Origin of the sequence: Adlercreutzia rubneri (assembly GCF_009755265.1) — a bacterium.
Taxonomy (GTDB): domain Bacteria; phylum Actinomycetota; class Coriobacteriia; order Coriobacteriales; family Eggerthellaceae; genus Adlercreutzia; species Adlercreutzia rubneri.
Window position 1 is genome coordinate 1 of sequence record NZ_WPOO01000001.1, and the last position, 115,343, is coordinate 115,343.

Here is a 115,343-nt window from a genome sequence, read left to right on the forward strand (position 1 = left end):
AGATGTGTATAGGAGTCAGCGGCTGGGCGGGGGCGGGAGCGATCGGAGCCGAGGGCTCCGTCGATTTCGATGCAGGTGTGTTCATGGAAGCTATCATAGCCTATTTTCCCCGCATCGGCCCCGCGTCGGCGGCAAGCCCGCCAAGATGCCAGAAAATCCGCTTATGGGTCGCAGGGGCTTTTCGCCGATTCGGTCAAAGTTTTTCTCGGGGGATTTTCCGCGCCCCCGCGTTCATTTAAGATAATGGACGCGGTCAACAATGGACAGGAGGTTTGTCTTCCCATGACCGATATAGCGACAGTTTCCAACGCCGAGGCCACGGCTGCCGCGGTGGATGCGGCCCGGCGCGGCGAGGGGGTGGCCGTGCTCGTCCCGTGCTACAACGAGGCGCCCACCATCGCTAAGGTGGTCTCCGACTTCCGCGCGGCGCTGCCCGAGGCGACGATCTACGTCTACGACAACAACTCCACCGACGGCACCGCGGACATTGCCGCGGCGGCCGGGGCGGTGGTGCGCCGGGAGTCCCGCCAGGGCAAGGGCAACGTGGTGAGAAGCATGTTCCGCGACATCGACGCCGAGTACTACCTCATGGTCGACGGCGACGACACCTACCCGGCCGAGGCCGCCGGCGACCTTCTGGCCCCGCTCGCGGCCGATGCGGCGGACATGACCGTGGGCGACCGCATCTCCAACGGCGCCTACGGCAAGGAGAACGAGCGGCCCTTCCACAACTTCGGCAACAACCTCGTGCGCCGGCTCATCCGCGTCATCTACGGCTACGCCTTCGAGGACGTCATGACCGGCTACCGCGCCTTCACCCGCGCCTTCGTGAAGACGATGCCCGTCATGAGCGGCGGCTTCCAGATCGAGACCGAGATCTCCATCTGGGCCGTGGACCGCCGCTGGCGGGTGGCCGACGTGCCCATCGACTACCGCGACCGGCCCGAGGGCTCGGAGAGCAAGCTGTCCACCTTCTCCGACGGCATGCTCGTGCTCGCGGCCATCGCGAGCCTGTTCCGCGACTACCGCCCCATGGCCTTCTTCGGATGGCTCGGCCTGGCGCTCGCCGTGGTGGGGCTGTGCTTCGGGCTGCCGGTGGTGGCGGAGTACCTCGGCACCGGCTACGTGGCGAAGCTCCCCTCGGCGGTGCTCGCCGTGGCGCTCATGATCGTGGCGGCGCTCTCCTGGACGGCCGGCCTCATCCTGGACACCGTGGCGAAGTCCCACCGGCGCCAGTGGGAGATGAGCGTGTACCGGGTGATGGAGGCGGATGCCGAGCGCTAGGGCCGTCGCCGAGAAAAAGCGAACGACGTCCTTGCAAAGTGCGGTGCACTCTGCCATACTATGCAAGCTGTTTTAAGCGGTCCCCATAGTCTAACGGTTAGGACGCGGCCCTTTCAAGGCTGAAATACGGGTTCGATTCCCGTTGGGGGCACCACTTGAGAATCGCTGAACCCCGCTTGCGAGCGGGGTTTCTTTATGAAAGGCCTCAGGGAGAATACGATGGGAAAGCTCGTCCAGCAGTTCATGAAGTTCGGCGTGGTGGGCGTTATCGCCTTCGTCATCGACTATGGCCTCATGGTGGCGCTCACAGAGCTGGCCGGCGTGAACTACCTCATCAGCGCCACCATCTCCTTCACGGTGTCGGTCGTCTTCAACTACCTGGCCTCCATGCGCTACGTGTTCACGCACAAGCAGGGGCTCTCGCGCCGGCGCGAGTTCGTCATCTTCGTGGTGCTCTCCGTGATCGGCCTGGGAGTGAACGATCTGCTCATGTGGCTCGGCTCGTCGGTTCTGGGCGTGAGCTACCTCATCGTGAAGATCGTTGCCACGGCCATCGTCATGGTGTACAACTTCGTGACGCGCAAGATCTTCCTCGACGGCGACACCGGCGCCGTTCTCGAGTAGCTGGCCCTCGCGACGATCCGAGGGCGAGCCGTTCCTTGGGCAGGAGCCGATTCGGTAACGGGGTGCTTCTGCGGGCGCAAGAGCCGTCGCGTGGGGTATTCTTTCGGGGTGCCGTTTTCGAAAAACTGGTAGCAACTGCCACTTTGACCCCGAAATGGCCAGCTCTGTTTCTCCCTTCCCGCCATTTCTATCCTCAACTGGCATTTTTCTGCCACTTTAGGCTCAAAATGGCAGATGCGTTTTTTGCCCATCGACCATTTCTGGGTCGAAGTGGCATTTGCCCCCAGTTTTCGAGTACTGTGTCCGAAAACGAGTTGCGAACGGCGCTCCCGCGGGATGGGGAGAAGGCATCATCTCTGGTAGAATGGGCGAAATCCTCGGGCTCCTCTCTGCTAGGCGCTCGGAAAGCTCCGGGTCGCTTTATTCAAGGTGCATCGGGAAATTCGCAGGTCGGCACTGGGCTGGTCGCTCGGTCGGCGTTGCGTCGGCTGCTTGGTTAGGAGGCTAGTCGTGGTTCCTTCCATAGAAGAGGGGAGAATCGTCCTCATTGCGAACCCCGTGTCGAAGAGCGGGCGGGGGGCCGTGGCCGCCTCCGAGGCGGCGCGGCTTCTGCGCGAGCGCGTGGGCGACGGGCGTTTCGAAATGCTTACCACGGCCTGGGCCGGCCACGGGGAGTCGCTGGCTCGCGAGCTGGGCCCCGACGTGGGTTGCGTCATCGCGCTCGGCGGCGACGGCCTGGTGAACGAGGTGGTGAACGGCCTTATGGCCCGCGCCCCCCAGGATCGCCCGGTCCTGGCCGTCATCCCCGTGGGCTCCGGCAACGATTACGCCGAGACGTTGGGCATGGCCTACTCCGTCCCCACGGCGGTCACCGAAATTCTGCGCTTTCAAACGGTGCGGGCCGACGTGGGGCGCGTCAACGGCCGCTACTTCGCCGAGACGCTCTCCTTCGGTTTGGACGCCGCTATCGCGCTTGACACCATGGACCGTCGCCAGAAGTCCGGCCGCGCCGGCACCATGCTCTATTTGGAAAGTGCCGTCGATCAGCTGTTCCACCACTTGCAGGTGTTTTCCTTCAAGATGGATGTCCTGGGGGCGGAGCCGGGATGCGCCCCTCATCCGGAATGGGACGATGCCTATCTGGTAGCCGTACAGGTGGGGCCCACCTACGGTGGCCACTTCCGCATCACGCCCAAGGCGCGCCTCGACGACGGGCTGCTCGACATCTGCTGGGCCACGCCGGAGCTTTCGTCCATGCGGGCGCTGGCGCTCCTTCTGCGCGCCCGGGGCGGCAAGCACACGGGAAGCGACCACATCCATTTCCGGCGAGCATCCTCCCTCGTGCTCGACTTCGAGGAGGAGCCGCCGGCCCAGATGGACGGGGAGCCGGTTCACGGCACGCACTTCCTCATCGACTGCGTCCCCGACGCCCTCACCGTCGTTGTGGGCCAGCGGTAGGGCAATGAAAAAGCCCCGCGGGGGCGGGGCTTGCGCTTTGAAGGTGGTGCCCTCGACAGGATTCGAACCTGCGGCACCTTGCTCCGGAGGCAAGTGCTCTATCCCCTGAGCTACGAGGGCACGAATTCAGGGTCCCGACAGGCGGGTGCTGCGCTATTATAGGGCAATTGCGCCGCCACGGACGGCAAATCCGTAAAATACCCCTCAGATGGAACGAGAACGGAACAGGAGCCCCCAGTGATCGATACGTCCACCAGGAACGATAACGCCGCGTCCGACCGCTCCGTCGACACGGCGAAGGCTCAGGACGCGGCGGCCCCTGAGGTCGCGACGGCTCCCGCTTCGGCCCCGTGCGCCTCGGGCGCGCCCGGCGAGGTGGTGCCCATCGAGCGCATGAGCTTCGGGTCGGCGGCCGTGGGGCACCTGTCTGACGGCAAGACTGTGTTCGTGGAAGGGGCCGTGCCGGGCGATGTCGCCCGCGTGGAGCTGACCGAGGAGAAGCCCCGCTTCGCCCGCGGGCGTGCGGCCGAGATCCTTGAGGCCTCGCCCGACCGCGTGGCGCCCCCGTGCGCGGCGGGCTGCGGGGGATGTCCCTGGGCGCCCCTCGCCTACGAGGCTCAGCTTGTCGCCAAACGGGCGAACGTGGTGGACGCTCTAGTGCGCACGGCCCATATGGACGCGGCCCGCGCCGAGGCCCTTGTCGGTTCCTGCGTGCCCTCGAAACGCCAGTGGGGCTACCGCAACAAGCTGGAGCTGTCCTGCGGCGCCGACGGTGCCGGTCGCCTCATCTTGGGCATGCGTCCCGAAGGGGGCGCCGACGTCGTCTCGCTGGACGCGTGCCCCTTGGCCCACCGGAACATCGAAGGTGCCCCCAAGGCGCTTAGGGGCGCGCTACGCTACCTCTCCGGCGGCAGCGACCTGGGCCTGTTCCGCGTGGGGGTGCGCGGCAGCCTGCGCACCCGTGATGTGGAGATCGCCCTGTGGACGACCCCGGGTCCCTTCCCGCGGGCCGCGGCGGCCAAAACCCTCGCCAGCGCGCTGAAGAACACCTCCGTCGTCCGCGTCGTGGCCGACCCCGGGCGCGCCCGCAAGGTGAAGAAGGTGGAGGCCATCTCCGGCAAGGGCTGCTGGGAGGAGGAAGTGGCGGAAAGTCGCCTCCTTCTGAGCGCGCCCTCCTTCGCCCAGGTGAACACGGCTCAGGCCGAGAAGCTCGTCGAGCTGGTGCTCGCGGGTTTGGAAGTGGAGGCCGGCGACTACGTGGCCGACCTCTACGCCGGCGCCGGCACCTTCACGCTGCCGCTCGCCCGGGCCGGGGCCGAGGTGGTGGCCGTGGAGTCGGCGGGCAGCTCCGTGCGCGATCTGCGCCGCAACGCCGAGCGCGCCGGCGCCGACATCGACATTATCGGCGGGGATGCCGCCCGGGAGCTTCCCGAGCTGGGGGAGTTGGACGCGTTCGTGGTGGATCCGCCGCGCGCGGGGCTCGCCGAGGGGGTGGTGGCCTCCATCGCCGCCGCCTCGCCGCGGCGCGTGGCCTACGTCAGCTGCGACGCGTCCACCTGGGCCCGCGACGCGGCCCGTTTCGAGCAGGAGGGCTACCGTCTCATCCGCGCCACCCCCGTCGACCTCTTTCCGCAGACCTACCATGTGGAAGTGGTTAGCATTTTCGAGCGGTCCGGCTCCTAACCTGCTAGAATCATTCCCCGTATGCAATGAGACGCATTCGCGCCCGTAGCGCCCCCAAGCGCCGGCCGCCCGCGTCGCCGAGAACAAAGGAGGAGCCCCATGGCTCTCTACACCCCGGAATATCAGCCCACCGGCGAGGAGATTGCCGTCATCAACACCTCCAAGGGCACGATCCGCGTGCAGCTGGCGGGCAACGACGCCCCCATCCACGTCGGCAACTTCGTGGAGCTGGCGCAGAAGGGCTTCTACGACGGCCTGAAATTCCATCGCTACGTGCCCGGCTTCGTCATCCAGGGCGGCTGCCCCAACACCCGCGAGGCGACCCCCGAGCAGGTGGCCGCCGGCCGCGCCCCGGGCCTGGCCCCCTTCGGCACCGGCAACCCGGGCTACTCCATCAAGGAGGAGTTCACCACCAACCCGAACAACTCCCATGAGGACGGCGCGCTCGCCATGGCCCGCTCCATGGATCCCAACTCCGCCGGCTCGCAGTTCTACCTGTGCCTGGGCCCCCAGCACAACCTGGACTCCGGCTATACCGTGTTCGGCCAGACCATCGAGGGTAAGGACGTCATCGGCCAGCTGCGCGCCGGCGATGTCATCGAGTCCGTCGTCATCGAGAACGCCGCCGAGTAAGTACCGCCCCGCGAGAGGGGTCGGCGCCCGCCGTCCGAGCCGTCTCACCTCACTGCCGCGCCGCCTAAGCGGCCGCCCCGAATGTCGAGTGAAGGAAGTCTATGAACAACGAGTTATTCGATCGAGCAAATGAGCGCTACCGCCTGCGTGACTACCGCGGCGCGCTGATGGCTTTCACGGAATGCTTGCAGGACACGAACTTCCCGCTCACTCCCGGGGAAATGGGCCTTCTCTACCACCAGATCGGCAACTGTCTGGTGAAGCTGAAGAACCCGCGCGAGGCCATTCAGGCCTACAGCCAGGCCACGGCCGATACGGCCTATCGGGCGCTGGCGACGGTGGAGTGCAACCTCGGCATGGCCTACGCGTCGCTGCGCGACTACACGAACGCCATCAACTGCTTCGAGAAGTCGGTGGCCGACACGACCAACCCCACTCCCTACAAGTCCTACATGGGCATGGGCAACGCGCTCATGAAGCTCGGCAAGTCCGCCGAAGCCGGCGTGGCCTTCCGCGAGGCCGCTCTGGACGAGTCGAACCCCGACCCCACCAAGGCGCTTTTGAACCTGGGCGTCTGCTTCATGGCTCTGAACCGCCCGGCCGACGCCGTGGCCTCCTACGAGAGCGCCCTGCAGTTCGACATGCAGCCGGCCACGCGCAACAAGCTGCAGGCGAGCCTGGGGCAGGCCTACGTGGCCTGCGGCCAGATGGAGAAGGCGGTGCATGCCTTTGAGGAGGCCATCGCCGACAAGACGTACTACCTGTCCGATTCGGCCAGCGTCGACTACCAGCGCGCCGTGGGGGCCGTGGCCCAGGGAACGTCCGAGCAGAACCAGGCCACCCAGGTGCTGCAGCTGGCCGACATGTCCGGGCTCGACGTGGCCGCCGACGGCACGAGCGTCTACGACGAGGGCGCCTACGAGGGCGGCGACGTCTCCGAGGCCTTCTATTACGACGAGGGCACCTACGAGGCCGACCCGGCGAGCTTCCCCGGCTACGTGGGCGCCTACGAGAACGTCGACAACGACCGGTTCTTCACGGCCACCGACGCCGAGCTCGAGCAGTGGTCGCGCGGTTTGGCCAAGCAGGATCGCAAGCGCCGCAACGTGGGTTTGAAGATCCTGCTGTTCTTCGTCATCGTCATCGTGCTGGCCGCCGCGGCCGGCGTGTTCGCCTATACCCAGGGCTACGGCTACCCCACGGTGCAGACGGTGACCCAGGAGCTGTTCAGCGACCCGTCCGGCGCCGCCGACAAGGTGTTCTCCGCCGATGTGGACAAAGATGCCATCCCGGCCATGCTCGATCCGGTGGTGACCGATTCCAACGTGACCATCGACGGCGTGAGTCGCTCCATGACCGAGTCCACGGTGTACGCCACGGCCAAAACCGAGGAGGGCGGGTCCGTGCAGTACCGCATCTCCATGGTGCGCGACGGCATCACGTGGAAGGTCAGCAACGTGGAGCTGTACTTCCCGAGCCAGGCCTAAAGCGCATCGGGCCGTTTTCCGATTTCAGCAAACCCGGCCCGCGCCTTGCGGGCCGTCTGCAAGCAAGACCCTTACAACGAAAGGAATTCCATGGCTATCCAGCAGACCTACTCCATGATCAAGCCCGACGGCGTGCGCAACGGGCACATCGGCGAGATCATCAACCGCTTCGAGCGCGCCGGCCTCACCATCGAGCGCATGGAGCTGGGCATGGTCACCCCCGAGCAGGCGAAGGCGAACTACGCCGAGCACGAGGGCAAGCCCTTCTACGACGGGCTGATCGCGTACATCACCTCCGGCCCCGTGGTGAAGATGGTCGTCTCCGGCGAGGGCGCCGTGGCCAAGTGCCGTTCGCTCATGGGCGCCACCAACCCGGCCGAGGCGGCCCCGGGCACCATCCGCGGCGATTTCGGCCTCATCATGGACGAGAACGTGATCCACGGCTCCGACAGCCCTGAGTCCGCCGAGCGCGAGATCAAAATCTTTTTTAATTAAAAAAGATTAAGCCGACACTGCGAAGCCCCAATGCACCGATATTTGGCGCTTTCTCGCTTGCCCTCACGTACCTTAGTACGCTCGGCCGTGAGACGCGCCAACTATCGGCACCTTGGGGCTTCTCGCTGACCTTGCCAACAATGTGAGTTGGCAATGGCTCTATCGGAAAGCCCTGAGAGGGGCTTTTTGCGTTTCCGTCTGGTTTTTCTGGGCCATCGGCCTGCGCGAGGGAGTGGGGCGGCGGAAGAGCCGTTACTATGGAAGGAGACGGAACCGTTGCGCGAACCGTTGCGCGCGCAGGACGTAAGGAACAGAATCGCCTATGCTGTATCGCGTCATTGACGAGACGGAGGCGCCGGCGCTCGTCGCCGCCTTCATGGAGCGCTACGAGGTGGTGGCGCCGGTCAAGCGGGGGGACAAGTACGTGTTCTCCGCCGTCGATTCCTTCGACGAGATCGCGCTGGACTACCCCACGACCATCGCCTCTCCCAAGAAGTACCTCCTGCCGGCCAAAGAGACCCTCTTCGAGTTCGATGCCGAGAATAACGAGGTGACCGATTACACCGATGAGGTGCGCCCCCGGGTGCTCTTCGGCGTGCACGCCTGCGACATCAACGGCCTGCAGAACTTGAGCAGCGTCTTCAACGACCCGCGCTATCCCGATCCCTACTACGCGGCCCATGCCGCCGCCACGCTCATCGTCGGCGTCGCCTGCATGCCGTCGGCGAACTGCTTCTGCAACCTCATGGACGCCGAGGAGGCACGGGCCGCCTACGACCTGTTCCTCACGAACATCGGCGGCCGCTACCTCGTTTCCATCGGCAGCGTCGTGGCGGCGAACATCTTGGAGGCGGCCTGCGATGTCCGTGAGGCCACCGACGAGGACCGCATCGCGTTTCGCGCCGCCACCCGCGCGCGCCAGGAGGCCTTCAACCGGGACATCCCCGATATCCAGGAGATCCCCATGCTCATGGACGCCTTCCACGAGGACGAGTTCTGGGAGGAGCTGGGCGGCCGCTGCCTTTCCTGCAACGCCTGCGCGAACGTATGCCCCACCTGCTACTGCTTCGATATCCGCGACACGCTGGACCCGGGCGCGGCCACGGGGCGCCGCGAGCGCGTGTGGGACGCCTGCACCTCGCCGCAGTTCGCCATGGTCGCCGGCGGCCACAACTTCCGGCCCACGCCGGCCTCCCGCGTGCGGCACCGCATGTACCACAAGCTCAACGGCTTTCTGGCCAAGCACGACCGCAACCTCTGCGTGGGCTGCGGCCGCTGCGTTTCCGCCTGCAAAGTCGACATCAGCCCCATCGAGGTGCTGAAGTTCTTCGACCGAAAGGGGGCCTAAGAGCCATGGCGAACGACAACATCGTGGCCGTGCATCCCTTCCGCGACGCCGGGCGCGAGGCCACCGGCGCCGAGCTCATGCACGCGAACCCCTACCGTCCGTGGCCGGCGCGCATCACCTCCATCACCGAGCTCACGCCCACCGAGAAGCTCTTCGAGTTCCGCTTCGTGGACGAGCGCATCCGCGAGGCCTTCCGCCAGGAGCCGGGGCAGTTCGTGGAGCTGTCCATCTTCGGCGTGGGGGAGGCGCCCATCTCCATCTCGTCGTCGCCCACCAAGCAGGGCTTCATCGAGCTGTGCGTCCGCCGCACTGGCCGGTTCACCGAGCGGCTGCACCAGATGCAGTGCGGCGAGATCGTCGGCATCCGCGGGCCCTTCGGACGCGGGTTCCCCATCGACGAGATGCGCGGCCACGACGTGCTTTTGGTGGCGGGCGGCCTGGGCATCGCGCCTCTGCGCTCGCTCATCAACAACATCCACGACGAGCGCAGCGAGTTCGGGAAGGTCACGATCATCTACGGTTCCAAAAACCCCTCCGAGGTCATGTTCCGCAACCAGTTCGAGATGTGGAAGCACCGCAAGGATTTCGAGCTGCACCTGACCGTGGATCATCCCGACGATACGTGGGATGGGGAAGTGGGGCTGGTCACCAAGCCGTTCGAGCACTTGGAGATCGACCCGACGAACACCTTCGGCGCCCTTTGCGGGCCGCCGATCATGTACCGGTTCGTCGTGCAGGAGATGCGCAAGAAGGACATCCCCTACGATCGTATCTACATGAGCTTCGAGCGCCACATGAAGTGCGGCGTGGGCAAGTGCGGGCACTGCCAGGTGGGCCATCAGTACTGCTGTATCGACGGGCCCGTCTTCAACTATTGGGAAGCCAAGAACATTCAGGGGTCGATGTAAATGAGCGAGAACCTGTCACCGACCGCCGAGCGCCGTGCTCCCCGCGTGGTCGTTATCGGCCTGGCCAGCTGCTTCGGCTGCCAGATCAACATCACGAACATCGAGCGCCACCTCATGGACGTGCTCGGCCAGATCGATCTGGGATACTGGCAGCTGACAAGCTCGGTGCCGATGCCCGACGAGTTCGACGTGGCCGTCATCGAGGGGGCCGTCACCACCGAGGAGGCGGCCGAGACGGTACGCCGCGCCCGCGAGCGCGCGGGGAGCGTGATCGCCATCGGATCGTGCGCCGTCACCGGCGGCATTCCCGGCATGGCCTCGGGCGATCTGGCGGGTCATGTGGAGTCCGTCTACGGCGATGCGGCGCCCGATGCCTGCGGCGACCTGTTGGCGCCGCGGCCCGTGTCGGACGTGATCGACGTGGACGCAGAGGTGCGCTGCTGCCCGATTGACCCCTTCGAGTTCGTGCGCGTGCTCGACGGCGTTCTCTATGGAAGCAACCGGCTGCCGGCCACCTCGGCTTTGTGCGGCGAGTGCTCCCGCAACGAGAAGGGGTGCTTCTACAAGCAGGGCGTCATGTGCCTGGGACTCGTGACCCGGGCCGGCTGCGGGGCGAAGTGCCCGGCGCTGGGCCGTCCCTGCAACGGCTGCGCGGGACTCTCTCCCGATTCCAACGTGGAGGCCGCCCGCTACGTCGTGGGAAAGCGCGGCCTTGAGGTCGCGCGCTTCAACGACGCCCTGGAGATGTTCAACGCCGTGGCGATAAACGCCGCACAAGGGGAGGAGTAACCTCATGGCCGCCACCGAGATTTCCGTCGACCACATCGCCCGCGTCGAGGGCCACGGCGACATCCGCCTCGTTATCGAGGACGGTCGGGTCGTCACCTGCAAGATGGCCGTGGTGGAGCCGGCGCGCCTGTTCGAATCCATGGTGCGGGGCCGCTCCTTCGAAGAGGTGCCCTACATCGCCTCCCGCGTCTGCGGCATCTGCTCGTCGAGCCACGTCGTCACCGACCTGCGCGCCATCGAGCAGGTCTTCGGTGTGGAAGTGACCGACCGCACCGAGGCCCTGCGCGAGCTTCTGCTCTACGGCTCCTACCTGCAGAACCACGGCACGCATCTGTTCGTGTTCGCTGCCCCGGACTTCTTGGGCCACAAGTCGGTGTTCCCGTTGGCCGAGGGCAACCCAGAGCTGTTCGAGCGCGCGCTGGGATTGAAGGCGCTGGGCAACGAGCTGTGCACCCTGGTGGGCGGCCGGTCCATCCATCCCATCACGGCGGTGGTGGGCGGATTCACCCACGAGATCTCCGCCGACGAGTACCTGCGTCTGGCCGAGGCCATGGACGCCACGCGCGAGTTCGCCTTAGCCAGCGTCGATCTGTTCCGCGATTTCGACACCGTGGACGTGCAGACGGAGGGCGACCTGCTCGCCATGGTGGCGCCTGATGCTTACCCGGTGTGCACCTCCGACACCCTGCGCTTCGTTCGCGCCGGCTACGATTTCAGTGCCCAGGACGTGGAAGAGGAGATCGAGGAGTACCCGGTGGGGCACTCTGCCGCCTTCCTCGCCCGGGCGCGCCGCACGGGACGGCCCTATATGACTGCCGCCCTGGCCCGCGTGAATGCCAGCTGGGACGCGCTTTCCAAGGACGCGCGCTACGCCGCCGCCAAGGCGGGGCTGCGCCCTCCCGAGTACAACCCCTTCGCCAACAACATCGCCCAGGCGGTGGAGCTGGTGGACGTGCTCGACCGCTGCTCAGCGCTCTGCCGGCGCCTGGCCGCCGACGAGTTCGAGGGCTCGAGCGAGCCGGTGCCTTTCGAGGTGCGCGCCGGTCGTGGCGTGGGATTCACCGAGGCCCCGCGCGGGGCGCTGTTCCACATCCTGGACATCAACGGCGAGGGCCGCATCGAGCGCGCCTCCATCATGACGCCCACGGCCCAGAACATCGCGAACTTGGAGGCGGACATGCGCCAGCTCGCCGAGAAGATGGTCGCCGGGGGCTACGATGCCGACCTCATCACCCTGGAAGTGGAGAAGCTCGTCCGCGCCTACGACCCCTGCCTCTCCTGCAGCGTGCACTAAGTTTTGGCAATGTAGGGCTCGGAGCCGCCGGGGTGGCCCGCGCGCAGGTTGCGCAGCGAACGGAACAGTCCAGTGGACTGTTCCGCCGAGCGAGCCATTGCTTGAGCACGGGGCACCCCGGCGGCTCCGAGCCCGGACAATCCCTTACACCTATGGAGTTTCTAAGCCCCTAGGCCCCGTGTGATAAAATCTAAGGCTGACTGTAACCTATACGTATCCGAAGGGTTTGCCTGTATGTCATTCCTTGATTGGTTTTCGGGCCTGACCGGCCAGATGTCCGCGGACATGGCCATCGATCTGGGCACTGCCAATACCCTTGTTGCTATTACGGGGGAGGGCATCGTCATCAACGAGCCCTCCGTTGTCGCCATAGAAAAGTCCACTCAGCGCGTGCTGGCCGTCGGCCATGAGGCCAAGAACATGATCAACCACACGCCGGACGCGTTCTCCGCCGAGCACCCGCTCAAAGACGGCGTCATCGCCGACTACGATGTGACCGAGGCCATGATCTCGGCCTTCATCAACAAGGCGGCCGAGCGCAAGTACCCTTGGCAGCCCAAGCCCCGCATCGTCGTGTGCATCCCCTGCGGCGCCACTTCGGTTGAGAAACGCGCCGTGTTCGAGGCCACCATCCAGGCGGGCGCCCGCCAGGCCTACCTCATCGAGGAGCCCATGGCCGCCGCTATGGGCGCCGATCTGCCCGTGACCGAGCCGACCGGTTCCATGGTGGTCGATATCGGCGGCGGCACCACGGAGGTGGCCGTCATCTCGCTCGGCGGCATTGTGACGTCCAGCTCGCTTCGTTTGGCCGGCAACCGGCTCGACGAGGCCATCGCCATGCACCTGCGCGATTTGCTCGGCATCAAGATCGGCGAGCGTACGGCCGAGGTCATCAAGATTAAGATCGGCTCCATCCTTCCCTTCGAGGACGGCCGCGAGCGCGACATGATCATCTCCGGCCAGGACGTCTACACCGAGCAGCCCAAGGAGGTCACCATCCAGTCCGAGGACGTGCGCGCGGCGCTTCAGGCCCCCATCGAGGAGATGGTGCTGCACATCAAGGACACCTTCAAGAAGACCAACCCCGACCTGGCCAGCGACATCATCCAGAACGGCATCCTGCTCACGGGCGGCGGCGGCCTGCTCTCGGGCCTCGACCGCTACCTCACCGACAAGCTTGAGATTCCCGTGTGGGTGTCCGAGACGGCGCTGACCAACGTGGTGTCGGGCTGCCTGAAGGTGCTCGAGACGCCGACGGCCCTCAAGCAGACGCTCATGCGCTCGAAGTAGGTCTTTCGCTTCCTATGGCTCTCAACTTTCAGCAACACGAACCGGCCTCCGCGGGCCGGCTCTCGCTCATTATCGCGCTGGCGGTCTCGCTGGTGTGCGTCGGCCTGTACCAGGCCGAGGGCGCTACAGGCCCCCTGCATTCCCTGCAGTCCGCCGTGGAGGGCGCCATGGTGCCCCTGCAGCGGGCGAGCGCGCCTCTCACCGAGGCCGTGGACGACGCCGGGGCCGCGGCGGCCGAGGGTGGCGTTACCGAGGAGACCTACGCGACGTTGCGCCAGCAGAACGAGCAGCTCGTGCAGCAGCTGGCCGCCGCCGAGGAGCAGCGTCTCGAGAACGAGCGGCTGCGCGGCCTTCTGAACCTGCGCGACACCTACGAGATCACCGGCGTGTCCGGCCGCGTCATCGGGCGGACCACCGACGCGTGGAACCAGACGGTGACCCTGGACGTCGGATCGAGCTCCGGCGTGGAAACGGGGCTCACCGTGCTCGGTCCCACGGGCGTCGTGGGCCAGGTCATCTCCGTGGACGGCGGCTCGTGCCGGGTGCGCCTGCTCACCGATCCGCAGTCCGGGGCGGCCGCCATGGTGCAGTCGAGCCGGGCCGAGGGCATCGTGCGCGGCTCCATGGACGGCCTGCTCTATCTGGAGAACATCGGCGCGGACGTGAACGTGCAGGTGGGTGACGTGGTTCTCACGAGCGGCCTGGGCGGGAGCTACACCCGGGGCCTCATCATCGGCACGGTGGTGCGCGTCGAGGGCAGCGCCGGCAGCGACACCCGCAAGATCGTCGTGGCCCCCAACGACACCGTGAGCCTCATGGAGGAGGCGCTCGTGGTGTTCTCCGCGGCCGACGACGCCGCCGACCGCACCGTGACGGCGCCCACGAGCGCCGACGGCGGCGAGGGAGCGTCCAGTTCCGGCTCGGGCGATTCCGGCGACGGCAACGATACCGGCAGCGGTGACGACAGTGCCAGCGGCGACGGCTCCGGCGACGATGCGGGCCGCTCTGACGGCACCGAAGGAGGGGAGGCCGCATGATGGAACTTTCCCGCGAGACGGTGGCGGGCGTCATCGGCGCCGTCATCGCCGTGCTTCTGCAGATAACCGTGGCGCCGGCCATCACGCTGTTCGAGGCCGTGCCCAACTTCATCGTGGCCTTTTGCATCGTGCGCGCCGTGGCCACGCCGGCCGCGTCCGGGTCGGTCATGCCGCTGGTTTTGGGCCTTCTCTTCGACCTCATGGGCGGCGGTCCTGTGGGAGGGATGGCCTTTGTGCTCGTGCTGGTAACGTTTCTGGCCTCGCGGCTGTTCATGGCGCTCAACAACGATACCCTGTTCATGCCGGTGGCCATCATGCTGGCGTGCATCATGCTCGTCGAGGTGATGTACGGGCTCATCGTCGTGGTCTGCGGCGCCGACGTGCCCTTGGGGGAGGCCTTCCTCTACCGCACGCTGCCCTGCATGCTCTACGACTGCGTCATCGGCCTTTTGCTGTATCCGATCGCCGCGCGGTTGATGGTCGATCGCCCGCGCGTCCAACCCGGGACGCCGGTCCTTCGTTAGGAAGGGGGAGCCGTGCTCGTAGCTATCATCGTCGCCGTCCTGGCGGCGGTCATCGTCATTGTAGCCGTGGCAGCGGCGCTCGCGCTGCGCGCCCGCAGGGAGACGCCCTCGGTCGGCCGCGCCAAGGGAGTCTCGGAGCTTTCCACCGTGGGCGTGGGAAGCTCGCCCTTCGAGCGCCGCTCCAAGGCCCAGGCCGCCCGCGAGGGCGATGTGACCGTGTCCAGCTCCGAGCCCGGGGCCGCGTCGAAGAAGCCCTCTGACGAGCTGGGACGCCGCTTTGCGGGTCTGGCGGCGGCGGCCGTGGCTATCTTTGGCGCCCTGTCGGCGAAGCTGTGGTCCATGCAGATCGCGGGATCTGAGGCCTACGCCCAGGCGGCGGAGGAGAACCTGTACACCACGGTGAAGACGCCCGCCCCCCGCGGCTGCATCTACGACACCAACGGCGAGGCTTTGGTGGTGAACCGCCCGAGCCAGACCGTCGTGGCCGACCCTGAGGTGGCCGACAACCGCGATGTCGTGCGCCGGCTCTCCACGGTGCTGGGGCTTCCCGCCAACGTGGTGCTCCAGCGCATCAACGATGCCGCCGCCGGCGCTCAGAGCCTGCGCGTGGTGGGGGAGGACGTGCGCCTGCGCGACGTGGCCTTCATCGCCGAGCATGCCGACGCTTTCCCCGGCATCACCGTGGAGGAGCGCTCCCAGCGCGAGTATCCCTACGGGGCGCTGGCGGCCCATGTGCTCGGCTACACCGGCTCGCCCTCGGCTGCCCGGCTTGAGGAGAAGATCGAGGGCCGCGACATCCTCGCCATCGACGTGGTGGGCAACGCTGGGGTGGAGGCCACCTACGACGCGTACTTGTCCGGCGAGCACGGCGAGAGCCAGGTCATGGTGGACGCCAACGGCCGGCGCATCTCGGTCATGAGCGACATCAAGGACACCAAGGGCAACGACCTCTACCTCACCATCGACGCCAGGGCTCAGTACGTGGCCGACGCGGCCCTGGCCAAGCTCATCGCGCCATCGGGCGGCGTCATCGGCACGGGCAAGGGCTCCAAGGGCGCCGTTGTGGCACTTGATGTGACCGACGGGTCGGTGCTCGTTATGTCAAGCTTCCCCACCTTCGACCCGACGAATTTCACCGGTGCCTTCTCCCAGGAACTCATGGATAGGTACAACTCCGAGGAGGCCTACGCGCCGCTGAACAACAACGTGGTGTCCGGCCAGTTCATGGCCGCCTCCACCTTCAAGGCCTTCACCTCCTTAGCTGGCCTGGAGTACGGCTTCGCCACGGAGAGCAGCTCGTGGAACTGCACGGGCAAGTGGGACGGCTTCGGCACTGGGGACGTGCAGCGCTGCTGGAAGCACGACGGCCATGGGACGCTCGATCTGCACGGGGGCATCGTGAACTCCTGTGACACGGTCTTCTACGAGATCGGCAAGGCTTTCTACGACCATGGGCCCGCCGGCACCGGCGAGATATCGGAGACGGCGCTCCAGGACTACCTGGGGCAGTTCGGCTTCGGCGAGAAGACCGACATCGATTTGGGCGGCGAGGCTGTGGGCGTCATTCCCACCCCGGCCTGGAAGGCCGAGCGCTGGCAGAACGTGCCCTCCGAAGCCACCTTCCGCGGCGGCGACTACACCAACATGATCATCGGCCAGGGCGATGTGCTCGTGACGCCCTTGCAGGTGGCCTGCGCCTACGCCGGCGTGGCCACGGGCCGCATCATGCGGCCGCACCTTCTGAAGGAGGTGCGCAACAGCGAGGGCGAGACGGTCGTCACCTACGAGCCGGTCGTCGAGCGTACGCCCGAGGTGACCGAGGCCCATCTGGCCTACGTGCGCGACGCGCTGCACGGCATGGTGCAGGAGTCCCACTCCGTGGCGCCCTTGTTCGAGGAGCTGGGAATCGATGCGGCCGGCAAGTCCGGCACCGGCGAGAAGCAGGATCAGAACGACACGGCATGGTTCGTGGCCTACGCCCCCTACAACGATCCGAAGTACGTCGTGGCCTGCGTGGTGGAGCAGGGCGGCGGCGGATCGGACACCGCGGCGCCGGTGGTGGCCGAGGTCATGGGCGCGCTCATGGACTGCGCCGCCGGCACGTCCTCGGTGAAGCCGGAGCGCATCTCCGGCTCGCCCGGCGAGTCCGTCGCCATCGCCAACGACTCCGGCGGCCGTGAGGACTAGCATGGCCCAGCAGCTTCCCCAAATCCACTCGGTTCACTCCAGCCAGCGCCGACCGGCCCACGGCTCGGCGCGCCCGGCTGCGCCCTCGCTGCTTGCGCGCGTGCCCTGGGGCTTCCTCGCCGTCATCGCGGTGCTCGTCGCCTACGGTCTCGTGGTCTGCTGGTCGGCGGTGCAGGGGGACGCCGACTACAACTTCAGCCGCCAGCTGCAGGGCGTGGCCGTGGGCCTGGTCGCCATGGTGGCCCTGTGGGCCTTCGACTACCGGCGCCTTTCGAACCTCACCACGGCGCTGCTCGTCATCAACGTGGTGCTCATCCTTCTGCCCCACATCCCGGGCCTCGGCACCGACGCGGGCATGGGGGCCAAGTCCTGGATCAAGATCGGCATGCAGGTGCAGCCCGGCGAGTTCGCGAAGGTCACGGTGGTGCTCTTCGCCGCGAGTCTTCTGGCCCGCTACCAGGGCACGCTGGACGATTGGCGAGAGTACTGCAAGGTGCTCGGGATGCTGCTCGTTCCGTTCGCGGCCATCATGACCCAGCCGGACTTGGGCACGGGGCTGGTGTATATGGCCATCTCCGCGGTGGTGCTCGTCATGGGAGGCGCCAAGGGGCGCTACCTGCTCATCACGCTCATCGCCGGCATCGCGGCCATCGCGGCGGTGTTCGCCGTCGACGAGCTGCTGAAGTACCAGCAGTCCGACGGCACGTGGGAGTACCGCCTCCTGAAGAACTACCAGCGCAGCCGCCTGCTCGTGTTCCTGAACCCCGAGGGGGACCTTTCCGGCGACGGCTACAACCTCGCCCAGGCCAAGATCGCCATCGGCAGCGGCGGCCTGTTCGGCAAGGGCATCGGGAACGCCACGCAGTCGACCCACGGCTTTCTGCCCGAGGCCCCCACGGACTTCATCTTCTGCGTTCTGGCCGAGGAGTTCGGGTTCGTGGGCGTCATGGCGCTTCTCGGCCTGTACGCCCTGCTCATCGTGGCGTGCCTCTCCATCGCCCGGCGCGCCGACAACCTCTTCGGCATGCTCATCGTCATGGGCGTCATCGGCATGTGGCTCTTCCAGATTTTGGAGAACATCGGCATGGACTGCGGTCTTATGCCCATCACGGGCATCCCGCTGCCCTTCGTCAGCTACGGCTCCTCGTTCATGGTCGTGAACTTCGCGCTCATCGGGCTCATCGGCTCGGTGTACTCCCATACGTCCACGCAGTCCGGCTTTGCCCGGACTCCCTCTCACGGAAGGAAGGCCTCATGAATCTTCCCCTCGATATCCCCGCCCTCCTGAAGGCGGCCACCGATATCGACGAGGCGCGCAACACGCCTCTGGCGGTGTCGGTCTACATCGACGAGACGGCCCCGGGCGATGTGGTGGGCCACGTGCGCAGCGCCTTTGCGAGCGCGGGGGCCAAGACCCGGGTGACCATCGGGTATCTGGATGACAACCTGCTCGCCGAGCCCTACGGGGCCGACGACATGGCGGTCATCGTCGCCGGCGATTCGCCCCGCATCGGCGAGCAGGCGGCCCACATCCGCGGCGCCGGCATCCCGGTCATGGTGGCCACCACGGCCCCTCACGCCGTGGCCGCAGCGGCCGAGGCGGCCGGCTGGCCCGTTCCCGAGGGGGACATCGTCGCGCCGAACATGACCAACCCCACGCCTTTCGGGGACGCCGCCCGGGCTCTGGCGCGCCGCATCACGGCCGGCAGCACCGCCAACGAGGCGCCGAACGCCGCGGCGGCCGAGGCGGCTATCGAGGACATCGAGCACGCGCTGCCCGTGGAGACCGAGCCCGCCGATGCCGAGCCCATTCCCTTGGACGGGGAGGGCGCCTCAACGTTGGATCGTCGCATGGGGGAGTGGATCATCGCCGCCTGCAAGGACAAGCGCCTCGCCTTCGCGCTGGCCTTCCCCTTCGTGCGGCGCCCGCTGTCCTTGGACGCGGTGCGGGCCACCTCGGTGCAGAACGCCGGCGTGGGCGTGGTGGTGTTCATCCCCGGGGCCGACATGCCCATCATGACGCTCAACCAGGCGAAGATGCTGCTGCAGATCGCCGCTGCCTACGGCCAGCCGTTGTCGGCCGAGCGCATCAAGGAGCTGGCGGCCGTCGTGGGCGGGGCGTTTCTGTTCCGCAACATCGCCCGCACGGCCGTCGGCGTGGTGCCGGTGCTCGGCTGGGCCATCAAGGGGGCCATCGGGTTCGCGGGCACCGAGGCCATGGGGCACGCGGCCATCGAGTACTTCGAGGCCGGCGGCGACATCGTCGGCGTGGCATCGGTGGTGCAGAAGGCCCGTGACGAGGCCGTGGAGGCCGCGTCGAAGGCGGCGGCAACCCCCGCCGGCGGCAAGGTGATCGAGGCGGCTCGCGGAGCCGGGGCCTCGGCCTTCCGCGCCCTGCGCGGCAAGGGGAAGGGCGCTGGCAAGGGAGGCGCCCGTGGCTAGGCGCGATCTGTGGCCTCGGGTGGAGCCTTTGCTCTCCCGGGTGGAACGGCCGGCCCGCTACCTGAACCACGAGTGGGGCTCATCGGCGCCGGTGGCCGAGGGGGACTTCGCCTTCTGCATGATCTACCCGGACACCTACGAGTTGGGCCAGGCCAACCAGGCCGTGCGCATCCTCGTGAACGCCGTGAATGCCACTGACGGCATGGGGGCCGAGCGGGCCTTTCTGCCGGCGGTGGACATGGCCGACCTCATGCGCGAGGAGGGCGTGCCGCTGTTCTCCCTGGAGAGTTGCCGCCCCGTGGCCGACTTCGACGTGGTGGGCATCACGCTGCCCCACGAGCTGGCCGCCACCAACGTGCTGGAGACGCTGGACCTCGCCGGCATCCCGCTGCGCACCGCCGACCGCGCCGAGGGCGACCCCATCGTGCTGGCCGGCGGCCCGTGCGCCTACAACCCGGAGCCCTACGCGCCGTTCTTCGACGTCATCTTGGTGGGCGAGGGGGAGGAGCAGCTGCCCGAGACGCTGGCGCTCATCCGCGAGCTGCGCGCATCCGGCGCGCCCCGGGCCGAGATCCTGCGCGAGGTGGTGCGGCGCGTGGGCGGCGCCTACGTGCCGAGTCTGTACCGCTGGCGCAGCGATGAGGAGGCCCAGGCGGCCGGCAGCTGGGCGGAGCCCCTGTTCGACGATGTGCCATGCGTGGTGCACAAGCGCGTCTTCGAGGGTTTCGCCGACAGCCCGGCCCTCGAGCCCATGATCGTGCCCTATACGGAGGTGGTGCACGACCGGCTGAACGTCGAGATCCTGCGCGGCTGCGCGCGGGGCTGCCGCTTCTGTCAGGCGGGCATGATGTACCGCCCGGTGCGGGAGCGCTCGGCCGACAACATCGTGGACGCCGTGGCCCGGGGCCTCGCCGAGACCGGCTACGACGAGGTGAGCCTGACGTCGCTCTCCTCCACGGATCACTCGCGGATCGCCGAGATCCTCTCGCGGGTGAACGCCGACTGCGCCGGGGCCGGCGTGCGCGTGAGCGTGCCCTCCCAGCGCCTGGACGCCTTCGGGGTGGAGATGGCCGAGCTCGTGGCCGGCCAGAAGAAGGGCGGTCTCACTTTCGCGCCGGAGGCCGGCACCCAGCGGCTGCGCGACGTCATCAACAAGAACGTCACCGAGGACGACCTGTTCGCCGCCATTGATGCCGCCTTTGCCGCCGGCTGGCGCCGCTGCAAGCTGTACTTCATGGTGGGGCTGCCCACCGAGACCGACGACGACATCAAGGGCATCGCGAGTCTGGCCCAGCGCGCCTACGACCGCGCCAAGGCCGCCGTGCCGGCCGACCAGCGTGGCAGCGTGCGCATGAGCGTGTCCTGCGCGGTGTTCGTGCCCAAGGCCCAGACGCCCTTCCAATGGGACGGCCAGATCTCCCCGGAGGAGACGCTGCGGCGCGTGGGGCTGCTCAAGCGCTCGGTGAAGTACAAGGCGGTGGACGTGCACTACCACGACCCCGCGACGTCGTTCGTCGAGGCGGTCATGAGCCGCGGCGGCCGCGAGGTGGCCGATTGGGTGGAGGCCGCCTGGCGGCGCGGCGCCCGATTCGACGCCTGGACGGAGCTTTTCAATGAAGAGGCGTGGACGGGCGCTGCCGGGGAGCTGGGGCTTGATCCCGCCGCGATCGCCCAGGCCGAGTTCCCGACCGACTACGTGCTGCCCTGGGCGCACATCACCGCCGCGGTCTCACCGAAGTTCCTCGCCCGGGAGCGGGAGCGCGCCGCTGCCGGCATCACGACGCCGGACTGCACCTTCGAGAACTGCTCCGCCTGCGGCGCCTGCCCCACGTTGGGCGTCGACATCGAGTTGCAGCAGGAGCGCGAGGGCAAGGAGGCGTCGCCGGCCCGCAACCCGTATCGCACGGTCGCGCATCCGAGGCAGGCCGAGCCCCCGCGTCCCGGGCGAGCAGGGCAACGCGAAGGAGCTGCTGGTAAGGAGGCGATTCGATAATGGCCGATCCCCGTCTGTTCCGTCTGCGCGTCACCTTCCGCGAGACTGGCCGTCTGGCCATGTTGTCGCATCTGGAACTGGCCCGCGCCCTCGAGCGCGCCGTGCGCCGGGCGCAGCTGCCCTTTGCGGTGAGCCAGGGCTTCTCGCCGCATATGCGCATCGCCTTCGGGGCGGCTCTGCCCGTGGGGGTGGGAGGCACCGCCGAGATATTCGATCTGTTCCTCACGGACTACGTGCCGGCGCTCCGTGCCCTCGCGGCGTTGCAGGAGGCGAGTCCCGCCGACTTGTACCCCACCGAGGCGCGCTACATTGAGGCGCGCGATGCCGCCGCCAGCGTGGCTTTGCCCGTGAGCACCTACGAGGTCGTGCTCTCCGAGGCTCCGGGCGCCATCGTGGTTCCCGAGGCCATCACCGTTGTGCGCAAGAAGAAGGAGAAGACGCTCGTGCCGGCCGACTTCCTCGTGGGCCCGGTGTCGCTGGACGGCGCCACGGTGCGCTTCTCCCTTGAGGCCAAGCCCACGGGATCCTTGCGCGCCGACGCCTTCGCCCGCGAACTTATTCGCGAGACCGTTGCCGCCGGTCACGCGACCGAGATGCTGCGGCCGATCACCTTCCTCCGCATCGACCAGCGCGCCGCCGAGGGGATTTAGCCCCGCAAAATGGCTTGGAAATCACGAAAGTTCGGCCGAAAGAGCGAAAATCGGGCTTCCTTGTAATACAGAACCGGATGTTTCCCCAGCTGGTGTATTACAAAAGGGCTTTCAAGAGCTTGGCATGCCCGATCTTTCGTCATTTCCAAGCCATTTCAGGCAAAGGAGGGGCGAAAAACGGCGCGATTGCCGATCTTTCGTTGTTTTCAAGCCAACGCGGGCAAATGAAGGTATGATTTAAGGGTTGGAAGTTGAAAGGAAGACCCATGGACGATTGCCTGTTCTGCAAGATCGTGTCCGGCGAGATCCCGTCGGCCAAGGTGTACGAGGACGATGTGTGCTACGCCTTCGACGACATCGAGCCCGAGGCGCCGGTGCACACCCTCATCGTGCCGAAGACCCACTACGACAACTTGGCCGCCGGCGTGCCGGCCGAGGTCATCGGGCATATGATGAGCGTCGTGCCGGAGGTGGCGCGTTTGAAGGGCGTCGGCGAGTCCGGCTACCGCACCGTGGTGAACACGGGCCCCGACTCGGCGGCCACGGTGAATCACCTGCACATTCACGTGCTCGGAGGCACCAAGATGGGCCGCTTCACCTTCGAGGGCTCCTACCGCGAGGCACAGTAGGAAAAATTCTCGAAAAAGGGGCTTGTGCGGAAGAGCGATTCTGTTAAACTATATGGGCTGCTGAAACACGGGGTGTTAGCTCAGTTGGTTAGAGCGCCGGCCTGTCACGTCGGAGGTCGCGAGTTCGAGTCTCGTACATCCCGCCATTTTCAGCACGACACCATTCGGGGTGTTAGCTCAGTTGGTTAGAGCGCCGGCCTGTCACGTCGGAGGTCGCGAGTTCGAGTCTCGTACATCCCGCCATTTAACTAGTTCAGGAGCCTACGGGCTCCTGTTTTTGTTTGATGCCGTACTGGGGATCCGGAAATACGAAAGCGCCCGACTTGAGTGAAATGCTCACTGCTCGAGCGCTTTGGCAAAAGTAAAGCGCCGGACTTATGTGAAATACTCCCCGGTCGGGCGCTTTGCTGATGTCTATGATAGCGCAGTTACTTATTTGACGACTTCGGCAGTGCGTGCGGAGACGTGCTGCGCCCCTCGGGGCGGGGTTTCGGCGTTTCGGGGAGGGGGCGGCAAAGGGAATCGGGGGCGATGCTAGAATCTGTCGTGGAAAACGATGACCCCGAAGGTGAGGGGAAGCTATGATCTGCGATAACATTCTGGAAGCCGTGGGATCGACGCCGCTCGTGCGGCTGCGGCGCATGACCGGGCCCGACGACGCCCAGGTGCTCGTGAAGTTCGAGGCGGTGAACGTGGGCGGCTCGGTGAAGACGCGCACGGCGCTGAAGATGATCGAGCGCGCCGAGGAGCGCGGCGAGCTTGGGCCCGATTCCATCATCGTGGAGCCCACGAGCGGCAACCAGGGCGTGGGACTCGCCCTTGTGGCGGCCGTGAAGGGCTACGCGGCCCGCATCATCATGCCGGACTCCTGCTCGGTAGAACGCCGGCGCATCATGGAGCATTACGGGGCCGAGGTGGTCTGCGTCCACGACGAGGGCGACATCGGCGCCTGCATCGAGGAGTGCATCGCCCTTGCCCAGAAGATGGCCGCGGAGGATCCGCGCGTGTTCGTGCCCCAGCAATTCGTGAACCGCGACAACCTGGCGGCCCATGTCGATGGCACGGCCGCGGAGATCCTTGCCGATGTGCGCGCGGCCGGCATCGCCATCGACGGCTTCTGCTCCGGCTTCGGCACTGGTGGCACCATCACCGGCATAGGCTCCGAGCTGCGCGCGGTCTTCCCCGAGGTGCAGATCTGGGCCGCCGAGCCCGAGCATGCCGCACTGCTCTCAGGCGGCGCCATCGGCACCCATGTGCAGATGGGCATCGGCGATGGCATCCTGCCCGCCATCATGGATACCTCATTCATCGACGGGATCGTCGTGGTGACCGATGAGGAAGCTCTGGCGTGCGCGCGGCGCCTCGCCCGGGAAGAGGGGCTGTTCTGCGGCATCTCCTCGGGCACCAACGTGGCGGCAGCTCTGCGGTTGGCCCGCAAGCTCGGCCCGGACAAGACCGTGGTAACGCTGGCCCCCGACACCGGCGAGCGCTACTTCTCCACGGTGCTGTTCGAGGGGGAGTGAGGCAGCGCGAAGTGGTTGCGGCGGCATCGGATGAGCCCCGCCTTCTGCATGCGGGACAGCTCCGCCGATAGCGCGCTGCGATCCACCCCCAGGTAGTCGGCGAGCTGCTGGCGGTTGAAGGGGATGTCGAACTCGCGGGTGCCGGTGCGCTCGGCCTCATTGGAGAGGTAGGCGAGCACCTTGCCGCGGATGGACTTGGGCGCTACGTGAAAGATGCGGCGCGAGAGGGCGAGGCTCTGCCGAGCGATGGCGGCGATCATGTTGCGGGCCACGAGGGCGTGGTGGTCGCAGCGGCACGAGCAGGGGCCGACCACCTTCGCGAGATTCAGGAAGAGGACGGTGCAGTCCTGGTCGGCGACGACGTCCACGAGCAGCGGCTCGCCGGCGGCGGCGTAGGCCTCGCCGAACATGGCACCGGGCCCGCGCATGCCCACGACGCTCACGTTGCCCCAGGGGTCGACGTGCTCGATGCGGACGCGCCCCGTGAGTACGATGCCGGCAGTGGACACCGAATCCCCCATATGATGGATGCGCTCGCCCTGGGCATAGCGGCGCTCATGGGCATCAAGGCAATCGAGCATCGCGCCGACCTCCTGCGATGCCACGCCAGAAAACAGCGGCGTTCCAGCCAGGAAGGCGTTTCGTTCCATGGGTCAACCTTTTCATTGAAGGAAGCTTCGTTTGTTGTGATTACAACATACAATGCCCTGCCGTGCCAGTACCTTCACAACAGCGGCGCAACGGTGCCGTCTATCTACTGGAACACGGCCGCAAGGGCCGCGACCCGAAAGGGAGTGTCTATGGCGACAGAGCAAATGTTTTGCTTCCAATGCGAGCAGGTGGCGAAGTGCGAGGCCTGCACCGGCGGCGCCGGCGTGTGCGGCAAGCCGGCCGATGTGGCCGATGCCCAGGACGCGCTGACCGGGGCGATGATCGCTTTGGCCCGCACGGCCCGGGAGGCCGGCGTCAAGAACGACCGTATCTGCGATCTCATCGTGGACGGCCTGTTCACCTGCATGACCAACGTGAACTTCGACGGGCAGGCCGTGACCGCGCTTAAGGACGCAGTGCGCGTCGAGACGGTCGCCGTGGCCGCCGCGGCCGGCATCGAGCCGGTCTCCGACTACGACGTCGACCAGATCTGGGGCGACGACGAGGACATCCGCTCGCTCAAGTCCCTCGTGCTGTTCGGCCTGCGCGGTACGGCGGCCTACGCCTACCACGCCCGGGTGCTGGGCTACCGCGACGCGACTGTCGACGAGTTCTTCGCCGACGCCCTGGCGCAGCTGGCCGAGCCGGGCTCGGTGGACGCGCTTCTGCCCCTGGCGCTGAAGGTGGGCGAGGTGAACCTCGGCTGCATGAGGCTGCTCGATGAGGCCAACACGGGCACTTACGGCACGCCGGAGCCCACCACCGTCGCCATGGAGGTGGAGCCGGGCCCGTTCATCGTCATCTCCGGCCACGACTTGCACGACCTGAAGCTTCTGCTGGAGCAGACCGAGGGCACAGGCGTGAGCATCTACACCCACGGCGAGATGCTGCCGGCCCACGCCTATCCGGAGCTGAAGAAGTACCCGCAGCTCAAGGGCAATTTCGGTACCGCGTGGCAGAACCAGAAGAAGGAGTTCGACGGCGTGCCCGCGGCCTTCCTGTTCACCACCAACTGTCTCATGCCTCCCAAGGAGAGCTACGCCGACAACGTGTTCACCACGGAAGTCGTCGCCTTCCCCGGCTGCACGCATATCGGCCCCGACAAGGACTTCGGCCCGGTTATCCAGAAGGCGCTGGAGCTGGGCGGCTACGACGAGCCCCACACGATTCCCGGCATCAACGGCGGCACGACGATGACCACGGGCTTCGCCCAGGGCACGGTGCTCTCCGTGGCCGACACGGTGGTGGACGCGGTGAAGAGCGGCGCCATCAAGCACTTCTTCCTCGTCGCCGGCTGCGACGGCGCGCGCCCGGGCCGCAACTACTACACCGACTTCGTGAAGGCCACCCCCGACGACACGGTGGTGCTCACCCTGGCCTGCGGCAAGTACCGCTTCAACGACCTCGATCTGGGCGAGATCGGCGGCCTGCCGCGCCTCATGGACATGGGCCAGTGCAACGATGCCTACAGCGCCATCCAGGTGGCCGTAGCCCTGGCCGAGGCCTTCGACTGCGGCGTGAACGACCTGCCGCTGTCCATGGTGCTGTCCTGGTACGAGCAGAAGGCCGTCTGCATCCTGCTCACGCTGCTGTACCTGGGCATTCGGAATATCAAGCTCGGCCCCACGCTGCCGGCCTTCGTGAGCCCCGGCGTTCTCGACGTCCTCGTCGAGAACTACGGCATCGCCCCCATCACCACCCCGGAGGCCGACCTCGCGGAGCTTCTGGGCGAGTAGCGCCGAGCACAGAACGAGGAGCCCCGAGAGATCGCGCGAGCGCGACGCGATGCGAGGCAAACGGAAGGCGGCGACCGACGGAGGTCGTCGCCTTTTTCGTTGCCTTCCATGGTTCACGAAGAGTCGGCCGCCATTTTGTGGCGCCGCTCGGTACTTACCGAGAGAGGAGGATGTGGGGTTCCGGCGATGCTAGATCGCGAGCAACTCCAGGATGAGCTGGCAGCGGGTGCCGATGGGGAGCTGGTTGGCGTCCAGGAAGGCGCGCAGGTCGGCGCGGGCCACGGTGAAGGGCTCGATGAGCTCGGCGCTGTCGGGGCGCGCTTTTCCGGCGGCCTCCACCTGGGCGAAGACCACCTGGACGTTCTCCTCGGTAAGGCCCGTGGACGAGAAGCCGGGCTGGGGCAGCGGACGCACCGCCGGGGCGATGTCGTCGCGCAGCCGGTAGCCGGTCTCCTCGGAAAGCTCGCGAGCGACGGCCTCTTCCAAAGACTCGCCGGCGTCGATGAGGCCGGCGGGCAGCGATACGCACCAGCTGTTCAGCGGATAGCGGAACTCGCGCTCCAGCAGCACCGAGCCGTCGGGCAGAAGGGGCACGATGCAGACGGCGTCGGGGTCGGGCGCACCGGTGCTCCCTAAGGCCTCCAAAGCGGCCTCGTAGCGCTCGGGCCCCTTGCGGGAGACGCCCTCGTAGGTGTAGGGGCGCCCGTCGGGCAGCGTGTAGTGCAGGTGGTACTTGTTGATCCAGCCGGTGGAGACGGTCTCGACGGACTCCAGGGCCGGGGTAGGGGGCAGGGGCGCGACGGGGTTTCCTACGACCGCGTTTGTCTTGTCCGCCGCACCTTCCGTCTCCTCCTGCGTCGCCCGCTCTAGGGCCACGGCCCGGGCCACCTCGGCCTCGGTGTCGCGGACGTGCAGAAGCCCGTTGGCGGCGAAGTCGTCGGTGTGGAGGAGCTGGATGCCCACGGCCTCCATGTCCGCCAGGTTCGCCTCCTGCGCCTCGGGGCTGCGCGAGGAGGTGGCATCTCGCAGGACGGCCACGTTGAAGCCGAGCGCGAGACCGTCGTAAGCCGTCGAGCGCACGCAGTTGGGGGTGGTGGTACCGGCGAGTACGAGGGTGCCGATGCCGCGTGCGCGCAGCAGGGCTGCCAGATCGGTGCCGAAGAAGGCCGACCAGCTCGGCTTCATAATGACGGGCTCGCCGGGCGCGGGTGAAAGCTCGGGCGGGCAGTCGAGGCTCGCAGGGTCGGCGGCCGAGAGGGGGCGGCCTCCTTCCGCCCATGTCTCCCAGCGCACGGCCTCCACATCGCTGCCGTCGGCGGCGTAGGCGCGCCGCACGTGGAAGACGGCGAGGCCGTGCTCGCGGGCGGCGGCCAGGGCATGGGCGCAGGCAGGCACCGTGGCGGCCGCGCCGGCGATGCACAAGGGCGAGGCGGCATCGATAAATCCGTTCTGCATATCGATGAGCAGGAAGGCGGCGCGGGCTGGTTCTATCACGGCAACTCCTTAAACTTCGCGGCAGGTTCGCTCCATTGTAGTACTATGGAAGGTGAATCAGGCGGGGGCGTTGCCAATCCATCGCCTTGCCCTCTCGACGAAAGGAATCCCATGATCGGACTTGCTATCATCATCGTTCTCTTGGTGCTGCTCCTGCCCCAGGCGCTGTTCATCGTTCCGCAGCAGAACGTCTACATCATTGAGCGGCTGGGCAAGTTCAACCGCACGGTGGGAGCGGGCCTGAACCTCAAGATCCCGTTCTTCGAGACCATCGCCGCCAAGGTGGACATGCGTACCCGCCAGGAGCAGTTCGGCATCGACGCGAAGACCCGCGACAACGTGACGGTGACCATGGCCATCGCCGCCCAGTACCGCGTGAGCGCCCAACCGGCGTCCCAGGGACAGCCCTCGGGCGTGTGGCGCAGCTACTACATGCTGGCCAATCCCACGGCCCAGATGCGCTCCTACCTCATCGACGCCCTGCGCTCCAGCGTGCCGCAGTACACCCTCGATGAGGTGTTCGACAAGAAGGACGCCATCGCCTCGGATGTGAACCAGACGGTATCCGGCCTCATGGTGGCCTACGGTTACGACGTGGTGAGCACGCTCATCACGTCCATCGATCTGCCCGCCGACGTGGAGCAGTCCATGAACCGCATCAACTCCGCCCAGCGCGAGAAGGAGGCCGCCCAGTCGCTGGCCGAGGCCGAGCGCATCAAGGTGGTCACCGAGGCCCGCGCCCGCGCCGAGGCCATGGAGCAGGCCGGTCGCGGCATCGCGGCCCAGCGCAAGGCCATCGCAGACGGCATCTCAGAGTCGCTCGCGGTCATCAAGAGCTCCGGCGTGTCGGCGGCCGAGGCAAACCAGCTGTTCATCTTCACCCAGTGGACCGACATGATGAGCGAGTTCGCCCGCAACGGCCGCCAGTCCACCGTGGTGCTGCCGAGCGACTTCACGGCGACGGCCTCCATGTTCGAGCAGATGCTCGTGGCCCAGGAGACGGAAGGCGACGACGAGTTCGTCATCGTGGAGGAAGAGGAGAAGTAGCTCCTTCGTCACACCGCTTCGAGCTTCCGTGTGCCGTTCGTGGACTTTCCCAGAAAGGCGCGATAATTTCCCTTGCGCCGAGGGTATAGGGGCGATATACTGTCAAATCGCGTCCAAACGAGAAATGATGCAAGACCATTTAGAAGTATAGAGTAGGAAAAGGCAATGGATATCATTCGCGCTATTGAGCAGCAGCAGATCAAGCAGGACCTCCCCGAGTTCCACGTGGGCGACAACGTGAAGGTTCACTATCGCATCACCGAGGGCAACCGCGAGCGTATCCAGGTGTTCCAGGGCGACGTCATCCGCCGTCAGGGCGAGTCGGTTCGCGAGACCTTCACCGTGCGCAAGATCAGCTTCTCCATCGGCGTGGAGCGCACCTTCCCCGTGCATTCCCCGAAGATCGAGAAGATCGAGGTCACCCGCAAGGGCGATGTGCGCCGTGCCAAGCTGTACTACCTGCGCAACAAGGTGGGCAAGGCCGCCAAGATCAAGGAGAAGGCGTTCCGCTAGGCCTTATCTTTTGTGTTTGCGAGGGCTCCTTCGGGGGCCCTTTTTCGTATTCTTCGCCGGTGGGAAGGAGCCCGAGGTGATTGATCTGACCGTCCCCGAGATCCGACGGAAGCTGCAGGAGGCCGACTCGGCCGCCTTCGCCGTGTTAGAGCGGTCGCTTGTGGCCGACACGCGCAAGGGCGTGCGGACGGCCGTGGAAGTGGCGCGCCGGCGCCTCGAGGCCGAGGCCGCCGAGGCGGCGCGCCTGGCGGGGATGTACGCGTTCGAGCGGGAGCTCGCCGCCGAGCGTGGAGGGTCGGTGGTCATCGGGCTAGACGAGGTGGGACGGGGGCCCTTGGCAGGACCTTTGGCCGTGGGGGGCGTCGTGCTGAACGCGGACGACCCCATCGCCGGGCTCAACGACTCCAAGCAGGTGAGGCCGGAGGACCGCGAGGCCATCGCCGAGGAGGTGCGCCGGCGCGCCCGGGCGTGGACGGTGCAGTACGTGGAGCCGGCCGATATCGACCGAGTGGGCATGACGGCGGCTTTGCGTCAGGCCTTTACCGCCGCCATCGCCGAGGTGGAGGCCCAGGGCGTTGCGGTGGACGTCGTTCTTCTGGACGGCAACCCGCTGCATCTTGATCCGCGGGAGGTGAACGTCGTGAAGGGGGACGGGAAGTGCGCCTCCATCGCCGCCGCGTCGCTCGTGGCCAAGGTGGCGCGCGATCATGTGATGGAGGCCTATGCCGAGCAGTACCCCGGCTACGGCTTCGAGTCGAACAAGGGGTACGGCTCCGAGGGCCATATGGCGGCCATCCGCGAGCGGGGGCTTTGTCCCATCCACCGGCGCAGTTTCTGCTCCTTCGCCGCCCAGGAGAGCCTGTTCTAGGGATTTTGCGACGTCGATGCGACGCTAGTGCGACGCTGCTGCGACGCCAGTGCGGTCGGCGCGAGGAACGAAACGGGACATTCCCGCGTCATTTTTACGGTCGTGCTCGACTAAGGTGTGCTCCATCGAGAGGAAAGGAGCGCACCTTATGGCTGCGAGCAGTGAGGCGGGCGTGTTGGAGCGTCCCGCGATTAAGGAGAAGAAGCCCAAGTCCGCGTCGGCGCCCAAACGCAAGGCGAAAGAGGGATCGAGGAAGCGGCGGCCTGCCGATCCGAACGCCCGGGGACGCCGCAACCAGGCGCTGGGGGCGCGGGGCGAGGAGGCGGCCGCGCGGTTCCTCCAGCGCAACGGCTACACCATTCTCGAGCGCAACTGGACCTGTTTCGCCGGGGAGGCCGATATCATCGCCGTCAACGACGAGGCGCTCGTGTTCGTCGAGGTGAAGACGCGCCGCAACGCCGACAAGGGGCTGCCCAGCGAGGCGGTCACCCGGGCCAAGCGCGAGAAGTACGAGCGCATCGCCCTCGCCTACATTCAAGACCATTTCTTCGGCGAGGCCGTGGTGCGCTTTGATGTGGTGGCCATTATCGTGCTCTCCGACGATCGCGCCTTCATCCGGCACCATCTGGGCGCCTATTCGGCGGGTTGAGCCGTGGCGCGGGGTCAATGCGCCGTCATGGGGGCGACGGTTCGCGGTGTGGAAGTGGTGCCGGTGCGGGTCGAGGTGGTCGTTTCCGGCGGCCTGCCGGGCATGGCCATCGTGGGCATGCCGGACGCGGCCATCCAGGAGGCGCGGGAGCGGGTGCGCGCCGCGCTGCGGGCAGCGGGGTTCTCCATGCCGGGGGAGAAGATCGTCGTGAACCTGGCGCCGAGCCATCTGCGCAAGACGGGGTCGGGGTTCGACCTTCCCATAGCCTTGGGCATTCTGGCGGCCACGGGGCAGATCGATCCGGCCTGGGCGCGGGACGCGCTCTACGTGGGCGAGCTCTCGCTGGACGGGCGCGTGCGGCCGGTGGCGGGCACGCTCGCCTGCGCCATCTGCGCCCGGCGCCTCGGGTTGGACTTCGTCTGCGCCGCCGACAGCGATCCGGTGCCCTTGGACGACGTGCGGCTGCTCGCCATGACGTCGCTGGCTCAGGCGGCCCGTGAGGGAGGCGCGGCGGCGGTGCTGCCGGCCCACGGGGGGCGGGCGGTCTCGGTGGCGGCCGTCGAGGCGCTCGACTTCGCGGAGGTCGCGGGTCACGAGACGGCCAAGCGGGCCTTCCAGATCGCCGCGGCCGGCGGTCACGGGCTGCTCATGATGGGACCGCCCGGGTCGGGCAAGACCATGCTCGCCTCCCGCATGCCCTCCATCATGCCGCCGCTCTGTCCCGACGAGATGCTGGAGGCGGCCGTGGTTCATTCCGTGGCCGCCGAGCCCATCGATGCCATCATCGCGGGCCAGCGCCCCTTCCGCCATCCGCATCACAGCGCCACGTTGGCCGGGCTCGTAGGAGGTGGCAGCCCCCTGCGGCCGGGCGAGGTGTCCCTGGCCCACCACGGAGTGCTCTTCTTGGACGAGCTGGCGGAGTTCAAAAGCTCGGTTTTGCAGGGCATACGCCAGCCCATGGAGAGCGGATCGGTGATGCTCACCCGGGCCGACGGCAACGTGACCTTCCCGGCGCGGTTCATGCTCGTGGCGGCCAGCAACCCGTGTCCCTGCGGGTATTTCGGCGACGAGGAGCGGGAGTGCACCTGCACGGTGCCCCAGATCCGGGGCTACCAGAACCGCATCGGCGGTCCCCTCATCGACCGCATCGACCTGCATCTGGACGTCCGCCGCATCCGTCCGGCGGAGATTTTGGAGCGGAGGCGGGGGACGAGCTCCGCGCAGCTGCGGGAGGGGGTGATGGCGGCCCGGGACTTCGCCTCGTGGCGCGCATCGCAGATGGCCGAAAAGGAGCCCGACGGCTCCATAGAGGCCTTGGCCGACGGGCCGCGCCGCTTCATGATCGCCCAGGCCGAGCTGCACGCCATGAGCGGCAGGGCCATCACGCGCACGCTCGCGGTGGCCCGCACCATCGCCGACATGGCGGAATCCCAGGAAATCGAGAGCGCGCACATCGCGGAGGCCGTGAACTTCCGCGTGCGCGATGGAATAGGAGGAAAGTGACCGATGCCTGTGAAGGTAATGAGATTGGAAGGGGAGCGCTTCGAGCTTGCCTTGGAGGATCCGCTGTTCCCGAAGGCGCTGAAGAGCATACCCCACCCGCCGGCGCGCCTGTACGGCGTGGGCTGCCCCGGCGCGTTGGTCGAGGGACTGGCCGTCGTGGGTGCGCGGCGCGCGACGCCCTACGGGCGCGGCTGCGCCAAGCGCTTTGCCGCGGCTGCCGCCGAGCGCGGCGTCGCCATCATCTCCGGGGGCGCGCGGGGCTGCGACGCCGTGGCCCACGAGGCGGCCTTGGCCGCGGGCGCGCCCACGGTGGCCTTCCTCGGGGGCGGCTGCAACCAGCTGTACCCGGCGGAGAACGCGGGGCTCTTCCAGCGCATCGTGGCGGCCGGCGGCGCGGTGGTCTCCGAGCACGAATGGGACTTCCCGCCCCAGCCCCACACCTTCCGCGCCCGCAACCGGCTCATTGCGGGGCTCTCCCGGGCCACGCTCATCGTGGAGGCGGGGCTGCCCTCGGGCACGTTCTCCACGGCCGACGAGGCGCTGCTCGCGGGCCGGGAGGTATGGGTGGTGCCGGGGGCCATCACCTCTGCGGCGTCGAAGGGGGCGAACCGCCTGCTGTACCAGGGGGCGCTCCCCATTGTGGACGACGAAGCCTTCGCCGACGCCCTCTTCGCCACCTTCGGTTGCCTGAAGGAGCAGCGGGCCGAGGCTGCGGACGATCGCGGCAAGGCGAGCCAGCCCTATCGCGGCGAGGAGGCTCTGCTCGCGGCGCTGCAAGCGGAGCCTTTGGGCATGGAGGCCCTGCGTCAGTTGGCCGAGGATCATGCTCCGGCTGGCGACACGTTCACCTGGCTCATGATTTGGCTCGCCGAGGCCCAGCGCGACGGGCTCATCGCCCAGTACCCCGACGGGCGCTACGGCCCGCATCCGGCCCTGCGGACGGCGGTGTAGGCCATGGCTGTGTCGATAGGGAGAAGCTGGGGCGCCCAAGCGGAATTGACGGGCCTTACGGCACCGTTGTTTGGTATCCTTTTGCCCCATGAGCAATACGGTAACCATAGTAGGCGCAGGACTGGCGGGCAGCGAGGCGGCCCTGAACCTCGCCTCGCGCGGAATCTCCGTGCGCCTTGTCGAAATGCGACCCGCGCGTCCGACCGCCGTGCACCATACGGGAGACGCGGCCGAGCTCGTCTGCTCCAACTCGCTCAAGAGCACCAAGCCCGACAGCGCGGCGGGGCTTTTGAAGGCGGAGCTCACGACTCTGGAGTCGCCGCTGATCGCGGCGGCGAAACGCCATGCGGTGGCCGCGGGCGGCGCGTTGGCGGTGGATCGGGTGCTGTTCTCCCGAGACGTGACGCGCCAGGTGGAGGAGCATCCCCTCATTGCGGTGGAGCGCCGCGAGGCGACGGACATCCCCTCCCTTGCCGCCGGCTCGGACGCGATCGTCTTGGCGAGCGGCCCGCTCACCTCCGACGCGCTCTCATCGTCGCTTATGGCCCTGACGGGGCGAGACGCCCTGGCCTTCTACGACGCTGCGGCGCCGGTGGTGATGGCGGATTCCATCGACTTTGGGAAGGTGTTCCGCCAAAGCCGCTACGAGGACGCCGGTGCCGGCGGAGACTATCTGAACGCCCCGTTCACCCGGGAGGAGTACGACGCCTTCATCGAGCAGCTTCTCGCGGCCGAGCGCGTCATCGCCAAGGACTTCGAGACCCGCGAGCTGTTCCAAGCCTGCCAGCCCATCGAGGAGATAGCCCGGGCGGGCCGCGACGCCCCGCGCTTCGGCACCCTGAAGCCGGTGGGGCTCACCGATCCGCGCACGGGGCGCCGCCCTTGGGCGGCTTTGCAGCTGCGCGCCGAGGACGCCCACGGCGCCAGCTACAACCTCGTCGGGTTCCAGACCAACCTCACCTTCCCCGAGCAGCGCCGCGTGTTTCGCATGATCCCCGGCCTGGAAGAGGCGGAGTTCGCGCGCTACGGCGTCATGCACCGCAACACCTTCATCGACGCGCCGCGGCTGCTCGACCGTCGTAACCGGCTCGTCACGCCGCAAGCGGACGCCCTCGGCGTCCCCGTCTACGTGGCGGGTCAGCTTGCCGGCACCGAGGGCTACTGCGAGGCCATCCGCAGCGGGCTGCACGTCGCGCTGGCCGTGACTGCCGATCTTGCGGGGATCGCGCTGCCGGAGCTGCCGACGGAGACGGTGTTCGGGGCGCTTCTGGCCTACGCCACGGATCCGGCGACGAAGGACTACCAGCCCATGCACGTGAACTTCGGGCTCATGGCTCCGCTCTCGCCCCCGGTGCGCAACAAGCGCGCCCGCTACCAGGCCTACGCCGACCGCGCCAACGAGGCGCTTGCGGGCTATAGGGAGGCCCTGGCCGAGGCGGGGCTGCTGCCGTGACGGGGCGCAAAGGCGCTGGCGGCGGAAACGCCGCCGACGGGGCGCCGCTGTCCGGCGAAGAGGCGGTGGCGCGGTTCTGCGATCACCTCGCCTCCGAGATGGGCGCCTCGGCCCATACGGTGCGCGCCTATCGCGAGGACATGGAGGCCTACCTGCGCTGGGCGCAGCGGGCGGGTGTCGACCCGCTCGCTCCCACCTACCGCCAGCTGAGGCGCTACCTCGCCGAGCTCGACCAGGCGCGCTACGCCCGCACCACCATCAAGCGGCACCTGTCGTCTCTGCGCACGTTCTTCCGCTGGGCGTGCGTGATCGGCCTCGCCCCGGCCGATCCCGCCAGCGTGCTGTCGGCCCCCAAGGTCGACCGGCGGCTCCCGAAGGTCGTGTCCGACGGCGACGTGGAGCGCCTGCTGGCCGTCTACGGCCCGACCGACGCCGACGGCGCGCCCCGCGAGCAGACGGCGGCGCAGATGCGCGATGCGGCGCTCCTGGAATTCCTGTTCTCCTGCGGCGCCCGCGTCTCCGAGGCCTCCGGGCTTCTCCTTTCCTGGGTGAACTTCCCCGAGTGCGAGGTGAAGGTGTTCGGCAAGCGCGCCAAGGAGCGCATCGTGCCCTTGAGCCGCCGGGGCGCCGAGGCCATGGCCCGCTATCTCGAGAAGGCGCGGCCGGAGCTGCTCGGCGACAGGCAGAGCGACTACTTCTTCGTCAGCAACCGGGGAAACCAGATGAAGCCCGACGGCATCCGCAAGATGTTCAAGCGCGCTCTGGCCACAGCGGGGCTGGACGAGTCGCTCTCGCCCCATGCCCTGCGCCACTCCTTCGCCACCGACCTTCTGGAGGGTGGCGCCGATCTGCGCAGCGTCCAGGATATGCTGGGGCATGCGAGCCTCACCACCACGCAGATCTACACCCATGTGACCCCGGAGCGCCTGAAGGAGATCCACGGCCTCGCCCATCCCCGGGCTTAGGTTGCCCAACCGTAGGGGGCGACCTTGGTCGCCCCTGTTTTGTCGTGCAAGTTTGCTCCCGTCGGGAGGGCCGACCGAGGTCGGCCCCTGCGGAACGATACGGGCGTAATTTACAAATGGCGAACAGAGGCGTTGCGCGGGGTCATCGGGGCGGTTGCGCCATCGTGACCAGTGGCTTTTCCGGGTCTTCCCCTCCTGTATTTTGTGCAAGAATCACCGTGACGATCCAGATGGACCGTCGATCGGACGGATTGCGCGGAAGGGAGGAGCCATGAGTCGCAAGAAGGCGAAGATGCTGTTTTGGGCGGCGCTCGTCGTGCTCGCCTACATTCCCTACCTCATGCAGTCCGCCAGCCACGCTGTCATGTAGGTTCCGGATACGCCACAGCGGAAACCCACTCAGGAGCCCTCGGGGGAGAGGGCTCCTTTTGCGCTCGCTGTCGGTTGCGGGGGGGGGGCATGACCAGCTGCTCGCGGCGGCCGCCGTCGGCGGCTTTAAGGCGGCGGCGGGCGGCACGGGACTCCGAACCCTCGCGCGGCTTGCGGGGCCGTTTCATCGCTGAGTGGAAAACTCAGCGCAATCCCTTGAATTCCCCTGAAGCGAGGTTCATACTTCACCCACCCTTTCGGGATATCCGTTCCCAAGAGGCAGGCTGGCACATCTCGTTCATACGGAGGAAAGGATGCACAAAGAGGAGCTCACCGACGGGCAGTCCCTGCGCGGGTTCGCGCTCGCCACCATCGCGTTTCTGGCCATTTTCGCCGCCACGGCGATCCCGATTCCCCTCTATGCCGACTACCAGGCCACCATCGGGCTCACTACGGCGGATATCTCCAATACGATGTTCACCTACCTCACCGGCGTGGCCTTGACGCTCTTGCTCGCCGGACGCATCTCCGACGCCTTCGGGCGTACTCCCGTGACCAGCCTCACCCTCATGCTCGCCATCGTCGGCTGCATCATGTTCATGATGGCCGACAGCGGCGCGGCCGTGCTCGCCGCCCGCTTCGTCCAGGGCCTCTCGGCCGGCTTCGGCATGAGCGCCGTGTCCGCTCTCGTCATCGACTGCGTGGGGGAGAAGCACCTCGGCTGGGGATCCACCGTTGCCAGCTGCGGCGCCATGGTCGGCATCATGATCGGCTCGGTGGCCGTGGGCGTCCTCTACGACATCGTGCCGAGCATCGCCGTGCTCTACGGTATCATGATCGTCATCCTGGCCGTGTGCCTGTTCCTCATGCCCGTGGTGCACGAGCCCCTCGACCAGACGCTCTCGCTGCGCGCCGTGCTGAGGGTGCGCGTCTATATCCCCACCGACAACCGGCGCCTGTTCGCCGTGGTGGCCGTGTGCTACCTGGCTACCTGGCTCGTCTCCTGCTTCTACCAGTCGTTCTCGGCGCCCATCGCCCAGCAGTGCTTCGGCGAGACCTCGCCCCTGGCCGGGTCGGTCATTCTGGCCCTGATCATGGCGCCGTCGCTTCTCGGCGGCCCGCTCGTGCAGCGCTTCGAGCCCAAGCGTACCCTCGTCGTCTCCATGACGGCCGTGACTCTCACCACGGCGCTCATGGCGCTGTTCATCCTCATGGGCGCCGAGCTTCTGTTCATGGCCGACTGCGCCCTGTTCAGCTTCGCCATGGGCGTGGCGGTGTCCGTGTCGCTGCGCCTTCTGCTTCTGCGCGTGAGCGTGCTGCGCGTCTCGGCCATCCTCGCCTCGGTGAACCTCGTGGCCTACGCCGGCTCGGCGGTCACCGGCGTGGTCTGCGGCATCCTTTTGGAAGCGACCTCCTTCGTCTTCGTGTTCGCCGCCATGGCCGCCGTGCTCGTCGCTGCCAGCCTGTTCGTGGCGGTCTGCCTGCGGGCGCCCAGCGAGAAGAAGAAGGACGCCCGCCTCACGCTGTCCCGCTTCCGGAAGATGAAGGGCATGGGGGAGTCGTCGGCTCCCGAGCCCGCGACGGGGGAGGCCGTTCCCGAGGATGCCTCCGTCGCTGCCCCGCGCTCATATAACCTGAGCGCTCATCTATGCAAAATCCGTGAACACGAACAAAAGTTCCCTAAATTGCTAGCCAGCGGCCGCGCGAATCGTTAGAATACGCAGACGAAACAAGAGAATTCGGCAACGGGCGGCCCGCGCGGCGCCCGTTGCTTCACGTCTGCGAAGGAAATCCAGCCCATGGCCAACGAGATCGTCATCAAAGGCGCCCGCGAGCACAACTTGAAGGACGTCGACCTGATTATTCCCCGCGACGAGCTGGTCGTCATCACGGGCCTTTCCGGCTCCGGCAAGTCCAGCCTCGCCTTCGATACCATGTACGCCGAGGGGCAGCGCCGCTATGTGGAGAGCCTCTCCAGCTATGCCCGCATGTTCCTGGGCCAGATGTCCAAGCCCGATGTGGACTCCATCGACGGCCTGTCGCCGGCGGTGTCCATCGATCAGAAGACCACGTCGAAGAATCCCCGCTCCACCGTGGGCACCACCACCGAGATCTACGACTACCTGCGCCTTCTGTTCGCGCGGGTGGGCGTGCCTCACTGCCCGGAGTGCGGCCGCGAAATCAAGAAGCAGACCACCGACCAGGTGACCGACGACATCCTGCGCCTCGGCGACGACGCCCAGGGCGAGTCGACGAAGGCCATCCTCATGGCCCCGGTGGTGGCCGGCCGCAAGGGCGAGTTCACGAAGCTCTTCGCCGATCTGCAGAAGGAGGGCTTCTCCCGCGTGCGCATCGACGGCGAGATCGTGAAGCTAACCGGTGAGCCCGTTACCCTGAACAAGAAGATCAAGCACTTCATCGACGTGGTGGTCGACCGCGTCACGCTGAAGGAATCCGCCCAAAGCCGCATCGCCGAGGCCGTGGAGCTGGCATGCAAGCTGGCGGGCGGCCGCGTTCTTGTGCAGGTGCTCGGGCCCGACGGCAACCCGCTCGGTGCGGCCGGGGGCACCTCCTCCGGCGCCACGGGCGGCCTCGGGGAGGGGGAGCATTTGTTCTCGCTGGCCCTCGCGTGCCCCGAGCACGGCCACTCCATGGACGAGCTGCAGCCCCGCGACTTCTCCTTCAACGCCCCCTACGGCGCCTGCCCCGACTGCCTCGGCATCGGGAGCCGCGACGAGGTGGACCCCTCGCTCGTGGTACCGGATCCGTCCCTCACGCTGAACGAGGGCGTCATCGCGCCGTTCAAGAGCGGCAACTACTACCCCCAGGTGCTGCGCGCCGTGGCCCAGCATGTGGGCACCGACGCCGACACCCCGTGGGAGGACATGCCGAAGAAGGCCCAGAAGGCGCTCTTACACGGCCTCGGCAACGAGAAGGTACGCGTGGACTACCGCACCGTGGACGGCCGCGACACCTACTGGTACATCGAGTGGGAGGGCGTGCTCGCCGCGGTGAAGCGCCGCTATACCGAGGCCCAGTCCGACGCCCAGCGCGAGAAGCTGTCGGCCTATTTCGCCACGGTGCCCTGCGAGACCTGCGGCGGCAAGCGCCTGAAGCCGGAGGTCCTCGCGGTCACGGTGAACGACAAGTCCATCCACGACGTCACGGAGATGTCGGCGGCCGAGTCGCTGGCGTTCTTCGAGGGGCTGCACTTCACGGGCCAGGCGGCGGTTATCGCCCTGCCCATCGTGAAGGAGATCCGCGAGCGGCTGCGCTTCCTCGTGGACGTGGGCCTGGACTACCTCACGCTGGAGCGGGCCACGGCCACGCTCTCCGGCGGCGAGGCCCAGCGCATCCGGCTCGCCACCCAGATCGGCGCCGGGCTCATGGGCGTGCTCTACATTCTGGACGAGCCCTCCATCGGGCTTCACCAGCGCGACAACGAGCGGCTCATCGCCACGCTGGAGCGCCTGCGCGACCTGGGCAACACCGTGGTGGTCGTGGAGCACGACGAGGACACCATCCGGGCGGCCGACTTCGTGGTGGACATGGGCCCGGGCGCCGGCGAGCACGGAGGCCACGTCATCGCGGCGGGGACGCCGGCCGAGGTCATGGCCACCGAGGGCTCCGTCACGGCCGACTACCTGTCGGGGCGCCGCCGCATCGCGGTGCCGGAGACGCGTCGCAAGCCCGGGCGCGGCACGTTGAAGATGACCGGCGCCAAGGAGAACAACCTGAACAACGTCACACTGGAGGTGCCCATCGGCACGCTCACCGTGGTCACGGGCGTCTCCGGGTCCGGAAAAAGCTCCCTTATCACCGACACGCTGGCACCGGCGCTCGCCAACCGGTTGAACCACGCTCATCGCCGCACCGGACCCTACCGCAAGATCACGGGCCTGGAGAAGCTCGACAAGGTCATCAACATCGACCAGAGCCCCATCGGGCGCACCCCGCGCTCGAACCCGGCCACCTACATCGGGCTGTGGGACGATATCCGCGCGCTGTTCGCCAGCACGGCCGAGGCCAAGGCCCGCGGCTACGCGCCGGGGCGCTTCTCCTTCAACGTGAGCGGCGGCCGCTGCGAGGCCTGCAAGGGCGACGGCCAGATCAAGATCGAGATGCACTTTCTGCCCGACGTGTACGTGCCCTGCGAGGTCTGCAACGGTGAGCGCTACAACCGCGAGACGCTGCAGGTGACCTACCGCGGCAAGAACATCTCCGAGGTGCTCGACATGACCGTGGAGGACGCTCTGCACTTCTTCGAGAACATCCCGGGCATCCGCCGCAAGCTGCAGACGCTCTTCGACGTGGGCCTCGGCTACATCCGCCTGGGCCAGCCGGCGACCACGCTTTCCGGCGGCGAGGCCCAGCGCGTGAAGCTCGCCAGCGAGCTGCAGAAGCGCCAGTCCGGCAAGACCTTCTACATCCTGGACGAGCCCACCACGGGCCTGCACTTCGAGGACGTGCGCCAGCTGCTCGAGGTGCTGCAGCGCCTCGTGGACGCCGGCAACACGGTGCTCGTCATCGAGCACAACCTGGATGTCATCAAATGCGCCGACCACATCGTGGACTTGGGCCCCGAGGGCGGCGACCGCGGCGGCACCATCGTCGCCCAGGGCACGCCTGAGGAGGTGGCCGAGGTGGAGGGCTCTTACACCGGCCACTTCGTCAAGCGCATGCTGGAGGCCGACCGCCAACTGGCCTCCCGTTAAGCGTCCGGCCCTATCCCGGAGGGGCAGACCAAGGTCGCCCCCTACGGAGAGGGAATATGGAACCTCGTGCCCCGTCGCGCCCATGCGGCGGCGCTTCGGTATAATTTCCTCCATGAAGAAGCGTACCCGCGAAAAAGTCGCCCTGCTCGTGTTCGCGCTGCTCGTCGTGCTCGGCGGCAGCGTGCTTCTGCGCTACTTCGAGACGGGCCGCTCCTTCAATATGGCCGCCACGGCCGTGGACGACGCCTTCGGGCAGATGTCCGGATATACGGCCATCGTCTTCGACGGCACCTACGACGTCCTGGACGCGCTGCGCCCCACGAAGCTCCCCTCGGTGGATGGGGGCGCCGAGGAGCGTCCCGAGACACTGGGCGAGATGGTGGCCGCCGAGCTGGCGCGGTTGCCGCTGTCCATGCGCGAGCGGCCCGTGTACGCCTCGGACGTGCGCTCGTTCTACGAGGAGAAGGGCGCCGGCGTCCTCACGCTGAACGTGGACGACCTCGCCCGCTACGAGAAGCCGCGCATCCTCATGGCCGGCGACCGCAAGATCGGCGTCGTGGCCGTGGACTACTACGCCTCGGCTCGTCAGCTGAAAAAGCTGCACGACGAGCTCGCGTCCGCCGGCGCCGAGTCCTTCGTCTGCCTCGTGCCGCGCCTGAGCTGCCTGGCGGACACCGACGACTTCAACGTGGTCATCGTCACCGACGACGACCAGGCCGAGCCCGGCCGCGGCGAGGGCGAGGGAAGCGCGCACATCGTCTACGCGCCGGAGCGCGGGCAGGTGGGCGTCGTGCTGCTCACGTCCCTGAACGTCCCCTCCTCGAAGGTGTACGCCTCGCTCTAGCCCGTTTGCCGGCCGCCGGTGCGCAAATTCGCGGGCTTTGTTTCGGCTCAGTTAATTAGTCATCGTTTGGAAATTCTCCGTCCTATAATGCAGCGCGAAGGCGGAGGTGCACCGTGGCACCGCCGCGAGCCCTTTCCGCATAAAGGAGGTTCCTTTGAGCTACGTCGACAACGTCATCGAGCAGGTGAAGGCGAAGAACGCCGAGCAGCCCGAGTTCATCCAGGCCGTCACCGAGGTGCTCCAGTCCCTCGAGCCGGTCATCGAGGCCCATCCCGAGTACGAGCAGGCCGCGCTGCTCGAGCGCATCGTCGAGCCCGAGCGCGTCATCATGTTCCGCGTGCCGTGGGTCGACGATAACGGCAAGATCCAGGTGAACCGCGGCTTCCGCGTGCAGTTCAACAGCGCCATCGGCCCCTACAAGGGCGGCCTGCGCCTGCATCCTTCCGTGAACCTCGGCATCATCAAGTTCCTCGGTTTCGAGCAGATCTTCAAGAACAGCCTCACCACGCTGCCCATGGGCGGCGGCAAGGGCGGCTGCGACTTCGACCCGAAGGGCAAGTCCGACATGGAGGTCATGCGCTTCTGCCAGGCCTTCATGACCGAGCTGTTCCGTCACATCGGCGCCGACACCGACGTGCCGGCTGGCGACATCGGCACGGGCGCCCGCGAGATCGGCTACATGTTCGGCCAGTACAAGAAGATCAAGAACGTCTTCGAGGGCGTGCTCACCGGCAAGGGCCTTAGCTTCGGCGGCTCGCTCGCCCGCACCGAGGCCACCGGCTACGGTCTGGTGTACCTCGTGGAGGAGTACCTGAAGTGCAACGGCGATTCCTTCGACGGCAAGACGGTCTGCATCTCCGGCTCCGGCAATGTGGCCATCTACGCCACGCAGAAGGCCCAGCAGCTCGGCGCCAAGGTGGTCACCGTGTCCGACTCCACCGGCTGGGTGTACGACCCGGCGGGCATCGATGTCGCGCTGCTCAAGCAGGTCAAGGAAGTGGAGCGCGGCCGCCTCACCGAGTACGCCGCCCGTCGCGAGGGCGTCGAGTACCACGAGGGCCGCGGCGTGTGGGTCACCCCCTGCGACATCGCGCTGCCCTGCGCCACCCAGAACGAGGTGCACATGGAGGACGTCGAGAACCTCGTGAAGAACGGCTGCAAGATTCTCGCCGAGGGCGCCAACATGCCCACCACGCTCGAGGCCACCGAGTACGTGCAGGAGCACGGCATCGTGTTCTTCCCGGGCAAGGCGGCCAACGCCGGCGGCGTGGCCACCTCCGGTCTGGAAATGTCCCAGAACTCCGAGCGCCTCTCCTGGACCTTCGAGGAAGTGGACGCGAAGCTCAAGGGCATCATGGTGAGCATCTTCCACGCCATCGACGACGCTGCCAAGCGCTACGGCCACGAGGGCAACTACGTCATGGGCGCCAACATCGCCGGCTTCGAGAAGGTCGCCAACGCCATGATGGCCCAGGGCATCGTGTAATCGATTCCGTTCGCCCTGACGGGTCGAACGGATCTGCCGACGCTGCGAACAGCCTGTGAGTCGCATGAAAAGAACCCCCCGTGATGAACTGGGGGTTCTTTTTACGTGCTAGAATGACGGTGTTCATGCGATGGGGAAGGGGACCGTGGCGATTCACGAAGACATAGCGGCGTTTCTCGCCTCCCATGCGGACGAGGGGTACCGGGCGTTCCAGGCGAAACTCATCCCGAATATCGATGCGGCCACCATCGTGGGCGTGCGCACGCCCGAGCTGCGGAAGTTCGCGAAAGGACTCGCCCGGCGGGAAGATGCAGGGGAGTTTCTGGCGGCGCTGCCGCACGGCGCCTTCGAGGAGAATCAGCTGCACTCGTTCGTCATCGCGCAGGAACGTGACTTCGGTAAGCTCGTCGGCGAGATCGAGCGCTTCCTGCCCTTCGCCGACAACTGGGCCACCTGCGACCAGCTGTCCTGTCGCGGGCTCGCCGCGAATCCCGATGCCGCCCTGGTGAAGGTGCGGCAGTGGCTGGAAAGCGACCACGAGTACACGGTGCGCTTCGCCATCGGCGTGCTGCTGCAGCTGTTCCTCGACGAGCGGTTCCGACCCGAGTTCTTCGAGTGGGTCGTCGCGGTGTCGCGACCGGAGTACTACGTGAACATGGTGCGCGCCTGGTATTTCGCCGAGGCGCTGGCCAAGCAGCCGGCGGCCGCCGAGCGCGTCATCGCCTCCGGCGCCCTCGACGAGTGGACCCACAACAAGGCCATCCAGAAGGCCATCGAGAGCCGCCGCATCCCCTTTGAGCAGAAGGGCCGCCTGCGCGCCCTGAAGCGGCGGTCGTAAGCGGGAAGTAGGCTATTTCGTATAACTCGAACTAACGTTCCATGTTATACTGGGCGGCATGGAACGTGAGCGCACATATGTCTGTATCGATCTGAAGAGCTTCTACGCCTCGGTGGAGTGCGTGCGCCGGGGGCTGGATCCCATGACCACACGGCTGGTGGTGGCCGATCCGACGCGCTCGGAGATGACCATCTGTTTGGCGGTGAGCCCGGCCATGAAGGCGGCGGGGGTGAAAAACCGCTGCCGGCTCTATGAGATTCCCGAGGGGATCGACTACATCACGGCTCAGCCGCGCATGAACAGCTATATGGAAGTGTCGGCGGAGATCTACGGCACCTACCTGCGCTATGTGTCCCAGGAGGACATCCATCCTTATTCCATCGACGAGTGCTTCATCGACGCCACGCCCTACCTGGAGCTGTACGACCTGACGGCCCGCGAGTTCGCCGACACCCTGCGCTCGGCAGTACTCGCGGAGACGGGCATCCCGGCCACCGTGGGCATCGGCCCCAACTTGTTCCTTGCGAAGGTGGCGCTCGACATCTCGGCCAAGCACGCGCTGGACGGGGTGGGCGAGCTCGATGCGCGCTCCTTTCGCGAGAGCATCTGGCGACATCGGCCCATCACCGACATTTGGAACATCGGGCCGGGCATCGCTCGGCGGCTCGCGAAGTACCGGGTGTTCGATTTGAAGGGCGTCGCCGAGATGGATCCGGACGTGCTCTACGGCGAGTTCGGGGTGAACGCCGAGTACCTCATCGATCACGCCTGGGGCGTGGAGCCCTGCACCATCGCCGAGATCAAGGCCTACGAACCGGAGAGCTCCTCCATGATGAACGGGCAGATCCTGCCCTGCGGCTACAACTTCGACGACACCCTCATGGTGCTGCGCGAGATGGTGGACGACTCTGTGCTCGATCTGGTAGAGAAGCACCTGGTGACCGATCATATATCCCTGCATGTGAGCTACGGGAAGAGCGAGGGCGAGATGGCGGAAGATGCTGGGGGCGATGCGTCGGAGGGCTCCGCGAAGGCCGGGGAGCTCTTCGACGGCGGCCACGGCATCCGCCGTGTCGGCGGCGCTCGCCCACACGGGGGCGGCTCGCGCAAGATTCCCGAGCGTACGAACTCTTTCGCGAAGCTCTACGGCTATTTGGAGGCGCTCTTTCGGGAGACGGTGGATCCCGCTCGCACTATGCGCAAGATCAGCATCGGTTTTGGCAACCTGGTGGACGCCGATCTGGCCACGGTGGACCTGTTCACCGATGTTGCGGCCGCCGATCGCGAGCGGCGCCGCGCCGAGGCCGTGCTCGCCGTGAAGGAGAAGTTCGGGAAAAACGCCCTCATCAAGGGCACGAGCTTGAAGGAGCACGCGCTCGGTCGCGAGCGGAACACCATGGTGGGAGGGCACCATGGCTAGGGAAGTGGATTTGCTCGCGGGACTCGTATGGGAGGAGGTCGGCGGTGCGGGTGTTCCTGACAAGGGGGTCGCCGTTGGCGGGACGGTCGCCGATGCAGGGGCGGAGGGGCGGCAGGCCGAGGCGTCCTTGGATCCTCCTGTGCCGCCCGACATTGGGCGGCCGCACCCGGATCGTGCCCGCCAGTTCATGCCCTTCGCGGCGCTGCGCGGCTACTACGATCTCGTTCATGCAAAGGAAGTAGTGCCTGAGCCGCGTCGGCCGCTGGCTGACGACGAGGCCCGGGCGCTGGACGGGATTATCGCGAACCTCGTCCGCGGGGACGTGGTGCGCTGCCGCTACTACGAGGACGGCGGCTACCGGGTGGCCGAAGGGGCCGTGAGCCAGATTGACCTTACCTTTCGCGACCTGTGGATCGTGCGCCGTCGCATTCCCTTTTCGGCCATCCAGTCTCTGGAAATGCTGTACCCGGCCGGCTGACCTCCGGGCCGCCGCCTCGGCGGCGGTGTATGATTCCCTCGAGCAACAGGAAGGAACCGTTTCATGAGCAACGAGATCAAGTGCCCCCATTGCGGCGAGGCGTTCACGGTGGACGAGAGCGGCTACGCCGCCATTTTGAACCAAGTGCGCGACCAGGAGTTCCAACGCGAGGTGGACGCTCGCGTGTCTTTGGCCGAGAAGAGCCGCGAGCAGGAGGTGGCGCTGGCGGTGTCGAAGGCCGAAGAGGCCCTGCGCGCGCAAATCGCCGAGCGCGACGGCGAGCTCGTCAACCTGAAAGCCCAGCTGTCTACCAAGGAGAGCGAGGCGGAGGCGGCGCGCAAGCTGGCCGTGAGCGATGCGATGGCCGCCGAGGCCGAGCGGCTGCGCGCGGTGGAGCGCGAGCGCGACGAGCTGGCCCAGAAGCTGGAGAGCCAGCGCGCGCAAGCCTCTATGGAAACCCAGATCGCGGTGCAGAGGGCCGAGGCTGCGGCCAAGGACGCCCAGGTGGCCGTCGAGCGCGAGCGGGACGAGCTGCGCGGCAAAGTGGAGCGGGCACGTGACGAGCTGGAGGCGCAGAAGACCCGTGCCGAGGCCGAGCTGGCCCGGGCTCAGGCCGAGGCCCAGGCCCAGCTGGCCGAGAAGCTGCGGGCGAAAGACGAGCTCATCGCCGACCGCGAGCGCGAGATCGAGCGCATCCAGGACATGAAGGCGCGCCTTTCCACGAAGATGCTCGGCGAGTCGCTGGAGCAGCACTGCGAGATCGAGTTCAACCGCCTGCGCCCCACGGCCTTCCCGCGCGCCTACTTCGAGAAGGACAACGAGGTGGTGGAGGGCACCAAGGGCGACTTCGTCTTCCGGGACTTCGACGAGGAGGGCAACGAGATCGTCTCCATCATGTTCGAGATGAAGAACGAGGCCGACGACTCCACCCATAGGAAGACCAATGAGTCGCACTTCAAGAAGCTGGACGCCGACCGCCGCAAGAAGGGCTGCGAGTACGCCGTGCTCGTGTCGCTGCTCGAGCCGGACAACGAGCTGTACGCCGCCGGCATCACGGACGTCTCCTACCGCTTCGAGAAGATGTACGTCATCCGTCCGCAGTTCTTCATCCCGCTCATCACGCTTCTGCGCAATGCGGCGCTCTCCTCCATGGAGGCCCGGCGCGAGCTGGCCCTCGTGCGCCAGCAGAACATCGACGTGACGAACTTCGAGGACCAGCTGGCCGACTTCAAGGACAAGTTCGGCCGCAACTACCGGCTCGCCAGCGAGCGCTTCGCCAAGGCCATCGACGAGATAGACAAGTCCATCGACCACTTGCAGAAGATCAAGGAGCACCTGCTGGGGAGTGAGCGCAACCTGCGTTTGGCCAACGACAAGGCGGAGGATCTCACCGTGAAGAAGCTCACCCGCAAGAACCCCACCATGAAGGCCCTGCTCGACGAGGCCCGCGCCGCGAAGGAAGGTGCCGGGACAGATGACGAGACGGCGGAAGCGGCCGATACCGAGGTCGTCGACGACTAGGCCTTCTTCTCCCGCAGCTTGAGGGCGGCGGCGAGGCGGCGGCCCTTGCCGCATTTGGGTTTGGAAAGCGGGCAGCGCTTCTTGCAGCAGGTGCAGTGCGAAAGCGCAAGCGACGCCTTGGCCTTGGCGCAGCCCTTGCAGCCGGCGGCGCCCTTCTCGCCCGCGCAACCGGTGTGCTTCTTCTTGCGGGCCTTCTTTTCGGCCTTCTTGTCGGCGGCGGCCTTCTTCGATTTCTTGTCCTTCATGGTGTTCCTCGTCTTTCGGGGAAGCAGATTTCGTGTTAGCGGACTCTAACATAATCGTGTGGTCTCGACAACCATGAGCGATCTGGTCGGCGAAGGAGGCTTTAAGGTTCAGCTGTACCGAAGATAGTACACTTAATCGCTCGGGGGTCCTTTATTATGGTCGATCATAAGGTTATCGGTCAGGAGGAACCCATGGCAACTGCAGCTCAATCGATCCGCGTCGTAGAGGGCACCACCGTGGCGGGAACGCGCCACGTGCCCGCCATGGCGGCCATTGCGGAAGGCTACGGAAAAGGGGAGCGGTTCGCGCTCGTGCGCGACGCGGCCAACCCCCATGACGGCTGGGCCGTGGAGGTGCGCGATGGCGCCGACCGCCGGATCGGCTACGTCTCCTGCGAGTGCAACGAGTTCGTCGCCCGGCTCATCGACGGCGGCAAGTCCGTGGAGGGGCGCCTCACGGACAAGGAGCAGATCGGCTCGTGGACGCGGCTCGTGATGGAGGTGGTGCTCAATGACTAGCGCCGTCGCGGCCGCGGCTGCCCCTGTTGCAACCGCCCCCGCCGCCCCGGCCCGCGCCGAGGAAGTGGGCTGGACCCAACGCATGGCGAACCTGATGTTCGGCGCGCCCAGCGCGCGGCGGGCCTGCGGGGGCGCCGAGACGAGCTTCACGCCGAAAGTGCTGCGCAACGAGAAGTGGCGCCGTAGGCGCGAGACGGGCTCGGTGTTCGCCGTGGATCGCAAGGGCGTTGCCGGCGCGGGCGGCCTGCCCCGCATCTGGGTGAGCGAGCCGGCGCCCGACGGGGCCGGTCGCACCTTCGTTGCCTCCTACCCCGGTGGCGCCGACTGTGGCGGCTGGCGCGCACTGGAGCTGGCTGAGATCTATTTCAGCGAAGCCTTGGGTCTGCCGGGCGAGGAGCATCGCCGCCGACGCATCGACTGCTACCGCGCGGCCGAGATACTCCTTCTGCATGCCGCGGCCCGGGGCAATATCGGCGCCCATTGCCGTCTCGGCGTCATCTACGAGAGCGATCTGTGCGAGGGGGAGTACTGGGACGGTCTGGCCGATCGGCGCGCGCTGCACAAGGTAGACACCCCTTTCGACGAGCGCGCCTACCTGCACTTCTCCTTCGGCGCCTACCACGGCCACGGCGAGTGCTGCTGGCGTTTGGGTGACTTGGCGGCCGCGGGCCGGGGATGCGATGCCTCGACGGCCCGCGCGTTCTCGCTGTACCGCCGGGCCTTCGATTTGGAGAGCGGGCGCATCGACGAGGACCGGGCATCCACGGGCAACGCCGCCCTGCGCCTGGCCCGGGCCTTCGAGCTGGGGCGCGGCTGCGCCCAGGACTTCCGCCGGGCGCGCACCTGGTATCGGCTGGCGGCCATAAGCTTGGGTGCCGCTTTCGACGGCGGCCAGTGGCACTTCAAGCGCGAGCGCCTCGAGGCGCGCCGCGGCGTCGCTCGCATGGCCCAGGAGATCGCCGGTACCTACTAGGCGCGAGCGGGGTAGCAGACGACGAGAGCCGCCCGGGGAGGTGGCTCTCGATGGTGGTCGGCGCTCACGAGCGGGACTTCAACGGCATGCCCCGACTCCGGTGCCTATTGGCCGAGCGGGTGCGCGTAGGCCTCGGGCAGCTGGGCCGCCAGGGCCTCGTACTCGGCGATGTTGCGGCGCATGAAGTCGTTGAAGTCGTCGTAGTGCTCGCGCAGGGCCCGGGCGAACTTCTCCACGGGCCAGATCTCCGGGGCCTCTTCCAGGCCGCCGTCGCCGTCCACGGTGTGCTCCCATTCGATGATCTCGGCCTTGGCGACCTTAAGATCGTGAGGCAGCCGGCCCTCGCGCTCGAACTTCTCCAAGTCGGGCATCATGTGCTTCTGAATCTCGATGAGCTTGATAATCAGTTCCTGATACGTCATCATGCGCCTCCTGTCGCTTGCGGTTAGGGGAACGGGCTGGCCTTCCGGGGCGCGTCTGCGCCGGGTGTCATCGCGTTCCCTTGTCATGGTAGCCTCGGGAAGAGGCCGTCGACGCTCGACGGCCCACGGGTCACCGCGCGGGCGGCAATCCGTTGCCAAATGCTTACGGAGCCGGTGGCGACGACTCGTCCGGGCCGATTGATTTTCGGCTGCGTGGGGCTATCCGGTGCGAACGCGGTGCCAGCAGAGGGAAGTTCGGGCTGTGGAGGGACATAAAGAGGACACCGAAGCGTCCTGATCGCGTTAGAATGGTCGGAACTGATTTTTCAAGGAGGATGCCCGTGCCGACGACCGTTCCCATCAAGCTCTACCGCACCACCGAGCGTGCGAATGCTGCCGCCAAGGCCGCCGCGACCGAGGCGGGCGCCGGCGCCGCCTTCGGCACGCGCCGCCTTACGGCCGCGGGATTGGTGGAGGAGCTGTGGGAGCTGTGGGGCGATGGGCGCGCGCTCGTCAGGGCCGACGAGCGCCAGGTGCTGATGGCCCGGGCGGCCGCTGGTTGCGGGGCTGCCGAGACACCTGGTGCGCCGTCGGTGCTGGCCGCTTTCGCCGCCGAGCATGCGGCGGCCTTTGCCGAGGGGATCGGACGCGATGGGGATGGCTTGGCCCCCTTGCAGCGCGAGCTCGTCGCGTGCCTCCGCTCCTATTACGACGATCTGTCGGCACGAAACCTCATAGAGCCGGACGCGGCGGCCGCCCGTCTTGCTTCGATGGTCGCTGCCGGCCGGCTTCCCGTCATGGAGGTGGCAGTTCTCGACTTTCTGGATGCCTCAGAGGGGCTTCGGAGCCTCCTTGCGGCTTTGGGCGCCCGTGCGGAGGGCGCGGCCGACCTTGCGACGGTGCCGCCCCTTCCCCGGGACGTGCAGCCGTCCGTACTGATCGCTGCGGGAGCGGCGGCGATGCCGGAGCTTCTGCTTGAGACGATAGCGCGCGATGGGGGCAAAGCGGAGAACACCCTGGTTGTGAGCGCCGATCCCGCGGGATTGCTGCGGGTTTTGGGGGCGTCCTTGGCCGCAGCCGGCTTTCAGGTGGCGTTGCGGGGGGCCGTGCCCTGGGACGCCACGGCTCTCGGGCGTGCCTGGGAATGCGTGCGCCGCTTGGAGGAGGGGAGCCCCCACTGGCTCGCGGCGGCCACCGATTTCGCCTACAACCCGCTCTCGGGCCTCGACGACCGGAAAGCCCGGGAGATCAACGGGCGCTTGAGGGCTGATCGCCTGCTTCTCGCCGAGGACGCCGCCGGTATCCTTGCGGCGGAAAGCCGCTCCTATGAGGCCCTCGTCCGCGTGGTTCGGGCGATGGCCCGCGGAGAGAGCGTTCCGTCCGATGCGCTTGAGGCCCTCTCCGGCATCGTGGGCTCTGCGTTCCCGGGCGCTTTGGAGCGCGCCGTCGAGCGCGCCGCCCTCGACAGGCTCCGCGCCTTGGTGCAGACGGCGGAAGAGCTGGGGGCGTCCTCCCGCGCGCTACTGCCGATGCTCGCGGACGCCACGGTGCGCATCGAGGGCTCGTCGGATGGCGAGGGCCCGGTGTGCGAGATCGCGGGAACGGCGGTGCTGGATTCCCTGGCGCCGAAAAGCTGGGACACGGTCGTCCTGGCGGACGTCAGTGCGCGCACCTTCGGCATCTCCGAGGACCTTTCGGCCCTGGACGGCCTCGCCGAGGCGCTCGGCCTTCCCCGCGAGCCCTCGGCCCTTCGGCGCCAGCGGTCGCGGTTCGCGGCGGCTGGGGGGGCCGCGCGCCGCCGGTTCGTCCTGGGGGTGAGCCGCCGCGACGAGCGGGGGGACGAGTCGTTCCCGTCATTTCTCTTGGAGGAGTTCGCAAGTGCCCAGGCCCAAGCGGAGGCTTCCCGGGCCCTTGTGGAAGGGGACGGGGAGCTGGCGGCCCGGTGGCAGCGCTCCGATGCCGCGCGCCTCGGGCTGCCCGAGCCCTTGGCGACCGAGGCGCGCTGCGCCGGCGAGGGCGCGCTGCCCCAAGTCCTCGGCGTCGCGTTCGGCCCCATTGCCAGCTGCGAGGAGCTTTCCGTGCCGATGCGAGGCCGCTTGCGCACCCTTCCGCTTCTACGCTATCTCGCGCGCACGCCCGAGGGACTGCCCGTGCTGTCCCCCTCGGCTATCGAGCAGTACCTCTCGTGCCCCTACCGCTGGTTCGTGCAGTCCTGCCTTCGACCGGAGGGCCCCGATGAGGAGTTTGGCCCGCGGGAGCTGGGCAATTTCGCCCACGAGGTCTTCGCCCACTTCTACGACGGTCTCGCCGGGGAGGGCGTGCGCCGTGTGAGTGCGGAGAATATCGAGGCCCTGGCGCCCCGGCTCGAGGCGCTCGTGGACGAGCTTGCGCGGGTGCAGTCCGAGCGGCGACTGGGATCGCGCCTCGTCGCGGCCAACCGGGAGGAGCGGCAGCAGCTGGCGCAGCTCAAACGGCAGTTGGTTCGCAGCCTGCGCCTGCAGGCGCAGATGCCCGCCGGCTACGAGCCCGCCCTCTGCGAGCATGCCATCGAGGTTTCCGATGCCGTGGACTACGCCGGCGTGCGCCTGCGGGGCCGCATCGATCGCGTCGATGTCGACGCGGAGCGCGGGCGCTTCGTGATCGTGGATTACAAGGGCGCATCCAAGGGCTACGCATCAGGCCTGAAAGAGGGCGACGAGCCGTCTCTGCCGCAACACGTGCAGGGGCTCATCTACGCCCAGGCGCTTTCGCGCACCGGCTTCGGCCTCGCCTGCGCGGGCGCGCTGTACCTGGGCTACCGCGCGCGCGGCGCGAAGGAGCTTCTGGCCGGCGCCTACGATGGCGCGGCTTACGATGCGGGCGGCCTGTCCTCGAAAAACTCGGAAGTGGCCATGAACTTCTCGGCCTACCTGGATGCCATCGAGGCGTTGGTGGCCGCGCGGCTGGCAGAGCTTTCCGAAGGGGCCATACCTGTGAGCCCGTCCGCGCCGGCTGCCTGCACGTACTGTCCCGCCTACGATTGTCCCGGGAGGCTCGCGTGAATCTCGATAGCTGCAAAGAGGGCCAGCGCCTGACCATCACCACTTTCGATCGACCCCTCATGGTGGCCGCCGGCGCCGGCTCGGGGAAGACGTTCACCCTGACGCGCCGCATCGCCTACGGGCTGCTCGCCGGCGAAGGGAAATCCGGCGGCCTGCGATCTGTCGACGAGGTGCTCGCCATCACCTTCACGGTGAAGGCGGCCGCCGAGCTGCGCGACCGCATCCGCGGGCTTTTGCGCGAGGAAGGCCTGGTCGAGGAGTCGTTGAAGGTGGACGACGCCTGGGTGTGCACCATCGGCTCCATGGCCGCCCGCATCCTGCGCGAGAACGCCTTCGAGGTGGGCATCGATCCCGCGTTCGAGGTGGTCGACGAGGCGGAGGCGAGCTACCTTCGGGCTGAGGCCGTAGAGCAGGTGCTCGCCCACCTCGAGGAGGGCGCCGATCCGCTGCTGCGCGCGGTTGTGGACGAGTTCGGGCTCAAGGGCCGCGGCCCTTTCGACAAGGGGCTTCTTGAATACGCCCAGGAAGTGGTGGCCCGGGTGAGGGCGATGCCCGAGGGGTTCGGCGGCCTGCGGGTGGCGGAGCCGACCGCCGCGCCGGAGCAGCTTATGCGGCTGGTTCTGGAAGCGGCCCGGGAAATCCAGGGCGCGGTGCGGGAATGGGACAAGCCCACCGCCACCGACGAGGCGTTCGCCGCAGCTCTGGAGGAGGGCATCGAGGGGGCCGAGCGATGGCTTGCGGCCGATGCGGGCGAGGGCTTTCTGAGTGCGCGCTTCGATGCGGAGCTGTACCTGGACGTACTTCTGGGCTTTCCGCCCTCTTCGGAGAAGTACCGCGCCAAGAAGCCGGATGCCGAGGCATTCGCCGCCTGGCGCGAGGCCTATGCGGATGTGTTCTCCGAGGCCCGGGCGGCCCTGGGGGCGCGGGTTGCTGCCGCCGCCGTGACGCTCGCGCGCCTAGTGGAGGACGCTTATGCCCGGGCGAAGGGGAGCGGCCGGCTCGATCAGGGAGATTTGCTGCGTCGGTGCCTGGACGCCTTCGCCGAGCACCCCGAGCTCTCGGCGCGCTACCGCGAGCGCTTCAGGGTCATCATGGTCGATGAGTTCCAGGATACCGACAAGCTGCAGGTCGCCGTCATCGGCGCTCTGGCGCAACCGGGCTTCGCCAACGTGTGCACGGTGGGCGACGCGCAGCAGAGCATCTACCGGTTCCGCGGCGCCGACGTGAACGTGTTCTTCGAGTACCGCGACAGGCTGCGGAACCTCTCTCCCGACGCGCAGTTTCCCTCGCTGCCCCACAACTTCCGCAGTCACGGCGACGTCCTGGCGCTCGTGGATGCCATTTTCGGCCAACCCCAGGTGTTCGGTGATGAGTTCCTGCATTTGGAGGCGGCCGGCGCGGTGAACGCGACCGTCGATCCGATGTTTGGCCCCGACGGCCCGGCCCGCATCGCCGTGAGCGTCTTCCAGAACGACGCGAGCCACGCCACCGTGTCATCCGACGAGGCATCGAGGCGCTGCGCTCGCGAGGTGGCCGACCGCTTCGCCCAGCTGAGGGACGCGGGGGCGCGCCCGGGGGAGATGGCTCTGCTGCTGGGCAGCATGACCCGCGCCTCCCTCTATCAGGAGGCGCTGCGCGAGGCGGGTCTCGAGAGCATCGTGGCCGGCGGGTCGGGTTTCGGCCAGAGCCCGGAGGCCCAGCTGGTGGCCCTGTTGTTGCGCGTGGCCGTGAACCGCGACGACACCGAGGCGCTCTACCCGGTGCTGGCCTCCGAGCTGTTCGCGATATCCGACGATGCCCTTCTCGCCCTTGCCACGACGGACGCCTGGGCGGCCGGCGACGAGAGCGGGTACCCCCGCCAGTCCATCGCTCGCGGCTTCTTCGGGCGTGAGGAGGACGGCGCGTTTCCCCTGGGCGCCGATGATCGCGCTGCCCTGGCTTTGACGCGCCGCTGCCTGCGCTCCTTTGTGCGTCATGCGGTGCGGGAGGGCGCGGCGTCGGCCCTGCGGCGTCTCTTCGCGGACAGCGGCCTGGCGGATCGGCTCCAACTTGAAGGAGCCAACGGCATGGCGCGCGCAGGGAACTTCAACAAGGCCTGCGTCATCGTCGAGGGGCTCGAGCGCGACGGCTGCGGCATCGCCGATGTGTCGCGGCGCTATTCCGACTATATCGCCCTGGCCAAGGAGGCGCCCGGCGCACTGACGTGCCTCGATGCCGACTTCGTGCGCATCATGACCGTGCATACCTCCAAGGGCCTGGAGTTTCCCCATGTGGCTGTGGCAGAGTTGAAGGACGGCTATCCGGGGGGTAGCGCGCCCTCCTTCTTCGTCGAGAACATCGGCGAGGCCACCTATGTGGCTGCGGCTTGGATGCCCCATGGCTCGTGGGACAAGACGGCGGCGAAGCTGCGCAGCTGGGCACGGGCGCTGGACGAGGAGGGTCCCGCGGTGCCGATGGAAGAGCCGGCCGAGGCCGAGCGCGCTTTCTGCACGCTGCCGGCGGCGCGGTTTGGCGCGGCACTGGCAACCTATTCCGCCGTCCAGGAGCGCGAGGAGGCGCGGCGCCTCATGTACGTTGCCCTCACGCGCGCGAGCCGCTCGTTGCAGCTGGTCATGAGGGTGAGCGCGAAACCCGAGGACGGCTACGGGGACACCTGGGTGACCGGCGACGTCTTCGATGCGCTCGGATGGCCCATGGGCGAGGGTGCCAGTATCTCCATGGTGGACTTCGGCGGCCGCGCACCGGCCAGAGTGACGGCAGAGCGGCTACTCGTCGAGATGCAAGACGATGAGATGGGCGAGGGCGAGGGAGCTCTTGCCGGCGAAGAAAAAGTGGAGGACCGAGGATCCGACGGGGCGCGGGGCCAACGGGCCGACGAGGGGATCGTCTCCGAAACTGCGGCGACGGACATTTCCCCTGTCTTTCTGGTTCCGCTGCGCGAGCACCCCGAGGATCCGGTGCTCGTTCCGCGCAACTTCGCGCGCGAGGGGCTCTACTCCTACACGTCGCTTTCCGGCGCGCACCCCCACAGCGACGAGGCGGCCGTCGATACCGACGAGGGCTTAGTGCTTGTCGACTCGGAAGGAGCTGCGGTCGCCTCCGAATACCGCGCTTCAACTGACAGGGGCGCGCTTCCCGGCTCCGAGAGTGCGACGGCCCTGGGCACGGCATTCCACCGCCTGGCCCAGCAGGCCATCGAGCTGAGCGAGCGCGGGGCGCTCTTCTGCCCGGGCGAGGCGGCCATCGAGGCCCAAATTCAGAAAGAGAGCCTTTCGGCCGGTCAGCAGGAACGGCTGTACAGGGCGCTGACCCGCTGGCTCGGAAGCGACGAGGCCGTCCGTTTCGCCTCCTATGAGCACCGCCGCGCCGAGGTGCCCTTTACCGTGGCCTTGGGCGGCTTCTTCCTGGAAGGCGAGATCGACGGCCTCGCCGACAACGGCGACGGCGCGGCCTTCCTCATCGACTACAAGACCGGCGGCCGCGACGACGAGACGCCCGAGCAGCTCGACGAGAAGCACCGTCTCCAGGCGAGCTGCTACGCCTATGCGCTCATGCGCGCGGGCTACGAGTCGGTGGAGGCCCACTTCCTGCGCATCGAGCGCCCCGGCACCGATAACCCGCGTGATCCGCAGATCGTTCCGTACCATTTCGAGAAAACCGACCTGCCCGCCCTGGAAGCGCTTACAATCGCCAAGCAGCGCGAAGCAAGCGTTTGAGGTCATCCGTTCCTTAACGGCCGCAACCCCATCCGTAGGGGGCGACCTTGGTCGCCCCTCGGCGGCAGGCCCATCTGTGGAACGGAATTGGAAGAGCTTCGAGGCTGCGAAGGGGCGATCAAGGTCGCCCTCTACGATGAAGGATAGATAGGAGGCCGTCATGGCCCGTGAGCATACCGGAACCAATCGCGAGCGCAGCGAGTATTACGGGGCGCTGCAGGATGTCGTGGACGCGCTGTTCGCCCAATACGGCGACTTGGACCCCGCTATCGCCGAGGCCGTCGGCGCCAAGGTGCGCCGGCTCGATGTGGTGGTGGCTGCCGAGGCGGCCGACTTGCCTGACGAGCTTCTGCGCATCGTCACGCTGCTCCCGCCTGGCGACTACACGCGCCAGCGCCTGTGCACCCAGCTGAACAGCGCCATCGTCGGCCACGCTTGGGGCCAGGTCTACGGTACGGTGGAGTAGCGCGCGGTGACTGCCGTTCTTCCTAAAGAACGAGGCGAGGCTGAGCCGGTACGTAAAGAGGCCCGCGATCGCTCGCGGGCCTCATCTGGCATTCGGTAAGAGCAGCGGCTTAGAAGCGCAGCGACAGGCAGGACAGGCCGCCGTCCACCTTGCGGTATTCGGAGGTGTCCACCACCAGCGTCTTGTAGCCGAGGTCCTGCACCGCTTTCAGCACCGTGGGGTAGCCCTCGGGCACGATGACGGTGCCGTTGACCCAGATGCAGTTGGCGCCGTAGGCCTCGTCCTCGGGCACGACCACCTTGTTGTACTGGGCGAAATCCGGCTTCTCGATAAACTCGCCGGAAACGAGCATATTGCCGTCCTCCAGGTAGTTCACGCCGGTCTTCAGGTGCAGCACCTCCTCCAGCGGCACCTCGGAGCCCTCGAGCCCCCAGCCCTCGAGGATCTCGATGAACTGGCGGATGCCCTCCTCGTTGGTGCGAGCGGAACGACCCACGTAGAAGTGGTCGCCCACCATCATGACGTCGCCGCCGTCCAGCGTGCCCGGCGCGACGATGTGCTTGACGTGCTCGTCGTCGAAGAACTGGCGGATGGTCGGCTCGATCTCGTCCTTCTCGCCGTTGCGGGAATCGGCGCCGGGGTTGGTGATGATGGCGCCGCAGCGCGTGATAACCGCGGGGTCCTCCACGAAGCATGAGTCTGGGTATTCCTCCAGCGCCGGCAGCTCGGTCACTTCCACGCCGCATTGCTTCAGGGCGGCGATGTAGTCGTCGTGCTCCTCCACGGCGCGCTCGTAGATGGGCTGGCCCAGCTCCGGGGCGCTCGTGATGCCGTTGCACAGAGACTTGCCCGGCTTGCGGACGATGACGTTGGTGAACTTGGTCATAGAGACTCCTTGTCCTCGCTTGCGCGTTTTCGCGTGAGAACAGTGTAGCGCTGACGAGGCGTCAATGGCGCACTATCTTTGAGGAAGTCTTCCATAAAACAGGACGCGCCGGGTCGGGCCCTGGCGCGTCCTGTGCTTCGTCTGTTGCAGCCGCCTAGCCCTCTTCGCGCTCCAAGATGAGGTCGCCGAGGAAGCGAATGATGTCGTCGGACTCGAACATCGGCACGCCGTCCACGATAAGGCACGGCACCTGGCCCTTGCCGGCGATGCGGATGAGGTCGTCTTTCACGCCCGGCTCCAGGGTGTCGCGCATGGGCATGGCGATATCCTCCTGCTCCATGAAGGCGAGTACCTTGTGGCAGAAGGGGCAGGTAGGCTTGTAATAGAGAACCATGTTGTCGAAGTACATGAGGCTTCCTTTCCTCAGGACAAAAACTTTTCGTTTTTTGGTCACAAAATCGAGTTTTGAATTCGAGAATATGTTAAATGCTCTCCGACGCGCCCGAATTGGCGCTTGAAACTGGTTAATCGACTGTTGGAATTAACGAAAAACGAGCAATTCCAAGATAGGGAAAGAGCAAAACTCGATTTTGTGACCATTTTCGGCAAAATCTTTGCAAGGTCGTGAGGTCTTCGCCTCCGAACCGCTCGGCTCTTATGTTGAGGGCGCGACTCGCATATGGGGTTACAATGGCCGGGTAACTGACGGCTGCCCGGGGCGTATCGCCTGTGGGACGCGTGGGCGCACCACCGCAGACGCTTCGGGCGCGTGATGAAGGAGAATCGCCTCATGGCTAGGGTCTACAACTTTTCCGCCGGTCCTGCTGTGCTTCCCGAGGAGGTGCTGCGCCAGGCGGCCGCCGAGATGCTTGACTACGACGGCACCGGCATGTCCGTCATGGAGATGAGCCATCGCTCCAAGCCCTTCGCGAACATCATCGAGACGGCTGAGGCCGACCTGCGCGAGCTTCTGCAGATTCCCGACAACTACCAGGTGCTTTTCCTGCAGGGCGGCGCCACCCAGCAGTTCGCGGCCGTCCCGATGAACCTCATGCAGAACAAGAAGGCCGACTACATCGTGTCCGGCTCCTGGTCGAAGAAGGCCTGGAAAGAGGCGAAGCTCTACGGCGAGGCGCGCTGCGTGGCCTCTTCCGAGGACGAGAACTTCTCCTACGTGCCCGACGTGGCCGGCCTCGAGTTCGACCCTGAGGCCGACTACGTGTACATCTGCCAGAACGAGACCATCTACGGCACCACGTACCACACGCTGCCCGAGACCGGTGACATTCCGCTGGTCACTGATGTGAGCTCGATGTTCCTCTCCGAGCCCATGGACGTGTCGAAGTTCGGTCTCATCTACGGCGGCGTGCAGAAGAACATAGGCCCCGCCGGCGTGACCATCGTCATCGTGCGCGACGATCTGGTGCGCGAGGAAGTGCTGCCCTTCACGCCCACCATCATGCGCTACACCACCCAGGCGAAGGCGAAGTCGCTGTCGAACACCCCGCCGGCCTACGGCATCTACATCTGCGGCCTTGTGTTCAAGTGGCTGAAGGAGATGGGCGGCCTGTCCGCTATGGCCGAGCGCAACAAGGAGAAGGCCGCCATCCTCTACGATTACCTCGATCAGAGCAAGCTGTTCCGCGGCACCGCCCGCAAGGAGGATCGCTCGCTCATGAACGTGCCCTTCGTCACGGGCTCCGATGAGCTGGATGCGCTGTTCGTGGCCGAGGCGAAGTCCCATGGCATCGAGTCCATCAAGGGCCACCGCTCCGTGGGCGGCATGCGCGCGAGCATCTACAACGCCATGCCGAAGGCCGGTGTCGAGGCGCTCGTCGCCTTCATGGCCGAGTTCGAGAAGAACAACGGCTAGCGAGCAGGCAAAAAGGGGAGGCGGCGGCCTCCCTGCGACAAGACAGAGGCCCGGCGAGGGCGACGAATGCGGAAGGTGGCGCTCATGACGAAAAAGATCCTGGTCACGGAAGACTTGGTGCAGGAAGGCATCGATTCGCTCACCGAGCACGGCTACGAGGTGGACAAGCTCATCGATCCCACGCCCGAAGAGCTCGCCTCCGCCATCGCGCCCTACGACGCGCTCATCGTGCATCCGAACACGGTGGTCGACGCGGCTCTGCTGGACGCCGCCGAGAACCTGAAGATCATCGGGCGCGCGGGTGTGACCGTGGACAACATCGACATCGAGGCCGCCTCCGAGCGCGGCGTCATCGTGTGCAACGCGCCGAACTCGAACGTCATCTCGGCCGCCGAGCATACTATGGCGCTCCTGCTCGCCGCCGCTCGCCACATTCCCGAGGCGAGCGCCTCCATGCACGCGGGCCAGTGGCGCCGTCCCGACTTCATGGGCAGCGAGCTGTTTGGCAAGACGCTCGCCATCTTCGGCCTGGGCCGGGTGGGGGGTCTTGTGGCGGAGCGGGCCGCGGCCTTCGGCATGAACCTCATCGGGCACGACCCCTACTGCTCGCCGGAGCGCGCCCTGCATCTGGGCGTCACCCTCTACGACGACATGGCGCCGGTGCTCGCCCAGGCCGACTTCATCACGGTGCACCTGCCCCGCACGGTGGGTACCCTGGGCATGTTCGGCGCCGACGAGTTCGCTGCCATGAAGGACGGTGTCGTGCTCGTGAACGCTGCCCGCGGCGGCATCTTCAACATGGACGCCCTGGCCGATTTCGTGGCCGCCGGCAAGATCGCCGCGGTGGCCGTGGACTCCTTCGAGGCCGAGCCCTGCACCGACTCGCCCTTGCACGAGTTCGAAAACGCCATTCTGACGCCCCATCTGTCGCCTATGACCCACGAGGCCCAGCGGCGCGCCTCCACCCAGATCGCCGAGTACGTGGAAGCGGGCCTGGAGGGCGGTATGGTGGCCACGGCGGTGAACCTGTCGCCCTTGCCCCCGGAGGTCTTCGATGCCATCGGTCCCTACGTGCACGCCTGCAAGATGATGGGATCGATGGCCAGCCAGATCCTCGGGCATACGCCGAAGAGCCTGAAGGTGGAGCTGGCCGGCGGCTTGGCGGATGCCGACCCGGCGCCGCTGCTCGCGGCGGTGCTCGACGGCGGCCTGTCCTACCGGCGCCTCGGGGCCTTCTCGGCGGCCAACGCCGAGTCGGTGGCCTCCCAGCATGGCATTTCCGTTACCACCGCCTCGGCGCGCGATGCCGGCGAGTACGCCTCCTCGGTGCGCATCGTGGCCGATGAGGTGGAGGTGGCGGCGACCCTGTTCGGCACCGAGCACACGCCCCGCATCATCTCGCTCATGGGCTACAAGATCGACATCGCGCCGGCGACCACGTCGCTTGTGTTCGAGTACGTGGACGCCCCCGGCCGCATCGGCGTCATCGGCACCATTCTGGGCGATGCCGCGGCCAACATCACCACCATGCAGATCGGCACCAGGCCGGAGGAGTCCTGCGCGCTCGTGTACATGAATGTCGAGGGGGACGTGTCCGAAGCGGTGCTCGACCGCCTGCGCGGGGCCATCGATCTGCGCAACCTGTGGAAGATCACCCTGTAGCGGCCATCGACGGCTCCGATGTCGGGCTATAGAAAGATTTAACCGTGTCCAGCGGCGCCTTTTAACGGGGGTGCCGCTGGTTTTTGTTATGATGCTTTCGGTCAACTATGTCCGCGTCTCAGGCGCGAACTGTCGGAAGAAGAAAAGAAGAAAGAAGGATGGCATGACACGCAAGATCGACATCTTCGATACCACGCTGCGCGACGGCGAGCAATCGCCGGGCGCTTCCATGAACACGGAGGAGAAGCTCGTCATCGCCCGCCAGCTTCTTCGTCTGAACGTCGATGTCATCGAGGCCGGCTTTCCCATCTCCAGTCCCGGCGACTTCGAGTCGGTGCGCCGCATCTCCGAGCTGGCCGGCGACGCGGCCGTGGTGTGCGCGCTGACCCGCGCCGTGGACAAGGACATCGACTCGGCGGCCGATGCGCTGAAGTTCGCGAAGCGTCCCCGCATCCACACCGGCATCGGCGTGTCCCCCTCGCACATGCGCGACAAGCTGCGCATCACCGAGGACGAGTGCATCGAACGAGCGGTGCATGCCGTCAGCTACGCCAAGAAGTACGTGGAAGACGTGCAGTTCTACGCCGAGGACGCGGGCCGGTCGGATTTCGCGTTCCTCGCACGGGTCATCGAGGCGGTCATCAAGGCGGGGGCCACGGTGGTGAACATCCCGGACACCACGGGCTACTCGCTGCCGGAGGACTTCGGCGCGCGCATCAAGTACCTCATGGACAACGTGGCCGGCATCGACGATGTCACCGTGTCGGTGCACTGCCACAACGACTTGGGCATGGCCACGGCGCTGTCGCTGGCCGGCGTGCGCAACGGGGCCACGCAGATCGAGTGCACCATCAACGGCCTCGGCGAGCGCGCGGGCAACACGGCCATGGAGGAAGTGGTCATGGCCATGCGCATGCACGGCGAGGAGCTCGATGCGCACACCGACATCAACACCCGCGAGTTCATCAAGGCGAGCCGCTTGGTCAGCTCCATCACCGGCATGAACGTGCAGGCCAACAAGGCCATCGTGGGCGCCAACGCCTTCGCCCATTCCTCGGGCATCCACCAGGACGGCGTGCTGAAGAAGCGCGACACCTACGAGATCATCGATCCGGCCGAGGTGGGCGTGGGCCAGAGCCAGATCGTGCTGACGGCCCGCAGCGGACATGCGGCCTTGAAGCACCGCCTGGAGGAACTCGGCTACGAGTACGAGGGCGAGGAGCTCGACCGCCTCTACAACGCCTTCCTCGATGTGGCCGACAAGAAGAAGGAAGTCTACGACGAGGATCTGGAAGCGCTCGTGAACGAGCGCGATCGCGAGGAGTGCGCCATCTACACGCTGGAGGGCGTGCAGGTCAGCTGCGGCTTCCCCTTGAAGCCCACGGCCACGGTGACCCTGCGCGGGCCCGAGGGCGACGTGCGGACGGTGTGCGATTGGGGCGCCGGCCCGATCGATGCGGTGTACAAGGCCATCGATCAGATCGTGCAGGTCGACAACGACCTGTCCGAGTTCGCCGTGAACGCCGTGACCCGCGGCATCGACGCGCTCGGCGAGGTGACCGTGCGCGTGAAGGCCGCCGGTGGCGAGGTGTACGTGGGCCGCGGGGCCGATGGCGACATCATCGTCAGCTCGGCGAAGGCCTACTTGAATGCGCTCAACCGACTGCTCGCCGAGAAGCGCTAAAGGAGGCCTCTTCTCTAAGGGCGTTGCCGAAGAGCGTGCCTGGCGTTACGTTCACCGAAGCCGATGGGACATCTCATCGGCTTCTTTATTTCCCTTTTCCGTCCTCAAGTAAAATAGTGCGATATCGAATTTCAAGGAGGCACGTTATGGCTGAGGACAACAAGCTCGGGCGCAAGATCACCACGCTGCGCGAGGCGCATCATCTGACCTGCCAGGATCTGGCCGATCGTTGCGGTTGCGACGTGACGGTCATCGAGAAGCTGGAGGCCGGCGAGGTGCCGCCGTCCCTGGCGCCGCTGATCAAGCTCACCCGCGCCCTCGGCGTGCGCCTGGGCACCCTCATGGATGACGACGAGACCTACGGGCCCGCCTACATCAGCACCGATCAGATGGAGGAAGTGGAGCGCGTGAAATCGCTCCAGACCGCCAAGGACGCCGGCGACCTGTCCTACTTCAGCCTGGCGGCGGGCCGTCCCTCCCGTCATATGGACCCGTTCATCATCACCGTGAGCCCCACCGGCGAGGCCACGCACAAGCTGGATTCCCATGAAGGGGAGGAGTGGCTCTACGGCATGGAGGGTGAGATCGAGATCGAGTACGGCAATGAGACCTACGTGCTCGGCCCCGGCGAGTCCATCTACTACGATTCCATCGTGCCCCACCAGGTGCGCGCCCATAATGGGCAAAACGCTAAATTCTTGGCCTGTGTTTACACGCCGTTCTAAGCGGGGGAGGGATCTATGACCGAAGAGAACAAGACCACTGACGCTCCCGTTCCCGGGTCTCCCGATTATCCGCTGCACTCGGAGCTGACCATCGGCGCCTATCTGAAGCAGCAGGTGGCGATCGATCCCGATCACGAGTTCGTCGTGTACCCGGACCGCGACCTGCGCTGGACCTACAAGGACTTCGACGAGCGCACCGATGCCTTGGCCAAGGGCCTCTTGGCCATCGGCATGAAGCCGGGCGACCACTTGGGCGTGTGGGCGCGCAACATCCCCGATTGGCTCACCTTCATGTACGCCTCGGCGAAGATCGGCGTGGTCATGGTCACGGTGAACCCGGTGTACAAGTCCCACGAGCTCGACTACGTGCTGAAGCAGTCGGACATGAAGGCGCTTTGCGTGATCGACGCCTACCGCGATGTGGACTACCTGCAGATCATCCGCGATCTGGTGCCCGAGTCGCTGAACGTGCAGCGCGGCTTCCTCCATTCCGAGGCGTACCCCTTCCTGGAGAACCTCATCTACATGGGACCCGAGAAGCACCGCGGCTTCTACAGCGTACCCGAGCTTCTGCTGCTCGGCCAGCACAAGCCCGACAGCTCCCTGGAATGGGCCCAGGGCCAGTTCGACAACAACGACGTGGTCATGATGCAGTACACGAGCGGCACCACGGGCTTCCCCAAGGGCGTCATGCTCACCCATCGCAACATCCTGAACAACGGCTTCTACATCGGCGAGGGCCAAAAGCTCGGTGCCGAAGACCGTGTGTGCCTGCCGGTGCCGTTCTTCCACTGCTTCGGCTGCGTGCTGGGGGTCATGGCCTGCCTCACCCACCGCTGCACCATGCTCATCGTTGAGGAGTTCAATGCCGAGCTGGTGCTTCAGGCCCTCGACAAGGAGAAGGCGACGGCGGTCTACGGCGTGCCCACCATGTTCATCGCCGAGCTGAACCATCCGGACTTCGACTCCTTCGACTTGTCGCACCTGCGCACGGGCATCATGGCCGGCAGCCCCTGCCCGCCGGAGACCATGCGCGAGGTCATGGAGCGCATGAACATGCGCGACGTGACCATCTGCTACGGCCTCACCGAGACGAGCCCGGTGTTCACCCAGACCTCGGTGGACGATGACATTCCCCACAAGTGCGAGACCGTGGGCCGGGCCCATCCGCCGGTGGAAGTGCGCGTGCTCGATGTGAACGACGGCCACATCTGCGAGCCGGGGGAGCACGGGGAGCTGTGCTGCAAGGGCTACAACGTCATGAAGGGCTACTACAAGATGCCCGAGGAGACGGCCAAGGCCATCGATAAGAACGGCTTTCTGCACTCCGGCGACATGGGCACCGTGGACGAGGACGGGTATTTCCGCGTCACGGGCCGCATCAAGGACATGATCATCCGCGGCGGCGAGAACATCTACCCGCTCGAGGTGGAGAACTTCCTGCTCACCATGCCCGGCGTGCTGGACGCCCAGGTGGTGGGCATCCCCGACGCGAAGCTCGGCGAGATCGTCGGCGCGTTCATCCGGGTGCGCCCCGGCTTCGAGGATATGACCGAGGACGACGTGCGCGCCTACGCCATCCCGCGCATCGCCCGCTACAAGGTGCCCAAGCGCGTCTTCTTCGTGGGCGATTTCCCCATGACCCCCTCCATGAAGGTGCAGAAGTTCAAGCTCCGCGAGATGGCCGAAGAGCTGGTAAAATCCGGGCAGTAAGGAAGTTCCCGAACGGTTCGGAGGGCTCCGTTTCTCTATGCGAGCTCGCACCGATTCGGGGATGATTTCGTAGGGGGCGACCTCGGTCGCCCCTCCTCGAGCGAGGTTGCTCCACCAGCAGAGGGCTGACCGAGGTCAGCCCCTACGAGACGGCTTCCGCTACGAGAACCTTCCCATGGGGTTCATGCGCTGGTGCTCGATGTAGAACACTCTCACTTCGTCGGCATCGTAGTCGATCACGTAATAGATGGTGAAGGGGGTGTCGGGAATGGCGATCCACCGGCACGGAACCGAGAGGCGCGCCGCATCGTAGACGGGGTCGTACTCGCGGCCCATTTCCGGGAAGAGCGCGAGCATGTCCCTTTGGCGATCGATGGCGAGCGCCACCCGCTCACTGAAAACGTTCTCCAGGATGAACGTGCGCACAGAGTCCGTGAAGAGAACGCGCATGCCTTCGGCGGCCATCACTCCCAGCCCCTGAGTGCCCGCAGCTCGTCCATGACGTCCTGGGCGTCGTGAAGCTTGCCCTCCTGCATTTCCTGGATGCCTTTGAGCATGCCGCGGTAGGTGCGCATTTCCTGCTCGTAAATCTCGTTGCGGAAGGCCATGGCGGCATCGAAGGCGGCCGAGTCCATCACCACGACGCAAGCCGAGCCGTTGCGCGTGAGGTACAAGGGCTCGCCCGAGTGGCTGAGATCCTCGATGAGGGCGTTCTGGTTCCGGTTGAATTCGGACAGTGGCTTGATCTGCGGCATAGTAACCTCCTAAGAATTTGCTGTAAATATACAGTGAATAAGCAGAATTGGCAATGCCTCATCTTGTGTGCTATGGATTTGTCACGAAAGGTTATCGCATTATCCCGTAGGGGGCGACCTTGGTCGCCCCTCCTCAAGTGGGGTCGACTCGCCAGGGGAGGGCTGACCAAGGTCAGCCCCTACGGAGGGATCGGTTCCTGCCTATCGAGTCGTGCTCTAGAAATCTGAGCGCTGCATGTTCAGGTAGTTCAGAAGCTCACTGCGCTTGTGGATCTGCATCTTGTCGTAGATGTGGCGGATGTGGGTGTTTACGGTGTAAGGGGAGATGACGAGCTTTTCCGCCATGGAGTTGGTCGTGTGTCCGCGCGCGATGAGCAGCAGGATCTCCGCTTCGCGGGCCGACAGGCCGAACTCGGCTGCCGCTTCGGCGCAGATCTCCTCCACCTCGTTTCGCGTGGGCGGCGCAGCGGTGAGGGCCACGATGCTGAACTCCATGCGCACGAGCGGCACGAGCACGACGGCGAGCAGGCACATGAAGGCCAGGCAGGTCGGCGGTGTGAGGGCCTGGGTCACTGGCACTGCCATACTCTCGTACCACAGCGCCAGCGAGTTGCCCGCGGCGAGCCCCAGGCGCACGAAGCCGCCGGCCATGGCGAAAGTGAGCGCCGGGGTCGCGTAGCCTTTGGTGGTGAGGATGCCGAAGTACATGATGAGCAGCACTTCGAAGAGCGATTGCACGCCGATGCCGACGATGAAGGCGGGGAAGTAAGCGAACGTCGAGGAGAGGAACAGCGAGAAGCCCACCATGATGGCGATGAGCAGGGCCGGGTAGATCTTGAAGATGTTGAGGCGGTTGCGCGACAGCGTGTAGATGCCGGCGATGACGAGAATGAACAGAGCCCCGCCCAAAATGCCGAATGTGAAGGAGTCCTCGCCGGTGGGCAGCACTTCCCATGGGATGATGCAGCTGAGGAAATAGCAGGCGGCGCAGGCGAGCAGCGTGACGAAGCCAACGCCGAGCATGTTCTTGAAGCCGCTGCTTGTAGCGCTGCGCGGCAGGAGTACGGGAAAGGCGCGCTTTTCGTCCTTGCGGGCGAAGGCCAGAAGGGCTCCCGATGCCAGGGGGAGCAGGGCCGCCGCCGGCGCCGTTATCATCGGAGGCAGGAGCGAGGCGACGAACACGCACAGGAACAGCGTGATGCCGAAGACCGTGCCGATGTGGTTGATAGTGAAGTTCGCCTTCACGCAGGCGTAGCGCTCTCCCCAGAGTATCCAGAGCGTGGCCTCGGAGACGCTGAGGATGATGATCGCGACGAGGTAGAGGCCTGCGGGCGCGAGATGGAAGGGAAAAAATCCCAGGGCCACCGTGCCCGAAGAAGCCGCAATCATCGCCGCCGGCAAGACGATCGGGTGGTCGCTTAAGTGACGCTTTCGGCCGAGAAGCCCCGCCAGAATGAAGAGGAACACCGCCGTTAGCAGGAGGCTCGCTACCCAGCTGAGCGTCACGCTCTTGTCGAGCAGCTGGGTGTGGAAGAAGAAGTTCGGCACAAACCAAAGTACGTAGTGCCAGGCGAGCAGCAGGGCAAAGCCCACGTATTTCAACAAGGGCCTATCGAAGAGGGCGGAGGGGGCGAGTCCTTCTCTAGCGTCTGACGACTCGAATTCGGCGCGGCTTGCTTCCATAGGTGCTCTCCCCTTTGTCATCCCGCAGGTTGCGGTGTCGTTCGACCCTCTAGCTGATGTAGCGTCGATCATGGCGCTACGGTATCAAATCCGAGCGCTAAGTGTAAAGATCGTCAATGAAAAATGGGATCGCAAGTTTTTGAGTACTTCGCTTTTCGCAGGGGTTTTGCGATGCCTTTCAGGCTCTTTCGACGGGAATCGTCACCTCGCAAGAAAATGCGTAACCTCCCTTTCCTCTTTCGCGTGCGATGGCGTGCCGCCCCTCGAGCGGCAGAATGCATTCCAGATCGATCGATTGCGCGGAATTGTCTCGCGCAGGGCAAGCGGTCCGGCGGGAAGGCCGGGCCGAATCGGAGAGAAAGGAAGCTTTGCCATGTCGTTGCTTGCAAAGGGCAAAGGGGAAGTGACGTACAAGGATCTCACGTCGCTTCACAAGTGGGCACTCGTCGTGCTCATCTCCATGGGCTCGTCCATCATCTACGCGCCCATGTACCTTAAGAATGTGTTCTACGATCCGCTGATGCAGGCGCTCGGCTGCACGAACGCCGATCTGGGGCTTATGGTGTCGGCCTACGGCATCGCGGCCATGATCTGCTATCTGCCCTCCGGTATCGTGGCCGACAAGTTCCGCATGCGCACGCTGGCCACCGTGGGCTTCCTCGCCACGGCGGTGCTCGTGGGCATCTACGCCATGCTGCCGTCGGTGGAGATCTGCCTCGTGCTGTTCGTAGCCATGGGCATCACCTCCATCCTCGTGTGGTGGGGCACCCGCTTCAAGGTGATCCGCCTGTGCTGCGAGGAGGACGAGTACGCCTCGAAGATCGGCATCAGCTACTCCATCTACGGCGTGACCGGACTGGTCATCGGCCTCATCAACGCCGGCATCATCGCCGCCATCGCCAATGTCGCCCAGGGCGTGCAGGTCATGCTCATCTTCCTGGCCGTGGTCATCGCCGTGCTCGGTGTGGCCTCCATCTTCCTCATCCCCGACTTCAAGGGCGAGATCGACAAGAACGCCAAGCTGTTCAGCCTGAAGGAGGCCGTCGAGGCCATCAAGCACCCCGGCGTCATCTGGGCCTGCGTCGCCTACTTCTGCGTCTACGCCGTGTACCAGGGCGCTACCTATACCACGCCCTACCTCACCCAGTGCTTCAACGCCGACGGCAATCTCGTGAACGTCGTGGGCCTCATCCGCACCTACGGCATCGGCCTCATCGCCGGCCCTGTGGTCGGTTGGCTGGCCACGAAGCTGAAGAGCCCCTCCAAGGTCATCCTGGGCGCCTTCATCCTGTCCATCGCGGTGCTGCTCGGCTTCATCGTCTTCCCGCATGATCCGGGCGCGGCCATGGTCGCCGCCATCCTGGTCGTCGTGTTCGGGTTCACCACCTACGGCGCCTTCTCCATCGGAAGCTCTCCGCTCTCGGAGATCAAGATCCCCATGCGCATCTTCGGCACGGCCGCCGGCGTGCTGTCCGTGGTCGGCTTCATGCCCGACGTGTTCATCCACACCTGGTACGGCGGCCTCATCGACGCCCAGGGCATCGATGCCTACACGAGCATCTTCGGTTTCGAGATCATGTTCGGCGTCATCGGCTGCATCTGCCTCGTCATGTTGCTCCGCACCATCAAGAAGCACTTCGGCGCCGAGTCCGTCGATAAGACCGAGGAGGCCGAGGCGACCGAGATCGCCGGCGGCGAGGCCACCATCTAGCGACGCGAGGAAATCGGAAAGACCGCAGGATTCGGGAAAGGACAAGGAGATCCTATTATGCCGAACAAGATTGACGTGCTCGCCCGCATCAGCCCGCAGATGGCCGCCGTCCTCGCGAAGGAGGACGAGCTGGCCGGGGACGCCAACGACACAAGCGCCGGCTTCGCTCAGATGCGCGAGAACTACGTGGCCGGCCGCGCCTGGTGGAACGAGGGAGCCCCTGAGATGGATCGTGTGGTCGACGATGCGGTGGAAGGCTCCTTCGGCGCCATCGGCGTGCGGCGCTACTACCCCTGCGAAATCGCCGAGGGCGCGACGGCGCCGGCCATCGTCTACGTCCACGGCGGCGGGTTCGTCCTCGGCAACTTGGACACCCACGACCGCATCTGCCGCATCTTGGCGAAGCGCGCCGGCGTGCCGGTGGTGGCCGTGGATTACCGGCTGTCCCCGGAGGCGAAGTACCCCTCCGCCGTGCGCGAGGCGGCGGCGGTGGCCGCGCACCTGCACGAGGCGGGGAAGGCCTGGGGCATCGACGGCGACCGCCTGGCCTTTGCCGGCGACTCCGGCGGCGCGCACCTGGGCCTGGCCGCCACGCTGTATCTGCGCGAGGAGATGGGCGGCGCCGACTTCGTGAAGTGCCTGCTTCTGTTCTACGGGTGGTTCGGCCTGACCGACTCTTCCTCCATGCGGCTCCTGGGCGGTCCGTGGGACGGCCTCACCGAGGAGGACTGGCAGTTCTACCTGAACCTGTACGCCGAGGATCCCGCGGCCCTTGCGGCGGAGCCCTACGCGAACCTGTTTTTGAACGACCTGACCCATGATGTGCCTGCTTGCTACATCGCCGCCGCCGAGTTTGACCCGCTGCGCGACGACTCGGCCACCCTGGCCGCCATCTGCGAGCAGTACGGCACCCCCTTCCGCTTCGAGCTGTTCGAGGGCGTTATCCACGCCTTCTTGCACTACACCAAGATGCTCGATGCGGCCAACGACGTGCTGGAACACGGCGCCACCTTTTACCGCGAGACCTTGGGCCTCGCCTAGTTATTGGCAATCCGGGGGCGCGCAGGGCGCGTTCCCTTTGCAAAGCACCCTTTGAAAGGAGACAGAAGAATGGACTTCAAACTCACCGACGAGCAGGAGCTTATCGTCGACAGCTACCGCGAGTACATGGAGAGCGAGAACTGGGAGACCTACTTCCACGAGTGCGACGAGAAGCACGTCTACCCCCTGCGCTGGGTGGCGGGCCTGTGCGAGCTGGGCTTCGACCAGATCATGCTGCCCGAGTCCCACGGCGGCCTGGGCCTGGAGCAGCCCTGCGTGACGCTGATGGCCGTTTACGAGGTGCTCGGCCGCTACGGTGCGCCCACCTACGTGCTCTACCAGCTGCCCAGCTTCGAGACCATTATCCGCGAGGGAACCCAAGAGCAGATCGACGCCGTCATGAGCACGCTCGGCTCCGGCGAGCAGATCTGGAACTCCGCCTGCACCGAGCCGGGCGCAGGCTCGGATGTGGGGGCGCTGGCCACCACGTACAAGCGCGAGAACGGCAAAATCTACCTGAACGGCACCAAGACCTTCATCACCTCGTCCGCCGGCGTGAAGTACCTGGTCATCATGGCCAAGAACGCCGATGACGAGTCGCAGTTCACCGAATTCTTCGTCGATATGTCCAAGCCGGGCGTGAAGCTCTCCCCGCTGCCGAAGCTGGGGCTTCGCATGGACAGCTGCTGCGAGGTGTACCTGGACAACGTGGAGCTGGAGGAGTCCGACATCTTCGGCAAGGAGGGCAACGGATTTATGCGCGGCGTGTCCGACTTCAACTTCGAGCGTTGGCTCGTGGGCGCCTGCGACTACGGCACCGCCATCTGCTCCTTCGAGGACGCCATGAAGCACGCCAACACCCGCATCGCCTTCGGCAAGCCCATCAGCCGATTCCAGCTGAACTCGCTGAAGATCACCGAGATGTGCATCAAGCTGACCAACATGCGTAACATGCTGTACGAGGCCGCCTGGATGGCCGACAACAACGGCGGCGACTTCGACCCGGCCATGGCCGCCATGTGCAAGTACTACTGCGCCAACGCCTCCTTCGAGGTGACCGACGACGCCATGCAGGTGATGGGCGGCATCGCCGTGGCCTCCGAGCACCGCATCAACCGCATCTGGCGCGATCTGCGCGTCGACCGCGTCTCTGGTGGCACCGACGAGATGATGATTTTGGCCACCTCCAAGGGCGCCTGCAAGGCTTACAAGGCCTAACTTCCTTGGGCGAACCAGCGAGGTATTGAGAGAAACGCGATTTAAGGAGAGAAACAATGGCTATCCCTACCGAGAAACCCTCTTACGGTCCGCTTGATGGCGTGAAGGTGGTCTATGCCGCTGTTGAGCTGGCTTGTCCCAAGGCCGCCGACCTCATGGCCGACTGGGGCGCGGATGTCACCTGGCTCGAGAACACCGGCGCTGGCGACACCATTCGCGACACGGCCTATATCAAGCAGGCCGAGCGCCGCAACCAGCGTTCCGTGGCTCTGAACTACTTCTCTGAGGAGGGTCGCGAGATATTCCTCAACATGATCCGCGACGCTGACATCTTCATGGAGGCGTCGAAGGGAGGCACGTGGGCTCGCAAGGGGCTGACCGACGAAGTGCTGTGGGCCGTGAACCCGAAGCTCGTCATCGTGCACGTGTCCGGCTTCGGCCAGACGGGCGATCCCAAGATGGTCAAGCGCGCGGCCTACGATCTGACGGTTATGGCCTATGCCGGGATCATCATGCAGAACGGTACCGAGGAGCAGCCGATGCTGCCGGGGCCCTATGCCGGCGACTACTTCAACACGCTCATGATCGCAAGCTCGGCTCTGGCCGCCCTGTATAAGGCTGAGAAGTCGGGGAAGGGCGAGTCCATCGATTTGGCTATGTACGAGACGCTTTTGGCTATCGGCCAGTACTACCTGGTGGACTACTTGAACGAGGGCATCAAGTGGCCTCGCCCCGGTGCGCGCAACCAGAATCTCTGCGGCATTGGCGAGTTCGCCTGCAAGGACGGCTTTTTGGGCGTGTGCCTTTATGGCGTCGACCAGAACAAGTATTTCCTCGAGACCATCGGCTTGGGGCATCTGTGGGGCACGCCGGAGATTCCCGAGGACACGAGCGGGCTGTGGCTGTCGAATCCCCACGCCGAGGAGATCCAGCGCGCCTTCGAGGAGTATTGCCTGGCCCATTCCAAGTACGAGATTGAAGAGGACTTTGCCGCCCATCGCATTGCCGCCCAGGTCATCAACGACATGGAGGATTTGGTCGAGGAGGAGCATTTGCGCCTGCGCGACACCTGGGCCGATTGGGAGACGGCCGACGGGGAGACCTTCCATGGACTTGGCGTCTTCCCGAAGTTCCAGAACAACCCCGGTCGCATTTGGCGCCCCATGCCCGCTCAGGGCGGCGACACGGTAGACGTGCTGACCAAGCTCGGCTACAGCGATGAGCAGATCGCCCGATTCGCGGCTGATGGCATTGTGAAGTGCGCTGAGTAGCCGTGCCGTCCGCGCGAGCGCATCGCGCCAACTATGCGCAGGGAAGGCCCGCTGGGGAAGGGCGGGCCTTCCTCCCACTGACAAGTTCGAGGGAAGGAACGAACGCCATGGCGACCGTCGTAGGCAATGAGAATCTCCGCGATTTGTGGAACGAGCTGTCCGCAAGCCGCGGCGATCATCTTTTTCTGACCTGCGAGGATCGGGCCGGCCACCGCTGCTCGTTCACCTACGGCGAATTCGACCGCTTGGTGAACCGCACGGCGAACTTCCTGCGGTTGGCCGGGGTGAAAAAAGGCGACAACGTGGCCATCCAGCTGTACAACTCGCCAGAGTACGTGTCGGCCACCTTCGCCTTGGCGAAGATCGGGGCAGTGGCGGTGCCCATCAACATGCAGCTCGTCTTCGGCGAGTGCGCCTTCCAGTTCGACCGCTGCGCCATCCGCACCGTCATCTGCGAGCCGGATTGCCAGGGCTACTATTTCGCCGACGCCATGCCCCCGTGCCCGAACAACACCTGTGGAAAGAGGCGCGTCTATCCTATGGAGCGCGTGTTCGTCTGCCACAGCGGTGGGGAGGGGCTCGTCGCCGGTGCCGTGGACTTCGACGCCGGGGTAGATGCGTGCGCTGACGTGCTGGACGAGCGGTGCGATCTGGACGGCCAGGACACGGCCATGATCATCTTCACCTCCGGCACCACCTCGTGCCCCAAGGGTGTGGAGATCACCCATGCGAACATGCTCTTCGCCGGCCACTACGGCGATTGGCAGTGCGCCTTGGGGCCTGAGGACCGCATGCTTACCACCATGCCCGCCTTCCACTCGAACTTCCAGCTGGCGGCCCTCATGCCCGTGCTCGCGGCGGGCGCCAGCCTCGTCGTGCTGGAGAAGTACAGCGCGCGCAACTTCTGGCGCCAGGTGCGCGAGCATGGAGCCACGGCCATCCAGCTCGTGGCGATGATGGCCCGCACCCTCATGATGCAGCCGTGCGACGCCGCCGAGCGAGAGCACTGCGTCCGGTCGGTGCAGTACTACCTACCCATCACCGATGAGGAGAAGGAGGCCTTCGAGCGCCGCTTCTCCGTGCGTTTGCAGAACTGCTACGGCGCGACGGAGTCCATCTGCTGGGCGCTCACCGACTTGCCCTATGGCCCGCGCCGTTGGCCGAGCGTGGGGCGGCCGGGCCTTGGCTACGAGGCGGAGATCCTGGACGAGACGGGACGGGCGGTGCCGCCGGGGACGGTAGGGGAGATCGCCGTGAGGGGTATTCCCGGCATCAGTCTCATGAAGGGCTACTACGACGATCCCGAGGCCACGGCGAGAACCGTGAATGGGGAGGGCTGGTACCTCAGCGGCGACAAAGGCTACCGCGATGAGGAAGGCTGGTTCTATTTCGTCGATCGAAAATGCAACATGATCAAGCGAGGCGGTGAGAACGTGTCGGCCACCGAGGTGGAAGACGCGCTCTTGATGCACCCGGCCGTAGCCGAATGCGCCGTCATCGGCGTGGACGACCCGGTGCGCGACCAGGCGGTGAAGGCCTTTGTCGTGCTGGTGCAGGGACAGGCGGCCACCGTCGAGGAGATCACGCGCTTCGCCGCTTGCCGCTTAGCCGATTTCAAAGTGCCGACCTTGATGGAGATCGTGGACGAGCTGCCCCATACGAGCGTCGGAAAAGTGGAGAAGAAGCTGCTCTGCTCCCTTGATTAGATATGAAGCCCATTAACGAGGAGGATACAGCATGGCCATCTCAACGGAAATCGTCGGCAGGACGTTCGGCCCGTTCGTTCGGGACTACACCTTCAAGGACTTGGAGATCTGCGCGCTCGGCTGCGGCGCCGACTGGGACGGAAAGACCGATCTGGAGTACGTGAACGAGCACGATGCCGAGAACCCGCGGCTCAAGGTGCTGCCCATCTTCGGCGTGCCGCTGACGGTGAACGAGGAGGTGACGACCACGCTGGACTACGGCTTCGACTACAGCGGATCGCTGCACTACGGCATCGATGCTCACTTCCATGCGCCCTTTAAGATGAACGATCATGTGGAGACCTATGTCGTGCAGGAGGCCATCTGGGATCGCGGGGAGGGCCGCGGGTCGCTCTCCAAACAGGTGGGGAAGTCCTATTCCGCCGACGGCGTGCATCTGTGCACCGTGGAGACCTACGACTGCTGCATCTACGACGGCGGCTTTGGCGGCGAGAGGCCCCCGAAGGACGTCGTCGAGTATCCCGACCGCGAGCCGGATCTCGCCTACGAGGAGGTGTGCGGCTATCAGTGGCCCCTCATCTACCGGCTCATGGGCGACTGGCACCAGCAGCACATCGATTGGGCCTACACCGAGCAGACCGGGCTGGCGCGCCCCATCAACCACGGTGTCTGCACGGCCGGCATCGCCATGCGCCACCTCATCGCGCTGCTCATCCCCGGGCAGCCCGAGCGCCTGCGCCGCTTCAAGTGCCGCTTCACTTCTCCGGTGCTGCCGGGCACGCGCCTTTGCACCCAGGTGTGGAAGATGGGCGAGGGCGAGGCCCGCTTCCGCGTGGTGGACGCGGACGATGGGGCGGCCCGGCCGTTTCTGAACTTCTGCCTCGCCGAGTGGGAATAGGGGGGCGCGCCATGGCGAGCGATGTGAAGGCGATGACTCAGGTGGCGAGCCCGCCGGCAACCGCTGCGGCGAAGGAGATCAGCGGAGATATGGCCCGCAAGGTGCGTCAAACGGCGAAAAGGACCATGGACGATGTGGCCATGACGCCGTTTCTGCGCAAGATCACGTTCTTCTCGTCGGGCGGCTCCTTCCTCGACGGCTACGTGCTGTCGCTCATCGGCGTGGCGCTCACCCAGATCGTGCCGGCTTTCGGGCTGACCGATGTCTGGAGCGCGGCCATAGGCGCGTCGGTGCTCGTCGGCATCTTCGTGGGAACCATCACGGGGGGCTACCTTACCGACGCCATCGGTCGCAAGAAGATGTTCATCATCGATTTGGTGGCGATCGGGCTGTTCTCGCTTCTGAGCGTATTCGTTGCCGAGGCCTGGCAGCTCGTGGCCGCCCGGTTCTTCATCGGCGTGTTCGTCGGCGCCGACTATCCCATCGCCACGTCGCTCATCGCCGAGTTCACGCCCAAGGAGCATCGGTCGATCTCCATGGGAATGGTGTCGGCGGCGTGGTATCTGGGCGCCACCGTGGCCGCCGTGGTGGGCTACGGGCTCTACGGCGTGGAGGACGGCTGGAAATGGATGCTCGGCAGCGCCGTGGTGCCCTGCGTGGTTCTCCTCGTAGGACGGCACGATATTCCCGAGTCCCCCTTGTGGCTGGCGAGCAAGGGGCGCCATGCCGAGGCGCGGGCCGTGATGGATCGCGTGTTCGGCCCCGATGTGGAGCTTGCGCCCGTAAAGCCGACGGACAAGACGCCGCTGGCGACGCTTTTGCATGGCGAGTACCTCAAGCGCATGATCTTCCTCGGGGTGTTCATCCTGTGCCAGGTGGTGCCCATGTACGCCATCTACACCTTCGGTCCCGAGATCATGACCGCCTTCGGGTTGGGGGAGGGCCATGAGGCCATTCTGGGCGAGAGCGCTGTGAGCCTGTTCTTCCTGGTGGGAAGCATTCCGGCCATGTTCTGGCTGAATTCCATGGGGCGGCGCCCCTTGCTGCTCATGAGCTTCGCGCTCATGGCGGCGGGTCTGCTCGTGCTGGGGCTGTGGCCCACGGCGCCGGTGACGGTGATCATTCTCGCATTCGGGCTTTACGCGTTTTTCAGTGGCGGCCCGGGCATCCTGCAGTGGCTGTACCCCAACGAGCTCTTTCCCACCGAGGTGCGCGCGACGGCCGTCGGCATCGCCATCGGCTTCTCGCGCATCGGCACCATCGCGGCCACCTACGGGACGCCTCTCGCCTTAGATGCCTGGGGCGTGGGACCGGTGATGCTCGTGGCGGCGGGGCTCGTGCTGCTCGGGCTCGTTCTGTCGTACTTCTTGGCGCCCGAGACCCGGGGCAAGTCCCTCGCCGAGACGAGCGGCATCGACGATAGATAGAGCGTTGGTTCTCAGGGTTCCAGCTATCGGCAGAAGATCTTAAATTTCGAGAATGGAAGAGCCCCTCTGAGTGATGGGCTCTTCCTGCTTATGCGGGGCTTCGGCAGCAGGGGGGGAGACCCCCTTGGTGCATGGCGATCTTGCCGCACGGATTCGAGAGAGGGCTTGGGATGCGTAGTCTGGGAAGCAAGGAGCGCCAGCCTCTAAGCGGCAGAAGAGCCCGCCTCGGTGGCGGGCTCTTCATGTGCTGAATACCTATGGAGCAGTTCGCCTATCGGCCGGTCCAGTGGGGGGCGCGCTTTTCGACGAAGGCGGCCGGGCCCTCGATGCCATCCTCAGTCTTCTCCAGGAAGCGGTAGGCCGCATCGGAGAAGCGCATGGCGTCCTCCTCGGACATCTGGTCGGCGGCATGCACGATGAACTTCGTCCACTTCAGGGCCAGAGGCGCGTTCTTCAGGCACTCCTCGGCCAGCTCGATGGCGCGGTCGAGCACCTCTTCGGCGGGCACCACGTAGTTGATGAGGCCGAGCGCCTTAGCCTCGGGGGCCTTGATCTTCTTGCCGGTGAGCAGAAGCTCCATGCAGTCCTTGCGGTTGATGTCGCGGGCGAGGCGCACGATGCCGCCGGTGGAGGCGATGATGCCGAGTCCCACCTCGGTGCAGCCGAACTTCGCGTTCTCGGCGGCTACCACCATGTCGCAGGAAAGCGCGATCTCCATGCCGCCGCCGGCCGCCGAGCCGTTGCAGGCGCAGATGACCGGCTTGGAGCACAAGCGCGCAGTGAGGCCGCCGAAGCCGTGCTCGGTGACCGTCTGGCATTCGCCGCCCTCGGAGAGCTCGGAGAGATCCTCGCCGGCGCAGAACACCTTGCCAGTGCCGGTCACGACGATGGCGCGCACCGCCTTGTCGGTCTCGGCGTGGTTCATGATGTTCTCCATGGCCGCGGAGGTCACCCCGTTCAGGGCGTTGGCCACCTCGGGGCGGTTGATGCGGATGATGAGCAAGCCGTCATCGCGCAGCTCGGATACGACGGTGTCGGTGCCAAAGTAGTCAGCCATTGGTTCCTCCTAGATTCTTGAGAACTGATTGCCAGATGATGCGTCCCTCGCATCGAAATCTATGGTAGGCGGGGCGGCTTTCGAGGGCATCGCAAGGGGCGCGGTATATGGGGAATACCCAGCTTAAGGGGCATCACTACATTTTGAGTAACGATGCTTTCACGGGGTTTTGGCGATGACGGCCAAAGCGAGCCGCGGCACTATGGCACCAACGGAGCGCTATCGGCTGCAGCGAGGCGCTCCGCTTGAAACGAACCGATACGTGAGAGAAGTTCTTGAAGAGAAAGGTGCAGAAGTGAAGATCGCAGTGGCATTCAAGGTGGTTCCCGACGATCAGGACATCCAGGTGGCCTCCGATGGCACCCTGGACTTCTCCAAGGCGAAGGGGACGGTGTCGACCTACGACTTGAACGCGCTTGAGGCGGCGGCCCAGCTGGCTGCTGCCAACCCCGGCTCCACGGTGACCGCCGTGACGGTGGGGGCGGCCTCCATCGACGACTCCAAGCTGAAGAAGAACGTGCTCGCCCGCGGGGTCGACGATCTGGTCATGGTCGCCGACGACGCGCTGGCCGCTCTCGATACCGCCGGCACGGCCGAGGAGCTGGCCGCGATCGTGGGCGAGGGGGGCTTCGATCTCATCCTGTGCGGCGACGGCTCTGCCGATGAATACGCCCAGCAGGTCGATGTGCAGCTGGCCGCCCGTCTTGGAGTTCCTTCCGTGAACGCGGTGACGGCCATCAAGGCCGAGGGCGACTCGATGGTCGTCGAGCGCACGCTCGAGGACGTGGTGGAGGAAGTGGAGGTTCCGCTGCCGGCCGTCATCGCCGTGACGCCCGATGTCGCCACGCCGCGCATCCCCGGCATGAAGGACATTCTGGCGGCTGGCAAGAAGCCCATGGATGTGAAGGGCGCTCCCGTAGCTCCCGTGAGCGCCGTCGAGGTCGTCTCCTGTGCGGCTCCCGAGGCCGCCGAGCGCGCCTGCAATGTGGCTGACGCTTCGGCCGACGGCGCCATCGAGGCGTTTGCCGCGGCGCTCAAGGCGGCCCTGTAGGCGTCCCTCCCCACGTTTCGAATTCCACGACCCGATAAGGAGACATGAACATGAAAGCACTGGTTATTGCCGAGCATCCCGAGGCCGCCCGCGAGCTGGCAGCCGGCGCCCGCACTCTTGCCGACGAGGTGGCGCTCGTAGCCTTCGGCGAGGCTCCGGAGAACGTCGCCGATGCCGCCTATATCGTTGAGGTGCCCGAGGGCGCCGTGGCCGACGATGCCTACCTCACCATTCAGTCCGTCTACGAGAAAGAGCAGCCCGCTGTGGTGCTCGCCGAGCCGACCCGCCATGTGAAGTCGGTGCTGGGACGTTTGGCCGCTGCTGCGGGGGCCGCCGCCATCACCGATGTGACGGCTTTCGAGGACGGGGGCGCTCTGAGCCTCTACTTCGGCGGCGTGGGCGAGCGCGTGCGCAAGGCCACGGGAGATGTGGCCTTCTACACGGTGGCCCCTGGCACCTTCGCCGACGCCGAGCCTGCGGGCAGCGCCGTGGCCGAGACCGTGGCCTGGATCGCGCCGGCCCGTTCGCTGCGCCTGGTGTCCTCCCGCGAGCGCGAGAAGGGCGGCGCCGATCTGTTCAAGGCCGAGGCCGTCGTGGCCTGCGGCCGCGGGTTCGCCGAGGAGTCCGAGCTCGACTTGGCCCGCGCGCTGGCCGACAAGATCGACGGCGGTCTGGCCTGCTCCCGTCCCTTGACCGAGGGCGTCGACTGGATGCCCCAGAGCACCTACGTGGGCGTCTCCGGCCTCACGCTCACGCCGAAGGTGTATGTGGCCTGCGGTATTTCCGGCCAGATGCAGCACATGGTGGGCTGCAACCGCTCCGGAGCTGTGTTCGCCATCAACAAGGACAAGAACGCCCCCGTCTTCAAGCAGTGCGACTACGGTCTGGTGGGCGACATCAAAGATGTGCTGCCGGCCCTGACGGCGGCCCTGTAGGCCTTCTCGATTGAGGGCGGGAGGCGCCGACGCGGCCATGGTCGCCGGCCTCCCGCCCTTGGGATCGAGCGTGAATCTGAAAGGAGAGAAGCGTGTCTGACGCAGATTTCGACATCATTGTTGTCGGCAGCGGGTGCGCGGGCGCGGTGGCGGCCTACGTGGCGGCCTCGGCCGGCAAGAGCGTGCTCGTGGTGGAGCGCGGCAACTACGCCGGCGCCAAGAACATGACCGGCGGGCGCATCTACAGCCACTCGCTGAAGGAGGTGTTCCCGGACTTCGAGTCCGAGGCGCCCCTGGAGCGCAAGATCACCCACGAGCGGATCGCCATGCTGAACAGCGACTCCGAGATGACCATCGACTTCACGAGCCCCGTGCTCGCCGAGGAGGGCAAGGACTCCTACTCAGTGCTGCGAGGCCCCTTCGACCAGTGGTTGGCCGAGAAGGCCGAGGGCGCCGGCGCCGAGTACATCTGCGGCATCGCCGTGGAGGAGCTTTTGAAGGACGAGTCCGGCAAAGTCGTCGGCATCCGCGCCGGCGAGGACGAGATCACATCTCAGGTCGTCATCGTGGCCGAGGGCACAAACACGCTTCTGTCCGAGCGCTGCCTCGGGAACGCGCGGCCCGCGCCCTGCCAGATGGCCGTCGGCATCAAGGAGGTGTTCGAGCTGCCCGCGGGCGTGATCGAGGACCGGTTCCTTCTGCCCGAGGGCGAGGGCGCCGCGATGCTGTTCGTCGGCGACTGCACCCACGGCAAGGTGGGCGGCGGCTTTTTGTACACCAACAGGGACTCCATCTCGCTGGGACTCGTGGCCACCATCTCCACGGCGGCCGGCGGCGGAAACGACACGCCGGTCTACCAGATGCTTGAGGACTTCAAGGGCCATCCGGCGGTGGCGCCCATCATCCGGGGAGCCAAGATGGTCGAGCACTCCGGGCACATGGTGCCCGAGGGCGGCTACGACATGGTACCCCAGTACGTGTTCGACGGGGCGCTTCTGGCCGGCGAGGCAGCCGGCCTCTGCATGAACATGGGCTATCAGGTGCGCGGCATGGACTTCGCCGTGGCGAGCGGGCGCATGGCCGCCGAGGCGGCCGTCGAGGCCATCGACGCGGGAGATGCGAGCGCGGCGGGGCTTTCCGGATATGCGCGCCGCATGGAGGACTCCTTCGTCATCAAGGACCTTAAGACCTTCCGCAAGTGGCCCCACGTCATGGAGGAGTGGGACGCGATGTTCAACGACTACCCGACCATGGCGGCGGAGGTGTTCAACGCCATGTTCAGCGTGGACGGGCGCCCGCAGGAGCCCCTGCGCCGCCGCATCATGCCCATTATCAAGAAGCGCGGGCTTTTCAAGACCGCCAACGAGGTGAGGAAGGCGGTGAGCGCGCTGTGAGCCAGATCGCACCGATTACCGTGAACGTTGACGAGCTGATCGCCGTGAACAAGTACGAGGTGGACGAGGAGAGCGCCCACATCGAGCTTGTGGAGGATCCGGACATCGAGGAGTTCAAGAAGCTCGTGCGGGTATGCCCCGCGGCCCTCTACAAGATCGACGAGGACGGCGCGACGAGCTTCGACTACGCCGGCTGCCTGGAGTGCGGCACCTGCCGCATCGCTTGCGAGGGCACCATCGTGAGGAAGTGGGAGAACCCCCAGCCCACCATGGGCGTGGAGTACCGCTTCGGGTAGGCTGCACCTGTCTGCGGAAAAGCCGTGCATAAAAAGGCCCTGCGATTTGCGTCGCAGGGCCTTACTCGTGAGGGGGTGGCTGCCGATCGGTGCCTACAGGTCGGTACCGGCGATCCAGTCGAGGGCGGGGTATTCCACGACGCCGTCGTGGCGCTCCAGCTCGCGGGCGATGGTGATGCGCTGGATGGTGGGGGAGCCCTCCTCCAGCCAGAGAGCCCGGCAGTCGCGATAGAGGCGCTCGGTGGGGCCGTAAGGACTGTCCTCGAAGTAGCCGTCGCCGCCGAAGATCTCCAGCATCTCGTCGGAGACCTTCTTTACCGCCTCGATGGAGAACAGCTTGCACATGGCCGCCTTCTCGGCGATGTAGGGGTTGTGCGGGTCGCGGTCGTAGTCCTCGGCGAAGTCGATGATCATGCAGCGCAGGGCATGGGTCGCGGTGGCCATGTCGGCGAGTTTCATCTTGATGGCCTGGCGCGTGTTGATGGTCTTGCCGAAGGTCACACGGTCGCGGGCGCGGGCAAGCGACATCTCCAGCATGCGCTGGCACATGCCGAGGTTCGAGTCGGCGATGTGCACGCGGGAGATGGCCAGCGAGTGCATGGCCACTTCCATGCCCTGGCCTTCCTTGCCGAGCAGGTACTTCGGCTCGAGCTTCACGTCGGTCATTTTGAAGCCGGCGTGCCCCGCGCCGCGGCAGCCCATCATATGCGGCATGTCCACGAGCTCGAAGCCCTCGGCATCCATGGGCACGAAGAAGGCGGAGAGGCGCTCGTCGCCCTCCTTGTCGGGGTCGGTCACGGCGATGACGTAGGCGAACTGGGCTACGTCGGTGTGGGAGATGAGCCACTTCTCGCCGTTCAGAATGTAATTCCCATCCGCGTCCTTCACGGCGGTGGTGTGCACGTCGGCGCCGGTGCCGCCGGTCTGCTCGGTGAGCGCGAAGCAGGTGAAGATGGTCTTGTCGGCGAACTTGTCCATGTAGGCGGCCTTCAGCTCGTCGCAGCCGTAGTCGTCCAGGATGCGCCAGTTCAGGTCGGCGGCGTAGTGCAGGTGCATGCGCATGCCGCCCGGGCCCCGGGAGAACTCCTCCTGCACCTGCAGGATCTCCTTCTCGGTGAAGCCCCATCCGCCGTACTCCTCGGGCAGCGCGTAGCGGTACAGGTTGTTCTCGCGGGCCAGGTCGATGAACTCCTGCGGGAACTTGTTGGTGACCTCCACCTCACGCTGCATCTCCTCGAAGGGGCCTTCCGCCAGCTCGCGGCAGGTCTTCAGGAAATCGCGGAACTCCTCGTCGGTCAACTTGCCCATAAAGCCTCCTCGTGATCGTGTGTCCGCGCCGTCGCGCGCGGGCGCGTATACCCTGGTGAACAGTTTGACAGCCCGTCTTGAGGTTCGTCCAATAGAAACCGCCCGAAAATTTCCAATGGAAAATAGGCAAAAGCTATGGAAGGGGCCTACTTCTACAAATTGCGCCGCATCTGGGCTTCCTTGATCTCGTTTTCAAGGGAGCTGTGGATGATGTTGGCGAAAGGTCCCGCCTGGCCGCCGATGGACTCGACGCCGCGGGCGTCGCAGCGGCGGATGTAGTAGTAGAGGAAGGCACAGGTGTAGAACTCGGCCAGAAAGTCGATGTTGTCCTTCGGCAGGTAGCGGTTGGACAAAATGATGTCGATGTCCCGCTTCATGGCCTCAAGGTACAGCGCGTACAGGTAGTTGCGCAGCGAGTAGGGGCCGTTATCCACGAGCGCCTGGCGGTAGAAGTTGCGGCGTCCCTCCAGCACCTCGGCGAAGCACTGGAAGAACTCCGCGTGGTCGAGCGAGCGCACGCCGGACTTCTGGGTAATATAGTAGGGGAATCGCGAGGTGGGATCCTCCGGGTTATCGTCGTAGAGGAGCACCGACTCGGAGAAGTGCTGCTTTAGGCACTGGCCCATGTCGTAGCGGAAGATCCAGATGATGAGGCGGTCCTTGTTCTCGAAGTGGTAGTAGAAGGTCTTGCGGTTCTTCCCCGTGCGCTCGACGATATCGCTGATGGACACCTTGCGCAGGGGCATCTCGTCGCACAGCTCCACGAAGGCGTCGGAGATGAGCAACATGGTGGAAAGCGCGTTCATGGGTTCCTCCTTCGATTCTCTTCCGTTGCGCTCATTATAGGATCTTTCGAAGAAATATGGGACAGATAAATCGAAATGTGCAATGGAAATGCCAATGACTCGGTTAGTTGCGCCTATTTAACGGGATCAAAACGGCTACTTATGCGGCAAATGCCTATGGATGATGAAGATTTGCCTATGAAGTACTACACAGATAGATAAATCTGTCCATCGTAAAGCAAAGCAATCTTCGTAGAATAAGAGTCACGAGGAGACTTCAGCTCGGTCGGCGCTTTGAAAGGCGGACAAAGCAAGTCAAATTGGGTAGAGATTTCCAAATGTGAGGATCATGAGAAGGCAACATGGTCAAAAGCTTGAAATCATACCTAATACCCTTGAAACCTGTGGGGAAGTAATTGAAAGGAGTTTAGCCGTGGCGAAGTACCAGAAACTGGTGGAGCCGTTTAAGATCGGCAATGTCGAGCTGCGCAACCGTTTCGTGATGCTGCCGATGACCATCGAGAAGGTGGACAACTACCATGTGACCGATGACTTGGTGGACTTTTACGAGCAGCGCGCAAAGGGCCATGCCGGTCTGATCGAGATCGGGTCGTGCTATGTGTGCGACTGCTTCGGCACCGAGCCGAAGTACCACACGACCACCGGCGCCTGCGGATGCTGGGACGATGAGTTCATTCCCGGCTTCCAGCGCATCGCCGAGGTGTGCCACAAGCACGGATCCAAGGTGGCCGCCCAGCTGCAGCTGTGCTACGAGTGGCGTGCCTCTGGCGATGATCCGCTTTTGTCCTACGCTCCTTCCAAGGACGTGCCCTCCGGCCCGTTCGTGGGCATGCCTGAGCGCGAGTACACCAAAGAGGAGATCGCCGAGGTCGTAAAGCAGTACGGCCAGGCCGCCCGCCGCTGCAAGGATGCCGGCATCGACATTATCGAGATCCACGCGGGCATCGGTTACATGGTGATGCGCTTCCTTTCCAAGTACTCCAACCACCGCACCGACGAGTACGGCGGATCGGCCGAGAACCGCGCCCGCTTCCTCTGCGAGATCATCGACGAGATTCACAAGACCTGCGGCGACGACATGCCGATTCTCGTGCGCATCTCCGCCGACGACCTCATGCCCGACGGTAACCGCATCGCCGACACCCTCGAGCTCATCCCGATCATCGAGGCCCACGGCGTTGACGCCTGGTCCGTGCAGGCCGGCTTCCACGAGGCGCCCCGTCCCGTGGCCAACCAGATCGTGCCCGAGGGCGAGTTCATCGACCTCGCGAAGCAGGTGAAGACCGTCACCTCCAAGCCGGTATTCCCCGGCACCCGCATCAATACGCTCGATATGTGCGAGAAGGTCGTCACCGAGGGCTACGGCGACGCGGTCGGCATGGCGCGCCAGTTCATCGCCGATCCCGACACCGCCCGCAAGGTGGAGGAGGGCCGTCCGGAGCAGGTGCGTCCCTGCATCGTGTGCTCCCGCTGCCTGGACAACATCTTCATCGGCAAGCCCTGCCAGTGCTCGGTGAACGCGAACGTGTGGGAGGGAGTGGAAGTGGGCCTGCCCCAGGACAAGCCCGTCACCGAGAAGCAGCACATCGCCGTCGTGGGCGCGGGTCCTGGCGGCCTGGAGGCGGCCCGCGTGGCGGCCGAGCGCGGGCACAAGGTGACCGTGCTTGAGAAGTCCGACAAGCTCGCCGGCCTGCTGACCATGGCCCAGGTGCTCAATGCCAACATTGAGCCTTTGGTCTCCTACTGGAACGAGGAGATGAAGCTTCATCCCAACATCGAGATCAAGCTGAACACCAAGGTCGACGTGGACACCCTGCGCGCCCTGAACCCCGACCAGGTCATCGTCTCGCCCGGCGGCGGCATCATCCCCATCGACGTGCCCGGCATCGACGGCAAGAACGTCGTGAAGTCCGAGGACATCAAGGCCATGTGCAACGGCATCGTCCCCGAGGGCAAGGGCATGATCTGGAAGGCGGCCGTGGCGGCCATCAAGGCCCAGGGCGGCACCGTCGGGTTCATGCGCATGGGCCTGAACATGAAGAGCGGCCCGACCGCCATCGTGGGCAAGCGCGTGGTGGTCGTGGGCGGCGGCTTCGCCGGCCTGGAAGTGGCCGAGGCCATGTGCGACGGCCGCGAGATCTGGGTGATCGATCCGGCCAAGAAGCTCGGCAACGGCATCGGCATCATCGACAAGAACCCCACCATCAACCTGCTCAAGAAGAAGGGCGTGCACCTGATGCCCTTGACCGAGCTCATCGAGGTGACCAAGAAGGGCGCCAAGGTGAAGAACGTCGAGACCGGCGAGGAGCAGCTCATCGAGTGCGACACCGTGCTGACCTCCCTCGGCGTGGAGCAGAACACCGACCTGTACGACGAGATCGTGAAGGTGTGGCCGCACGCGAAGCTCATCGGCGACGCTACCACCCCCGACGGCAAGGTGTACCGCACCCTCGAGGCCGTCAAGGGCGGCTACCAGGCCTCCATGGCCATCTAAACGGGCTTATCCCCGGTTACGGGCGCTGGGTTGAAACGGCGCGGCGCCCGCTCTCTCAATTTGGTTCAAACGCGCAGGCGTTTTGAATAAAGGCAACGTTCCTTAAAGGAGGAAGAAATGGATTTCAGCTATTCCCAGCAGCAGCTCGAGATCAAGCGCGGCATCCGCGAGTGGGGCAAGAAGCACCTGACCGAGGAGGCCATCGCCGCCGGCTATAAGAACCGCGGCATCGCCCCCGAGATCGCCAAGGCGTGGGTCGACGACGGTTGGGGAATGTACGGCCTGCCCGAGGAGTACGGTGGAAAGCCTGTCGACCATCAGACCATGGCCATGATCATCGAAGAGCTGAACCACTGCGGCGGCAACATCCCCATGGCTCCCAACCTGCTCATCATGTTCGACATGGTCGAGTTCGGCACCCCCGAGCAGATCCAGTACGCCGTCGACTACTACAAGGAGAACGGCTACCCGCCGTACTGCCTGGCCATCTCCGAGCCCGAGGCCGGCTCCGCCAACCAGTACATGACGACGACGGCCACCAAGAAGGACGGCAAGATCCACATCAACGGTACCAAGACCTGGGTGACCTCCGGTGAGAACTCCGACGGCTTCATCGTGGTCTGCAAGAACGAGGATCCCTCTCCCGAGAACAAGCAGATGTCCATGTACCTCGTGCCGGCCAACGCCAAGGGCGTGACCATCGAGCCGTTGAACAAGATCGGCATGCAGATCATGCCCTTCTCCAAGGTCATCTTCGACGACGTCGTGGTTGACGAGTCGGCGCTGCTCGGCATCGAGGGCAAGGGCTTCCTGCAGCTCATGAAGAACTTCGAGTGGGAGCGCTGCGTGCTTCTGGCGGAGCTGCTCGGCGAGGCCCAGGCCGCCATGGACGACGCCTGCGCCTGGACCAACGAGCGCCAGCAGTTCGGCAAGGGCATCAAGACCTTCCAGCTCGTGCAGGAGCACATCGTCGAGATGCAGATCGAGCTCACCAACACTCGTAACTTCCTGTACCGCACCTGCTGGAAGATGGACAACGGCATTCCGGTGAACAACGACGCCGCCATGCTGAAGCGCTACGGCGCCCCGGCGCTCACCGACTGCTGCTCCCGCGCCCTGCAGCTCATGGGCGGCCTCGGCTTCACCGACGAGACCCGCGTCTCCCGCCTCATGCTCGACTGCCGCGGCTTCCAGATCGGTGGCGGTACCGTCGAGATCATGGTGCACATTTCCGGCCGTGGCATCCTCAAGGAGTACGCCAAGGCTGCCGAGGATCCGGATTACCTCTGGACCATCTAAATCGCGACCGCGATACAGCTTTGATGGAAGGGGTCTGCGCAAGCGGGCCCCCTTTTCTTGTGCTTGGAATCGACCTGGGGGAGCGCTCCGGAAGGTGTTGCTCGCCGCCCGCTGCGCGCTTGATCCCCCTCCGAACGCGATAAAAGAATCAGCGAAGATGACGCACATGGGTCGGTACCATCCCGGCATCGTTGCTGCTGAAGTGGAAGCTGATTCTTAACGATCGCGTTCTCCGGGGGGCGCGCAGAGGTCGTCGATCAGCACCTTCCGGAGCGCGTGCAGAGGGCGGCGAGCAGCATCCCGAGTGCTTTGAACCAGTGAAATGAGATGCAGAAAAAGGGCACCTGTCGGTGCCCTTTAAGGTTCGTGAGGTCGATTACTGCTGGTCAGCGGAAGGGGTGGGCTTTGCCTTCTTGCGGGTGCGGCGGCCGTGGCAGGTCATGCCGATCTTGCGGATGGTGCAGGTGCGCACGTTGTGGCAGTAGGCGCAGCCGCGGCGCTTCTTCTGGGTCTCGTTGTACAGGCCGATGACGCCCCAGGTGCTCCAGCGATCCGACGGCGTGCCGTCCTCGGCGGCGGTGAGCCCCAGGCGCTTCTCGGTCTGGGTGAAGAAGGCGAGCGTCGTGTTCATGGTGAGGGGGAAGTCCTCGACGCCGGTCTCCAAGGTGCTGCCGCGGTGCAGGCCGCGCTCGTGGGCGTCGTCGGCGACGGCCTCGGCGAGCTTGTCCGCGGCCAAGGAGGCCATGGCTTCCAGGCAGGCGTCGAAGAGCAGAGCGTCCATGTCGCTTTTCACGAGGCGCTCGCGAAGGCAGGCGATCTCCTCGTCGGTGCCGATGGTGGAGACCGCCATGGCCGTGTGCTCCGCCTCGCTCATGCGCTCGTAGGCGGCGCTGCCGTAGAGCACCGCGAGCGTGCCCACGAGCTTGATGGCCGGTTCGGTGTACTTCGGCGGCAGGGTGCAGATGGCGGGGTTGAACAGCTTGTAGACCCCGCGCGGATGCAGCTCGGCGCTCATGGCGTCGGCCATGGCGCAGATGGAGTCGGCGAGCATGGGATCGTCGGAGAGCTCGGTGTCGAGGAAGGCCTCGACGACGGCGGGATCGATCCGCTCGACGGAGCAGTCGATTTCATGGATGACGTGTACTTGCATGGCCGCCTCTATTCTTTCAATGATTCAAGTGGTATCTATTCTCTGGGACTATTCTATCAATGAATCCGATGAATTGGGATGCTATTAGACAAGTATTGGTAAGATTGATCGTATTTTAGACAAATTAATGGGACAGATTTTCGAATATGTCTATATAATGCCACAGCGGTCTTTTCTACAATGGCTCTCGAGCGGTGCGCCGGCCCTTTTTCGAATCCTGGGAGAAGAGGCGCTGCGCATCGTGTAAACTTCCAAGGAGCATCTGGCGCGCCCGCGCGTCGGAGCCGCTACCATCCGATGTCCACGCGCGTCGGAGCCAAGTCGTTCGAGCCGCCTTGCGCGGCCGCCGTTAAGAGAAAGGGAGCCGCCGTGAAACGTGCGCTTACCCCCGGCACCTTCGACCCCATCACCGCCGGACATCTCGACGTTATCAGCCGTGCCGCCCAGCTTGTCGACGAGGTCATCGTTGCCGTGGCTGTCTCCGCAAAGAAAAAGCCGCTCTTCTCCCTCGAGGAGCGAGTGGCCCTTGTGAAGGAGGTCACGCGTGATTTGCCCAACGTGCGCGTCGAGCCTTTCGACGAGCTGCTCGTCGACTTCGCCCGTCGCATGGGCGCCCAGGCCGTGGTGAAGGGATTGCGCGCCATCACCGACTTCGAGTACGAGTTCCAGATGACGGCGCTCAACTATCAGCTGGACAAGGAGCTGGAGACGCTTTTCATCATGTCGACGCCGCAGCACATGTACCTGTCGTCTTCCATCGTGCGCGAGATCGCCTCTCTCGGCGGGGATGTGTCCCAGTTCGTGCCGCCCTGCGTGAACGAGGCCCTCGTCAAGCGCTACGCCGAGCTGCACGCGGCCCAGTAGATCCGGTCGCTCGGCCGAGCCGCGCTCTGGCGGCCATTGGTTGCGGGCGCAAGCCGCGCCCCCAGGGACAGAACGTCCCTTATAAGGGCATAAGAACTTCCAATAACTCCCAGAAAGCCCTGATCTGTCCCATTGCGGACGATCGGGGCTTTGTGCATTTTGGGACAGATAGAAAGATACGTCCGTATGGTGCGGACAAAAGCGGGGGAGTAGTGGTGTTGCGCGTAAAGGACCTTCCGTAAAATTACCCTTAAGAGACCGTATACGGGTGAAAGGGATGAGATGAACATCGTCGTTTGCGTGAAGCAGGTGGTGGACACCGAGGCCGTCATAGCGCTTGACGGGGCCGGAGAGGTGGAGCTAATGGGCCAGACCATGGTCATCGATCCCTACAGCGAGTTCGCCGTGGAGCGCGCTGTGCAGCTGAAAGAAGAGTTGGGTGGCACCGTTACCTTGCTGACGCTTGGCTCTCAGGATTGCCTCGCGGCCGTGCGCCACGGGCTGGCCATGGGCGCCGATGCGGCCGTGCTCATCGAGGACGAGCAGTGGACGGCCCGCGACGCCGCCCAGGCCGCGGCCCTGCTCGCCGAGGCGGCCTCCACGATGGGCGCCGACCTCGTCATGGGCGGCTGGAAGTCGGGAGATACGGCGGCGGCCCAGGTCATGGGGCGCATGGCGGCCATCATGAGGCTCCCTTTGGCGAACATGGCCACGGGTCTTTCCGTGGAAGGCGGCACTATCGTCGCGGAATGCGAGGTGGACGACGGCGTGGAGACCGCGCGGCTTCCTCTGCCCGCCGTCGTGGCCGCCCAGCAGGGACTAGCCGAGCCGCGCTACCCCTCGGTGCGCGACGTCATGCAGGCGCGGCGCCGTGGCGCCGAGGTGCGTCCCGTGGCCGACTTCGCCGCGGCGTCCAAACCGACAACGGTGACCGTCGTCTCCCGGGAGCTGAAGCCGGGCCGCTGCGGCGGCCGCATCGTCGCGGGCGAGGCGCCTGTGGCCGTGGCCGAGACGGTGCGCCTTCTGGCCGAGGAGGCGAAGGTTCTCTAGCTCGCCACTCATTCGCTTCCAACGTTCGCGCAGGATTTGAGAGAAAGGTTTTCTCATGGCTGATATGTGGGTAGGGGTCAACGGCGCCGATGAGGCGCTGCGCCAGGTAAATGCCGAGATGCTGGGGGGCGCCCGGGCGCTGGCCGACCAGGCGGCCGCTCAAGTGGTCGCCATCGTGTGGGGCGCGTCCGCCGCAGGCCACGCCAAGGCGCTCGCCTCGTGGGGTGCCGACCGCGTGGTGATTGTGGAAAGCGAGGCCGCACCGGCCCCCGAGGCCGTGGCCCGCACGCTGGCCCGGCTGGCCGCCGAGAGCGCCCCGGCCGTGGTATTGCTCGCCGACGGCGCCGAATCTCGCGTAGCGGCCCCTCTTCTGGCCGAGGCCCTGGATGCGCCGCTGTTCTCGGACGTGATGGATATCGAGGCCGGCGACGAGGTCGTCTTCACGCGCCTGCCCTACACCGCCAAGGTGATCGAGCGCGCAACCGCAGCCGCCCCCACCGTGGTGGCCACGGTGCGTCCGAAGGCGCTTCCGGTGCCCGAGGCCGACGCCTCCCGCACCGCCGAGGTCGTCGCGGCCCCGGTCGACGCAGCCGACCTCGCCCGCATCGTGCAGTCCGTGGCCCGTGCCGCCTCCGAGCGTGTCGATCTGGCCGAGGCGGACATCGTCGTGGCCGGCGGCCGCGGCTGCAAGGGGCCTGAGGGCTTCGCGGTCATCGAGTCTCTGGCCGATGCCCTGGGGGCCGCCGTGGGCGCCTCGCGCCCGGCCGTGGACGAGGGCTGGGTCGACATCCAGTACCAGGTGGGCCAGACGGGCAAGACCGTGGCGCCCTCGCTGTACATCGCCTGCGGCATTTCCGGCTCCATCCAGCACATGGCCGGCATGGGCGCCTCGAAGTGCGTCGTGGCCATCAACAAGGATCCCGAGGCGGAGATCTTCGCCGGCGCCGACTACGGCATCGTCGCGGATCTCTTCGAGGCGGTGCCGCTGCTGGAGGCCGCCGCCCGCGAGCGCAAATAGGGGAGGTGCGTCATGGGCGAGGTGCCGGCACGCGAGGTTCTGTGGAACATCACGGGCCACTGGCTGATCTACCCCTGCTTCATCGCGGCGCTGGCCGTAGCCGTCGTCTTCTTCGTGCGGCGCTGGCGCCTGTGGAAGATCGGCGAGCCCGAGAATCGCTCCGATAGGCGCGGCGAGCGCCTGCGCGGCGCGGTGCGCGACGCCCTTCTGCAGGTGAAGGTGGCCGAGCGGCGCGGGCCCGGGCTCGTGCACGTGGCCATGTACGTCGCCATGATCATCCTGCTTATCGCCACCGCCACCGTGGCCGCCCAGGCCGATTTGGGGCTCCCTCTCGTCCAAGGCGACTTCTACCTGTACTTCCTCTCGCTCACCGTCGATCTCGCCGGCGCCGCCTTCTGCATCGCCATGGTGGCCTGCATCGTGCGCCGCATCGCGAACCGCGCGCTTGACACCAAGCCCGGCGACATCGTCGTTTTGGGCCTGCTGCTGGCCATCGGCGTCACGGGATTCGTGCTGGAGGGCCTGCGCATCGCCGGTACGGGCGACCCTTGGAGCGCCTGGTCGCCGGTGGGGAGCCTCTTCGCGGGACTCTTCGCCAGCTGGGATCAGGGTCAGATCGAGCTTGCCCACCGCGTGCTGTGGTGGTTCCATATGGCCCTCGCCTTCGGGCTCATCGCCTACTGGACCTATTCCAAGCTCGTCCACGTGCTGCTCGTGCCCGCCGGCGTCTACTGGCGCGACCTGAAACCCAAAGGCGAGCTGCCCTTCATCGACATGGAGGACGAGGGCCTGCTCTCCTTCGGCTGCGGCCGCTTGGAGGAGCTCACGTGGAAGGATCTCTTCGACACCCAGGCCTGCGTGCGCTGCAACCGCTGCCAGGACCTCTGCCCGGCCTTTGCCACGGGCAAGCCCCTGAGCCCCAAGGCGTTCATCCAGGACTTGGGCGCCGAGCTGGAGCAGCGGGGGCCCATCATTTACCGCCTGCAGAAGGAGGCGGCGGCCCAGGAGCGGAACGCGGCGGATGCGGCCGAGAGTGAGAAGGCGTCGAAGGCAGTCCCCGCGTTGCCGAAGGCCGAGGCGCTCCTTGAGAACGCCGATCTCACCGACGCCGAGCGCGCTATCATCGATCGCTCGCTCGTGGGCGCGGTCATCGCCCCCGAGACCCTGTGGGCCTGCACCACCTGCGGCGCCTGCATGGAGGCGTGCCCGGCCTTCGTGGAGCACGTGCCGAAGGTGGTGAAGATGCGCACCTACCAGGTGTCCATGGAAAGCGCCTTCCCGCCGGAGGCCCAGGCCACCTTCCGCAACCTGGAGAACAACGGCAACCCGTGGGGCTTAGGCTGGCAGACCCGGTTCAAGTGGGCCGAGGGGCTGGACGTGCCCACCATCGCCGAGGCCCCCGATGCCGAGTACCTCTACTGGCCCGGCTGCTCCGGGGCCTTCGACGCCCGCAACCGCAAGGTGTCCGCGGCCTTGGTGTCGCTGCTCGCGGAGGCGGGTGTGAGCTTCGCCATCTTGGGCAACGAGGAGAAGTGCTGCGGGGACGCGGCGCGGAGGATGGGCAACGAGTTCGTCTACTTCATGCTGGCCAGCGAGAACATCGCCACGCTTCAGGCCTACGGGGTCAAGAAGATCATCGTGCAGTGCCCTCACTGCTATCAGGCCCTGGCCCGGGACTACCCTCAGCTGGGCGGCCATTTCGAGGTGATCCACCACAGCGAGCTTCTGGCTCGGCTGGTGGAGGAGGGGCGCCTGGTGCGCTCGCCGGAGGCGCTCGGGCGCGTGTGCTTCCACGACTCGTGCTATCTGGGCCGCTATCAGGACGTCTACGAGGCGCCGCGCGCGGTGGTTCGCGCCGCCGGCGGCAGCGTGGTGGAGATGGAGCGCGACCGCCGTGCGAGCTTCTGCTGCGGGGCCGGCGGCGGCCGCATGTGGCTCGAGGAGAGCGCCGGAACCCGCATCAACGAGGCGCGCTGCGCCCAGGCGCTTGACACCGATCCCGATCTTTTGGCGACTTCGTGCCCGTTCTGCCTGACCATGCTCGCTGATGGTATGGTATCGGCAGATTCCGATGTGCCCGTGAGGGACATCGCCGAGCTGTTGGCAGGAGCGGAAAAATGAGCGAGAGCGCGGGCAAGATGAGGCACGGAGCCGAGAAGACGGCGAAGGCGGTGGGCGCGACGGCTGCGGGCGCGGCGGAGGGACGGCGTGTCCAGAGCATCCGAGAGCCGCTTTCTCCCGGCGCCTACGTGGAGTATTCGGTGGACGATCAGCCTGGTGTGGTGGAACGCGCCCGGGCCTTCCTCGCAGGAGCGCCCGGCGAGCCGGTGGCCCCGCGCATGGCCGCCACGGTTATGCTGGTGAGCGAGGGCAAGTCCCATTATCGTCGTTTCGAGAGCCCGCTGGCGGGGGGAGCGCCCATCGAGGAGACCGTGGATGCGGCTCCGGTGGATGTCTTCATGCTGCGCCGCGCCTCCACCATGGCCTTCACGCCGGACGCCGTGGTGTTTCCCGGCGGCGGCATGGACGTGCGGGATGTGGAATGTGCCGTGCCCTGGGCCGGGCCTTCTCCGGAGCAGTGGGCCTGTCTCATGAGCTGTCCCGTGTCCGTGGCAAAAGGCGTCATTACGGCGGCGGCCCGGGAGGTCTTCGAGGAGAGCGGCGTGCTTCTGGCCTCTGCTCCCGACGGAGGCGCGCCCGTCGACGAGCGCGAAGACCATTGGGCTGCCGAACGTGAAGCCGTGGCCACGCGGCGCGTCTCCTTCGGGGAATTCCTTCGCGAGCGGGGGCTCGTGCTGCGCAGTGATCTGATGCGCCTGCGCAGCCATTGGGTTACTCCCGAAAGCGAGGCACGGCGTTACGATACCTATTTCTTCCTGGCGCGGCTGCCCGAGGGGCAGCACGCCGATGGCCGCACGAGCGAGGCCGTGGAGGCGGCCTGGATCGCCCCGGGCGAGGCCCTGGCGCGCTTCGATGCGGGCCTGCTCAAGCTCGTGCCTCCCACCATCTCCAACCTCACTTCCATCGTGGCGGCGACCTCGGTGGACGAGGCGTGGAACGCTCCCTTCGACGGGCACGTGCGGCCGCATCCGGTGGCGCGACCGTGCGGCGAGGTGGTGCTCGGCTGCGAGGTGAGCGAGACATGAGCGCGCGCTTCGCACCTCCGGACAACGAGGCCATGGTCGGGGCGTTCGCCCAGTGCGTGCGGCATCCCAACGCCACGCCGCTCACCTACCACGGCACCAACAGCTGGATTCTCGCCGCTCCGGACGACGGAGCCTGCCTGGTGGTGGATCCGGGCCCCGACGACGCCGCCTGCGCCGGGCGCATCGCCGAGGCCTGCGCTCGGCGCGGCCTCACCGTGGCCGCCGTGGCGGTGACCCACGACCACTTCGACCACGCCGAGTGCGCCGAGGAGGCCAGTCGGGTTTTCGGTGCGCCGGTGCTGGGTATGGCGGCGGGCACGCTGGGCTGTGGCCCTCTGGAGCTTCCCGGAGTGTCCCTGTCCATCGAGGTAGTGCCCTTGCCGGGGCATTCCAGCGACTCGGTGGGCTTCTATGTGGAAGAGGGCGCGCTCGTGGTGACGGGGGATGTGGTGTTCGCCCAGAGCCCCACGATGGTCTGCTGGCCCGACGGGCGCATGGGCGACTATCTGGCGAGTTTGGACGTGCTTGGGCGCCTGGTGGCCGAGCGCGGCGTGGAGCGCCTGCTGACGGGCCATGGGCCGGTGATCGAGAACCCCTCCGAGCGCATCGAGCAGGCGCGCCGTCATCGCCTCCAACGGCTGCAGCAGGTGGTGTCCGCGGTTCGCAGCGGCATCCCCGCCGATGCCGAGGCCCTGGTGGAGGCCGTGTACAACGACGTGCGGCCCGAGCTGCACGACGGTGCCGTTCGCTCGGTGAACGCCCAGCTGCGCTATGCCTTCGACGAGGGCATCCTGCAGGAGAACCGCTAGCGCCGGCGGCCTCGTTCCGCCCGGCACGCGATAGAGCCGCATGCAAGTGCCCCGCGGGGCTGAAAGAGAGAGGAAACCTATGGTCATCACCTACACCGAGGAGCAGCGCGAGCTCGTGCAGCTTGTGCGCGACGTCGCCCGCAACGAGGTCATGCCGCACGTGGCCGCGGCCGACAAGGCAGGGGAGTGCCCCCGCGAGCTGTACCAGTGGGGCTTCGATTTGGGACTGCACATGGTGGAGATCCCCGAGCAGTTCGGCGGCATGGGCTTAAGCTACGAGACCTGCGCCATGATGTTCGAGGAGCTGGCCTGGGTGGATGCCGCTTACGCCGACACCTTCGTCACGAACTTCGTCGCCTTCCGCAACATCCTTCTGAACGGCACCGAGGAGCAGGCGCGCCATTTCGTGGAGAAGACTGAGAATAACGGGTTCGCCGCCTTCTGCCTCACCGAGGCCAACGCCGGGTCGGACGTGGCGGCCATGCGCACCACGGCGGTGCTCGACGGCGACGAGTACGTTCTGAACGGCACCAAGACCTTCATCACCAACGGCTCCATCTCCGACATCTACGTGGTGTTCGCCAAGACCGACCCGGAGGCCGGCGCCCACGGCATCACGGGCTTCCTCATCGACGGCGACACCCCGGGTCTTGCTGCCGGCGCCAAGGAGCACAAGATGGGCTTCCGCCTGTCGGACACCACCGAGGTCGTTCTCGAGAACGTGCGCGTGCCCCAAAGCACTGTCATCGGGGAAGTGGGCCAGGGCATGTCCATCGCTCTGAACGCCCTGAACCTCTCCCGGGCCTTTATCTCCACGCTGGCCGTGGGCATCATGCAGCGAGCGCTCGACGAGGCCGTGGCCTACGCGAAGCAGCGCAAGCAGTTCGGGCGGCGCCTCATCGACTTCGAGATGGTGCAGCAGATGCTCGCCGATATGGCCATCAAGACCGAGGCGGCGCGCGTTCTCGTGAACAACTGCATGCGCCAGATGGACGCCGGCGAGATGGTGCGCAAGGACGGCGCCATCGTGAAGACCTTCGTCACCGACGCCATGCAGGAGGTGGTGAGCAACGCCGTGCAGGTGCTCGGCGGCTACGGCTATTCCGAGGAGTACCCGGTGGAGAAGCTCATGCGCGACGCCAAGATCTTCCAGATCTTCGAGGGATCGAACCAGATCCAGCGCATGACCATCGCCAAGGAACTCGACCGGGAGTACCAATAAGTTAAAAGAAGTCTCTAGCAAAAAGCCCGAGCGCGATCAGCGGCGCTCGGGCTTTTTGCTGCTCGTCCGGCTGCCGCTGGGAGGTATACCTCCATGCTCAAACAGTCCTCGCTCGGCGAAAGTGCCCACTGGACACTTTCGTTCGCTGCGGAACTGCGCGTGGAGGCACACCTCCCATCGGCAGCCTACTCGAACAAAAAGAAAGGCTTACTCCGCCTCCATGCGCTCCTTCAAGATTTGCGCGAGGATGAAGCGCTTCACCTTGCCGGTGGCGGTGACGGGGATCTCGTCGATGATCTCGATGCGCTCGGGCCACAGGCGCTTGGCCACGTGGCGCTCCCTCAGGTAGGCGATGAGCCCGTCTTGGGTAGGAGGCGCGGCGGGGTCGCTCGGCACGACGAAGGTGCAGACGCGCTCGCCGAGGCGCGTATCCGGCATGCCGATGGTGGCCGAGTTGGCCAACCCCGGCGCGCCGATGAGGTCGTCGTCGATCTCCCGGGCCGAGATGTTCTCGCCGCCGCGGATGATGACCTCCTTCTTGCGCCCGTTGATGCGGATGCGCCCTTCCTCGTCCATGTAGCACAGGTCGCCGCTGTAAAACCAGCCCTCATCGGAAAGCGCGCGGTCGGTGCGGTCGCGCTCGTTCAGGTAGCCGACGAACATGTGGGGCCCGCGGGAGATCTCCTCGCCCTGGGCGCCCCGGGGCACCTCGTTGCCTGCCTCGTCGATGACCTTGACCTCGATGCCCGCGAAGGGGACGCCCGACCAGGCGCCGTTCCACTCGGCGCACTTCTCCGGGGGCACGAACACGTGCGGGCAGCTTTCCGTGGAGCCGTAGATCTCGCAGAGCAGCACCCCGTAGCGGGCCGCGCGCTCGATGAGGGCCGGGGGCAGGGGCGCCCCGCCGCAGCAGAACAGCCGCAGGGTGTCGAAGGCCAGGCCGTCCTCGGCGTCCAGCACGTTCAGCATGTCGTAGATGAACGGCGTGGCCGACATGGACCAGGTGACGCCCTCGGCGTTCATGAGCTCGATGGCCTCGCGCGGGCGGAAGTCCTGCTGCAGCACGGCCCGTCCGCCGAGCAGAAGCGGCGAGATGAGCCCGTGGAAGAAGCCGGTAGCATGGTTCAAGGGCGAGGGCATGAACATGACGTCGCCCTGCGTACGCCCGAGCTCGCTCGTGAAGACGCGCTCGGAGAACAGGATGTTGTTGTGGGTGAGCATGGATTGCTTCGGCTTGCCCGTGGTGCCCGAGGTGGGCAGAATGCAGGCCACGGAATCGGCGGACACGGCGACGGGCTCGCGCAAGGGCTCGAAGCGCCCGTAGATGTCGTCGAAGGTGGGAAGCTCCGAGTGGCTCGGCGCCTGCTTGTCCAGCACGGCGATGGCGGCCAGGCTCGGTATGGCGTCGCGAACAGAGAGGATCTGCGCCTCGTAGTCGGTGTTGTGGGAGAAGGTGGGGGAGAGGTAGGCTCGGGAGCCGACGAGGTTCATGGCGTATTCCAGATCCACGTCGTTGTAGTTGCGCGGCACCGGGTGCACCACGCCGCCGACTTTCAGCACGGCCACATAGGCGATGGTGAACTCGGCCCAGGTGGGGAACTGCAGGGTGACAACGTCGCCGGCTTTTACGCCCTCGGCGACAAGCCATGCGGCCACACGCCCGGCTTTGTCGTCAACCTCCCCGTAGGTGAGGCGGCTTCCCGTGTCGTCGCAGACGTATTCGCGGTCGGGGTGAGCGGCACTCGTTCGCTCCCAGATGTCGGCGATGGTGTCGTGCGTCCAATACCCCTTTTCGTAGTACTCTTTCTTCTTCTCCTCGTTGATCTTGAGATCGGTGATCATAGGCCTTCCTTTCTAAAGAACCTAAAACCCTTTTGCCACGGAAGCGCCCGGCCGCTCGTGCGCGGCTCCCCGGTGCTCGAGCGCCTCCGCTGATACCCAGAAGAAATTCGTGCTTTTAGCATACAAAGGTATTTATCGGACAGGAAGCCAAAATTGAGAAAAGATAATTGGAATAATTGATGAGTCAATAGGGCCAAGCGATGCGTGGAAATCTATAGACCCACAAAATCAATTAATTGGGTAGTAAAAGAAACAATATTTCAAAATTGTCCGTGGAAAACCGCTGTGTCATCCTTAAAAATCAGAAACAAGTCAGGCGGAACAAAATTCCAATGGGCTAAAAGTAAAACTTGAGTAAACAAGCGCGAAAGGGGTTCATCCATGAGTGTCTACCAGGAGGCCTACCATCTGCCCGAGTTCACCTACGACTACGAGAAGCTGAAGATCGAGCAGCGCGGTCCGGTCTACATCTGCTCCTTCAATGATGCGGACAACCTGAACGCCATGTCCTACGCCCAGATGGCCGAGTTCAACGACTTCCTCATCAAGGTGCGCATGGACAAGGACTGCCGCGTCATCGTGCTGACCGGCGAGGGCCGCTCCTTCTGCGCCGGCTTCAACCTGAACGACCTCGCGCTCGATCCGCCCGAGGACATGGGCCGCATCCAGCGCGACTTCTACATCATGCAGCGCATGTGCTCCGACCAGATTATCAACATGCGCCGCTGCGAGCAGCCCATCATCGGCGCCCTGAAGGGCTTCGCCGTGGGCGGCGGCCTGTCCATCTCCTGCGCCTGCGACATGCGCGTGCTCGGCGAGTCCTACAAGATGAACGCCGGCTACCTGTCCATCGGCTACACCGGCACCGACATGGGCGGCTCCTTCTTCCTCCCGAAGATCGTCGGCTATGCCCGCGCCTGCGAGATCCTCATGAACCCGGCCCGCTTCGACGCCCAGAAGCTCTACGAGTGGGGCTTCGCCAACCGCGTGGTGGCCGACGACGACGTGCTGGAGACCGCCGTGGCCATGGCCGAGGAGATGTGCCGCGAGACCGCGCCCTTCGGTCTGCGCCTCACCAAGGAGGCCCTGCAGTGCTCGCTGGACGGCACCAGCTTCGAGAACTGCATCAAGATGGAGAACCGTAACCAGGTGCTGGCCTCCAACACCAACGACGGCATCATGGGCACGCTGAAGATGAATCCGAAGAACCGCGCCGACGTGAAGGAAAACCCGGAGAAGTACGCCTTCCACAATATGTAAGAGAGGGTCGGCAAAACCGAACCTGCTATCTGGAGCCCCGCAGCCCACAAGGCCGGGGCTCCCTTCGTTGGAGAGGAGAATACCCATGAAAGTGCTGGGAATCAATGGGAGCCATCGGGCCGGGAAGGGGACGGCGGCGCTTCTGCAGGCAGCGCGCTCGCCACGGCCGGGCTCAACAACTGCGGGGGAGAGGGACGCTCGCGCGCCTGCGGTAGCGGTTTCCCCGCACTGAGAAGCAAACAAATCGGTATCCAATATGACGAATTGCTGACAGGGTTTCAGAGTTCCTACATAGTTCGCGCGCAAAGCCAACAAGGGCCTGTTGACTGGCGGTTACTGCCATTTAGCGCGCTAAAGTCCAGCTATCGGGTAATCGTTCGAGTCACTTGGGTGGTTCGATAGCTCGGCAGGCTGATCCTTCAAGCGACTCCCGGTTCCTATCCGCGAAGCGTTAGAAGGAGGCTCATCATGACCCGCACATCCGATTCTGTTCCCCTGAATGGCATCTCCCGTCGTACCTTCTGCAAAGGGGCGGCCGTGCTCGGCATCTGGGGAGGCTTGGCCAGCTTCGGCCTGGCCGGCTGCGCGCCCCATACCCGTGCCGAGGAGCTGGCCGATTCCGCGCCGTGGAAGGCGGGCACCTACACGACCGAGGTGACGGGCCACAATGCCCCTTACACCATGACCGTGACCTTCTCCGATGACGCCATCACGGCCATCGACACGTCGGCCAACCAGGAGTCGCTCGGCGTCGGCGCCGATGCGCTCAAGGCCCTGCAGCAGCAGGCCATCGACAACCAGACCATCAACATCGATGCCGTCACCGGCGCGACGCTGTCCTCGCTCTCCCTGCAGACCGGTCTTGAGGACTGCGCGAAGCAGGCTCAGGCCTTCGAGGTGCTCTCGGAGGCGCCCGTGCCCGAGAAGCCGGCGGTGGAAGAGGTCTACGACGCCGACGTGTGCGTCGTGGGCGGCGGCGGCTCGGGCCTGGCGGCGGCCATCGCGGCCGTGCAGGCCGGCGCGAGCGTTATTGTGCTTGAGAAGTGTGGCATTACCGGCGGTTCCACCAACGTCTCCGAGGGCGCGCTGAACGCCGTCGATCCCGAGCGCCAGGAGCCCCAGGGCATCGAGGACTCCATCCCCACCTTCTACGAGACCACCATGAAGGGCGGCCACAACACCAACAATCCCGAGCTCGTGCACTTCCTCACGGACAACGCGCTGGATTCCGTCCACTGGCTCGAGAGCCTGGGCGTCGAGTTCAAGGACGAGATCGGCTCGGCCACCGGATCGCTCGGCCAGCGCAGCCATTACCCGGCCACGCCGTCGGGCAACACCTACATCCGCTCGTTCCAGCAGTTCATCGACGACAACGCCGATGCCATCATGCTGCTCAACGACATGCAGGCCAAAGAGCTCATCCTGGATGACGCCGGCGCGGTCGTGGGCGTGAAGGCGCTCTACGACGGCGAGCAGGAGGTCACCGTGAACTGCGGCGCCGTGGTCATCGCCACCGGCGGCTTCGGCGGCAACGTGGAGTACCGTCAGAAGGTGAACACGGGCGTGTGGAAGGAAGTCGTGCTGGACGATTCCATCGGCTGCACCAACATCAAGCCCTGCGCCCAGGGCGAGGGCATGGTGCTCGCCGAGAACGCCGGCGCCGAGCTCATCTGCCTGTCCGACATCCAGCTGCACCCCTGCGGCACCCCGGGCACGGGCCTCATGGAGGACATCCGCACCTCCGGCCGTAACCGCATCTTCGTGAACACCGATGGCAAGCGTTTCGTGAACGAGGGCGCCGAGCGTGACGTTCTGTGCAAGAACATCTTCGCCCAGCCCGACGGCACCTACTGGATTGTCGTGAACACCCTGCGCTACCCCGATCCCGACGAGCCGGACGCCAACGGCGCCACCATCAACAACATGCTGGCGCTGGGCCATATCGTAACCGGCGACACCGTGGAGGCCCTGGCCGGCGAGATGGGCGTGGACGCCGCGAACCTGCAGGCCTCCATCGACGCCTACAACGCCGTGGTGGAGGGCGGCGCCGACGAGTTCGGCTTCGTGGCCGACAACACCGCCGATGCGGCCATGACCGAGGGCCCCTGGTACGCCTGCCGCAAGGTGCCCACCGTGCACCATACCATGGGCGGTATCCGCGTTAACGTGGAGTCCGAGGCCTGCAATGCCGACGGCGAGCCGATCCCCGGCCTGTACGCCGCGGGCGAGTGCACCGGCGGTATCCACGGAGAGAATCGCCTGGGCGGCAACGCCATCGCCGACTGCATGACCTTCGGCCGCAACGCCGGCACCAACGCCGCAAAGTACGCCCTGGCCTAGTCGCGCTATAACAGCCTCCTTCCCCCGAGCGGGAATAGAAAGAAGGAGCCCCTCGCGATGAGGGGCTCCTTCTCGAGATAGGAAGCGTGTTTGGCGGGGGAGGGCCTACCAGTTGCAGGGGGCCTCGCCCTTCTCCTGGCGCTCGGACTTGAAGATCACATCCGGCACCTCCTCGCCGTGGTAGCACTTCACGGCGCCCTTCTCCTCCAGCTCGGCGATCTGCTCGGGCGTGTAGCCGTAGTGCTCCAGGTACTCGGCGGTGTGGTAGCCGATGGGCTTGGAGAGGATGATCGGCGGGTCGCCGTAGCCGCCGAAGCGGATGGGCGTGGTGGGCAGCGCATGCTCGCCGAAGGCGTTGTACTTCACCTTGCGGATGGCGTCGTTGACGTAGGCCTCGTCGTCCTTCAGGATGTCGGTGAAGCGGAAGACCTTCTGACTCGGCACGTCCCACTCGGCCAGGATCTTCAGCCACTCCTCCAGATCCTTCTTCGAGAAGCCCTCGTCCAGGATGGTGATGAGCTCCGGCTGCAGGTGGTTCGCCTTCACGTTCTCGATGGTCGCGTAGCGCGGATCGTCCACCAAGTCGTCGCGGCCGATGATTTTCATCATGTCGTTGTAATAGCGGTTGTGCTGCGGCTGGCAGATGTAGAGCCACTTATTGTCGGCGGTCTTGTAGGTGTTGTTGAAGGGGTTGGGCACGTCGGTGCGGGACTTCGGGTAGTCGGCGCCGAACTGCTGGGCGCAAAGGCCGATGGAGCCGCCCCAGATGGCGGAGTGGTACAGGTTCACGACCACCTTGTCGCCTTGGCCGGTGCGCAGCTTGTTCACGAGCGCGCCGAGCAAGCCGGCGGCCATCATGATGGCGGTGTTGTAGTCACCGAAGGCCTGCGGGGGGATGGCGGGGGAGGTGTCCTTCTCGGGGAAGGTACCGGCCACGCCGCCGCGGGCGGCCCAGCACACGGCATCGTAGCCGGGGGCATGGGCGAACTCGCCGAACTCGCCGTAGCCGCGCATCTGGCCCCAGATCAGCCCCGGGAACTCCTCGTGCAGGGTCTCGTAGTCGAGTCCGAGCTTCTTCAGGGCGGCGGTGCGCATGTTGTTCATGAAGATGTCGGCCTCGCCGATCATCTTCTTCGCGATGGCCAGGCCCTCGGGATCCTTCAGGTTGAGCGACACCCAGTTCTTGTTGGTGTTGTTCAAATCGATGGTGGGATCTTCCGTATCGGTCAGCTCGCAGCCGAAGCCGGGGCCCTGGGTGCGCTGGGTATCGCCGGCGAAGGACTCGATCTTGATGACCTCGGCGCCCATCTCGGACAGGACGCGGACGGTGGCCGGGGCGGCCACGTAGGTGCACATCTCGACGACCTTGATGCCGGCGAGCGGGCCGTAACCGTTGAGCTTCTCGGTGACTGTCATCGGAGCATCTCTCCTTTCATGCAAGTGGTTGGTCGGGCGGTTCGTTTGTTTGCATCCCTATCATCGCAGGGGAAAGAACCCCTATCTACGGACAAAATGAAATATGTGTGTAAAACAGACTCGAAATTGAGTAGAAAATACCACTAGATGGGAAAGTTATCCCTATGCAAACAGGACAACAAAGATATTCTGTTTCAACAAATCAAAGGAGTGGTGTGCTAGGGTCATCGTGTAGAATGCACACTATAGTAAAGAGAAGGGAGCCATAAGATGGACTTCACGCTGACCGACGGGCAGAAGAAGCTCGTCAGCGCCTTTCGCACGTTCGGGGCCGACACCTTCACGCCGGAGCGCGTGGCCAAGTGGTGCCGCGACCAGGGCCTGCCCGATACGGTGATGAAGGAGTTCGTCGATCTGTACTACGAGACCGCCGAGCCGGACATCGCGCCCGATCTGGCCCACAGCCTGCTCTCGCAGGTGCTCATCGTGGAGGAGCTCTCCCGCTGCGCCGGCACGACGCTGCCGTTCCAGAACGACTTGTTCAACCTGCAGATCATGAGCGGGTTCGCCGGGGCCGCCGAGGCCGCCTCCATCGCCGAGGACTATCGCGCCGACGGCCGCCTCATGTTCGCCCTGGCCATCTCCGAGCCCGACGGCGGATCCGACACCATGGCCATGAAGACCTCGTGCCAGACCGTGGACGGCCGACTGCTTCTGAACGGGCGCAAGTCCTATGTGAACAACGGCGAGTACGCCCCCTATATATTGGTGGCCGCCATCGACAAGGACGCGGGGGATACGGGTCGCTACCCGTCGCTGTCCTTCTGGCTCGTGCCCCGCAGCGTGCCCGGCATCAACGCCGTGCCCATCAGCAAGATCGGTCAGTCCATGCTGCCCTTCGCGCTCATCTCCTTCGACGATGTGGAGCTGTCGCCGGAGTGGCGCCTCGATGCGAGTGAGGGAGGGTTCCAGCAGCTGTTTCATCTGCTGGAATACGGACGTGTGCTTTTGTGCGCCTCCAGTTTGGGCATGGCCCAGGCGGCCATGGACGACGCGGTGGCCCACGCGCGCTCGCGCAAGGCCTTCGGCGTGCAGGTGGGGCGCTTCCAGCAGATAGAGACCCTTCTCACCGATATGGAAGTGCGCCTGCGCAACATGCGCTCCATGGTGTACCGGGCGGCGTGGTCCATCGACGCCGCCGACGAGACCGAGCGGCTCGACGTGGCCCTCATGAAGCGCTACGTGCCGGAGGCCTCGGTGCAGGTGGCCTCGGACGCCATGCAGATTCTGGGGGGTCTTGGCTATACCGAGGGCTCGCGCGTGAGCCGCATCTGGGAGGACTGCCGAGGCAACCAGATCGCCGAGGGAACGGATCAGGTGATGGTCTACATCGCCGCGCCCTTGATCATGGAGCACTACCGATCTTTCTAGAAGGGCTGCGAGCATTCTTATTAAGAGAACGATCACAAGAAACTGGGGGAAATATTCTCCCAGTTTCTTCTATTTGTGAAACCTATCAATCATAAATCCTTTCGATATTAGGACAAATTAACTAAATCTGTCCTATTTTTGCAAAGAATATGGGACAAAGCATCCCTTTTTGACCATCCTCAAGGGAATCGTTCTACGGTACAAATACGATAGCGGCGAAAGATCGCCGTCCACGGCTCACGCCAACAGGGGTTCGACGTTTGCGCAAGAGTAGAAAAAATCGATAGAGGAGGTTTACCTTGAGTGGGACCGCTACCAAAGAGAAGCTGACCGTGCGTCACCTTCTCGTCGTTCTGACGGGCATCATGATCACGTTCGGATGCTCGGCTCTATGCTTCTCCACCTGGGGCCTGTTCCAGCCGGTCGTGGCTGAGGGCCTGGGCGTTGAGGTCACCGCGTTCGCCATGTACGTCACCGTTATGTACCTGACCATGACCATCGCCTCGCCGTTTGCGGGCAAGCTGCTGCAGACCATGGACATCCGCATCCTTTTGTCCGCCTCCGCCGCCCTCGTGGGCTGCGCCTTTTTGCTGATGAGCTTCTCGAACACCATCGTGCTGTTCTACGTGGCCGCCGTCATGCTGGGCCTGGGCGAGATCACCATCCTGTGGCTGGCCATCCCCACGCTCATCAACCGCTGGTTCGTGGAGCGCGCCGGCTTCTTCATCGGGTTGTGCATGGCCTTCACCGGCATCGGCGGCGCCATCTGGTCCGCCGTGTTCACCGCGCTGACCGCCTCGGGCGTCGACTTCCACACCATCTACCTCATCTGGGGCGTCATCGCGCTCGTCACGAGCCTGCCCTTCACGCTGTTCTGCGTGCGCAACTCGCCCGAGGACTGCGGGCTGGCCCCCTACGGCGCCTCCATGCAGAAGGCGGCCTCGGGCGCTGAGGTGGCCGCCAAGCCCTCCGGCCTGTCCGCCGGCTTCGTCATGAAGACCCCGATGTTCTACGCCATCTGCATCTTCGCCGGCCTCATCAACATCGCCATCCTCATCGCCATGCAGTTCCCCACCTACACCAAGTCGCTCACCGACGTAGCCTTCGATGTGGCCGTCGTCGGCGGCGTCATGACCTCGGTCATGATGGTGGGCCAGGCCATCTTCAAGGTGGTCCTGGGAGCGGCGGCCGACAAGAACGCCAAGGGCGCCCTCATCTTCGCCTTCGCCGCTGGCGTGGCGGGCATCCTGCTGTGCTGGTTCGGCACCTTCTCCGAGTACGTGATGTACGTGGGCGCCTTCATCTTCGGTGGCTGCTACGCCACCGCCGTGGTGCTCGTGCCGGTCATCTGCCGCCAGTCCTTCGGCACCCGCGAGTACTCGGTCATCTACTCCCGCGTCTCCACGGTGTTCAATCTCATCGCCGCCTTCGCCGCTATGATTTGGGCGTGGCTCGGCTCGTCGTTCGGCTTCACCGTCGAGTTCGTCGTGGCGCTGGCCATGCTTGTGGTCATCCTGCTGCTCGGCCTGTACATCTTCAAGGCCGCCGCCGGCTACAAGAAGGACTGGACGACCGAGTAGTCCGATCCCTTGAACCGCTGGCGGCCTTAAACGGGAAAGCGGGGAGTGGAGACTCCCCGCTTTTCGCACTTATAGGAAATCTTTATGAGCCAAGATGAGTTTGATAAACTACGATCAAGGTAGAATCGCGCAATCTGAGAACGGGCCGACCAGCCTTACCGTTGCCTTAGGGGGAAACCATGAACCTCTCTCAGCTGAACTACTTCAAGAAGCTCGCCGAGGTGCTTCACTACACGCGAGCGGCGCAGGAGCTGTTCATCACCCAGCCGACCCTCTCGGGGGCCATCTCGTCTCTGGAGAAGGAATTGGGCGCCCCCTTGTTCGAGCGCAACGGCCGCTCGGTGCTCCTCACCCCCTACGGCGAGGTGTTCTACGAGCACGTGTACCTCGCCCTGCGCGCCATCGACGACGGCGTGGCGGCCGTGAGCGCGCGATCCTCCGCCTCGTTCGGCACCGTGAACCTCGGCACCACCTTCACCACCCAGGACCACTACCTGCCGAGCCTCATCCGCGATTTCGAGGAGGCCTTCGACAAGCGGGTCATCGTGAAGGTGTTCCAGGGCTTCACCAACTACCTCACCGAGCAGCTGCACCGGGGCGCGCTGGACGTGGCCTTCTGCGGCAAGCGCGACAACGAGCCCGATATCGCGTACTTTCCGGTGAAGCACTACGAGCTGGCCCTCTACGTGCGCGACGACCACCCGCTGGCGTCTGCCGACGCGATCACCTTCGCCGAGCTTAACGCCGTCGATCTGCACACCTACCGCCGCGGCACCCCCATCGGCGAGCGCGTGGCGAAGATGCTGGAGGAGGCCGACGTGCGGGGCGCCTCCTTGGGCTACGACGACGATGTGTCCATGGGGTCGTTCCTTTCCTACAGCGGCGGCAACGCCGGAGCGCTCATGCTGGACTCGCTGGGCGCCCAGCTGTTCGGCAACCTGCACCAGGTGCGCGTCGAGGGCGTCCCCGAGCACTTTTACACGGTGTACATGGCCCACCACAAGAAGCACGTGCACTCGAGGGCCGTCACCGACTTCATCGACTTCGTCAAGGCCCATCCGGGCAACGATCTCATCGGCCAGGTGCTGCCGGAGGCGGTAGCGGAGTAGGGAACGAGCCGATCGATCGAGACGGTCTTGCGGCGGTCGCGTAGCTGCCCGGCCGTCCGATTGCTCGACCGCCCAGCTGCCCGATTGTCCGGCTGCCCAGCCGCCCGGCCGCCCGGCCGTCCGACTGCCGCCTGTGGTCATTTTGCGCCGTGTGCGGCCATTTGTTGCAGGAAGGTGGTAAAGCGCCGTTCGTTGTGGTATAAATGCGTCTGCTGTGCAGATCGGCTGCACGGACATACTTTCGCTTCTGGAGAAAGTGGGACTTTTCCCGCTTTCTTTTGTTGTAGGGGGCTTTTTGCGGCCCGGAAAGTATGGGAGCGTAGGCAACGGAAAAGGAGGCAGATGCGGTGCTGACGGCCAAGGAGAAATCGCTTCTTTCCGCCCTGGAGCCCCGAGCGGCCTCCGAGGGCGTCGAGATCGTCACGCTGGAGATCGTTGGCTCGAAGAAGGCGCCGACCATTCGCGTCTACATTGATGCCGAGGGCGGCATCAGCTTCGACGAGCTGGCCCGCACCCAGGCCTGGGTCGGGGACGTCATGGACGAGCTGGATCCGTTCCCCGGCGCCTACATGCTGGAGGTGTCCTCTCCGGGCATCGACCGGCCGCTGCGCACGCCGGAGCACTTCGCGCGCTTCGCCGGCGAGACGGTGACGGTGAAGACGGCCGGCCCGGTAGACGGCCGCAGCTCGTTTTCCGGCGAGCTTCTCGGCTTCGAGGACGGCTGCGTCGTTGTGGCTGTAGACGGCGCCGACACCTTCCGCATTCCGTACGACAACATCAAAAAGGCCCGCGTAAAGGGCACCATCGACTTCAGCGCCTAGGGAAAGGATTAGATACGTGGCAACTTCAGAACTGATCGAGGCCTTGCAGGCACTGGCCCACGAGCGCAAGATCGACGAGTTCTACCTCATCGAGCGCTTGGAGCAGTCTCTGGCGAAGAGCTACGAGCGCATCCTCGATCTGGAATGGGACGCTCGCGTGACCATCGATCGCCAGACCGGCAAGATCTACGTCTACGAGCTCGTGCCCGTGGGCGAGCCCGACGAGGAGACCGGCGAGTACAGCGAGTTCGAGGAGCGCGACGTCACCCCCGACGACGTGAGCCGCATCGCCGCCCAGAACGCCAAGGGCGTCATCTCCTCGCTCGTGCGCGAGGCCGGGCGCCAGTCCATCTACGACGAGTTCCGTGGCCGCGTGGGCGACTTGGTCACGGGCACCGTGCTGCAGGGCACGCCGGACTTCACCATCATCAAGATCCGCGAGGGCGTCGAGGCGGAGCTGCCCCATTACGACGCCAAGCGCAACCCCGGCGAGCGCAACGAGCGCCCGGCCAACGAGCACTACCGCCACAACCAGCGCCTGAAGGTGCTCATCATCGAGGTGCGCAACCCCAACGCCGACGCGCCCCGCGCTCGCGGCGAGCAGGCGCGCCCGGCCATCGTCGTCTCCCGCACCCACCCCGACCTCATCCGCCGTCTCTTCGAGATCGAGGTGCCGGAGATTTACGAGGGGGTCGTGGAGATCAAGTCCGTGGCCCGCGAGCCCGGCGCCCGTTCCAAGGTGGCCGTGTTCTCCCGCGAGGCGAACCTGGATCCGGTGGGCGCCTGCGTGGGGCCGAAGGGCTCCCGCGTGCGCATGGTGGTCGAGGAGCTGCGCAACGAGCGCGTCGACGTCATCCAGTGGAGCCCCGACCCGGCGGTCTACGTGGCCAACGCCCTGTCGCCGGCGAAGGTGAGCCACGTGAGCATCGACGAGGACAACAACTATGCCACGGTCATCGTGCCCGACGACCAGCTGTCGCTGGCCATCGGCAAGGAGGGGCAGAACGCTCGCTTGGCCGCCCGCCTCACCGGCTGGCACATCGACATCAAGCCCCAGAGCTTCCAGGGCGCGTCTTTGGTCGATGTCGAGATGGACGACGAGGTGGAGGAGGACGACGGCTTCTGCATCTTCGTCGACGAGGACGGCAACCGCTGCCGCAACCACGCCCGACCGAACAGCCAGTACTGCGGCGTCCATGCCGATGCCGAGGCAGAGGCCTAAGGGGTAGAACCTGATGGCAGCACAGACGACAAAGCGCCAGCGCACCTGCATCGGCTGCGGCGCGACCCTTGGGAAGGGCGCGCTTCACCGCATCGTGCGCAACGGCGAGGGCCTTGTGAGCTTCGACCCTACGGGCCGCCTCGCCGGCCGTGGCGCCTACGTCTGCTCTGAGGACTGCCTCGCCGCGGCGAGAAAGACTAGGAAGCTTGAGCGCGCCCTGCGCTGCAAAGTGACCGACGAAGATTACGAGCGCGTTCTTCGCGAGCTCGCCCTCGCCGAGGCACCGGGAAAGAATGAGGAGTGATATATGGCCAGCATGCGCGTACACGAGTTGGCGAAGGAATTCGATATGTCGAGCGGGGATCTGCTCGATCGTTTGAAAGAGATGAAGATACCGGCGAAGTCCCATGCGAGCATGCTCAACGACGCCTACGTTGACAAGATTCGCAAGAACCTGGAGCCGGAGATCCGCGCCCGCGCCGGCGCCCTCGAGGCCGAGGAGGCCGCGGCGCTGGCCGCCGAGCAGGAGGAGGCCGAGCGCAAGGCCGCGCGCGAGAAGGAGCTCGCCGAGCGCGAGGCCGCCCGCGCCCGCCGCGAGGGATCGCGCTCCGACGACGACGCCGAGGGCGAGGAGCACCCGGCGCGCAAGCAGGCGCCCAAGCAGCCCTCCGCCTTCGCGAGCCTCGAGCAGCAGATCGCCTCGGAGAAGGAGCGCGTCGAGCGCGAGCGCCAGGAGGCCCGGGCCCGCGCCCGTGCCGAGAAGGCGGCCGCCGAGGTGGCGAAGAAGCGCGCCGTGGAAGAGGCCCTGCGCCGCGGCCACAAGAAGCCCGCGAAGGTCGCGCCCGCCCCGGCGCCGGCCCGTCCGGCTCCGGCTCCCGCGCCGTCCCGTCCCAAGAACAACTTCGACTCGCTGCTCTCGCAGATCGAGGCCGAGAAGCAGCGCATGGAGGCGGCCAAGAGCGCCCAGGCCGACACCCGCGCCCCCCGCGGCGGCAAGAAGGGCAAGAAGGGCGGGGCTCACCAGGTGGTGCCCGAGCTCGAGGCCCAGATGACCGCCGGCGAGGATCGCTATGCCCAGATGGCCGTGCAGGCCGAGAAGCTGCAGCGCGACAAGGTGCTCGCCGAGGCCCGCGCGGCCGTGGCCGCGGCCAACACCCACGAGGGGGAGGGCCGCCGCAAGAAGCGCAAGGAGAAGCGCGAGGCCGAGGCCCGCGAGCGCGCCGAGCTCGAGGCCATCGAGCGCGGGCTGGACCCGACGCTGGTGCTGGACGACTCCGTGGTGGAGATCCCGCAGGGCGCGTCGGTGGCCAAGTTCGCCGAGCTTCTGGGCGTGCAGCCCAACGACGTCATCAAGCGCCTGTTCATGCTCGGCCAGGTGCTCACGCTCACCCAGACCATGAGCGACGAGACTATGGAGCTCATCGCTGACGACATGGGTCGCAAGGTGCGCGTCGTGTCGCCGGAGGAGGAGTACGCCGTGGTGTACAACGACTCCGAGGCCGATTTGAAGCCGCGTCCCCCCGTGGTCACCGTCATGGGCCACGTCGACCACGGCAAGACCTCGCTTCTGGACGCCATCCGCGATACAGGCGTGGTGGCCAGCGAGGCCGGCGGCATCACCCAGCACATCGGTGCGTCGGTGGTGAACATCGGCGACCGCCAGATCACCTTCATCGACACCCCGGGCCATGAGGCCTTCACCGCCATGCGCGCCCGCGGCGCCCAGGTCACCGACGTCATCGTGCTCGTGGTGGCCGCCGACGACGGCGTCATGCCGCAGACCATCGAGGCCATCAACCACGCCAAGGCCGCCGAGGTACCCATCGTCGTGGCCGTGAACAAGATCGACAAGCCCGGCGCCAACCCCGACCGCGTGCGCCAGGAGCTCACCGAGTACGGCGTCATCCCCGAGGAGTGGGGCGGCTCCAACATGTTCGTCGAGGTGTCGGCCAAGAAGAAGCTGCACATCGACGACTTGCTGGAGACCATCATCCTGCAGGCCGACGTGCTGGAGCTGAAGGCCAACCCTGACGCTTCTGCCTCCGGCTTCGTCATCGAGGCGAACCTGGACAAGGGCCGGGGCCCCGTGGCCACGGTGCTCATCCAGCGCGGCACCCTGCACACCGGCGACGTCGTGGTGGCCGGCACGAGCTACGGCCGCGTGCGCGCTCTGGTGAACCCGCGCGGCGAGCACGTCGCCGAGGCGAAGCCCGCCGACCCGGTGGAGATCCTGGGCCTGAACTCGGTGCCCACCGCCGGCGACGAGTTCCGCGTCTTCGAGGACGAGCGCGATGCCCGCAAGCTGGCCGAGGAGCGCGCGCTGCGCGCCCGCCTGGCCGCCCAGGAGACCAAGAGCCACATGAGCCTGGACGACCTGTTCAGCCGCATCGAGGACGGCAAGACCACCGATCTGAACCTCATCGTGAAGGCCGACGTCCAGGGCTCCATCGAGGCTCTGCGCGACGCCTTCGACAAGATGGATCAGTCCGAGGTGCGCATCAACATCGTGCACTCGGCCGTGGGCGGCATCACCGAGACCGACGTCACCCTGGCCGCCGCCTCCGATGCCATCATCATCGGCTTCAACGTCCGTCCCACGGGCAAGAGTCGCCAGCAGGCCGAGAAGGAGAAGGTGGACATCCGCCTGTACCGCGTCATCTATCAGGCCATCGAGGACATCAACGCCGCGCGCGTGGGTCTTCTGTCGCCGGATATCGTGGAAGAGGACACCGGCATCGCCGAGGTGCGCGAGACCTTCAAGGTGCCGAAGGTGGGCACCATCGCCGGCTGCTACGTCGTGGAAGGCGAGATCCACCGCGACGACAAGGTGCGCATCGTGCGCGACGGCACGGTCATCTTCGAGGGCCACATGGCGTCGCTGCGCCGCTTCAAGGACGACGTGAAGTCCGTGAAGCAGGGCTACGAGTGCGGCATCGGCATCGAGAAGTTCCAGGACCTGAAGGTGGGCGACACCATCGAGGGCTACCAGGTGAAAGAGGTCGAGCGCACGGAGTAACTCGACTGTCCGGCGTCGAGGAAGCCCCGCATCCCCGTGCTCAAGCAATGGCTCGCTCGGCGGAACAGTCCACTGGACTGTTCCGTTCGCTGCGCAACCTGCGCGCGGGGACACGGGGCTTCCTCGACGCCTACCGTTACAGTTTTGCTTAGTTTTCCACGACTGGTGCATGGCTCTTGGTTTCAACTCTATACTAAAACTATCTGTCCGCCTCGATTGAGGAGATGACGTCATGAAGCAGAGCGCTTCCAACCGCAAGGTCAACGAGCAGGCCCGCGAGGTGATCGCGAGCATCCTTCTGTTCGACGTGTCCGATCCGCGCCTCCATTTGGTCACCATCACCGGCTGTGAGGTCAGCTACGACCGTTCCGTCTGCAACGTCTACTACACCACCGACCCCGAGCGCTACGCCGGCGCCCAGGCCGCCTTCGAGGCCGCCGCGGGCCACATCCGTTCTCTCATGGCCAAGAAGCTCTCCTGGCGCGTAGCGCCGGAGCTGCGCTTCTACGTGGACACGTCGGTCGATCAGGCAGAGGCCATCTCCCAGGCGCTGAATTCTGAGCGCGAGCATCAGGAGAAGCGCATCGAGGAGGAGATCATCGGGGAAGATCGGGAGTACTAGTTTCATGACGGTGACGCCCCAGACCAACACGACGCTTTCCGAGATCGCCTCCGCGCTCGCCGAGCGCGACCACTTCGTCATCGGAGGCCATGTGAGCCCCGACGGTGACTGCCTTGGTTCGGCGCTGGGGCTCGCCTGGGCCCTCCGGCAGTTGGGCAAGCAGGTCGCGTGCGTGCTTGCCCGCGACGAGGAGCCGCCGAGCGACCTCATGTTTCTGCCCGGCGCCGACGGGCTCGTTCCCGCCGCGGGCTTCGAAGGGCCCTGCGAGTGCTTCATCGCCGTGGACGTGCCCACGCCGGAGCGACTCGGCGACGGGGCGCGCCTGCACGAGGCGGCGCCCTTCACCGTTACGGTGGATCATCACGCCGTGCCGCGGGCCATGAGCGACCTCAGCTACACGGATCCGGACGCCGCCTCCACGTCACTGCTTATCTGGGAGCTGGCGGCGTGCTTGGGCGCCGATCGCGAGCGCCTCATCGCCACCTGCTGCTACACCGGTCTCATGACCGACACCGGCCGCTTCCAGCACGGCAACACCGATGCTGCCGCGTTCAAGGGGGCGTGCGAAATGGTCGCCGCCGGCGCGCGGCCCGGGGATATCGCCCGGGAGTTCTATCAGAACCGCAGTCTCGCCTCTATCGAGCTGGAGGGGCGCACGGTGGGCCATATGAGCCTGTCCGGCGACGGCGAGGCGGTGCTCTCGTGGCTCTCGCTCGCCGATTTCGCCGAGTGCGGGGCCGTGAAGGCCGATGCCGAGCCCATGATCGATCTTTTGCGCTCCCTGCGCGGCGTGCGCGTTGCCTGCATGCTGCGGGAGCAGGACGGAGAGGTGCGCGGCAGCTTCCGTTCCAAGGACGACACCGACGTGGCCGCCATCGCCGGCGAGTTCGGCGGCGGCGGACATAAGGCCGCGGCTGGATTTACCATTCACGACGATTTGCGCGGGGCCGTGAAGACCGTCGCGCGCCGTTTGGGCATCGAGAGCCCGACCTTGCCGGAGGAGCGTCTGTGAAGCGGGGGACGACCGATCTGTGCCTCGTGCTGGCCGTGGATAAGCCGAGCGGTATGACCTCCCACGACGTGGTGAGCCGCGCCCGGCGCATCTTCGGCGAGAAGCGCATCGGGCACACGGGCACTTTAGATCCACTCGCCTCGGGGGTGCTGCCCCTGTGCGTGGGGCCGGCCACCCGGCTCGATCAGTTCCTCACCGGCCACGACAAGTCCTATGTGGTCTCGGTCGTCTTCGGCGCTGCCACCGATACCGACGACTGCGACGGCGAGGTCATCCGCACGGGCGTTGTGCCCGATGAGGTGTTCGACCCGTTCTTCGCCAGCGTCTTCGTGGGCGGTTTGGTGGGGAAGTCCAAGCAG

96 protein-coding genes and 4 tRNA genes (1 of these 100 running past the window's edge) are annotated in these 115,343 nt (G+C 65.7%); 84 read left to right on the forward strand and 16 right to left on the reverse strand.

Annotated features, from left to right (window positions below; all coding sequences use genetic code 11):
• The 5 genes from GO707_RS12110 to GO707_RS00020 form a co-directional block, all read left to right on the forward strand.
• Nucleotides 1-239: hypothetical protein (locus GO707_RS12110; protein ID WP_232325469.1), on the forward strand; the 239-nt coding region annotated here is incomplete at its 5' end.
• Nucleotides 240-282: 43 nt separating this feature from the next.
• Complete coding sequence (locus GO707_RS00005; RefSeq protein ID WP_114549651.1) at nt 283-1,284, forward strand: glycosyltransferase family 2 protein; 1,002 nt, start codon at nt 283-285, stop codon at nt 1,282-1,284.
• 79 nt (nt 1,285-1,363) lie between these two features.
• Nucleotides 1,364-1,438 (forward strand) — tRNA-Glu (locus tag GO707_RS00010).
• Between the two features lie 65 nt (nt 1,439-1,503).
• A complete protein-coding gene (locus GO707_RS00015) occupies nt 1,504-1,908 on the forward strand; it encodes a GtrA family protein (protein WP_114539743.1) in 405 nt (134 codons plus the stop codon).
• 510 nt (nt 1,909-2,418) lie between these two features.
• The gene (locus tag GO707_RS00020) at nt 2,419-3,366 is read left to right on the forward strand and encodes a diacylglycerol/lipid kinase family protein (RefSeq protein WP_231699479.1); all 948 of its coding nucleotides are present in this window, start codon (nt 2,419-2,421) and stop codon (nt 3,364-3,366) included.
• A gap of 44 nt (nt 3,367-3,410) precedes the next feature.
• Here GO707_RS00020 and GO707_RS00025 read toward each other — a convergent pair.
• Nucleotides 3,411-3,486, reverse strand: a tRNA-Arg gene (locus GO707_RS00025).
• Nucleotides 3,487-3,603: 117 nt separating this feature from the next.
• Here GO707_RS00025 and rlmD point away from each other — a divergent pair.
• From rlmD to GO707_RS00125, 20 genes are all read left to right on the forward strand, one after another.
• Nucleotides 3,604-5,049, forward strand: a complete 1,446-nt coding sequence (rlmD, locus tag GO707_RS00030; RefSeq protein ID WP_315969921.1) for a 23S rRNA (uracil(1939)-C(5))-methyltransferase RlmD — start codon at nt 3,604-3,606, stop codon at nt 5,047-5,049.
• Between the two features lie 99 nt (nt 5,050-5,148).
• Nucleotides 5,149-5,682: a peptidylprolyl isomerase gene (locus tag GO707_RS00035; RefSeq protein WP_114549649.1), complete on the forward strand. Its 534-nt coding sequence runs from the start codon at nt 5,149-5,151 to the stop codon at nt 5,680-5,682.
• A gap of 101 nt (nt 5,683-5,783) precedes the next feature.
• On the forward strand, nt 5,784-7,169 hold the full coding sequence (locus tag GO707_RS00040) for a tetratricopeptide repeat protein (RefSeq protein WP_114549648.1): 1,386 nt from the start codon (nt 5,784-5,786) through the stop codon (nt 7,167-7,169).
• Between the two features lie 90 nt (nt 7,170-7,259).
• Nucleotides 7,260-7,664 carry a nucleoside-diphosphate kinase gene (gene ndk / locus GO707_RS00045; protein WP_114539746.1) on the forward strand — a complete coding sequence of 135 codons (405 nt, stop codon included), beginning with the start codon at nt 7,260-7,262 and terminating at the stop codon, nt 7,662-7,664.
• A 322-nt stretch (nt 7,665-7,986) separates the two neighbouring features.
• Nucleotides 7,987-9,012 carry a 4Fe-4S dicluster domain-containing protein gene (locus GO707_RS00050; RefSeq protein ID WP_114549647.1) on the forward strand — a complete coding sequence of 342 codons (1,026 nt, stop codon included), beginning with the start codon at nt 7,987-7,989 and terminating at the stop codon, nt 9,010-9,012.
• 5 nt (nt 9,013-9,017) lie between these two features.
• On the forward strand, nt 9,018-9,920 hold the full coding sequence (locus GO707_RS00055) for an FAD/NAD(P)-binding protein (protein ID WP_114549646.1): 903 nt from the start codon (nt 9,018-9,020) through the stop codon (nt 9,918-9,920).
• A complete protein-coding gene (locus tag GO707_RS00060; RefSeq protein WP_114549645.1) occupies nt 9,921-10,709 on the forward strand; it encodes an NADH-quinone oxidoreductase subunit B family protein in 789 nt (262 codons plus the stop codon).
• 4 nt (nt 10,710-10,713) lie between these two features.
• Nucleotides 10,714-12,003: a Ni/Fe hydrogenase subunit alpha gene (locus GO707_RS00065; RefSeq protein WP_157011442.1), complete on the forward strand. Its 1,290-nt coding sequence runs from the start codon at nt 10,714-10,716 to the stop codon at nt 12,001-12,003.
• A 234-nt stretch (nt 12,004-12,237) separates the two neighbouring features.
• Nucleotides 12,238-13,293, forward strand: a complete 1,056-nt coding sequence (gene mreB, locus GO707_RS00070) for a rod shape-determining protein (protein ID WP_022739738.1) — start codon at nt 12,238-12,240, stop codon at nt 13,291-13,293.
• A gap of 14 nt (nt 13,294-13,307) precedes the next feature.
• On the forward strand, nt 13,308-14,330 hold the full coding sequence (gene mreC / locus GO707_RS00075; RefSeq protein WP_114539751.1) for a rod shape-determining protein MreC: 1,023 nt from the start codon (nt 13,308-13,310) through the stop codon (nt 14,328-14,330).
• Nucleotides 14,327-14,854 carry a rod shape-determining protein MreD gene (mreD, locus tag GO707_RS00080; RefSeq protein ID WP_227070208.1) on the forward strand — a complete coding sequence of 176 codons (528 nt, stop codon included), beginning with the start codon at nt 14,327-14,329 and terminating at the stop codon, nt 14,852-14,854. The genes mreC and mreD overlap by 4 nt, the downstream gene beginning before the upstream one ends.
• Before the next feature lie 12 nt (nt 14,855-14,866).
• Entirely contained in the window at nt 14,867-17,041 is a 2,175-nt protein-coding gene (gene mrdA, locus GO707_RS00085; protein ID WP_114539752.1) for a penicillin-binding protein 2, read from the forward strand.
• 1 nt (nt 17,042) lies between these two features.
• Entirely contained in the window at nt 17,043-18,299 is a 1,257-nt protein-coding gene (gene rodA, locus GO707_RS00090; protein WP_114539753.1) for a rod shape-determining protein RodA, read from the forward strand.
• Nucleotides 18,296-19,483: a YcjF family protein gene (locus GO707_RS00095; protein ID WP_114539754.1), complete on the forward strand. Its 1,188-nt coding sequence runs from the start codon at nt 18,296-18,298 to the stop codon at nt 19,481-19,483. The genes rodA and GO707_RS00095 overlap by 4 nt, the downstream gene beginning before the upstream one ends.
• Complete coding sequence (locus tag GO707_RS00100) at nt 19,476-21,476, forward strand: TIGR03960 family B12-binding radical SAM protein (RefSeq protein WP_114539755.1); 2,001 nt, start codon at nt 19,476-19,478, stop codon at nt 21,474-21,476. Before GO707_RS00095 ends, GO707_RS00100 begins: the two co-directional genes overlap by 8 nt.
• Nucleotides 21,476-22,126, forward strand: a complete 651-nt coding sequence (locus GO707_RS00105) for a TIGR03936 family radical SAM-associated protein (protein ID WP_114539756.1) — start codon at nt 21,476-21,478, stop codon at nt 22,124-22,126. Before GO707_RS00100 ends, GO707_RS00105 begins: the two co-directional genes overlap by 1 nt.
• A gap of 266 nt (nt 22,127-22,392) precedes the next feature.
• Complete coding sequence (locus tag GO707_RS00110; protein WP_114539757.1) at nt 22,393-22,755, forward strand: histidine triad nucleotide-binding protein; 363 nt, start codon at nt 22,393-22,395, stop codon at nt 22,753-22,755.
• A gap of 69 nt (nt 22,756-22,824) precedes the next feature.
• Nucleotides 22,825-22,901 (forward strand) — tRNA-Asp (locus GO707_RS00115).
• A gap of 20 nt (nt 22,902-22,921) precedes the next feature.
• A tRNA-Asp gene (locus GO707_RS00120) sits at nt 22,922-22,998 on the forward strand.
• Nucleotides 22,999-23,336: 338 nt separating this feature from the next.
• The gene (locus GO707_RS00125) at nt 23,337-24,278 is read left to right on the forward strand and encodes a PLP-dependent cysteine synthase family protein (RefSeq protein ID WP_157011446.1); all 942 of its coding nucleotides are present in this window, start codon (nt 23,337-23,339) and stop codon (nt 24,276-24,278) included.
• On the opposite strand, the gene GO707_RS00130 is transcribed toward GO707_RS00125, so the two are convergent.
• Nucleotides 24,245-24,928 (reverse strand): Crp/Fnr family transcriptional regulator, encoded by a 684-nt coding sequence (locus GO707_RS00130; protein WP_022739748.1) that lies wholly within the window; start codon nt 24,926-24,928, stop codon nt 24,245-24,247. The two genes, GO707_RS00125 and GO707_RS00130, sit on opposite strands and share 34 nt — an antisense overlap.
• Nucleotides 24,929-25,078: 150 nt before the next feature.
• Between GO707_RS00130 and hcp the strand changes: the two genes are divergently transcribed.
• Nucleotides 25,079-26,665 (forward strand): hydroxylamine reductase, encoded by a 1,587-nt coding sequence (hcp, locus tag GO707_RS00135; protein ID WP_157011448.1) that lies wholly within the window; start codon nt 25,079-25,081, stop codon nt 26,663-26,665.
• Nucleotides 26,666-26,854: 189 nt separating this feature from the next.
• Here hcp and GO707_RS12115 read toward each other — a convergent pair whose 3' ends face one another.
• Nucleotides 26,855-28,159 (reverse strand): isochorismatase family protein, encoded by a 1,305-nt coding sequence (locus GO707_RS12115; protein WP_335878652.1) that lies wholly within the window; start codon nt 28,157-28,159, stop codon nt 26,855-26,857.
• A gap of 111 nt (nt 28,160-28,270) precedes the next feature.
• Between GO707_RS12115 and GO707_RS00150 the strand changes: the two genes are divergently transcribed.
• The 16 genes from GO707_RS00150 (at nt 28,271) to GO707_RS00225 (ending at nt 47,779) form a co-directional block, all read left to right on the forward strand.
• Complete coding sequence (locus GO707_RS00150; protein ID WP_114539760.1) at nt 28,271-29,206, forward strand: SPFH domain-containing protein; 936 nt, start codon at nt 28,271-28,273, stop codon at nt 29,204-29,206.
• Between the two features lie 165 nt (nt 29,207-29,371).
• Nucleotides 29,372-29,719, forward strand: a complete 348-nt coding sequence (gene rplS, locus GO707_RS00155) for a 50S ribosomal protein L19 (RefSeq protein WP_022739752.1) — start codon at nt 29,372-29,374, stop codon at nt 29,717-29,719.
• A 79-nt stretch (nt 29,720-29,798) separates the two neighbouring features.
• Complete coding sequence (locus tag GO707_RS00160) at nt 29,799-30,587, forward strand: ribonuclease HII (protein WP_114539791.1); 789 nt, start codon at nt 29,799-29,801, stop codon at nt 30,585-30,587.
• A 148-nt stretch (nt 30,588-30,735) separates the two neighbouring features.
• A complete protein-coding gene (locus tag GO707_RS00165; RefSeq protein ID WP_114539761.1) occupies nt 30,736-31,236 on the forward strand; it encodes a YraN family protein in 501 nt (166 codons plus the stop codon).
• A 27-nt stretch (nt 31,237-31,263) separates the two neighbouring features.
• Entirely contained in the window at nt 31,264-32,739 is a 1,476-nt protein-coding gene (locus GO707_RS00170; protein WP_114539762.1) for a YifB family Mg chelatase-like AAA ATPase, read from the forward strand.
• Between the two features lie 3 nt (nt 32,740-32,742).
• Nucleotides 32,743-33,690 (forward strand): DNA-processing protein DprA, encoded by a 948-nt coding sequence (gene dprA, locus GO707_RS00175; RefSeq protein ID WP_232325471.1) that lies wholly within the window; start codon nt 32,743-32,745, stop codon nt 33,688-33,690.
• 88 nt (nt 33,691-33,778) lie between these two features.
• Nucleotides 33,779-35,143, forward strand: a complete 1,365-nt coding sequence (gene trmFO / locus GO707_RS00180) for a methylenetetrahydrofolate--tRNA-(uracil(54)-C(5))-methyltransferase (FADH(2)-oxidizing) TrmFO (protein ID WP_114539763.1) — start codon at nt 33,779-33,781, stop codon at nt 35,141-35,143.
• Nucleotides 35,140-36,108, forward strand: a complete 969-nt coding sequence (locus tag GO707_RS00185) for a tyrosine recombinase (protein WP_241520689.1) — start codon at nt 35,140-35,142, stop codon at nt 36,106-36,108. The genes trmFO and GO707_RS00185 overlap by 4 nt, the downstream gene beginning before the upstream one ends.
• A 683-nt stretch (nt 36,109-36,791) precedes the next feature.
• On the forward strand, nt 36,792-38,192 hold the full coding sequence (locus GO707_RS00190; protein WP_157011452.1) for an MFS transporter: 1,401 nt from the start codon (nt 36,792-36,794) through the stop codon (nt 38,190-38,192).
• 84 nt (nt 38,193-38,276) lie between these two features.
• Nucleotides 38,277-41,192 carry an excinuclease ABC subunit UvrA gene (gene uvrA / locus GO707_RS00195; protein WP_157011454.1) on the forward strand — a complete coding sequence of 972 codons (2,916 nt, stop codon included), beginning with the start codon at nt 38,277-38,279 and terminating at the stop codon, nt 41,190-41,192.
• Between the two features lie 112 nt (nt 41,193-41,304).
• A complete protein-coding gene (locus tag GO707_RS00200) occupies nt 41,305-42,036 on the forward strand; it encodes a hypothetical protein (protein ID WP_157011456.1) in 732 nt (243 codons plus the stop codon).
• 154 nt (nt 42,037-42,190) lie between these two features.
• Nucleotides 42,191-43,522 carry an NADP-specific glutamate dehydrogenase gene (gdhA, locus tag GO707_RS00205; protein WP_157011458.1) on the forward strand — a complete coding sequence of 444 codons (1,332 nt, stop codon included), beginning with the start codon at nt 42,191-42,193 and terminating at the stop codon, nt 43,520-43,522.
• A gap of 145 nt (nt 43,523-43,667) precedes the next feature.
• Nucleotides 43,668-44,360, forward strand: coding sequence for a DNA alkylation repair protein (locus GO707_RS00210; RefSeq protein ID WP_198160958.1), 693 nt, complete (start codon nt 43,668-43,670; stop codon nt 44,358-44,360).
• Between the two features lie 58 nt (nt 44,361-44,418).
• Nucleotides 44,419-45,780, forward strand: coding sequence for a Y-family DNA polymerase (locus GO707_RS00215; RefSeq protein ID WP_157011462.1), 1,362 nt, complete (start codon nt 44,419-44,421; stop codon nt 45,778-45,780).
• Nucleotides 45,773-46,258, forward strand: coding sequence for a hypothetical protein (locus GO707_RS00220; RefSeq protein ID WP_157011464.1), 486 nt, complete (start codon nt 45,773-45,775; stop codon nt 46,256-46,258). The genes GO707_RS00215 and GO707_RS00220 overlap by 8 nt, the downstream gene beginning before the upstream one ends.
• A gap of 63 nt (nt 46,259-46,321) precedes the next feature.
• Nucleotides 46,322-47,779 (forward strand): DUF2130 domain-containing protein, encoded by a 1,458-nt coding sequence (locus tag GO707_RS00225; RefSeq protein ID WP_157011466.1) that lies wholly within the window; start codon nt 46,322-46,324, stop codon nt 47,777-47,779.
• Here GO707_RS00225 and GO707_RS00230 read toward each other — a convergent pair.
• Complete coding sequence (locus GO707_RS00230; RefSeq protein WP_157011468.1) at nt 47,776-48,024, reverse strand: hypothetical protein; 249 nt, start codon at nt 48,022-48,024, stop codon at nt 47,776-47,778. The genes GO707_RS00225 and GO707_RS00230 overlap by 4 nt on opposite strands.
• Before the next feature lie 192 nt (nt 48,025-48,216).
• Here GO707_RS00230 and GO707_RS00235 point away from each other — a divergent pair, with 192 nt between their 5' ends.
• On the forward strand, nt 48,217-48,543 hold the full coding sequence (locus GO707_RS00235; protein ID WP_198160959.1) for an HIRAN domain-containing protein: 327 nt from the start codon (nt 48,217-48,219) through the stop codon (nt 48,541-48,543).
• Nucleotides 48,536-49,516 (forward strand): tetratricopeptide repeat protein, encoded by a 981-nt coding sequence (locus GO707_RS00240; RefSeq protein WP_157011472.1) that lies wholly within the window; start codon nt 48,536-48,538, stop codon nt 49,514-49,516. Before GO707_RS00235 ends, GO707_RS00240 begins: the two co-directional genes overlap by 8 nt.
• 104 nt (nt 49,517-49,620) lie before the next feature.
• Here the strand turns inward: GO707_RS00240 and GO707_RS00245 are convergent, their stop codons facing one another.
• The gene (locus GO707_RS00245) at nt 49,621-49,941 is read right to left on the reverse strand and encodes a hypothetical protein (protein ID WP_157011474.1); all 321 of its coding nucleotides are present in this window, start codon (nt 49,939-49,941) and stop codon (nt 49,621-49,623) included.
• Between the two features lie 338 nt (nt 49,942-50,279).
• Between GO707_RS00245 and GO707_RS12655 the strand changes: the two genes are divergently transcribed.
• The 3 genes from GO707_RS12655 to GO707_RS00260 all read left to right on the forward strand — a co-directional run bounded on the left by GO707_RS12655 (nt 50,280) and on the right by GO707_RS00260 (nt 57,161).
• The gene (locus GO707_RS12655; protein ID WP_157011476.1) at nt 50,280-52,979 is read left to right on the forward strand and encodes a PD-(D/E)XK nuclease family protein; all 2,700 of its coding nucleotides are present in this window, start codon (nt 50,280-50,282) and stop codon (nt 52,977-52,979) included.
• Nucleotides 52,976-56,695, forward strand: a complete 3,720-nt coding sequence (locus GO707_RS00255) for a UvrD-helicase domain-containing protein (RefSeq protein WP_157011477.1) — start codon at nt 52,976-52,978, stop codon at nt 56,693-56,695. Before GO707_RS12655 ends, GO707_RS00255 begins: the two co-directional genes overlap by 4 nt.
• Before the next feature lie 160 nt (nt 56,696-56,855).
• Nucleotides 56,856-57,161: a hypothetical protein gene (locus GO707_RS00260; RefSeq protein ID WP_157011480.1), complete on the forward strand. Its 306-nt coding sequence runs from the start codon at nt 56,856-56,858 to the stop codon at nt 57,159-57,161.
• A 109-nt stretch (nt 57,162-57,270) separates the two neighbouring features.
• Here GO707_RS00260 and GO707_RS00265 read toward each other — a convergent pair whose 3' ends face one another.
• Nucleotides 57,271-58,047, reverse strand: a complete 777-nt coding sequence (locus GO707_RS00265; RefSeq protein ID WP_117284795.1) for a dimethylarginine dimethylaminohydrolase family protein — start codon at nt 58,045-58,047, stop codon at nt 57,271-57,273.
• Between the two features lie 154 nt (nt 58,048-58,201).
• A complete protein-coding gene (locus tag GO707_RS00270; protein WP_117284794.1) occupies nt 58,202-58,456 on the reverse strand; it encodes a glutaredoxin family protein in 255 nt (84 codons plus the stop codon).
• 381 nt (nt 58,457-58,837) lie between these two features.
• Between GO707_RS00270 and serC the strand changes: the two genes are divergently transcribed.
• The 5 genes from serC (at nt 58,838) to GO707_RS00295 (ending at nt 65,704) form a co-directional block, all read left to right on the forward strand.
• Entirely contained in the window at nt 58,838-59,920 is a 1,083-nt protein-coding gene (serC, locus tag GO707_RS00275; RefSeq protein ID WP_157011482.1) for a 3-phosphoserine/phosphohydroxythreonine transaminase, read from the forward strand.
• 84 nt (nt 59,921-60,004) lie between these two features.
• Nucleotides 60,005-61,582: a phosphoglycerate dehydrogenase gene (gene serA, locus GO707_RS00280; protein WP_157011484.1), complete on the forward strand. Its 1,578-nt coding sequence runs from the start codon at nt 60,005-60,007 to the stop codon at nt 61,580-61,582.
• Nucleotides 61,583-61,745: 163 nt separating this feature from the next.
• Nucleotides 61,746-63,266, forward strand: coding sequence for a 2-isopropylmalate synthase (locus tag GO707_RS00285; protein ID WP_114539165.1), 1,521 nt, complete (start codon nt 61,746-61,748; stop codon nt 63,264-63,266).
• A gap of 146 nt (nt 63,267-63,412) precedes the next feature.
• A complete protein-coding gene (locus tag GO707_RS00290) occupies nt 63,413-63,991 on the forward strand; it encodes a helix-turn-helix domain-containing protein (RefSeq protein ID WP_022739788.1) in 579 nt (192 codons plus the stop codon).
• Nucleotides 63,992-64,006: 15 nt separating this feature from the next.
• A complete protein-coding gene (locus GO707_RS00295) occupies nt 64,007-65,704 on the forward strand; it encodes an AMP-binding protein (RefSeq protein ID WP_157011486.1) in 1,698 nt (565 codons plus the stop codon).
• A 159-nt stretch (nt 65,705-65,863) separates the two neighbouring features.
• Here GO707_RS00295 and GO707_RS00300 read toward each other — a convergent pair whose 3' ends face one another.
• The 3 genes from GO707_RS00300 to GO707_RS00310 all read right to left on the reverse strand — a co-directional run bounded on the left by GO707_RS00300 (nt 65,864) and on the right by GO707_RS00310 (nt 68,142).
• Entirely contained in the window at nt 65,864-66,169 is a 306-nt protein-coding gene (locus GO707_RS00300) for a type II toxin-antitoxin system RelE/ParE family toxin (RefSeq protein WP_232325489.1), read from the reverse strand.
• Complete coding sequence (locus GO707_RS00305; RefSeq protein WP_114539162.1) at nt 66,169-66,459, reverse strand: type II toxin-antitoxin system Phd/YefM family antitoxin; 291 nt, start codon at nt 66,457-66,459, stop codon at nt 66,169-66,171. The genes GO707_RS00300 and GO707_RS00305 overlap by 1 nt, the downstream gene beginning before the upstream one ends.
• A gap of 216 nt (nt 66,460-66,675) precedes the next feature.
• A complete protein-coding gene (locus tag GO707_RS00310; protein WP_157011490.1) occupies nt 66,676-68,142 on the reverse strand; it encodes a response regulator transcription factor in 1,467 nt (488 codons plus the stop codon).
• A gap of 373 nt (nt 68,143-68,515) precedes the next feature.
• On the opposite strand from GO707_RS00310, the gene GO707_RS00315 reads away from it, so the two are divergent.
• The 7 genes from GO707_RS00315 to GO707_RS00345 all read left to right on the forward strand — a co-directional run bounded on the left by GO707_RS00315 (nt 68,516) and on the right by GO707_RS00345 (nt 77,414).
• Nucleotides 68,516-69,853 carry an MFS transporter gene (locus GO707_RS00315; RefSeq protein ID WP_157011492.1) on the forward strand — a complete coding sequence of 446 codons (1,338 nt, stop codon included), beginning with the start codon at nt 68,516-68,518 and terminating at the stop codon, nt 69,851-69,853.
• Nucleotides 69,854-69,910: 57 nt separating this feature from the next.
• Nucleotides 69,911-70,894, forward strand: coding sequence for an acetyl esterase (gene aes / locus GO707_RS00320; RefSeq protein WP_157011494.1), 984 nt, complete (start codon nt 69,911-69,913; stop codon nt 70,892-70,894).
• A 69-nt stretch (nt 70,895-70,963) separates the two neighbouring features.
• Nucleotides 70,964-72,112 (forward strand): crotonobetainyl-CoA dehydrogenase, encoded by a 1,149-nt coding sequence (gene caiA, locus GO707_RS00325; protein WP_157011496.1) that lies wholly within the window; start codon nt 70,964-70,966, stop codon nt 72,110-72,112.
• Nucleotides 72,113-72,168: 56 nt separating this feature from the next.
• Nucleotides 72,169-73,383: an L-carnitine CoA-transferase gene (gene caiB, locus GO707_RS00330; RefSeq protein ID WP_157011497.1), complete on the forward strand. Its 1,215-nt coding sequence runs from the start codon at nt 72,169-72,171 to the stop codon at nt 73,381-73,383.
• A gap of 107 nt (nt 73,384-73,490) precedes the next feature.
• Nucleotides 73,491-75,089: a crotonobetaine/carnitine-CoA ligase gene (caiC, locus tag GO707_RS00335; protein WP_157011499.1), complete on the forward strand. Its 1,599-nt coding sequence runs from the start codon at nt 73,491-73,493 to the stop codon at nt 75,087-75,089.
• A gap of 31 nt (nt 75,090-75,120) precedes the next feature.
• Nucleotides 75,121-75,987: a MaoC/PaaZ C-terminal domain-containing protein gene (locus GO707_RS00340; protein ID WP_157011501.1), complete on the forward strand. Its 867-nt coding sequence runs from the start codon at nt 75,121-75,123 to the stop codon at nt 75,985-75,987.
• Between the two features lie 11 nt (nt 75,988-75,998).
• Entirely contained in the window at nt 75,999-77,414 is a 1,416-nt protein-coding gene (locus GO707_RS00345; RefSeq protein WP_157011503.1) for an MFS transporter, read from the forward strand.
• Nucleotides 77,415-77,685: 271 nt separating this feature from the next.
• On the opposite strand, the gene GO707_RS00350 is transcribed toward GO707_RS00345, so the two are convergent.
• Nucleotides 77,686-78,471, reverse strand: coding sequence for an enoyl-CoA hydratase/isomerase family protein (locus GO707_RS00350; protein WP_157011505.1), 786 nt, complete (start codon nt 78,469-78,471; stop codon nt 77,686-77,688).
• Between the two features lie 295 nt (nt 78,472-78,766).
• Here GO707_RS00350 and fixA point away from each other — a divergent pair, with 295 nt between their 5' ends.
• The 4 genes from fixA to GO707_RS00370 all read left to right on the forward strand — a co-directional run bounded on the left by fixA (nt 78,767) and on the right by GO707_RS00370 (nt 82,147).
• Complete coding sequence (gene fixA, locus GO707_RS00355; RefSeq protein ID WP_161127185.1) at nt 78,767-79,522, forward strand: putative electron transfer flavoprotein FixA; 756 nt, start codon at nt 78,767-78,769, stop codon at nt 79,520-79,522.
• Between the two features lie 50 nt (nt 79,523-79,572).
• Nucleotides 79,573-80,457 carry an electron transfer flavoprotein subunit alpha/FixB family protein gene (locus GO707_RS00360; protein WP_157011509.1) on the forward strand — a complete coding sequence of 295 codons (885 nt, stop codon included), beginning with the start codon at nt 79,573-79,575 and terminating at the stop codon, nt 80,455-80,457.
• A gap of 92 nt (nt 80,458-80,549) precedes the next feature.
• Nucleotides 80,550-81,851, forward strand: a complete 1,302-nt coding sequence (locus GO707_RS00365; protein WP_161127186.1) for an FAD-dependent oxidoreductase — start codon at nt 80,550-80,552, stop codon at nt 81,849-81,851.
• Nucleotides 81,848-82,147 carry a ferredoxin family protein gene (locus tag GO707_RS00370; RefSeq protein ID WP_161127187.1) on the forward strand — a complete coding sequence of 100 codons (300 nt, stop codon included), beginning with the start codon at nt 81,848-81,850 and terminating at the stop codon, nt 82,145-82,147. The genes GO707_RS00365 and GO707_RS00370 overlap by 4 nt, the downstream gene beginning before the upstream one ends.
• Nucleotides 82,148-82,240: 93 nt before the next feature.
• On the opposite strand, the gene GO707_RS00375 is transcribed toward GO707_RS00370, so the two are convergent.
• Both GO707_RS00375 and GO707_RS00380 read right to left on the reverse strand, forming a co-directional pair.
• Complete coding sequence (locus GO707_RS00375; RefSeq protein WP_022739790.1) at nt 82,241-83,455, reverse strand: acyl-CoA dehydrogenase family protein; 1,215 nt, start codon at nt 83,453-83,455, stop codon at nt 82,241-82,243.
• Nucleotides 83,456-83,607: 152 nt separating this feature from the next.
• Nucleotides 83,608-84,261 (reverse strand): TetR/AcrR family transcriptional regulator C-terminal domain-containing protein, encoded by a 654-nt coding sequence (locus tag GO707_RS00380; protein ID WP_114539148.1) that lies wholly within the window; start codon nt 84,259-84,261, stop codon nt 83,608-83,610.
• A gap of 412 nt (nt 84,262-84,673) precedes the next feature.
• On the opposite strand from GO707_RS00380, the gene GO707_RS00385 reads away from it, so the two are divergent.
• Together GO707_RS00385 and GO707_RS00390 are read left to right on the forward strand one after the other, a co-directional pair.
• Nucleotides 84,674-86,755, forward strand: a complete 2,082-nt coding sequence (locus tag GO707_RS00385) for an oxidoreductase (RefSeq protein ID WP_335878653.1) — start codon at nt 84,674-84,676, stop codon at nt 86,753-86,755.
• 117 nt (nt 86,756-86,872) lie between these two features.
• Nucleotides 86,873-88,054, forward strand: a complete 1,182-nt coding sequence (locus GO707_RS00390) for an acyl-CoA dehydrogenase family protein (protein ID WP_114539146.1) — start codon at nt 86,873-86,875, stop codon at nt 88,052-88,054.
• A 376-nt stretch (nt 88,055-88,430) separates the two neighbouring features.
• Here the strand turns inward: GO707_RS00390 and GO707_RS00395 are convergent, their stop codons facing one another.
• Nucleotides 88,431-89,204 carry a phage tail protein gene (locus tag GO707_RS00395; RefSeq protein ID WP_157011513.1) on the reverse strand — a complete coding sequence of 258 codons (774 nt, stop codon included), beginning with the start codon at nt 89,202-89,204 and terminating at the stop codon, nt 88,431-88,433.
• A gap of 369 nt (nt 89,205-89,573) precedes the next feature.
• On the opposite strand from GO707_RS00395, the gene coaD reads away from it, so the two are divergent.
• The 7 genes from coaD to GO707_RS00430 all read left to right on the forward strand — a co-directional run bounded on the left by coaD (nt 89,574) and on the right by GO707_RS00430 (nt 97,313).
• Nucleotides 89,574-90,068: a pantetheine-phosphate adenylyltransferase gene (gene coaD, locus GO707_RS00400; RefSeq protein ID WP_022739795.1), complete on the forward strand. Its 495-nt coding sequence runs from the start codon at nt 89,574-89,576 to the stop codon at nt 90,066-90,068.
• Between the two features lie 282 nt (nt 90,069-90,350).
• Entirely contained in the window at nt 90,351-91,118 is a 768-nt protein-coding gene (locus GO707_RS00405; RefSeq protein WP_157011517.1) for an electron transfer flavoprotein subunit beta/FixA family protein, read from the forward strand.
• Between the two features lie 55 nt (nt 91,119-91,173).
• Complete coding sequence (locus GO707_RS00410) at nt 91,174-92,136, forward strand: electron transfer flavoprotein subunit alpha/FixB family protein (RefSeq protein ID WP_157011519.1); 963 nt, start codon at nt 91,174-91,176, stop codon at nt 92,134-92,136.
• 12 nt (nt 92,137-92,148) lie between these two features.
• Nucleotides 92,149-94,257 (forward strand): heterodisulfide reductase-related iron-sulfur binding cluster, encoded by a 2,109-nt coding sequence (locus GO707_RS00415; protein ID WP_157011521.1) that lies wholly within the window; start codon nt 92,149-92,151, stop codon nt 94,255-94,257.
• The gene (locus tag GO707_RS00420) at nt 94,254-95,282 is read left to right on the forward strand and encodes an NUDIX hydrolase (protein ID WP_157011522.1); all 1,029 of its coding nucleotides are present in this window, start codon (nt 94,254-94,256) and stop codon (nt 95,280-95,282) included. Before GO707_RS00415 ends, GO707_RS00420 begins: the two co-directional genes overlap by 4 nt.
• Nucleotides 95,279-96,091, forward strand: a complete 813-nt coding sequence (locus tag GO707_RS00425) for an MBL fold metallo-hydrolase (protein ID WP_157011524.1) — start codon at nt 95,279-95,281, stop codon at nt 96,089-96,091. The genes GO707_RS00420 and GO707_RS00425 overlap by 4 nt, the downstream gene beginning before the upstream one ends.
• Before the next feature lie 79 nt (nt 96,092-96,170).
• Entirely contained in the window at nt 96,171-97,313 is a 1,143-nt protein-coding gene (locus tag GO707_RS00430) for an acyl-CoA dehydrogenase family protein (protein ID WP_157011526.1), read from the forward strand.
• 207 nt (nt 97,314-97,520) lie between these two features.
• Here GO707_RS00430 and fadK read toward each other — a convergent pair whose 3' ends face one another.
• Nucleotides 97,521-99,155 (reverse strand): medium-chain fatty-acid--CoA ligase, encoded by a 1,635-nt coding sequence (fadK, locus tag GO707_RS00435; protein WP_157011528.1) that lies wholly within the window; start codon nt 99,153-99,155, stop codon nt 97,521-97,523.
• 381 nt (nt 99,156-99,536) lie between these two features.
• Between fadK and GO707_RS00440 the strand changes: the two genes are divergently transcribed.
• Both GO707_RS00440 and GO707_RS00445 read left to right on the forward strand, forming a co-directional pair.
• The gene (locus GO707_RS00440; protein WP_022739804.1) at nt 99,537-100,415 is read left to right on the forward strand and encodes an enoyl-CoA hydratase/isomerase family protein; all 879 of its coding nucleotides are present in this window, start codon (nt 99,537-99,539) and stop codon (nt 100,413-100,415) included.
• Nucleotides 100,416-100,883: 468 nt separating this feature from the next.
• Nucleotides 100,884-102,755 carry a flavocytochrome c gene (locus tag GO707_RS00445; protein ID WP_157011531.1) on the forward strand — a complete coding sequence of 624 codons (1,872 nt, stop codon included), beginning with the start codon at nt 100,884-100,886 and terminating at the stop codon, nt 102,753-102,755.
• A gap of 105 nt (nt 102,756-102,860) precedes the next feature.
• Here GO707_RS00445 and GO707_RS00450 read toward each other — a convergent pair whose 3' ends face one another.
• Entirely contained in the window at nt 102,861-104,171 is a 1,311-nt protein-coding gene (locus tag GO707_RS00450) for a CaiB/BaiF CoA transferase family protein (RefSeq protein ID WP_157011533.1), read from the reverse strand.
• Between the two features lie 270 nt (nt 104,172-104,441).
• Between GO707_RS00450 and GO707_RS00455 the strand changes: the two genes are divergently transcribed.
• The 10 genes from GO707_RS00455 to truB all read left to right on the forward strand — a co-directional run.
• On the forward strand, nt 104,442-105,602 hold the full coding sequence (locus GO707_RS00455; protein ID WP_022739817.1) for an acyl-CoA dehydrogenase family protein: 1,161 nt from the start codon (nt 104,442-104,444) through the stop codon (nt 105,600-105,602).
• Nucleotides 105,603-105,901: 299 nt separating this feature from the next.
• Entirely contained in the window at nt 105,902-107,182 is a 1,281-nt protein-coding gene (locus GO707_RS00460) for an MFS transporter (protein ID WP_232325473.1), read from the forward strand.
• Between the two features lie 179 nt (nt 107,183-107,361).
• Nucleotides 107,362-108,291 carry a LysR family transcriptional regulator gene (locus tag GO707_RS00465; RefSeq protein WP_157011535.1) on the forward strand — a complete coding sequence of 310 codons (930 nt, stop codon included), beginning with the start codon at nt 107,362-107,364 and terminating at the stop codon, nt 108,289-108,291.
• A 347-nt stretch (nt 108,292-108,638) separates the two neighbouring features.
• Nucleotides 108,639-109,112, forward strand: a complete 474-nt coding sequence (locus GO707_RS00470; RefSeq protein ID WP_335878654.1) for a ribosome maturation factor RimP — start codon at nt 108,639-108,641, stop codon at nt 109,110-109,112.
• Between the two features lie 16 nt (nt 109,113-109,128).
• Complete coding sequence (gene nusA / locus GO707_RS00475) at nt 109,129-110,334, forward strand: transcription termination factor NusA (RefSeq protein WP_022739821.1); 1,206 nt, start codon at nt 109,129-109,131, stop codon at nt 110,332-110,334.
• A 13-nt stretch (nt 110,335-110,347) separates the two neighbouring features.
• Nucleotides 110,348-110,638 (forward strand): RNase P modulator RnpM, encoded by a 291-nt coding sequence (rnpM, locus tag GO707_RS00480; RefSeq protein ID WP_157011536.1) that lies wholly within the window; start codon nt 110,348-110,350, stop codon nt 110,636-110,638.
• 3 nt (nt 110,639-110,641) lie between these two features.
• Nucleotides 110,642-113,350, forward strand: coding sequence for a translation initiation factor IF-2 (infB, locus tag GO707_RS00485; protein ID WP_157011539.1), 2,709 nt, complete (start codon nt 110,642-110,644; stop codon nt 113,348-113,350).
• Nucleotides 113,351-113,582: 232 nt separating this feature from the next.
• On the forward strand, nt 113,583-113,972 hold the full coding sequence (gene rbfA, locus GO707_RS00490; protein WP_157011541.1) for a 30S ribosome-binding factor RbfA: 390 nt from the start codon (nt 113,583-113,585) through the stop codon (nt 113,970-113,972).
• A gap of 4 nt (nt 113,973-113,976) precedes the next feature.
• On the forward strand, nt 113,977-114,984 hold the full coding sequence (locus GO707_RS00495; RefSeq protein ID WP_157011543.1) for a DHH family phosphoesterase: 1,008 nt from the start codon (nt 113,977-113,979) through the stop codon (nt 114,982-114,984).
• Nucleotides 114,981-115,343: the 5' portion of a tRNA pseudouridine(55) synthase TruB gene (truB, locus tag GO707_RS00500; RefSeq protein ID WP_256156374.1), read on the forward strand. Its footprint extends 654 nt past the window's final position; the window shows 363 of its 1,017 coding nt (coding positions 1-363); it begins with the start codon at nt 114,981-114,983; its stop codon lies beyond the right edge, outside the window. The genes GO707_RS00495 and truB overlap by 4 nt, the downstream gene beginning before the upstream one ends.

What these genes read in the sequence shown, in the direction of transcription:
- GO707_RS00150 (WP_114539760.1), top strand. Translation starts at nt 28,271, where the DNA reads ATGATCGGACTTGCTATCATCATCGTTCTCTTGGTGCTGCTCCTGCCC.
- GO707_RS00235 (WP_198160959.1), top strand. Translation starts at nt 48,217, where the DNA reads ATGGCAACTGCAGCTCAATCGATCCGCGTCGTAGAGGGCACCACCGTG.
- GO707_RS00060 (WP_114549645.1), top strand. Translation starts at nt 9,921, where the DNA reads ATGAGCGAGAACCTGTCACCGACCGCCGAGCGCCGTGCTCCCCGCGTG.
- GO707_RS00420 (WP_157011522.1), top strand. Translation starts at nt 94,254, where the DNA reads ATGAGCGAGAGCGCGGGCAAGATGAGGCACGGAGCCGAGAAGACGGCG.
- GO707_RS00425 (WP_157011524.1), top strand. Translation starts at nt 95,279, where the DNA reads ATGAGCGCGCGCTTCGCACCTCCGGACAACGAGGCCATGGTCGGGGCG.
- hcp (WP_157011448.1), top strand. Translation starts at nt 25,079, where the DNA reads ATGGCGACAGAGCAAATGTTTTGCTTCCAATGCGAGCAGGTGGCGAAG.
- GO707_RS00265 (WP_117284795.1), bottom strand. Translation starts at nt 58,047, where the DNA reads ATGACCAAGTTCACCAACGTCATCGTCCGCAAGCCGGGCAAGTCTCTG.
- serA (WP_157011484.1), top strand. Translation starts at nt 60,005, where the DNA reads ATGACGAAAAAGATCCTGGTCACGGAAGACTTGGTGCAGGAAGGCATC.
- GO707_RS00260 (WP_157011480.1), top strand. Translation starts at nt 56,856, where the DNA reads ATGGCCCGTGAGCATACCGGAACCAATCGCGAGCGCAGCGAGTATTAC.
- GO707_RS00410 (WP_157011519.1), top strand. Translation starts at nt 91,174, where the DNA reads ATGGCTGATATGTGGGTAGGGGTCAACGGCGCCGATGAGGCGCTGCGC.
- GO707_RS00225 (WP_157011466.1), top strand. Translation starts at nt 46,322, where the DNA reads ATGAGCAACGAGATCAAGTGCCCCCATTGCGGCGAGGCGTTCACGGTG.
- GO707_RS00450 (WP_157011533.1), bottom strand. Translation starts at nt 104,171, where the DNA reads ATGACAGTCACCGAGAAGCTCAACGGTTACGGCCCGCTCGCCGGCATC.
- GO707_RS00415 (WP_157011521.1), top strand. Translation starts at nt 92,149, where the DNA reads ATGGGCGAGGTGCCGGCACGCGAGGTTCTGTGGAACATCACGGGCCAC.
- GO707_RS00110 (WP_114539757.1), top strand. Translation starts at nt 22,393, where the DNA reads ATGGACGATTGCCTGTTCTGCAAGATCGTGTCCGGCGAGATCCCGTCG.
- GO707_RS00040 (WP_114549648.1), top strand. Translation starts at nt 5,784, where the DNA reads ATGAACAACGAGTTATTCGATCGAGCAAATGAGCGCTACCGCCTGCGT.
- GO707_RS00165 (WP_114539761.1), top strand. Translation starts at nt 30,736, where the DNA reads ATGGCTGCGAGCAGTGAGGCGGGCGTGTTGGAGCGTCCCGCGATTAAG.
- caiB (WP_157011497.1), top strand. Translation starts at nt 72,169, where the DNA reads ATGGCTATCCCTACCGAGAAACCCTCTTACGGTCCGCTTGATGGCGTG.
- infB (WP_157011539.1), top strand. Translation starts at nt 110,642, where the DNA reads ATGGCCAGCATGCGCGTACACGAGTTGGCGAAGGAATTCGATATGTCG.
- GO707_RS00240 (WP_157011472.1), top strand. Translation starts at nt 48,536, where the DNA reads ATGACTAGCGCCGTCGCGGCCGCGGCTGCCCCTGTTGCAACCGCCCCC.
- GO707_RS00190 (WP_157011452.1), top strand. Translation starts at nt 36,792, where the DNA reads ATGCACAAAGAGGAGCTCACCGACGGGCAGTCCCTGCGCGGGTTCGCG.
- GO707_RS00380 (WP_114539148.1), bottom strand. Translation starts at nt 84,261, where the DNA reads ATGAACGCGCTTTCCACCATGTTGCTCATCTCCGACGCCTTCGTGGAG.
- GO707_RS00105 (WP_114539756.1), top strand. Translation starts at nt 21,476, where the DNA reads ATGGCCGATCCCCGTCTGTTCCGTCTGCGCGTCACCTTCCGCGAGACT.
- rodA (WP_114539753.1), top strand. Translation starts at nt 17,043, where the DNA reads ATGGCCCAGCAGCTTCCCCAAATCCACTCGGTTCACTCCAGCCAGCGC.
- GO707_RS00360 (WP_157011509.1), top strand. Translation starts at nt 79,573, where the DNA reads ATGAAAGCACTGGTTATTGCCGAGCATCCCGAGGCCGCCCGCGAGCTG.
- caiA (WP_157011496.1), top strand. Translation starts at nt 70,964, where the DNA reads ATGGACTTCAAACTCACCGACGAGCAGGAGCTTATCGTCGACAGCTAC.
- fadK (WP_157011528.1), bottom strand. Translation starts at nt 99,155, where the DNA reads ATGATCACCGATCTCAAGATCAACGAGGAGAAGAAGAAAGAGTACTAC.
- GO707_RS00130 (WP_022739748.1), bottom strand. Translation starts at nt 24,928, where the DNA reads ATGGAACGAAACGCCTTCCTGGCTGGAACGCCGCTGTTTTCTGGCGTG.
- GO707_RS00125 (WP_157011446.1), top strand. Translation starts at nt 23,337, where the DNA reads ATGATCTGCGATAACATTCTGGAAGCCGTGGGATCGACGCCGCTCGTG.
- GO707_RS00015 (WP_114539743.1), top strand. Translation starts at nt 1,504, where the DNA reads ATGGGAAAGCTCGTCCAGCAGTTCATGAAGTTCGGCGTGGTGGGCGTT.
- GO707_RS00455 (WP_022739817.1), top strand. Translation starts at nt 104,442, where the DNA reads ATGGACTTCACGCTGACCGACGGGCAGAAGAAGCTCGTCAGCGCCTTT.
- GO707_RS00220 (WP_157011464.1), top strand. Translation starts at nt 45,773, where the DNA reads ATGGCTAGGGAAGTGGATTTGCTCGCGGGACTCGTATGGGAGGAGGTC.
- GO707_RS00285 (WP_114539165.1), top strand. Translation starts at nt 61,746, where the DNA reads ATGACACGCAAGATCGACATCTTCGATACCACGCTGCGCGACGGCGAG.
- GO707_RS00095 (WP_114539754.1), top strand. Translation starts at nt 18,296, where the DNA reads ATGAATCTTCCCCTCGATATCCCCGCCCTCCTGAAGGCGGCCACCGAT.
- GO707_RS00245 (WP_157011474.1), bottom strand. Translation starts at nt 49,941, where the DNA reads ATGATGACGTATCAGGAACTGATTATCAAGCTCATCGAGATTCAGAAG.
- dprA (WP_232325471.1), top strand. Translation starts at nt 32,743, where the DNA reads ATGCCTGTGAAGGTAATGAGATTGGAAGGGGAGCGCTTCGAGCTTGCC.
- serC (WP_157011482.1), top strand. Translation starts at nt 58,838, where the DNA reads ATGGCTAGGGTCTACAACTTTTCCGCCGGTCCTGCTGTGCTTCCCGAG.
- GO707_RS00405 (WP_157011517.1), top strand. Translation starts at nt 90,351, where the DNA reads ATGAACATCGTCGTTTGCGTGAAGCAGGTGGTGGACACCGAGGCCGTC.
- GO707_RS00315 (WP_157011492.1), top strand. Translation starts at nt 68,516, where the DNA reads ATGTCGTTGCTTGCAAAGGGCAAAGGGGAAGTGACGTACAAGGATCTC.
- GO707_RS00305 (WP_114539162.1), bottom strand. Translation starts at nt 66,459, where the DNA reads ATGCCGCAGATCAAGCCACTGTCCGAATTCAACCGGAACCAGAACGCC.
- GO707_RS00170 (WP_114539762.1), top strand. Translation starts at nt 31,264, where the DNA reads ATGGGGGCGACGGTTCGCGGTGTGGAAGTGGTGCCGGTGCGGGTCGAG.
- GO707_RS00230 (WP_157011468.1), bottom strand. Translation starts at nt 48,024, where the DNA reads ATGAAGGACAAGAAATCGAAGAAGGCCGCCGCCGACAAGAAGGCCGAA.
- rplS (WP_022739752.1), top strand. Translation starts at nt 29,372, where the DNA reads ATGGATATCATTCGCGCTATTGAGCAGCAGCAGATCAAGCAGGACCTC.
- GO707_RS00270 (WP_117284794.1), bottom strand. Translation starts at nt 58,456, where the DNA reads ATGTACTTCGACAACATGGTTCTCTATTACAAGCCTACCTGCCCCTTC.
- GO707_RS00390 (WP_114539146.1), top strand. Translation starts at nt 86,873, where the DNA reads ATGGATTTCAGCTATTCCCAGCAGCAGCTCGAGATCAAGCGCGGCATC.
- GO707_RS00055 (WP_114549646.1), top strand. Translation starts at nt 9,018, where the DNA reads ATGGCGAACGACAACATCGTGGCCGTGCATCCCTTCCGCGACGCCGGG.
- GO707_RS00065 (WP_157011442.1), top strand. Translation starts at nt 10,714, where the DNA reads ATGGCCGCCACCGAGATTTCCGTCGACCACATCGCCCGCGTCGAGGGC.
- GO707_RS00465 (WP_157011535.1), top strand. Translation starts at nt 107,362, where the DNA reads ATGAACCTCTCTCAGCTGAACTACTTCAAGAAGCTCGCCGAGGTGCTT.
- mreD (WP_227070208.1), top strand. Translation starts at nt 14,327, where the DNA reads ATGATGGAACTTTCCCGCGAGACGGTGGCGGGCGTCATCGGCGCCGTC.
- mreB (WP_022739738.1), top strand. Translation starts at nt 12,238, where the DNA reads ATGTCATTCCTTGATTGGTTTTCGGGCCTGACCGGCCAGATGTCCGCG.
- uvrA (WP_157011454.1), top strand. Translation starts at nt 38,277, where the DNA reads ATGGCCAACGAGATCGTCATCAAAGGCGCCCGCGAGCACAACTTGAAG.
- GO707_RS00495 (WP_157011543.1), top strand. Translation starts at nt 113,977, where the DNA reads ATGACGGTGACGCCCCAGACCAACACGACGCTTTCCGAGATCGCCTCC.
- GO707_RS00050 (WP_114549647.1), top strand. Translation starts at nt 7,987, where the DNA reads ATGCTGTATCGCGTCATTGACGAGACGGAGGCGCCGGCGCTCGTCGCC.
- GO707_RS00340 (WP_157011501.1), top strand. Translation starts at nt 75,121, where the DNA reads ATGGCCATCTCAACGGAAATCGTCGGCAGGACGTTCGGCCCGTTCGTT.
- GO707_RS00345 (WP_157011503.1), top strand. Translation starts at nt 75,999, where the DNA reads ATGGCGAGCGATGTGAAGGCGATGACTCAGGTGGCGAGCCCGCCGGCA.
- GO707_RS00395 (WP_157011513.1), bottom strand. Translation starts at nt 89,204, where the DNA reads ATGCAAGTACACGTCATCCATGAAATCGACTGCTCCGTCGAGCGGATC.
- GO707_RS00300 (WP_232325489.1), bottom strand. Translation starts at nt 66,169, where the DNA reads ATGGCCGCCGAAGGCATGCGCGTTCTCTTCACGGACTCTGTGCGCACG.
- GO707_RS00430 (WP_157011526.1), top strand. Translation starts at nt 96,171, where the DNA reads ATGGTCATCACCTACACCGAGGAGCAGCGCGAGCTCGTGCAGCTTGTG.
- GO707_RS00290 (WP_022739788.1), top strand. Translation starts at nt 63,413, where the DNA reads ATGGCTGAGGACAACAAGCTCGGGCGCAAGATCACCACGCTGCGCGAG.
- ndk (WP_114539746.1), top strand. Translation starts at nt 7,260, where the DNA reads ATGGCTATCCAGCAGACCTACTCCATGATCAAGCCCGACGGCGTGCGC.
- GO707_RS00035 (WP_114549649.1), top strand. Translation starts at nt 5,149, where the DNA reads ATGGCTCTCTACACCCCGGAATATCAGCCCACCGGCGAGGAGATTGCC.
- mreC (WP_114539751.1), top strand. Translation starts at nt 13,308, where the DNA reads ATGGCTCTCAACTTTCAGCAACACGAACCGGCCTCCGCGGGCCGGCTC.
- GO707_RS00350 (WP_157011505.1), bottom strand. Translation starts at nt 78,471, where the DNA reads ATGGCTGACTACTTTGGCACCGACACCGTCGTATCCGAGCTGCGCGAT.
- GO707_RS00310 (WP_157011490.1), bottom strand. Translation starts at nt 68,142, where the DNA reads ATGGAAGCAAGCCGCGCCGAATTCGAGTCGTCAGACGCTAGAGAAGGA.
- GO707_RS00215 (WP_157011462.1), top strand. Translation starts at nt 44,419, where the DNA reads ATGGAACGTGAGCGCACATATGTCTGTATCGATCTGAAGAGCTTCTAC.
- trmFO (WP_114539763.1), top strand. Translation starts at nt 33,779, where the DNA reads ATGAGCAATACGGTAACCATAGTAGGCGCAGGACTGGCGGGCAGCGAG.
- GO707_RS00005 (WP_114549651.1), top strand. Translation starts at nt 283, where the DNA reads ATGACCGATATAGCGACAGTTTCCAACGCCGAGGCCACGGCTGCCGCG.
- GO707_RS00440 (WP_022739804.1), top strand. Translation starts at nt 99,537, where the DNA reads ATGAGTGTCTACCAGGAGGCCTACCATCTGCCCGAGTTCACCTACGAC.
- aes (WP_157011494.1), top strand. Translation starts at nt 69,911, where the DNA reads ATGCCGAACAAGATTGACGTGCTCGCCCGCATCAGCCCGCAGATGGCC.
- rbfA (WP_157011541.1), top strand. Translation starts at nt 113,583, where the DNA reads ATGAAGCAGAGCGCTTCCAACCGCAAGGTCAACGAGCAGGCCCGCGAG.
- GO707_RS00445 (WP_157011531.1), top strand. Translation starts at nt 100,884, where the DNA reads ATGACCCGCACATCCGATTCTGTTCCCCTGAATGGCATCTCCCGTCGT.
- caiC (WP_157011499.1), top strand. Translation starts at nt 73,491, where the DNA reads ATGGCGACCGTCGTAGGCAATGAGAATCTCCGCGATTTGTGGAACGAG.
- GO707_RS00295 (WP_157011486.1), top strand. Translation starts at nt 64,007, where the DNA reads ATGACCGAAGAGAACAAGACCACTGACGCTCCCGTTCCCGGGTCTCCC.
- GO707_RS00375 (WP_022739790.1), bottom strand. Translation starts at nt 83,455, where the DNA reads ATGGGCAAGTTGACCGACGAGGAGTTCCGCGATTTCCTGAAGACCTGC.
- GO707_RS00200 (WP_157011456.1), top strand. Translation starts at nt 41,305, where the DNA reads ATGAAGAAGCGTACCCGCGAAAAAGTCGCCCTGCTCGTGTTCGCGCTG.
- rnpM (WP_157011536.1), top strand. Translation starts at nt 110,348, where the DNA reads ATGGCAGCACAGACGACAAAGCGCCAGCGCACCTGCATCGGCTGCGGC.